Raw genomic sequence first — 84721 nt, 5'->3', positions numbered from 1 at the left:
GTGTTCTTTGCGACCGAGGAGGCTCAGCGCGAGCCCACGGAAAGCGAAGTGAGTTTCCGTAGCGGCACCTCATAAGTTACTTCGTATTTTATACATATTACGTAATAACATTTGAAATGTTTTGGGGATGTAGTTTTGTTTGGGGGACTAAGTAGTGTTAGATGCTATCTACTGAATACTATAAGGTTTGTCAGAGGGTAAGAAAAAAGCATCTAAATAATTTCAAATGGCCTTTGATCAGGGCATTGGGAATTATTAGATGCTTTTTAATTAAAATTAGTATTTACTATTAAATCTACGCACGAGAAACATACTTGCCGTCACTAGTGTTAATAACAAGTACGTCTCCTTCATTGACAAAAAACGGAACTTGAACAATAAGACCGGTTTCAACAGTAGCTGGTTTAGTTCCACCACTAGCTGTATCTCCTTTAATACCTGGCTCCGTTTCTGTAACCTTTAACTCCACATTATTCGGAAGATCAACTCCAAGCGTTTCTCCTTGGAAAGTCATAATACTAACTTCCATATTTTCTTTTAAGAATTTTAATTCATACTCAATTTGTGCAGATTGTAACTCAAGTTGTTCGAATGAAGTATTATCCATAAACGTATGTACATCTCCTGATGCATAAAGGTATTGCATTTTTCTGTTTTCAATGTGTGCTTTACTAACTTTTTCACCTGCACGAAACGTTTTCTCTTGAATACTTCCATTTCGTAAATTACGCAATTTAGAACGAACAAATGCCGCTCCTTTTCCTGGTTTTACATGTTGGAAATCAACCACTTGCCAAATACCATTGTCTACCTCGATTGTTAAACCCGTTTTAAAATCATTTACTGAAATCATTTCTATTCCTCCTAAGATGTAAGGTAAAATCACCCTATAAGATAAAGCTTGAATTTAGCGTGGTAGTGTAATTAATTCTTTTGGTGCAAACGTCAAAGTCATATTACCACTATCCGTGACAACTGTATCATCTTCAATACGGCATCCACCAACACCTGGCACGTAAATTCCTGGCTCTACAGTAACTACCATTCCTGTTTCTAATACCTCACTAGATCGAGAAGACAAACCGGGTCCCTCATGAACTTCTAACCCAAGACCATGACCTGTAGAATGACCAAAATATTGACCGTACCCTTTTTCCCTAATATAGTCTCTTGTTAAGTCATCAGCTTGTTTCGCAGTTATTCCTGCTTTAATTCCTGCCATTCCTCTTCTTTGTGCTTCCAAAACAGTGTGATAAATTGTGTTTAATTCCTCACTAATGTCACCAACTGCAACAGTTCGTGTAATGTCTGAACAATATCCATTATACAACGCACCAAAATCCAAGGTTACTAGTTCTCCATTTTGGATCACCTTATCTGAAGCAACGCCGTGTGGCATAGCAGAACGGAGACCAGAAGCTACTATTATATCAAAGCTGGAAGAAGTTGCACCTTGTTTCCTCATAAAGAATTCTAGCTCATTAGAAACATCAATTTCTTTAACGCCTGGTTTAATGACGTTTAAGATATGTTCAAAGGCAGCATCTGCAATCTTTGCAGCTTCTTTTAATATATTAAGCTCATCTTCGGTCTTAATCAAGCGCAATTTTTCTACAAGCCCACGTGTAGGTATTAAATCCGCATCTATTTCTTGACTATACTGTTCATAGGTTGCATAAGAAACATCATCTTTTTCAAAGCCTAATTTAATAATACCGAGTTGCTTAACTTGATCAGCAATCTCTAACCCTAAAGCCTGTTTATGTTCTACTACGCTAAAGTCAGACGTTTGTTCATTTGCTTGCTCTATGTATCTAAAGTCTGTAATTAGTAACGATTTTTCCTTTGATACTAAAACAACTCCAGCCGTACCTGTAAAGCCTGTTAAATATCTTCTATTATAAGAGCTAGTAATTAACAACCCATCTATGCCTTGCTCCTCCATAGAAGTACGGAGTTTAGTTAGTTTCCCCATTATCTTCATCCTTTCTATACTTTTTCAGGAAGTAATGCAAGTGCTGCTAATTTATATCCTTGATCACCCAGACCTACTATTTGCCCTTTGCACACAGGAGCTAACATGGACGTATGCCTGAATTCCTCTCGACTATGAACGTTAGATAAATGCACTTCTATTACTGGTACTTCAATAGAACTTATCGCATCTCTAAGCGCAACGCTCGTATGTGTATAGGCACCGGGATTAAAAATAATCCCTTCATATACTCCATCAGCTTCATGGATACGATCGATGAGCTCTCCCTCATGATTCGATTGGAAAGCATCCATTTTATACCCATATGTTTGAACTAGATCAGAAACAGTTTGCTCAATGTCTTGTAAAGTTCGACTACCGTAAATTCCCGGCTCTCTCTTCCCTAAACGGTTAAGGTTTGGACCATTTAATAGCAACAGTTGCTTCATAATTACTCTCCTTATTTCAAACTCACTTATTTCACTGTTTCAGTTTATCATAATTAGGAGAGGTTTGTGTTTTTTACGACTAATTGACGCCTATTTTTTGTTTATTTATACATTTTCACTAATGAGATTAGATTGATATTCATATGATATCGAATAGCCGATAAAAATGCCGTACAATAAATACAAGCAAAATGTAGTGACAATTGTGTCACTAGTTAGCTTAGTCATGTGCTCTACATTTGGAAAAATTGGTTGCAATAAATAAAAAACTACAAACCAAAGCGCAACACCAAAAAGGGCACTAGGCCAGATTCCTTGTGTATTCTTTAACAACACATAATAAACTAGAGCAAGAATAGTCGAGAGCACACCAATGATTACTATTGATACTAATTGCCCTAACCACCCATCGGACCATCCAGTGTGTAACCAAAATCGAAGGATAAAGGAAGCAGGAGATACTGAAGTAAAATTAAAATAAGATGCAATAGCACCTATGAAACTCCAAAATACGCCTCCTATAAACCCAGTTATCAATGCTTTACTTAATAAAGAAACAGGTTTCTGTTGTTTGTTTTGTTCCAACTTTCCATTAACCATGAAATAACACCTCCAACTATATAGTGACCAAAATTACTTTGTTCCATGCACAACACTTCTCTTATATCGAAATCAACTAAAAATTGCATAACGATAAATTAAATTGCTTGACAAATCAACAAATACAAAAGAAACAAGTTAATCTGCTAGTGCTAAACTGAATTTTCTAGTAAAATAAAAGGTAACAAAAAACTATATGTAGGTAGTGGATAAACTCATTTTATTGTTAACCGAGTTAATAGGTATAGGCATATATATCTTTCGTAACAAAGTCAAATATTATTGAATATTTTTCCTATTGTAAGGAAAGAATTTAAATAGGTTACCTTTTAATTAACTTCCTATTTACAAGCTTACACCGTCCTTATATATTTAGTGTTTATAAAAGTAACGATCTTTATATATCTTATAATTGATCGTTTACATTATAAATATTTTTCACTGCAAGGGGAGATATGTAGGTCTTGGGGATTTTGATTTGTTAAAAAGATATATTAGTTAATTCGCTTACACCACTAATGCATAAATGAAATCACAGTCATTAACGTTACATTTATAGTGGGATACAAGTAATAAGATGTAGGCGATTTAGTAATGAAAGGAGGATTTTAAATGTTCCGGCATAAACTATCCCTATTTATCTATTTGCTTATTGGCCTGGCTATTTTTGGATTTGCCACCCAGCTAATAACAAATACGGCTTCCCTGATCATCAACTTGCTAGTAATGGTAGCAATTGGTGCAGTTATCTACGGAGCACTCTATTATTTCGTTCTTCGTAAACGAAATACGAATGAATTGAAGAAATATAGAAAAGCAGTCAAACAGTCTAAAATGAAATATAAAAAAGATTCGGTTGGTCAAAAATCCTTCAGTAAAATGACTAAGCAACCCTCACCATTAAAAAACAACAGAAAACCGACAAGGGAACGTGCTACACACTTAAGGGTAATTGAAGGAAATAAACACAAACGTAAAAATCGAGCCTCTTTTTAAAAGGCTCGATTTTTACGTTTTTATTTTTCGACTCAACGCTTAAGGCCATTTCTTCAAAAAATCGATAGCTTGTTTTTTTCCTAAGTCGATAAGTTTATTTTTTGATTCTTTATCTAAAGAAAAGTTTGTTGCATCTACATTTTTCACTGGAAGAAACATAATGTCTGCTGCATCCTTCTTGGAGATGTATCTAGCATCATGCGCTTTTCTCATTGTTGTAACTATCGCATGAACCATATCTATCGCATTTTTAATATTTGATGCAGGAAGACGACCTATTTTCTCACTCAGTTGCATTCCAAGTAAAGGTCTTGTTTTAACGTTTTTTTCATTATCAAATACCCAAACCGGAAAATTACTTAATAACCCTCCATCCACAAGAATACTTTTTCCGTGTAGGTAGTTTTTTATTTTTCCAGGTTTAAAAAAATATGGAATAGATACACTCATCCGTATAGCACGAGAAACCGGAAAGTTAGCAGGGTTAATCCCATAAAAACGCTCTAAGTCATCTGGGAAAACGACTATTCTACCCATAGTCAAATCAGAAGCAACCACTTTTAATCTATCTTCAGGGAGATCACTAAAGGTATATACATTTTTTTGCGCAAATTTTTCATAAAGCCATTGTTCTATAAATTCTCCTTTATATAATCCTAAAGAGAAATATAACTTTAACCATTTTAAAAAAGGGAGGTATTTCCCAATCCATGGCTCATCTAAAAACTTCTCTAAATCTATTTCTTCAAAAACATCAATAATTTCATCAACACGGTAACCCGCAGCAATAAACCCTGCCATTACAGCACCTGCAGATGTACCTGCTACTCGATTAAAGGAATACCCTTTTTCCTCTAATACCTTGATAGCACCAAGAAAGGCATAAGCTTTTACCCCACCACCAGAAAACACTGCATCTATTTTCATAGCACCATCTCCATTCTTTCTATATATAGAAGGAAATGGAGATGGCTAGAACACTAATTATCAAAATAGCTTGTCAAATTTCCTTTCATACATGACAGGACTAAGTTAATGTACCAAATTTCACAGTCACGTGAAGATGTAACTCATCCCACATCGCTATTTATCCAATAAAAGGTTCATGAATTCTTCTCCTGTAATCGTCTCCTTTTCGAGAAGATATTTTGTTAGCTCATGTAATTTCTCTTTATTCTCGTTCAGTATTTGCATGGCTTTTTGATAACTTGTTTTAATAATAGTCAGAACCTCGTCGTCTATTTTTGACGCTGTACCCTCTGATACTAACAGGGAAGAATCCCCACCTAGATACTGATTATTGACTGTTTCAAGTGCCATCATACCAAACTCATCACTCATCCCATATCTCGTAACCATCGCTCTAGCAAGCTTAGTTGCTTGTTCTATATCGTTTGCTGCACCAGATGTTATCCGATTAAATATTAATTCCTCTGCTGCTCGCCCTCCCATATAAGTAGTAATTTTGTCTAACGCTTGTTCCTTACTTAACAAAACTTGTTCTCCTTGTTCCACTTGCATCGTGTACCCCAAAGCACCTGATGTCCTTGGTATTATGGTGATTTTATGAACTGGCGCCGAGTCTGATTGCTTAGCAGCAACTAATGCATGCCCTATCTCATGGTAAGAAATAGTTAGCTTATCTTTCATTGAAATAACTGAATTCTTTCTTTGATAGCCTGCAATTACCACCTCTACTGATTCTTCCAGATCAGTTTGATTGATCTGTTTTCTCCCTAATTTGACAGCTCTTAGTGCTGCTTCATTTATAATATTCGCTAAATCGGCTCCTGAAGCACCCGATGTAGCTCTTGCTATTAAATTAAAATCAATATCATCAGATAATTTCACGTTTTTTGCATGCACATCTAAAATAGCTTCGCGACCAACTAGGTCAGGTAACTCCACAGGAATCCTACGGTCAAATCTACCAGGACGAAGTAGGGCTTTATCAAGACTTTCTGGTCTGTTTGAAGCAGCCAATATAACCACTCCTTTATCAGCATCAAATCCATCCATTTCCGTAAGCAACTGATTTAGCGTTTGTTCTCTTTCGTCATTACCGCTTAACCCCCCTGATTGACGACTTTTACCAATTGTATCAATTTCATCAATAAAGACGATACAAGGTGCCTTTTCTTGCGCCTGTTTAAATAAATCTCGTACTCTAGCAGCCCCCATCCCGACAAACATCTCTACAAACTCTGATCCAGATATCGAGAAGAAAGGTACCTTCGATTCGCCAGCAACCGCTTTGGCTAGCAATGTCTTACCAGTACCAGGAGGGCCAACCAATAGAGCCCCTTTAGGGATCTTAGCCCCTATTTCTGTATATTTTTTTGGATTATCTAGAAAATCAACAATTTCTTCTAGTGCTTCTTTGGCCTCCTCTTGGCCAGCAACATCCTCAAATGTCTTACCTGTTTGTGCTTCCACATATACTTTTGCTTTACTTTTTCCAAATTGCATTGCGTTTGCCCCATTACCAAGTTTCCCTTGCATTTTGCGCATGAAATACTGGCCAATTGCAACAAACAATATTAACGGTAATACCCATGACAGTAAAAATGATATTAGCGGAGATGCCTCTTTTGGGATAACTCTCGTAAACTCGATGTTCTGTTTATACAAGCGATCTACAAGATCAGGATCCTCCATTCGTCCTGTTAGATAGATACTATTAGAATCAGGATCATTGGTCAGAGTGTATCCAACCTGGTTTTCTTTGATTTCGACAGTTTCTACATTGCCAGATTCAACTTCTTTCATAAAAGTCCCATAATCCACTTCATGGATATTCTGCTGTGAAAGAAGTGGAAATACAAACGCATTCAAGATAACAACAATTACAGTAACGATAGCTAAATAATAAAGCAAAGGTTTCTTAGGATTTTTTTTTACATCCATTTGTTATTCTCCTTGTTGTGAAATTTTAGGTTTATCGTTCAGTCTTATACATGTAACTATATTTTTAATAACAAAAAGACCCCTACCTACTAAAAATAGGTAAAGGTCTTGCTAACAATAAAAGTTGCCAATAAAGCCGAGAGAAATTAATTCTCTGTAATGACGACTTTACTGTAAAAGCTACTCCCCTTTACAGGTTAAAACGAATATTCAATTTTACTCATTGCTACTATAATAACCTTACATCCAACTTTTGTGAAATCCACTTTCGGTGCTTATCAAACTCTGGTATCCCTTTGAGGTTAGCCAACATACCTTGAATAACAAACTTTTTCGGCTCTTCCTTTTTTACTTCTGCTAGTAAGAAATCAATGACACCTTGTAGTTCATTCATTTTGCTTGTACTATAGCTAAGTTCCCGCAAAATTTTCTCCATTTCAACTAAATCTTCAGTCACTTCATTTCTGATTTGTGCTTGTGGCGAAGTAATGTTGGAATAAGTGTCCTTCATCATTTTTTTCGTAACCACTGGAATTTCTTGTTCGGATAAGAGTTGTGTGACAAGAGTGTCCAATCGGTTAACCGTATACTCTGATAGCTTTTTAAAATCGACTGTGATTTGTTCGCGAATTAATACCTGTAAATAACTACTTTTTATCCCTTCATACATAATCATTATATCCATTACGTATGGCATAACCTCAGGACCATAAATAGCTATTAGTTCATCTTCATACCACTTTTGCATTTCTATTTCCTTTAAACGAATAAAATCGAACAAATCTTTATTAAGTGTAATCGCTTGTTCTCTAAGCTGCGTAATAATAAAGCTCGAATGTTTCATTATCTCTTCAATTTGAACTTGAACTTGTCTTACAAAATTATCTTTTGGCTTAAGATTTGGATCAACCGCTTCACGAATCTTCGTGTTCATTAACTCATAATAATACTTAAAAATCTCTAGTAATAATTCATCTTTAGAGTGAAAATGTAAATAGAATGCTCCTTTTGACACATTACTTTTCTCTGAAATTTCTTGGATCGAAGTCGTATGAAAACCCTTTTCTGCAAACAAATCTATTGCTGTTGTAATTATCTTCTCTTTCTTTTCATTCATTACTCCACGACCTTTACCTATTATGACCAACCAGTCACTTTAAATACTACTTATTACTATATCAAGAATAGCAAACTTCAGGAATAATTAAAAACGTTAATTCTTTTAAACATGCGAAAGAGCTTTAACTTTACTTAATTTTAACCAAAAGATAATGCTTAAATGATTGCATCGAATTGACTTATCAGTTATATTATACGAAGCAATGACTAGTCAGTCAACAATATTAGGAGGAGTGTCATTAGTGAAGAAGATAATTAATTTTTCTCTCAACAATAAGTTTGCCATATGGATACTTACCATTATGGTAACAGCTGCAGGGTTATACGCAGGACTTAATATGAAACAAGAAACAATGCCTGATATAACCTTACCGAACGTATCGGTCATCACTACTTATCCAGGTGCAGCACCCGGTGAAGTTGCAAGTGAGTTAACGGAGCCAATTGAACAAAAGCTTCAAAACTTAAGTGGAGTTAAAATGGTCACTTCTTCTTCCCTAGCCAATGCATCTTCTGTTCAAATCGAATTCGATTTTGACAAAGATATGGACCAAGCAGCGGAAGAAGTAGAAGATGCACTATCAAATATAGCTTTACCGGATGGTGCTAATGACCCTCAAGTGTCTCGCCTTAGCTTAAACGCTTTTCCAGTGATGGCGTTAAGTATTAGTAATCCTGACCTTACACTTGAAGAATTAACAACTACTGTAGAAGATGACGTTTTGCCTGTTCTTGAGGGGATTGAAGGCGTTGCAGATGTTCAAGTTTCTGGACAACAGGTTCAAGAAGTTAGTATGAAATTTGATCAAGATGCGCTGAAACAATATGGTTTAACGGAAGACACTGTAAAACAAGTCATACAGGGGTCTAACTTATCCTTTCCATTAGGATTAACTAATTTTAACGGTGAAGTGAAAAACTTAGTAATAGATGGTAATGTTGCAACAGTGGACGACTTTAAAAATATACAAATACCATTTACACCACAATCTGCTCAACAAGGACAGACTAATCCAACTAATGCTGAGCAACCTGAAGCGAATCAAACAGCACCCCAGTCTAATCAGCAAGCTGTAGCTTCTATTCAACTACCTACTATAGCTTTACAAGAGCTTGCTAGTATTGAGGTTGTTAGTGAGTCAGAATCGATTTCTAGAACGAATGGTGAACAATCTATTGGTATTCAGATTGTAAAGGCACAAGAAGCGAATACCGTAAATGTTGTAAATGCTGTGAAAGATGAAATTACTCAATTTGAAGATAATTTAGGAGTAACCGTAACTTCAACTTTTGACCAAGGAAAGCCTATTGAAGAATCAGTAAGTACCATGCTAAATAAAGCACTCTTTGGAGCGTTGTTTGCCGTTATCATCATTTTGCTCTTCTTAAGAAGTGTTAAAACGACAGTAATATCTATTATTTCCATTCCTTTATCTTTATTAATGGCAATATTAGTATTACAACAATTGGATATCACATTAAATATTATGACGTTGGGTGCCTTAACAGTTGCCATCGGGCGGGTTATTGATGACTCCATTGTTGTCATTGAAAATATCTACCGAAGAATGGCATTAGCAGGTGAAACGCTAAAAGGAAAAGACCTAATACGGGAAGCTACCAGAGAGATGTTTATTCCTATCTGTTCATCTACTATTGTTACAATAGCTGTATTCCTACCCTTAGGATTAGTAAGCGGGCAAGTCGGGGAAATGTTCTTGCCGTTTGCATTAGCAGTAGTATTTGCTCTACTAGCTTCTTTATTAGTAGCTGTTACGATTGTTCCAATGCTTGCCCACTCTTTATTTAAGAAGTCATTAGACGGGAAAGGCAATGTAGCAAAAGTTACACATGAAGAAAAACCTAGTAAGCTCGCAAACTTCTATAAAGGTATATTAGAATGGGCACTAAATCATAAGTGGATTACTTTTGGTAGTGCTACAGTCGTTTTAGTTGCTAGTCTATTTTTAGTACCTATTATTGGAGTAAGTTTCTTGCCTCAAGATGAACAAAAAATGGTGATGGCAACTTATAGTCCAGAGCCAGGACAAACACAAGAAGAAGTAGAAAAGATTGCTAGTAGTGCAGAGGATATACTAAGCAGCCGTGATGGTGTTACAACGTATCAGTATTCTATCGGGAGTAGCGGTGGCTCTATGTCTATGATGGGCATGGGTGGCGATAACTCAGCATTGTTCTTCGTTGAATATGATAGTGATTTTGAAAACTTCAGTGAGGAAAGCTCTAATCTTATTGATCAATTAAATCAAGATACTGAAAAAGGTGATTGGGGTACCATTGAAATTGCTAGTACTGGCGGTAGTAGTCTAGAATTATTTGTCTATGGTGACTCAATTGAAGAAATTCAAACTGCTGTTGATAAAATTATTCCTGTTATGAAGGAAAAAGAGGATCTTGATAAAATTGAATCAAGCCTGTCTGAAGCATATGATCAATATACCCTTGTTGCTAATCAAGAAAAATTGAGTCAATACGGCTTAACATCAGCTCAGATTGGAATGAGTCTTAGCAGCACAGGCGATACACCTATCTTAACTACTGTAAAGCATGACGGTGAAGATATTAACGTTTATGTGGAAGTAGAAGAAAAGTCTTACGACAGTATTGACGATGTGAAAAACACCATTATTCAAACTCCACTTGGAACTTCTGTTAAGGTATCCGATGTGATGGATGTTGAAGAAGGTAAATCACCTGACACTATTACACGTCGTGACGGGAAAATGTATGCGTCCATTTCTGCAGATGTACTAAGCAACGATGTCGCTGCCATATCGACAGAAGTGGAAAATGAAATAAATGATTTAGACCTTAATGGTGTAACAACAGAATTTGGTGGTGTAACGGAACAAATTAAAGAATCGTTTACACAACTAGGATTAGCTATGCTGGCAGCGATTGCGATTGTTTACTTTGTGTTAGTAGTAACTTTCGGTGGGGGATTAGCACCTTTTGCTATCCTATTCTCGCTACCATTTACCATTATTGGTGGATTAGTCGCTCTATGGATAGCAAATGAGCCATTAAGCGTTTCTGCAATGATCGGGGCTTTAATGCTTATCGGTATTGTAGTAACAAATGCCATTGTATTAATTGACCGTGTACTGCACATGGAAAAAGAAGGCTTATCTACTCGTGATGCCTTACTTGAAGCTGGCGCAACACGTTTACGCCCGATTCTAATGACAGCAATCGCAACAGTTGGAGCATTAATCCCACTTGCCATAGGAGCAGAAGGCGGCGGATTAATCTCTAAAGGGCTTGGTGTTACGGTAATAGGTGGTTTAACAAGTTCTACCATTCTAACACTAGTCATCGTTCCAATTGTTTATGAAGTAATTTCTAAATTTAGAAAAAAACAACAAGCTTAATGATTAAAAAAAGGTGTATCGTTCCAACTTTTTGGAACGATACACCTTTTTCATCTTAATAAACTTATTAACTATATTAAATACTACTCCGAGACTTATATTTGCTATGTATAGCTTAACTGTTATTTTGCTGCACCTGTTTTAACTCCGCCACTCTACTAGGATTATCTTCAAAATACTGTAGTAAGTCCCCAATCCGATCGATTGAATTCCAACTTAAATGATGTTCAATACCCTCTACATCATCATATATATTTTCTTTTTCAACACCGATAATCTCCAAGAATTGTTCTAACAGTTCATGACGATAAACTAAACGTTTCCCAATTTTTTTCCCTTTTGATGTTAGAATAAGACCTCTATATTTTTCATAATTCAAGTATTCATCTTTGTCTAGTTTCTGAACCATTTTCGTAACGGAGGAAGGATGTACTTGAAGTGCTTCTGCTATATCAGATACTCTTGCGTATCCTTTTGATTCGATTAACATGTATATTTGCTCGATATAGTCTTCCATACTTGGTGTTGGCATGTTGATCCTCCATTCGCCTATTCGCTTTATTCCATCAATTAAAGGATACACCAGTTTTCACAACGAGACAAGCATATCTACGATCTTACAACTAGAAATTCAAGCTATATCATTTTCAAAAATTATATTAAATATCAGTCTATTGGAATTCTTACAATAATTTTAATAGACATGGGAAAAGGCGACCATTAATTAGTCGCCCCCCTACCTACATTACAACCCACATTTCAGTTGTGCATTACAGTTTGTACATGGTTACATCCACTAATATCCTCTACCTACCTTTACGGCAAACGGGACAAGTATCTCCATCCTCGGAACCAATTATAACATTAGTCTTTTCTAATTCATGAATCGTATCCATTAACACTACATGTGGCTTATTCTGATAGCTTTCCTATAAAAGTCCAACTCGTCTTTCACCAAGAGCTTGTGTTTTATTTGCTTCTAATTCATTATCTAAGACAGAAACGAACTCTTTATCTACTTTTATATCTGCTTGTTTAGTTTCCAAATTAATTGCTTTTAAATTCCTAATCCTTTGTCCGGAAATTTAGTTCTTTTATAACTTCCACAATCAAACACCGTATAACGACCAAAACACCCCCCCTCAACAACAGTCGTATTGCGCTATTGTTCTATTAATATACTTTAAATACTTGATTATCTAGGTTTTGAAGAAGAAAAAGGGTTTAAAAAATGGTATAATCATATATAATAAATAAAGGACTTCTACAGAAAATAATTGGGGGAAATAAGGATGGAACTATACATTTTAATCGGAATCTTAGTAGCTTTTATTTTATTTAGCGTCTATAGATACTTTAAACAAAGGAAAATACTAAATACGTTAACAGAGGATCAATTTCGTGAAGGGTATCGTAAAGCACAATTGATAGATGTTCGCGAACCAAAAGAGTTTGAAGCAGGGCATATATTAGGTGCACGAAATATCCCGTTATCTCAAATGCGTCAACGATTAATAGAATTACGAAAAGACCAACCGGTATATCTTTATTGTCAGAGTGGCACACGTTCTATGAGGGCCGCATTGTTACTCAATAAAAAGGGATACCAAGACTTGAATCACCTTAAGGGTGGATTTAAACAATGGAATGGTAAAATTAAAAAATCAAAAAAAGCATCATTCTAATAAAAAGGTATCTCCTACGAGATACCTTTTTATTTGCATCTTTATTAATTTTGATACCGGTATCGCTATTATTTGTTACTACTACATTTTAAAATAACAATAATTTAACGCCGCTCGCTGTATTTTTTCTACCATTTAAATATTCCTACTTTGCTCTGTTCATGTGAAATAATGGCGGAAGTAATCATTTGTACAGAGAAAATAAACAGTAAATAAGCAAGCAAGGTTGGTAGGATCAGCCAATATCTATTTGTCATTAATCCCTCTTTCAATAAAGACAAGACTCCTGCCCATTCATTTGTGAACGATTGAGGTGGTGCTCCTACATTTCGGATAGTCCCACCAAAAAACACACTTAGTGCGCCAAGATGGATAAAGACAAACAATACTTGAATGACTTGTTGTCTAAAGAGATTGACAAGACTAGGAAATACATTAGGTGTTATGTAGTTAATAAACAGTCTTACATTACTCGTCCCCATCAACTGTGCTGCGAGAATAAATTCCTTATCCATTAATTGGTCCATTTCATTCCCAATAATATTAAGTAACATTGGTAGGACAAATATAACCAAAATGATAACCTCAAATATCACTCTTTCTGTAAATGTGTTATGCCATGGAAACTCTGCGTCTTTAGTTACAACAGGTTGAATCAATATATAAGCGACTAAACTAAAGCTAAGAAATTGCATTCCATTTGCAAGCTTCGCCATCCACTTTTTCATTGTAATTGGCACAAAAAAGAGATAAGGAAAAGCTAACAGATAGCTAATTACGACACGTAATAATGCAATTAGTAACGAGAATATGATGGTGTACTTAGCCCCCACCATAATTTGATCGAAAATAGAATAGCCATAGCGATCTGATCCAAGTAGAAAGTAGGAAGATGGTGGGTGTGGTGCTACACTCAACAGTTTCCCATTATCGTCATACAGCAGTTCCATTTCTTTAATGGGGGGTTCTTTTAGATGTGGGTACAACACACTAACGACTACCATACCTATAACAAACAAAAGAGCAACACAGGATATTGGTCTTCTTAATAACGCTATAAAACTGCGATAAGCAGACACAATGTCTTTCCCAATTTTCTCAATTAGCATACGAATATCCGATTTGGAAAAAAGAGGCGTTAACTTGCTAAATGAACGATTTACCATGTCGTGACCGTTTTGTATAACCAGAATCTCAACCATTTCATAAAAAAGAAAAAAAGGTGAAAATACTAGTATCATCGCAAAAGCAATTACAAATGGAGTAGAATCAAACAGGATAAAGTTTAAAATACCATTCAAACTAAAGAAGTATTCAATGATAAATAAGCTGGATAAGCACGCCCACACAACTGACTTCGACTGATGAAACAAACTATTTTTGATATTCCGTAAACAGTGTATAGCCAATAGATACCCCTGTTTTAATCCTTTACTCTTTGCAAGTTGTACATAATCCTCCGCCAACTCACGCTCTAATAAGAGCATGATAATTTTATAGAACATAATAGTCGGCAGTATCGATAAAGATATGATAGGAGCAAAATAGATCTTCTCATTACCCAAATATATGAAATCAAAAAGTTTTAATCCTGTTGTCTGATAGCTCCATACAGCAAACATTTGAACTAGCAAAATAAATAAAACGTCAGGAAATCCTTCCAATATGTTGAGAATTTTTATCATGATCCATTGAATTTTTTTCGGTAGTAAAAATGTCAAAAACGAAAAAACAAATCCTAAGAGTAAAGCAAGAAGCAATGAACAACATAAAATAGTCATCACGTAAGGATAGTCATCTTTTATAAAAGCTATTATTGGCTCCCTCGTCACCCTTCCTACCCCGTCTATCCTATTGAAATACCATTGATCTGGGTTAAGTAACTTGATTATGACACTTTTTATACTGGTAACGTATAATCTCCAATCAAAACTAAGCCCTTCCTTTATGGAATTAGGAATGCAAGAGATTAGAATAATTCCTAAAATTCCTATCAAATAGTAAAAAATCGTTTTAGTCATATTTATTAAGTACGACATTGTTTCTCCCCCTACAGATCACAATAAACAAAACCACTTCCATATTTTAACACATTTTACCCACTAGGTTATTCTATAATTAAAAAATGAGAGCGAAACAATACTCTGTTTCACTCTCATTTCCCTCCTCACTCAAATGCAATATAATCTATTAATCTTTCTTCGTATAGCGTAACACAGGCTTTCTTGCAGCTGTTGCCTCATCCATTCGTTTCACAATAGTTGTATGTGGCGCATCTTGGACAATCTCCGGATTTTTTTCAGCATCGTTAGCAATTTCTATCATTGTCTCAATAAATCCATCTAATGTTTCCTTCGCTTCCGTTTCAGTTGGTTCGACCATCATTGCTTCCTCAACATTGAGAGGGAAATAAATAGTCGGTGGGTGATAGCCGTAATCTAAGAGACGTTTAGCAATATCTAACGTTCTAACACCAAGTTTTTTCTGCTTTTTACCAGAAAGAACAAACTCATGCTTACAATGTTGCGTATACGGTAACTCATATGTTGCTTGTAGGCTTCTCATCATATAATTCGCGTTTAACACAGCATATTCACTCACTTTTTTCAACCCTTCAGCACCCATTGTCCGAATATAGGTATAAGCACGTAAATTGATACCAAAGTTACCGTAAAATGGTTTTACTCTACCAATAGAATTTGGACGGTCATATTCAAATACATATTGACCCTCCTTTTTCAATAAAACTGGTTTTGGTAGATACGGTGCTAATTCTTTCGATACCCCAACAGGACCTGATCCCGGTCCACCACCGCCATGCGGTCCGGTAAACGTTTTGTGTAAATTTAAATGGACAACATCAAAGCCCATGTCTCCTGGCCTTGTGTATCCCATAATCGCATTCAGATTGGCTCCATCATAATACAAGCGACCGCCAGCCTGATGTACAATTTTTGCCATTTCCATTATTTCTTCTTCAAATAAACCTAAGGTGTTTGGATTCGTAAGCATTAATGCTGCCGTATCAGCTCCAACCACACGTCGTAAATCCTCTAAGTCAACCAAACCACGTTCGTTTGTTTTTACAGTGACAGACTCGAATCCCGCAACTGTTGCAGAAGCTGGATTTGTACCATGGGCAGAGTCTGGGACGATTACTTTAGTACGATTAAAATCACCATTAGCTTCATGGAAAGCACGGATCATCATTAATCCAGTCCATTCTCCATGTGCTCCAGCTGCAGGCTGTAAAGATACTTCAAACATGCCAGTAATTTCTGCTAGCGATTGTTGTAGGTCATACATGACTTCCAATGCTCCTTGGACAGTACTTTCAGGTTGATAAGGATGAATATGACTGAATCCTTCTAATCTAGCAACATCTTCATTAATTTTCGGATTATACTTCATGGTACAAGAGCCTAATGGATAGAATCCTGAATCCACACCATAATTACGTCGAGATAATCCTGTATAGTGTCTAATAATCTGAAGTTCACTAAGTTCAGGAAGCTCAGGTTCTGATTTTCTAACATAGTCAGAACCAACTGTTTCTGTTAAATCAAATTCTGGTGTATCTAATTCAGGAAGGCTATAACTCGTTCTTCCAGCTTTACTATGTTCAAATATTAATGGGAAATCTTGATTAGTCAATTAGCGCACCTACTTCCTCTACAAACGTATCAATCTCTGCTTTCGTACGGATTTCTGTAACAGCTACCAACATGTAGCCGGTTAATTCCGAATAACTCTTTTCCAAATCATAACCACCAATAAACCCTTTGGTTAAAAGAACTTGATTCAATTTTGTAACAGATTTACCAATATCGATGACTAATTCATTAAACATCGGACCACTAAATACAACTCTAATCCCCTTATCGGTTAGCATTTTCTTCATGTAGTGTGTTTTTTGCATATTCAGCCAAGCCATCTTCTTCATACCCTGTTTTCCTATAGAGCTCATCGCAACAGACGATGCTAGTGCATTTAATGCTTGGTTTGAACAAATATTGGAGGTAGCTTTATCCCTTCTAATATGCTGTTCTCTTGCTTGAAGGGTCAACACAAACCCCCTTTTACCATTCTCATCAACAGTCTGACCAACTAAACGGCCCGGAACCTTCCGCATTAGTTTTTTTGTTGTAGCAAAATAACCACAATGTGGTCCTCCGAACTGTGCTGGAATACCAAAAACCTGTGTATCTCCTACTACAATATCAGCCCCAAACTCTCCTGGTGGTGTCAAGTACCCAAGTGCCAGCGGATTACTAGATACAACAAACATTGTTTTGGAGTCTGCAACTATTTTTTGGATATCTGCTAATGGTTCAATTTGGCCAAAGAAATTTGGATATTGAATGACAACACTAGCAATTTCGTCACTTAATTGTTCGCGTAGAAGTTCTAAATTGGTTATTCCATTCGCATGGTCAATTTCTATCACTTCAATTCCTTGCCCCTTTGCATAGGAATGAATAACAGCACGAGATTCAGGATGAACTGTTTTTGAAACCAGTATTTTCTTACGTTTCGTTTGTGCAGCACTTAAGTTTGCTGCTTCCGCAAGTGCCGTTCCACCATCATACATGGAAGAGTTAGCTACCTCCATCCCTGTCAACTCACAGATCATCGTTTGAAACTCAAATATCGCTTGTAGCTCCCCTTGAGAGATCTCTGGCTGATAAGGTGTATATGCCGTGTAAAATTCCGACCTAGAAATAATGTGGTCTACAATAGAAGGTATATGATGATCATAAACACCCGCCCCTAAGAAAGATGTGTGAGATTTAACAGTGATGTTCTGTTTAGCTAATAAGGATAGCTCCTTCATTAATTCTGCTTCACTTTTTGGAATCTTTAGATCTAATTCTTTTGTTAAACGGACGCTACTTGGAATATCAGAAAATAACTCTTCTGTTGAAGTAACACCTATTTTACTTAGCATTTCTGACTTGTCATCTGCTGTCATCGGTAAATAACGAAATTCCATGATTATCCCCCTTAAATTTTTAAGAACGTTTATAGAAAGGTTTAGAGACTACTTTTGCCTTTAAGTTACGCTTTCTTACCTGGACATAACACTCTGTATCCAAATTTGAAAATTCAGCATGAACTAGTGCTAAGCCTATGTTTTTATTTAATGTTGGAGACTGCGTTCCGGTTGTCACCTCACCAATCTCTTCATTGTTATCGTTAAGGACCTTATATCCAGTTCTAGGTATACCTTTATCAATCATCTCAATTCCAACTAACTTACGCTTTGTTCCTGCCATCTTCTGCTCTTTTAAGACAGCCTTCCCAATAAAATCTACTTCTTTGTCTGTTTTTACAGCAAAGCCTAAACCAGCTTCTAAAGGAGTTATCGTTTTACTTAATTCCTGCCCATATAAAGGAAGGGTTGCTTCAAATCGAAGCGTGTCTCTAGCACCTAATCCAATTACAGCAAGTCCGTGACTTTCACCCACTTCGATGATTTTATTCCAAAGGTCCCTTCCTGAACGAGCGTTTATGTATATTTCGAAACCATCTTCACCAGTGTATCCAGTACGGGAGACTAGTGCGGTGTCTGTAACATCCTCAAATCGGACATTCTCTATAAAGTAGAAAAATTTAATCGTTTCAAGATTTTCTTCCGTTAATTGTTGAAGGATCATCTCTGCCTTAGGTCCTTGGATAGCTAATTGTACATAATCCTCGGAAAAGTCATGGATGGAAACTCCGTCTGTTTTATGGTCTAGTAACCATTGAAAATCTTTTTCAGTGTTAGAAGCATTTACTACTAATAGAAACTTTTCTTGTTCAAGCTTATATACAATTAAATCATCAACTGTTCCACCATCTTCATAACACATGATCGTATATTGAGCCTGATTTTCATTAAGCTTAGATAAATCATTCGTTAACATCTGTTGCAAGAAAGCTTCACTGTCAGGTCCTTCTACGATAATCTCACCCATATGTGATACATCAAATAATCCTGCTGCGCTTCTAGTTGCAAAGTGTTCATTTTTTATACCTGAAAATTGAACAGGCATGTCCCATCCACCAAAATCAATTGTTTTTGCACCATGTTTTTCATATTCCGGATACAACGGGGTGCGCTTTATCTGAGTCATTTTAGTAGTCCTCCTTTTACGTGTTTACCTTGTACAGAAAGTAATCTCTAACGATCCTTTGTTTCTTTCCACATAAAAAAACAGAGACTCCACCAAAGATGAAGTCTCTGTCCTTGAACCAGAAAGTTTCGCCATTTAACATAGCTTTCTTCTTGGGTAGTTTACCATAAGTAAACATTCTCCAGAGTTGCGTCAAACAAGAGTCTTTTTGCCTGAGAGATTCGCATATTTATGCTTGCTCCTTCGGCGCCACTTTAGTGGTCTCTCCTCTTGTTCTCATTCGCTTATTTTTAAATTGTAGAAAACTGGGCATACTAGTAGTTATGTATAGGCAAAGTAGATCAACAGATTACTTTTCATACCAATAATTAAAGTTATTATATCACAGCACCATTCTATTGTGTTGTTAATTTTTGAAAAAACCTAAATAGTCAAATAAAGGGGCTTTTTTATGAATATCCAATTAAAACGTGACCAAGAATTTATTGACGAATTAAATACCAAGCTAGAAAATGATGGGCCATTTACCAATTGGAATCTATTTAAAATGTCCTATGATTCTTCTTTAGCTACAATGACAAAAGAATTCAAAGGGTTAACCGCACCAAATCATTTACCACACATGACTTTCCTAGAGCACCAATTAGAATGCGCACAACAAATTGTGGAAGAAATGAATGGTAGAGGAATTCTAGCAGATGAAGTTGGTCTAGGTAAAACAATCGAAGCAGGTTTAATATTAAAAGAGTATATGATTAGAGGATTAGTAAAAAAAGCATTAATTCTTGTACCTGCATCACTTGTAAACCAATGGGTTAATGAATTAAATCAGAAATTCTATATACCTGCCCTTTCCCAAAGGAAAAGACCTGTATGGGATCAGGAAAATATAGTAGTAACCTCTATTGATACAGCTAAACGACAACAACATAAAGATATCATTCTAGAACAAGACTATGATTTTGTTTTAATCGATGAAGCCCATAAATTAAAAAATCACAAAACAAAAAACTATGAATTTGTCCGTTCCTTAAAGAAAAAGTATTGTCTTCTATTAACAGCCACGCCGGTCCAAAATAAATTGAGTGACATTTTTAATCTTGTATCTATTTTAAAACCTGGTTATCTTGGAAATTATGAGGATTTCACTAATCAGTTTGGTAAGGATCGTAAAAACCTATTTAATGATGCACATTTAAAACAATTAATACAAAAAGTAATGGTGAGAAACCGGAGGCAGGATACAGGTATAGATTGGACAAAACGAAAAGTGGAGACAGTATGGATTGACTTTACGAAAGAAGAACAAGAGGCCTACGATGAATTAACAAGGATCTCCAAAGACTCAGCTAGTTTCTCTTCCATTACTTATACTAGAGAACTCTGTTCTTCTAGAGAAGCCTGTTATATGTCGCTAAAGAAAATGCTAAATCAGGATAAAGAAATAGTAAATCGAACAGATTATGAAAGTTTTCTAGGACGTATTGAACAACTGCCACATCATGCAAAAGCTGATAAAGTAGTCGAGTTAATCAAAGATACTGATGAGAAATTTATTATTTTCACAGAGTACAGAGCTTCTCAACTATATTTACAGTGGTATCTGCAGCAGCATGGAATCTCTTCCGTTCCTTTTCGCGGGGGATTTAAGCGTGGGAAAAAAGATTGGATGAGACAACTGTTTCAAAACCATGCACAAGTTCTTATCGCTACCGAAGCGGGCGGCGAAGGGATTAACCTGCAGTTCTGTAACAATATGATTAATTATGACTTGCCTTGGAATCCAATGCGTTTAGAGCAAAGAATCGGTCGTATCCACCGCTTTGGACAAGAATCTGATGTGAATATTTATAATTTCGCAATTAGAAACACGATGGAAGAGCATGTACTTAACTTACTATATGAAAAAATCCAGTTATTTGAACGAGTGGTTGGTAATTTAGATTCCATTTTAGCCGATCTGAACATTGGAAATATGGAAGAAGAAATACAAACTATATTCAAAGAGTCAGCAACAGATGGGGAAGCTAGGATCAAGCTAGAAAACCTATCCTCTGTTATCTCATTTGCACAACAAAATAATTCTGAGGAGGATTGGAATGGCACTAGAGAATCTTCATGACTTTATGACCGATTATTTTATCGCCAATCAATGTGAAATATTGGAAAATGAGAATGGGAAATTACACGTACAATTAACAGATAAAATGGACGAAATTCTCATGAACCGCCCATTCTATTGGCAATATGTTAAAAAACTTGGGTATCCAGGTGAACCAATGACTGTTTCCTTTATTACCAATCCTGAACGAAGAGAAGAAGAAGGAGAATGGGTTCATTTTGGGAGTCCGCGGATTCATCAAATTTTTAGAACACTTACTAATCAAGGGAAATATACCCGATTATTCGAGGAAAATAACACTAGCCAAAGAACTGCTTTAGTACCGTGGTTAGTCATTAATATGAAAATCAGCTATACTGGCAAACATAAAAGAGATGAAATCATTTCAATTGGGTTACAACTTATTAACGGCGCAATGAAAATAGATATGATGGATGAACTTAATAAGATCTCTTTACAGTCATCCATAGCAGATTTTAGTTATACGATGACACCCATTATACGTCTAAAAAGTGGCTACCAGCGAATAATTCAATACTTAGAAAGATATTTACAACAGCAAAACCATGAATGGGCACAGGAATCTTGGAACCATCTACAAGAAGAAAAGCAACTTTTAAGTCACTTTTACCAAAATAGTGGTGATGATGAAGAATATGAGAATCGGTTTGATCAAGAAATGAATGACATCGAAAATAGGTTTCAGCCTTTCATAGAATTATCCGTAATCAATGGCGGATTATTCTATCTATCCCAACTAACATCCAACAAACTATTCATTTAATTCACACATCCACTACATAAAGAAAGTAGCAAGTATCCTAATAGGAACTTGCTACTTTCTTTTTTTTACTAGTAATCGGAATGCAAATGGGATAATACCAAACCATCGATTTGAAACAGAAAAGTCCTTTTGACTTTTTTCCTGCTTCCTTTTTTTTCGCTCTTCTGGCTTCATATCCATATATTTAACAATTTCTTGAGTCATGAACTTGACATAATCATTTCCAGACATATAGTTCACCTCTTGTGAATTTGTATATGTTTAGTATCTCCTATTTGGGTGCATTTATAAGTGCTATCATTTCATCCGCAATAGCTTCTGGATCTTTTCCATCTGTCTTTATAACATAGTTGGCTGTTGCTTCGTATTTTGGAATCCGACTTTCTAATAGTTTTCTTTTATCTCGCTGATTGTTGTTCCAAATCGGTCTAGATTTATCATCCTTTAGTCTATCTAGTATCACATCCCAAGATGTATCTAGATAGAACACTAATCCATTCCTTCTCAACCAATCACAGTTACTTTCTCGTTCGACTATTCCTCCACCCGTAGAAGTAATCTTACCTTCTCCTTCAGTTCTTTTTAGCATCTCACTTTCATAATTCCTAAATGTTTCCTCACCGCACCTGTCAAAGATAGAAGCAATACTTGATTTCGTATAATCAACTATCATTTGATCCGTATCTTGAACGGGTAATTGAAGTTTGTCGGACAGACTTATAGCCACACTTGTTTTCCCACTTCCCATAAAACCAATTAAATAAATACCTTTCATTAATATCCCCTATCCCTTAAAAAATATTTTTATGTATTTAGAAGGAATTAAAACATCCCTGTCGAATTATTGTATCATTAAGAAAAAGTGAGGTGAATCATTATTGAATTTAACTGCCGTATCTTCCAAAAAACTTCTTCTTTCTGCCATTCAGGCTACTGCTTCTGATATCCACTTTTGTCCTTCCACTGAGCTAACTGACATTTTCTTTCGAGTCCATGGTAAAAGAATCTTTCATGCTTCGATTTCGATGAGACAGTATGAAACTTTACTCGCATATTATAAATTCTCATCAGGAATGGATATTGGTGAAAATCGAAAGCCGCAACACGGAATGATTGATTTCCAAACAACATCTCAAAAGTTTTCTCTCCGTCTCTCCACCCTACCTGTAAACACTTCCGAAAGCCTAGCAATTCGAATATTACCTCAACAAGATGCCCTTCCACTTGAACAGTTATTTCTTTTCCCTCAGCAGCTAAAGAAAATCAAACAATGGATTTCTCATCGCTCAGGTATTATTCTGTTCACAGGTCCGACAGGTAGTGGGAAAACAACTACTCTTTATGCTCTACTTCAGTCCCTTCTAATCAATCACGCTTATCAAACCATTACACTAGAGGACCCGATAGAGAAAGAAATGAGGAACATCTTGCAAGTTCAAGTAAATGAAAAAGCAGGTATTACTTACAATGCAGGACTTAAAGCTGCGTTACGTCATGATCCTGACATCATAATGGTTGGAGAAATCCGTGATCGGGAAACAGCACAATTTGCCTTTCATGCCTCATTCACTGGCCACCTGGTACTTTCTACTCTACATGCCAAGAATGCACAAGGAACCATCCATCGCTTAATTGAAATGGGAATTAAGCAAACAGACCTTGAACAAAGTTTAATAGCTGTTGCTTCACTTCAGCTATTACCACTACAAACTCCCGCCCATCTTCCTTCCCGTGCCGCAATCTTAGAACTACTTGATTCAAATTTATTGCAACAAGCTATTTTGGGAGAACCAATAAGGAAGAACAGCAATTTCTCCTCATTCCAACTATTAAGAAAGAAGGCATATGCCTATGGATTTTGTGATGAATCGGTACTTAAACAAACGGATTCGTAAGCTATCCTTAGAGGATCAGCATCAACTTCTTCATAAATTAAACAGGCTTTTGGAAAACGGATATTCACTAACTGACGCTTTGGATGTTTTACAATGGAATGATACGTACAAAATTAGAGTAGAAGGCATTTCAACTAAACTAAAACAAGGTAATCCACTAAATATAGCAATGGAGGATGCACATTTTAACAAACAAATAGTTTCTTTTCTCTATTTTGCTCTTGCACACGGTAATATCCCACACGCTTTGCACCATTGCTGTTTAATGTTGAAACAGCAAATAAGTTTTATTAAAAAAGTGAAGCAAGTGTCCAGATACCCTACTGTTCTATTCCTACTATTCATTATTTTACTATTCTTCTTAAAGAAATCTGTATATCCTTCTTTTATACAATTATTCTCATCAACAAGTCAATCCTCAACAATCCACCTGATCTCCATTCATGTCATTGATTGGCTTCTAAACATTGTTTTTGTTATTGGTTTTGTAATTATTCTGATTACTCTCTGTTGGCCCAAGATAAGAAACAAACTAAATGTTGGACAACTCCTGAGCCTATACGAAAAAATTCCTTTTATTAATACTTACCAAAAATTAAACCATTCCTTGCTATTTTCATTACATCTAAGCTCCCTATTGCATGCTGGTATTTCCTTAAAAGATGGTCTATCCATTATCAAAGACCATAACCAATACCCGATCCTAGCTTATTATTCCGATTACATAATTCACGAACTAGCAAGAGGGCGTACATTTGCTCAAATTCTCCCTTATTGTAAATTGTTAGAAAAGGAATTAGAATCCATTTTTCAAAAAAACGCGAATTCAGACCAATTGGTTAAAGACCTAAAGATGTATGTAGAATTTCTAACCGAATTAATGGAAGATAAGACGAAAAAATTAATCACTTCTATTCAACCAATATTTTTTTGTATCTTCGCTGGATTAATCATTATGGTTTATCTGTCCCTTATGCTTCCCATGTTTCAATTAATTTCCGATATCTAAAACAGAAAGGAAAGATAATCATGTTAAAAATTCGTGAAAAAGGCTTTACACTTATAGAAATGCTAATTGTGCTAGCAATAATTAGTACGCTATTAATTTTATTAGTTCCTAACTTAGCTGAAAAAAATAATGATGTCCAAAGTAAAGGTTGTAACGCCTTAAAACAAATGGCTGAGAACCAATTACAAGCATACAAGATTGACCATAACAACACTTCCCCTACTGACTTGCATGAACTTGTTACTGAAAAGTATTTACAGACAGATACCTGCGCTAACAACAGTAAAAAAGTACAACTCTCCTCTTCTAATACGAACACGATTGAGATCGTTAACAACCAATGAAAGAAAAGGGATTTACCTTTTTAGAATTAGTTATCGTATTGAGCATTATCTCTATTTTATTGGTAGTTGGTAGTTCCATACAATTAAAAACTTTACATACCTATCAATTAAATAGCTTTTATAAACTCTTTGAGAGTGATATTCTCTACCTGCAACAGTTTAATATGGTTCAGGCTGAGAAAGCTAGCTTAACTATAGATGTGACTAACAACCAATACCAAATTAAGACAAATGTAAATGGAAAAGTTCTTATAAAAAGAACTTTTCCTAAAGATTGGGTTGTTAAATTAAATACGTTAAGTATGCCTTTATCCTTTACGAGTGATGGCAATCTAATCCACCCAGGAACCTTCAGCATTAAAACAGCTTATAAAACTTATTACATTTATTTCCCTTTTGGAAAAGGGAGGTGCTATATTATTGATAAATAAAAATAAAGGATATTTATTCGTAGAGGTAATCGCTTGTATTTGTATCCTGTTTTCACTTTTACTAACAATCACACCTATCCTCCATCAAATATCTATAGAAGAAATGATGCTAAAACAAAGAAGGACAATACTTTCCGCATTAGATGATGCACTAACGAAAACAATTCTAGATACTGATAAAGAAAGTAAATATCCTATAAAAAAACAACGAGATATTTTAAACATAGAAGTATTCTTTTCATTTGAGAAAAAAACTAACTTAATTAAAGGATGTGCCAAATGGACGAATGATAAAAATAATACAGAAAGATATTGTTTATATGGAATACAATCAAGCGAATAAATCAGGCTTCACGCTCGCATCCACGCTAGTCGCCCTCTCCTTGACCATGCTTCTAATCAGTACCATTACCATATTGTTATCAACTATCAACCAACATTCTTTTAATCAAGAACTTTCTGTCAGACAATTATTCCACTTTCTATCTAGTGAAGTAAATCAAGCATCTAAAGTATCATCCTCTCATTCGTCCGTTACGTATTCTAAGCACAACGGTGAGACTGTTACGATAGAATTATACGGACAGCTTATTAGGAGACAAGTAGACGGTACGGGCCATGAGGTACTCGCGAGAAGTATAAAAAGTTTGAACATTAAACCGTTATCATATGGAATGAGGGTTACTGTAATGACTTTAAACGGAGAAGAATATGAAAAAATCATACGTACTGTATACTAATTCATCCGGTTTTTTGTTCCCATATACAATGTTTATCATCTCAATTTTATTGATCATGACCATCACAAGTATTGCCACCTACCAGAACCATATAGAAATGTCCCAGATGGAATATGAGCTCATAAAAATTGAGAACTTGACGCAACTTGCAAAAACAGAGTTAAAGGACGATACGAAAGAAAATGAGATAACACAGAAAAAATATATCTATCCCAACGGTACAGTAATTGTTACTTTTAAATCAGGGCAAACGGATACGTCAACTTATGACTTTCTAATTCAAACAGACAAAAATGCTAAGAGTTTGATTGTCGTAACAATCTAATTAAAAAAATCACGTATAGAAAATAGTAAAACGGTCACACTAGTTAGTGTAAATAAGTTATTGGGCTATAGCCAAGCGGTAAGGCAGCGGTTTTTGGTACCGTTATGCGTTGGTTCGAATCCAGCTAGCCCAGTTCAGAATTGCCCTTGTTTTTTCAAGGGCAACTTTTTTTTAACATAATGTTGGTAAAGTTTAATTTACAATAAGTAATGACTCGTTTATAATATTTGTGATACATACCTTTTTAAAGGGGGGAAAGTATGGATAGAGTATTCCGAATGCTTGCTTTTTGGACAGGAATTTTTGCTGTTATGTTCTTTGTAGGGGATATGCCTAACATGGCATTTTTGTTCTTAGTACAAACAGTTTTCTTCTTAGGAGTAGGTTTCTTAAATTTATCCGAAAGAATGTATATGTACTTATTTGGTGCCTATTGTACGGTATTTTTCATTGGATTTACGTTCTATTCCAACTTCATACTAGTTCCCGGTTTTGGACACTAATAAGTAAAAAAACTCTGATCATATTTGATCAGAGTTTTTGCATTTTTAAGAGCTAGATCTTCTCTTATATTGTTTGACATAGAAAAATAAACTTTATATACTAAATACAGTAGCTTAACTTTATCCCTAACCAACAAAGTAGAGCACATCCCCCTAAGACGCTTCCTAAAAAGGAAGCGTCTTTTTTCTAGCTTTATTCGGCTGCTCTACAATTATAAAAGTCCACAGTCAAGAAGAAATACGTAGTAACTACACTCTTACAATTCTAATTTAGTAAATGCAGACCAACAGTTCCGGAAATATACTACGCTTTCTACGTGCTCGCGCTGAGCGTAGTATATTTCCGGAAGAGCGTACTTTGCTCTGACGAAGCTGATGTCGTACCCGAGGAAGAGGGAGTATTCTGCCGAAGCGAGTTATAGCACTCATCCAAAAAAGTATATATTACTGAGAGTAAATCTAAATATACGAGTAAGAACATTAACACTCTAAATAAAAGGATTAACTTAAAAATGGATTATTTTTTGACTCATTTCCGATTGTTGTTTCAGGACCATGCCCAGGATAAACTACATAGTCATCATCCAATGTTAATAACTTTTCTTTAATACTTTGTAGTAACTGTTCCATGTTCCCACCTGGCAGATCAGATCTACCAATGCCTGAATGGAACAAACTGTCTCCGCCAATCACAAACTTATTTTCATGGAAAATGAACACAACTCCTCCTGGTGAATGACCTGGAACATGACGTACCTCAAATGAGAACCTTCCTATCTTTGTAACTCCTTCTTCTAGAAAATACTCAGCTGGCTTACAGCTTATTTTCCCCATTTGAAAAATAAGGGAGCCATTTAGTTCTGCATTTTCTAACCAGTTAGCTTCACTCTGCTGAACATATACAGGTATATTATAATAATCTCTTATCTCGTCCACAGCTCCAATATGGTCAAAATGAGCGTGTGTTAAACAGATAGATAAAGGTATAACACCTAATTCGGTTATTAGTGATATTAATTTTTCACTATCCCCACCTGGATCAAAAATCACTGCGTCATCCTGTTGATATACTAGGTAACAGTTTGTTCCTAATGGACCTAAGGGAATCGTTTTAATTTGCATGAAAATCACACCTTCCAGAAAAAAATTATATTGATATTAGCCTCGACAAATCAAACTATTTCATTTAGAATGTATGAGAGATAATATTCTATTACATATTAATATAATAAAAACGCCTATTCAATAACGGTTTGGTATTCGTGAGGAGGTTAAGAAAATGGTTTTAGCAATTCTTTTATTAATCGTCACAATTCTTTGCGCAGTTGCTGTGATTAGAGAATTGAAAAACAAGAACCTGTTTGCTGTAGCTTTTGCTGGTTTATCAGCAGCAGTGTTTGGATTCTTCTCAATCGCTACAATTTATGTGGAACTATTCCACGATAAAGTACACTAAAGACCTAAAGCATCTATTTCTTGCATTATAGAAATAGATGCTTTTAATATGTTTACTTTGAACTCTCAGTATGTATCTGATTGGTTAACTTTCCACCATTATTATAGCATTAAAACAAGAAAAGCGCAGGCCACCTTGCTCACCCGGAGGTAGACATCTCTGTTTTTTTATACTTTCTTATCTACCTAAAATAAAACACAGAAAAGGGAACCCATACAATGGGCTCCCTTCTTTATTCCTCCGTACCAAAATCATAAAAACGGAATAAGTCTCCATAAATAATCTGATCTGAGTAAGAAAGTTCTTTTTGAACTTTATCTTTTATTGGCTTACAAACTGTTGATTGATCTTCTTCATCATCTAAAGAATCATCAGTAACACCTAGTAATTCTCCAGTTTCTCGATTAAAACATTGGTCCTTTGTATAGATGTACTTATCACTTATAAAGCTTCCATCTCTTAGCGCAATATAACCCTTTCGGTCATCTGTGAATAAATCGGTTCCAAATGAAAGGTCCTTACTAGTGTCAACACCTAACAAATGTAGCAAGGTTGGTTTTACATCAATTTGACCTGCAATCTTTGAAATAACCTTTCCATCTTCACCAGGTATATGGATAAAGAATGGTGTTCGTTGTAATTGAATATGATCGTAATCTGTAATTTCTTCCTTATCAAGATACATGCTCATTGCTTTATCATGAAAATCACTGATACCGTAATGATCCCCCATCAAGACGATGATTGAATCCTCATAGATACCTGATTCTTTCAATTGATTGAAGAATTGTTCCACTGCCTCATCTGTATAACGAGCAGTTTGGAAGAATTGATTTAATGTTCTTGAATTTGAATTATACTTTTCAATTGTTGCATCTTCTTCACTTAATTCAAATGGATAATGATTGGTCAACGTAATAAATTTAGAATAGAATGGTTTCGGTAAATTTTGTAAGTACTTAATGGATTGTTCAAAGAAAGGTTTATCTTTCAAGCCCCACCCTATTGAATTCTCCTCGGTTACCTCATAAGACTCTACATCAAAAAATTTATCATATCCAATATTATTGTACATTACATCCCTATTCCAAAAGCTTTTGTTATTAGCATGAAAAACAGAGGTGTAATAACCCTGTTCACCTAAAATTTCAGGCATAGCATTATACTCATTCTGACCATGTGTAAAAAATACTGCTCCTCTTGGTAAAGGGTATAGAGAGTTTTCCACTAGAAATTCAGAATCAGAAGTTTTGCCTTGTTCTGTTTGATGATAAAAGTTTTCAAAATAATAACTTTCATTAATCAAGTCATTTAAGAAAGGTGTAACTTCTTCCCCGTTCATGGTGTTATTAATCAAAAATGTTTGAAACGACTCAAGTGAAACAAAAATAACATTTTTACCTTTTGCAATACCATATAGTTCAGATTTTTGATCACTCGTTGTATTTTCTTTTACATATTGCTTAATTTCTGGCATTTCATTACCATCTGCGAAGACTCTTTGCGCTTTTGTCTTTGAATGTAAGGCAATATCGTATAAGTGGTAATTAAACAACCCAATATTTTTCACTAGGTATTCCCTATCAAAAGTTCGTTGTAATAATTGTGGGCGTTCAATCTCTGCTAACACATAATTTCCAATAAGAAATGCGATAGATAAGCTCAAAGCCATCACTTTATTTCTTCTTGTATAATCAACTTTAACAACTGATTTAAATTTAATACCTACATACCATATAACTGCAACATCTATAAATAACAAGATGTCCGTGATATGAAGTAAACCAAATATACTTGATCCTAAATCCGCCGCGTTGCTTCCCTGGAAAAGAACTGGGATCGTTATAAAATCCGTGAAATTCCGGTAGAATAATAGATTAAAGTAAATAATTAGTGTTCCTATTAATGCCGTATATCTTATGAATTTCAATTGTCTTCTTTCCTTAAACCAAACACTAAGGGCAAACACAAGGAAAGCAGAAACAAATGGATTTATGAACAGAATAAATTCTTGCATAATATTATCTAACGATATATTAAATAAAAATCGATACACAATATATGTCTTTAATCCAAATAAAAGGCTTGCTAATGTGAACAATGGTATTTTTAGTTGCTTAACCGACATACGCTATCCTTCCTCCTAACCTATCGTATTGTCTGTTTTAATTATTAATAGTTAAAAAGCTAGTTTTGAATCAAACAAAATGGCTACTATAGTTAAGACGTAATAGTACCTTGATAAGTTTCATTTTTATTTAAAGAAAATTACAATTTGTTAACATTAATCTATTCTAATAGACGTTTATAAAAAAATAAACCCTACAAAAGGGAATATTTTTTTAAGATAGATTGTTTTTTTGTCGAATTATAGAACTTCCATCTTAGTTCTTGTTCATATCCCATTTACACAATTAACAATATATTCAAAAACTTAAAATTGGTTACGAAGCATTATGATGTTGGGCAACTAAAAATGCACCACCATATACACCGGCATCATTTCCAAGTTGCGCAAAGGCAAATCTACAAGCTTCACTAATTCTAGGTAATGAGTACTTGTCAAAAGCTAATTTTAATGGCTTCAGTAATGATTCTCCTGCTTTTGAAACACCCCCACCAATAACTACCATTGAAGGATTAATAGCTGTAGCTGTATTGGCAATAGCAAGTCCCAATACATCCGTAACCCTATTAATGATATCCTGTGCTAGTTGATCTCCTTCCTCAACAGCATCAAAAACATCTTTTGATGTCAGACTATCATTTTGCTTATATTTCTTTGTCAGTAAACTATCTGGATTTTGGTTTATTGCTTCAAGTGCTTGTCTAACAATTCCTGTTGCCGAGGCCACAGTTTCGAGGCAACCGTTTCTTCCACAGTTACATGGGGCACCACCAGGATCAACCATAATATGGCCAATCTCTCCAGCAGTTCCATTTACACCGTTTACAATGTTTCCATTAACGATAATTCCACCACCAACACCGGTTCCTAGTGTTACAGCAATGATATTTTCTGCTTGTTTCCCGGATCCCTTCCAGTTCTCTCCAATAGCAGCTATATTAGCATCATTGTCTACATATACAGGTAATCCGGATAATTCCGCTAATTTACCACGTAAATCAAAATTCTTCCAGCCTATGTTAACTGCAACTGTAACAATACCAGTAGCTGGTTCAATGAAACCAGGTGCACCGGCACCGATACCTAGTAAACTATCTTTATCAATTTTATTTACTTTAAGCTTTTCTTCTATGGAATTCCAAATGTCATCAGGAACATGTCTACCTTGTTCTTCTAACCTGGTAGGAACCTCCCATTTATCAATCATTAGCCCTTCCAAATCCATTAATGCTATTTTTACAGTGGTTCCACCAATGTCTACTCCAATAAGTATTTTCTTTTCCATTGACAATTCCCCTATTCTATCTAAGTTTAGATGCCTCTTGTCTTAATAACAAGATTGCCATTTGGTAGTCGCTACTTGTGATGCACTGAGCTTTGTACAGTTCTTTTATCTCTTCCTCCATCAATTCGAGGTCAGCAAGACGGTCACCAATATAAATTATCGTTCCGAATTTTTTTAATAACTGTTGTACGTCATATAACGTTTTCATTTTATCACCTACATTATTATAACAGAATCCAATAGAAAATAAAGTGAGATTTCCACCTTGTTAGTCATTAAATAACAAAAGGGTTAGGACAGATTTGTGGTCCATTGCCAAGACTCCTAAATGCAAATCTATGAAAGGTAGGTCTATGTGAAAAGTTTGCCTTTACTTTTGTCTTTTCTGTAGATAGATTTAATACAAGTCTTGTGGAGATTGAGCTAGTGCCTTTACTTATCTGAACATTTTTAACCACAAAAAAAGCCTGCATCATCAGGCTTATTGCGCGCTATTTATATAAGCTTTCTCTTCTTCTTCAGTTAATACCCCAGTAGCTTCGCCAATGTTACCTCCTTGGAGTTGCCATACAGCATTATGGTCTTGATCTGCAATAGTGAAATCTCCTTCGCTCCATCTAGTTAAGATTCGATTATAAAGGTCTTCATGATCTAATTCTGTTTTGCTTAGACCGTCTAAAAGCCAATTAATACGTTCATTAGTTATTAAGTAAAAGCCCCACTTATCAGATGCCACCACTTTTTGATGGGACATTTTATGAAGATAATCCTGATAAAATGCATCATTTAATTCTGATAAGCCGATTTTATCACCGAATGGATTTAATTCATCGTTATCCCCGTTTTTTAGCTTATCTTTCGAAAGTTCAGTAACCATTTTTTGTTCAGATTCATTGCTAATTTGTTCCGTTTCTTCATTTTTTTCACTTATGTTAGATGCTTGGGAGCTTTTCGTGATAGCTGCTCCACTCCCTATAAAGTCATTGTAGATAATGACTCCAAATGCGACAAAAAGGCCAACACAAAATAGCAGCAAAATAGCTAGTATTTTTTTATACATTTTTTTGCCTCCCTCTCCTAACCTATTTATAATTTATCAAACAGCTAGACAGAATGCAAAAAATTTCCATTTATAAGAACAAAAGCGGAGGGTACAGGTAGCGCCGTACGGCCAGGACTGCGCCAAAGACAACAAAGTAAGCGATGTGAACCGATCTTAACTTTTCTAAAAAGAAAAAACCAGACCGGATTAACGGTCTGGATCCTGTGGATTTAAAAAGGATGGCCTTCTACTTTTAAGTGGGATTGGTACGCGAACAAGGATATCCGCGAAAGCTCTTGGGGAAAATGGTATGAATGGCCATAAATACCCCGTTCTAAATGATTCCATACGTAGAAGGTAAATGAGCCAAAGCGTAATACCTGCCACGTATCCAACTACGCCAAAGCTTGCGGTTATAATTAACAACAACATCCTTACTAGCCGATTTGCTAAACTCATCTCATAACTAGGGGTCGCAAATGTACCAACAGCTGCAACAGAAAGATACAAGACAACCTCATTAGAAAATAATCCAACCTCTACTGCTACTTGCCCTATTAATACAGCAGCCACTAACCCTAATGCTGTTGCAAGCGCAGTAGGTGTGTGTATGGCTGCCATCCTGAGCATATCAATCCCTACCTCTGCGATTAAAAACTGTAGCAGTAGTGGTAAAACCCCGAAGTCGTTCGGACCAACAAACTCTATAGCATTCGGTAATAGCTCAGGATTGACAGAAAACAAATAATACAGCGGTAAAATAAATAAAGAAGCAATTACCGCAAAGAAACGAACCAGACGTAAATAAGCACCTACTAAAGGCTTTTGACGGTATTCCTCAGCATGCTGTAAATGGTGCCAATAAGTTGCTGGTGTAATCATTACACTTGGGGAGCCGTCAATTATTATAATAATATGTCCTTCATAAATATGTGCTGCTGCCGTATCTGGTCTTTCTGTATATCGAATCGTGGGATATGGATTCCAGTGCCTTCCACCCAAAAACTCTTCAACAGTTTTTTCAGCCATTGGTAAACCATCTGTATCAATTTTATCCAAATTGGCTTTTAATTCCTTTACCTTATCAGGGTCTGCAACATCTTCTAAGTAACATAGACAAATATCAGTCTTTGATCGACGACCAACACTTGTATATTCCATTCGTAAAGAACGATCGCGAATTCTTCTTCTCGTTAACGCTGTATTAAATACAATTGTTTCTACGTACCCATCCCTAGAACCTCTTACTACCCGCTCAAGATCTGGCTCCTGAGGTCCTCTTACTGGATAGGTCCTCGCATCGATCATGATTATCTGATCAATACCTTCTACAACTAATGCAGTTGGACCAGCAAGTACTGTATCAGTAGCAACATCCAAGTCATCTACTTTTTCAAGCTCTATATACGGTATATATTTCTTTAACATCTTCTCCATTGGATCTGGAGTAAGATCGGATGGTTCTAGTTGGGCTAGAAATTTCATTAATAAATGAAGGATGTCATCTTTTACAAATCCATCAATCATGAATAATGCCATTTTTCTTTCAGCATATTCCAAATCTAATTGGATTACATCAAAGCTCTTATCAACACCCAATCGTTCTCGCATGTATCTAATATTTTCGTCGAATGAACTATAAAGAGGCTTTTTTTCTTGTTCCATGAACTCACCCTAACCTAGATTAATTCTAGGTATTAGCTTGCACCTTTTTTAAAATCACATACCCAAACTAAGAAAATTCTTTTTCTTTTTTCATATATGTCCATTAAACAACATATAAAGATAATAAGAGGTTGTACATATTTAGGTGACGGAAAGAAGGTAAATAATGAAATCTAAAAAGTTATTAATAACTGCAACTGTCATCATGGCCATAATATTGGCATCTAGTATTTATTTCAAAAGAGATATAAGTGTCATTAAATATTTTCCAATAGATGAAACGACGGTATTTTCTACTTTTGGAACAGAACTAGGAATGTTATCCGAGACTGACCAAGATGAGTATGATTTAGAGTGGAAAGTATTTTCTAGTCTAGAAAAAAAAATATATCTAAGGCAAGATGTTTCTTTACTATTTTCTGATGGACGGCTAAAAGGAATCCAAAGTAAATGGAAAGAAAATGAAAATGCTCTTGAATTAAAATCCTCTATTCATGGAGAGGATAGCAGTCATTTTGAGACAATTTCCTTTCACCATGGCGAAATACATTATCCTGATGACCAGATTAAGAGCATACATGAGATGTCACATGATGAATTATATGTAATTGATTCACCACACAGCCCGTTAGAATCCTTTGAACAACCTGATGATTCTAACCAAACAGATTGGAAAGAAACATTGGATCACGCAACACAGCAGCAATTAGGTTATCACTGGAAACAACTTATTGATCACTTCCAAATCCCAGAAGATAAATATATATTTACACCTTTAACTGACATATATAAATATGAGAAAGAGGTAATACCAGGAATATCCCAAGAAAAAACTGACCAAGTGATTGGACAGCTTTGGGAAGGACTTTATAAAAATTATATTTTAGGCATTTCCAATACCGATAAACCAGCAAAAAGTTTTGTCCCGTTAATTTTATTTGATAAAAAAGGGAAGCATTTAATTGTATTATACCAAGATCAGAACGGACAGAAGCAGCAGTTAATACAATATTATCCTACTGCTTCCAGCAACCGTTGATGTAATTCCTGCCAATCCCTCTTATTTGGTTGAAGCTCTAGAGCCTTTTCCACATGCTCTAGGGCTTTTTCAAATTTACGTTGGTTATTATAAATTAACGAAAGGTTGTAGTGCGCTTCAGCAAATTCTGGCTTCATTTCCACCACACTTTCTAGGTCTTTCTGGGCTGCTTCCACTCTATTCTCTTTAATGTAAGCATAAGCTCGATTAAATAATAGTTCTGCTTCATAAGTGTCTGCATATTCCATTGCATCTGTTGTTAAATCGATAACTTGATTGTATTCTTGCTTTTGAATTAGCTCTTGGGATTGTTGTATAAATAGTGTTTCATCTACAGTACTATTACTAGTACCGTAGATCACAAAACCAGTTGTTATACAAAGATAGGATAGTAAGGCTATGCCTTGAATCAAAAATTTGTTTTTCTTTGGTAAATTAACAATGCTAGCTCCTAGAAAACCTCCTAGCAATCCACCTAGGTGGGCTCCATTATCTATTTCTGGTATGGAGAAGCCAAATATAATATTAAATACAATAACAAAAATAATATTTTTCCCCATTGTCTGAAAGAATACCCGACGGTGAATCAATCCAAAAAATAAGAGTGCCCCAAACAAACCAAATATAGCTCCCGACGCACCCGCTGCCAATTGGGGATTTAAAGCAAAACTCGTCAAGCTACCTAAGATTCCAGCTAAAAAGTAAATGACAAAAAAACGAATATTGCCATATATCTGTTCCACAGCTGAACCTACATAGTATAGAGCAAACATATTCATTACTAAATGTAATAGACCTATATGTATAAACATCGAAGTTATAATCCGCCACCATTCCCCATCTAATATGGCCGGATTATATTTTGCTCCATATTGTATTAAAGTAGTTGCTGAGTTTGTTCCGCCATTTAATTCCATCCAAACAAATAGAATGATATTTGCGATTAGTATGAAATAAGTTAACCTAGGTTTTCCATTTCGAAAAAGGCTTTCGGTTTCGTTTTGTTTCTTTTGAAACTCACCAGCAACCATCGTCTTGAGGTAATGGGTTAGACGTTCCATTTCTAGTTCGTTGTCAGGATAATCGATTGGTTTGAAGTCTAATCCAATATAATCAAAAAAACGATTTATTTCTGCTTTCCTATCTAACTCGTCTGCATAATATGTACTTAGTTTAGTAAACTTTCTATTCTTTAATTCGATTGTTTTTTTTATCGATTCCCATTCATCTACAGGGGGCTTTTCTGCAATATAGATATTATGCACATGTACACCGTTACCTAAAATAAACTGTTTTAATTTCGATAACTTCATAACCGTTTGATCCACATCAAGCTGTAAATGGTTTCTCCAATCGAACTGGCGGTGCATCAAGCGAACCACGTGAGAGGAACCTTTTATTTTTTTCTCAAGCACCATTTCAGTTTGCATAGAGTTAATATAGATTATTTCAAAATGATGATCATGAATTAATTGATAAGCTAAACGATTGTAAAAATAATTTTCATTTAAATACATGATATCCCCCCTATCCTTTATAATAACACGATCTTTTTAAAAGCCGTTAATAATCAGGGAAGGTACATATACTCCTTTTAAAAAACTTATTCAAGACTTTAACAGCACCAAAATGAATTACTACAAAGTAGCTCCAATTATGACACGACAAAAATAAAACGTTCAGCTAATTACGATGCTGAACGTCCGAAAATACTTGGTAATACTCTTTTGCGAATATAGGGCATATTCATCGATATCGACACAAATGCTTTTCTAATAACAGAAACCGCCATTAATGTATTCATAATTTTATACCTAGATTTAAAAATCATTCCAACTCCAACTAATAAAGAACTAAGCACCACAAATAGACGCATTTTTAACATCCTTCCTTCTCATTAGAATGTACAATTAGTTTGGCCTTTGAGAAAGAAGAATATGCTTCTGCGACGTTAAAAATAGATGTTAATATATTCCTTCTTCGGTAATCAAGCTGCGGACTGGAATATCAAAAGCTTCCATAGGAATTCGCTCAACAAGTTGAAAGTTAGATAAAAGTGCTATAGTTTCGCCCTTATAGTCATTAAGGAACCGATCAAAATAACCGCCACCATATCCAATTCGGTATCCTTGTCTATCAAAAACTATCCCGGGTACAATTAACAAATCGATACTATTATTCTCTACAGGAGCTGTCAAATTCGGATTTGGCTCTAGAAGATTATAATAGACTACTTCCAATTGGTCTAGGGAATCAATTTTATAAAAGTCAAGCTCATGTGTACTAGGGATACATTTCGGCACACATACTGTTTTGTTATTTTTCCAGGCCCCTTTAATAATCTGTTTCGTGTCCCATTCATGTGATTGAGATACTGTAATACCAATTGTCTTCGATCGTTTCCAAAGCTGACTATTGTATAGGTGTTGTGACAGAGTTTCCTCTATTTTACACTTTCTTAAAGGATCAATAGATTGCCACTTAGACAGCACCTGTTTTCTAAGATCATCCTTACCAACCATATGTATCCACCCCAATCGGGACATGGGGACAGGTCCCTTGTCCCACTTCTTCCCTGATACGGAAAAACTCTTACCAGTACTGGTAAGAGTTACGTTTTTATACAACCAAATTATATTATTTAGTTTCGCGATGAAGAGTATATCTTTTCAGACGCGGACTATATTTTTTAAGCTCTAAACGTTCAGGGTGCTTACGTTTATTTTTAGTTGTAATATAATTACGATCGCCTGTTTCAGTACAAGCTAAAGTGATGTTTACACGCATTGTTATCCCTCCAAACCTTTATCAATAACTAATTATCAAATTTCTATCATCATTTTCAGACTTATTAATATTACCAAATATCTTTCTTTATTTCAAGCAAACATGACAAAGTTCTTCACTTTTTATGGCTTAATTTTTTTGACATTTTCCAACGTCTATAAGATATGTTATAACTATACTTGTACAAACTGGAGGGAAGCATGTGATTAACAGTATTATAGCATTAGGAATAGTAGCAGTATTCTTGTTTGTAATATCCTTTTTTCTATCGGATAAATTCAAACAATTAGAAGATCAATTAGAGCAAGTGTCCATAACATCTTTACAGGAAACTTACCAAATTAAAAAGAAAATTAAAGTATTGGAAGAGGAGTTACTTGCAGACGATTCTTTAGACATGGGAAATATTAATACACAACAGACCCAAACCCCTTTGATTAGAAGAATCAACCATATGCATAAACAAGGCCATTCGATTAATGAAATAGCAAAACGAACCAATCTCAGTGAGTATGATGTCAACTCAATTGTTCATCAATTCTCACAAGAAAGCTAGAGGCGTTCCTATGAAACAGATACTTAGAGCATTTTCACTAGGCATATTGTCTGCATGTATTGTCATGTTGATTACGTACTACCTAGGTCATGATGAGAAACAGATTGAACTAACTACTAATGAAATGATTCAAAAACTGGAATCTGAAGGATATTTTATTACCAAAAAATCAGTTGAAGAAACGGAAACTGATCAGAATCAATCCAATCAGGAATCTGCAGAGAAAAAAGAAGAGAATCAACCAGAAGTGGAAGAAGAACCCAATAGGGAGGAACAACCAGAGATTGAAGAGGATCCAAAAGTAGAGGAAGACCCTAAAGCTATAGAAAAAGATGAACCAGCAACTTATACACTACGTATTGAACCTGGAATGTCGCTCGCTACTATCGTTCAAATGCTTCATGCCGCAAAAATAATTGAAGATCCAAATGAATTTAGTGCTTTTCTCGAGGAGAATAATTACAGTACCAAAGTTCAAATTGGTGAGTTCAATTTAACTAGTGATATGACGCACGAAGAAGTAGCAGAGACAATAGCTAACCAATAACAAAAGTCATATAAAGAAGCATCAAGGAATCCCATGATGCTTCTTTATATGAATTAATTTAGATCACATGACTCACCTTTTACAAGATACATTATGTTTTCACCAATATTTGTAGCATGATCACCGAAACGCTCTACATACCTTCCACTAAAAGCCATCTGCATTATATGCTGGATTTTTTGTGGATTAGTAGCTGTTTCCTCTAATAACTCTCGAAGCATATTAGAATACATACCATCGATTAAGTCATCCAACTCCCCTAGTTTTCTCGCTAATGTTATATCTTCGTTTTCATAGGCTTTTACAGAGATATCAATCATTTTCACAGCAACATCTTTCATATCCTTTATTGATTTGTGAATATCAATACCGTGATCTTCACCTAGGTGGATCGTAGATTTAGCAATATTCTTGGCATTATCTCCCATCCGCTCCAAATCTGAAGATATACGAATAGCAACAATTAGCCTACGGAGGTCTGAAGCAACTGGCTGCTGCTTTGCAATTAATAGAATAGCAGCCTCGTTGATTTCCATGTCCTTCTTATCTAGTTCTTTATCATATGCAATAACTTGTTTAGCCAGTTCTATATCACTATTGTATATGGCATCAACTGCTTGATTTAGTAGTTTTTCTGCACCGTAAGCTAGCTCAATGATTTTACCCTTTACCTTTTCCAGCTCATCCTGAAATTGCTCTCTACCTACCATGTTGCATTACTTCCCTTCTAGCCAAAACGACCAGTAATGTAATCTTCTGTTCTTTTATCCTTAGGATTAGAGAACAGTGTATCTGTATCTGTAAATTCAACTAGCTCTCCATTAAGCATAAATGCTGTCTTATCGGAAATTCGTGCTGCTTGCTGCATGTTATGAGTGACAATTACAATCGTATATTTATCTTTTAACTCCTTAATAAGTTCCTCAACCTTTAAAGTAGATATCGGATCTAGTGCAGAAGTTGGTTCATCCATCAATATAACATCTGGTTCTATTGCTAAACATCTTGCAATACATAAACGTTGTTGCTGTCCACCAGATAAACCATATGCATTTTGATTTAATCTATCCTTTACTTCATCCCAAATAGCCGCATCCCGTAAGCTTTTCTCAACTACTTCATCTAGTATTTTCTTTTTCCTAATTCCATGAATTCTAGGTCCATATGCTACATTATCGTAGATCGATTTTGGAAATGGATTAGGCTTCTGAAATACCATCCCAACATGTGTACGCAATTCTTCAACCATTTGTCCTTTACTAAATATGTCATTATCATTATATTTTATAGAACCCGAAGTATTCACATTTGGGACCATTTCTATCATTCTATTTAAAGTTTTTAACATTGTCGATTTACCGCAACCTGACGGCCCAATTACTGCAGTAATCTTGTTACGAGGAATTTCCATATTTATGTGAAAAAGTGCTTGACTTGATCCATACCATAGATTGAAATCCGAAATATCAAATGCATGTTGATTAGAAGTAATTACTGTCATATTAACCCCTCTTTAATATCTATTTTGAAATTTATTTCTTATCCATACAGCGATAGCATTCATGACCAATAAAATGACTAGTAGAACGATAATTCCTGCTGCTGCAACATTTTGCCATTCCGCCTGTGGTCTTGATGTCCAACTATATATTTGAATAGGCATGACTGTATATTTCGATAAGAAGGAATCTGGTATTGTGTAAATAGCTGTAGCCGCTCCAACAATAATTAATGGAGCAGTTTCACCAATTGCACGAGATAACGCTAAGATCGAGCCTGTTAATATACCAGGCACAGAAGCTGGTAGTACAATTCTCCAAATCGTTTGCCACTTTGTCGCTCCCATTCCGATTGATGCTTCTCTTAATTCTTTCGGAACGGATCGAATAGCCTCCTGAGCTGCAACGACAATAACTGGAAGGACTAATAGGCTCATCGTTAAAGCACCAGCAATTAAAGTGTATCCAAAGTTAAATAAATACACGAAAAATGTTAAGCCAAGCAGTCCAAAAACAATAGATGGAACACCTGCTAGATTTTGAACATTAACCTGAATAAATCTAGTGAATTTATTTTGGGCTGCATATTCTTCTAGATATAAAGCTGTCGAAACCCCTACAACTACCGCGACCGGTGCTGTTATGGCCATCATCGATAAAGAACCCATTATTCCGGCAAATATTCCGGCTTTATCGATGTATGGCGCTGGGAAGTTTTTCAAAAAATCTATTGTGACATAACCAATACCTTGGTTTAATATTCGATAAATTAATAACGCTAAGAAAACTAGCGCTATGGTAATAGCAACAAAGAATAAAGACCGAAAAATAACATTTTGGATTACTCTTGTTTTTATTTGGTTTTTACTAGGTTGAACATTTTGATGATTCATATTAATAATCCTCCCTAAATTTACGGGAAATATATTGAGCAAGTATATTCATAATTAATGTAAATGCAAATAATGTAATCCCTACTGCATAGATACTATAATATATTGTTGAATGATAAGATGTATCACCCGTTGCACCTTGAACAATAAAAGCAGTTAGAGTTTGAACAGATTGAGTCGGATCTAACGTTAGATTTGGGGTTGCTCCCGCTGCAATAGTAACAATCATCGTCTCACCAATCGCACGAGATAACGCTAATACAACAGAAGCAATAATTCCTGATAATGCCGCTGGAATAATAACTTTTATAGCAACCTCAAGGCGAGTAGCACCTAATCCTAACGCACCTTCTCTTAAACTATTTGGTACAGCATTCATTGCATCTTCAGATAACGAAGCAATCATTGGAATAATCATTATTCCAACTACAATCCCAGCACTGAGTGCATTAAATATTTTCATTTCTGTAATAAATGACCCTAATAATGGGGACACAAATGTAAGAGCAAAGAATCCATAGACTACAGTTGGTATCCCAGCCAATATTTCTAGTATTGGTTTAATTATTTTCCTTGTTCTTTGACTTGCATATTCACTTAAAAAGATTGCAGATGCAATCCCTATTGGTAATGCTACACAGATCGCAATAAATGTAATTAAAAGTGTCCCAGCAATTAATGGGGCAACGCCAAACTTCTCAGTCCACGGAGACCAGTCAGTCCCAAAATAAAAATCTGATAGTGATACTTTTGAAAAAAAGGTAATGGATTCCCTTAACAAAGTAAATAGAATTCCAATAGTTGTTAGAACGGAAATAATCGCGCACAGTAATAAGAACACTGGCACAGCCTTTTCTGTAAAATTAGTTATACTTTTTTTATTTTTATTTTTATTTATCATGTCTTGAACGGAATACTGCCGTTTGTCCTGAACGGTATATGCTTGTTTTTCTTGTGCGTTCACCATGAATAACCCCTTTTCTATAAACGTAGGTGTAGGGCCAGACCTAGTATTGATTAGGGCTGACCCGTTTTCATCACCACTTAAACCAGATAATTATTTACCCGCTTTTTCTTTAATTTCATCTAATTGCTCTTGATATTTCTCTTCTGGTAATGCAACATATCCAACTTCTTCTGCAGCAGCACCAGCATTTTCTAATGTATATTTAGCAAAATCATAAACTTGTGGTTTATCTTTCATATAAGATACGTTCACATAAGTGAATAGTGGTCTTGAAAGTGGTGAATAAGAACCATCTTGAATTGTATCGCCATTAGGTTTTACTGGGTTACCATCACCATTATCTATACCAAGCACTTTTAATGAATCTTGGTTAGCAGCATAGTAAGCATAACCAAAGTACCCAATTGCATATGGATCACTCTTAATACCAGTAACTAATGTGTTATCATCTTCAGAAAGTGTTACACCTTCCCCTTCACGCATTGGCTTTTCTTCAAGGATTACTTCATTGAAATAATCAAATGTTCCTGAATCATGCCCTGGGCTATAGATTGTAATTGGTTCTTCTGGCCAGTCAGGATTTACATCTGACCACTTTGTTGCGCCACTATCAGCTAAGAATACTTTTCTTAATTCTTCTAGCGTAATATTTTCAAGGAAATCATTCTCTTGACTCACAACTACTGATAATCCATCATAAGCAAGCTCTAGTTCAACAAACTCAATACCATTTTCTTCAGCAGTTGCTTTCTCTTCATCTTTTATAGGACGAGAAGCGTTACTGAAATCAATTTCACCAACCGTAGATTTTTCAAATCCGCCACCAGAACCTGAAGAATTAAGTGTTGTTTTTACATCAGGTTGTACTTGGTTGTACTCATAAGTTAAGTATTCCATTATTGGTAAAACTGTTGATGATCCATCAATTGCAACAGGACCAGATAATGCTTCACTTTCTTCTGATTTTTCGGATCCTTCATTTGCACTTGCTTCATTTTTAGATTCTTCACTTTTTTCTGTGCCTTCCTCTTTTTCTGATCCACATGCTGCAAGAACTCCCATTACAAACATTAACAGTGCAGCTAGTGCAAATAATTTCATTTTCTTCATTTCTTTGTTCCCCCTACTAAATTGGTTTTTGATTTGATAAAGGCTTGTTCCTCTTTGCCTCACCTTTATAGTAACGCACAATTTTTAACTCAGAGTTAATTGAATGTAAAGGTTATGTAAATTTGCATAGAATTTTGTCGGAATGGGAACAATTATAAGTTATAAGAAATATTACTTGGTAAAAACAAACTTATATATTTAAAAACGGGTAATAAAGGAGAGGTGCTTGTAGCTGTAGTCATTATAGATTAAATTACAAAACTTACTTATTATGAGGGATTTTTAAGCTAGGGATCTTGTCTTCTTTTTAAGAAACTGTACTGACTAAATATGTAATTCTTAGTCGAAACAAGAACTTAAACCCTTTTCGTTTCCCTAGGGGCTAAGTTGTGTACAGTAGAAAATGCCATACCGTTTATATCTTGTACTAATCTTGGTTACTCTTATTTGGCTTGATTTATGGTAATTCCGTTTTGACTAATAAAGTGGAATTATTAAAAAAAGAAGAGTTTTAGGATTTCACCTAAAACTCTTCTTTAATTTGTTATTCTTCTTTAGTTTGCCCGTCTTCCTCTTGTTTGGAATCAGAGAGCAAGTCAGTGTCCACACCATTCTTAGCTCTTTCATCTTTTAACTCAAAATACTTAGCAATAATTTTCTTCCCTATTTCATGGTGAACTGCATATTGTGTATTTCCACCACCATTTTTCGGTACAACGATGGCAAAGGCAACTTCTGGATTATCATATGGAGCATAACCAACCAACGAGAGGTTTTCCGTATATGCCTTCATTTTCCCATCTTCATATTGAGGATTTTCTGCAGTTCCTGTTTTCCCAGCTACTTTATATTTCCGATATTCACCTGACCATCTTCCAGCAGCAGTACCCTGCGAACCATGGAAAACATTAATAAACCCTTGTTTAACACGTTCGATATATTTATCGTCAATTCCAATTTTATTCAGAACTTCTGTATTAAAACTTTTAACAACTGGTCCAAGTTGGCCTTTTTGTGGCTCGGCCTGTCTGATTTCATTAACCAAATGAGGACGGATCCGGTAACCATCGTTAGCTATAGTTGATACATACTGTACTAGTTGTAAAGTAGTATAAGTATCATACTGCCCAATCGCTAGGTCAAGTATTTTACCGGCAACCGTATCTTGCCCAACAACACCTGTTGCTTCATAAGGTAAATCTACACCCGTTTCAACCCCAAGTCCAAATTGATTAAAATAATTTCGCATTCTTTGAAAGGAATCCCAATCAAATCCTCGTAGTGGTTGATTGTATTGATAACTAGCACCACTCATTCGTAGAGCTATATTGAACATATAAACGTTAGACGACCTTTCAATAGCTTTAAGGTCGGAAGGATTGCCAAGGTTAGTCCATGATTCTTTTTTTGGTGTCCCAGCTATTTTAATCGCTGTATCTCTAATCGTTTCTCCTATATGAACAACACCCGAGTCGAAACCTGCTAATAGCGTGGCACCTTTTACGGCGGAACCAGGTTGATGTGCATCATAAATGACACGATAAGATTGATCCTTATATTCATTATCCTCACGATCATATCTTACACCAGACATAGCAAGAATTTCTCCAGTTTGTGGATTCATCATTGCAACAAGTGCATCTTCTAAATACCCATTATTATTCACTTTCCCCATAGCAGTCTTAAGCTCTTCTTGCACAATCTTATCTACAGCTTGTTGTAGTTCCATATCTAAAGTTAAAACAAGATCATTACCACTTTTACCCTGTACAACAATTTCTGATCCAACAACATTGCCTGAATTATCAGTAGTATATTGAACCTTTTCTTTTCTTCCTCTTAAGACACTTTCATATTGTTGTTCTAAACCGCTTGTACCGACTCGATCATTAAGACTGTACCCATGTGTTAAATAATAATCTCGATTCTCAAGTGGGATCCCCTTATCAGAGGTAGTAATTCCTCCGATAAAACTGTTAAAAGTTCCACCATATAATGGTTTCCTCTTCCAATCTATCGCTGCATTTATTCCTTGTAGTTCAGGTAAATGCTCTGCAACTTGCGCAAATTCCTCTTCTGTAATGCCTTCATTCAACACAACATGAGGGGATAACTCAAATGCTTGATCAAATTCTTTTTTTATCGCGATAACATTGAGTAGCTCATCTGTCCATTCTATTTCTTGTAAATCTTTATCCGTTATTTTATCAAGCATCACCTTATATTGTTCAGAGTTATCCAATTCTTTTTCCTTCTTAGTTAATCGTTCCTGAACCACTTTGGCATTCTGTAAGTACCAATATTCTTTCTTGTCTCTTTCCTTAATGTTATCCAATAATTCTTCTCTATCTTTAAACATAGTAACGTATTGCGCTAAATTTTCTGCAAGCTCTAAGCGTTTCGCTGCAGACTCTCCGTTCTTTGGCGGTGTATAAGTTATTGCTTTAACTGGTTCATTATCAAGAACTATCCGTCCAAACCGATCATACATTTTCCCTCTAGGTACTGGCTTTGTAGAAGGCGTATTCTCTGTTTTGTTAATTTCATTTTGTGCTTCTTCTCCATTCAATATTTGAACAACACCTAACTGTAATATTAATAAGGAAAAGAGCCCAAACACAAAAATAAACAATATATTTAAACGAAAGGGAAGTTGTGACTTTTTTTTCTTTTTTTTATCTCCCATTTACCCCACCCTTTGATATAAAAAATTCACATGTATACTAATTATATCATTTTGCAGTAGTTACTACTAGCCACTTTTAACGGTTTTCATGATCCGCTATTTCATTTCCAAGAGGTACTTTATTTTCTTTTTCCCTTGGCGTCCCATGGAGCTTTATTCCTTTAACAAAAAAGTAAATAATAAAATGTCCTGCTCCTAGTGTCATCAGCAAATATGGTATAGATGCTTCGGGGGAGAAAAAGGTAATCGCAAGTAAAAAAATGGCAATAGAGGATACCCGTCCTAAATTGACAAATATTTCTCTTACTACAATATATTCAATTCTCATTTCGGCTGCTTTCCAACCCTTACCAATCACATCAAATGTCATGGAAGCATATGGGACGGTAAATATTGGATATGATAATCCAATAATTGCACCATAAATGAGGAGTGTTGTATAACTCATGTTCGTCAAGATTAGAAAAACAGCTAAATATAAAGAGAGACCCCCGACAAAGATTGCTCCTTTTCGCATATGTGGCTTTATCATCTTAGTAGCTAGTAGATAGAACACAAATGAAAACCCTGAAAAAATAAGATTAAAGGTTCCAAGTGCTAATTCACTTTGGGTCGTAATAAAAACCCAAATAGAGATGACGAAGACAAAAATCCCTTCTCGTAAGCCCTGAAAGGTATGCGCATAAAGTATCCTTTTCCAGTCTTCATTATGCTTTCTTTCTTGAAGTATTCTTCTAAACGTAAAATTTCCCTCAGCAGACCTTCTGTTAAGAAAGAACGTACTTGCAACAGCGAGCGCAAAAAGAATAAAGGAAATAGTGAAAATAATCGTGTATCCTGTGAAATTAGCTAGCCTGGAAATAATATACCCGGCTAATACTGGACCTATCATTCCTCCAAAGGATTGCATCAATCCCATAAACCCATTAAAAAAATCCCTTGTCTCTGGCTCTGTCACTTCAAATGTCAACACATTGAAGGCAAGCCAGTAAAATCCATAACCTATACCTAATAAAGCACCTAATAGCATATTGTACTTACTAGCACTTTCTCCCACTATTAAGACAGTCATGTAAAATAGGGATAAAAAAGCAACCCCTAATCGTAATACAATTACTCGGTCGACTTTTTTAGCCCATCTCCCGGCCAATATAAACGTAAGAGGCTGCATGATATACACAGAGATATTATATAAAGCAATGTCTACATATTCTCCTGACTGTTTCCACAGATAAATATTAACAAATGTATTTGATAAAAATGTTGCTAAGGCATATAATCCACCGATAGTAAGAAGTAGCTTCAAATCTCGATCTATTTCTATATCACCCAGTACTTTTAGTTTATTTTTCATAATCTCCAGTCTCCTTTTCCATTCTACACATTAGTGTTTTCAAATTGACTGGAGATATTCAATTAGAAAAGCATAAAAAGGGATCCTACCAAAAAGTAGGATCCCTTAAAACATTATTTTGCAGCTTCGTAAAGCTTTGAAACCTCATCCCAGTTAACTACATTCCAAAATGCTGAAATATAATCTGGACGTTTGTTTTGATATTTTAAATAGTATGCATGCTCCCATACATCAAGGCCTAAGATAGGTGTCTTTCCTTCCATAACAGGGTTGTCTTGATTTGGAGTACTTGTTACTTCAAGCTCACCGTTATTAACTACTAACCAAGCCCATCCAGATCCAAAACGACCTGCACCAGCTGCTGCAAATTCCTCTTTAAATTTATCAAAGCTACCGAATTTAGCAGAGATTTTATCAGCTAAATCTCCAGTAGGTTCCCCACCACCATTTGGAGATAGGAGCGTCCAAAATAAACTATGGTTAAGATGGCCACCACCATTGTTACGAACAGCAGTACGAATAGATTCTGGTACACTGTCTAAATTAGCAAGAAGATCTTCTAATGATTTACTAGCTAAATCATCTTTCCCTTCTAATGCACCGTTCAATTTTGTAACATACGTATTATGGTGTTTCGTATGGTGGATGTTCATTGTTTCTTTGTCAATATGCGGCTCCAACGCGTCATATGCATAAGGTAATTCTGGTAATTCAAATTTTGCCATTATTTATTCCTCCTTAGAAATTATATGTAAGAAACATTTCAAACCACTATGTTTCCCTTTAAGGAAAAGAGTACCAAAAAAGCCAACATACTTGCAACTGTTACGCATTAAGAAATTCTTTTTTCATTAACATCTACAGAAAACAAAGACATTTAATATCTGTGGTGCCAATAAGATTAAAATACATGTATTCAAACCCTTAATAAGCTATCATTTAATAAATAAAATAAAAAAACAAGATCTAATAGATACTTGTTTGAAATGGTGGCTCGGGACGGAATCGAACCGCCGACACACGGATTTTCAGTCCGTTGCTCTACCGACTGAGCTACCGAGCCATTTTTAATTTTCACAGTCATTTTTATTACTACATTAAATATGTAATGGCGGAGGAAGAGGGATTCGAACCCCCGCGAGCCGTGAAGCCCCTGTCGGTTTTCAAGACCGATCCCTTCAGCCGGACTTGGGTATTCCTCCGCAAAAATAAGATATGGTGGACCCTGCAGGACTCGAACCTGCGACCGATCGGTTATGAGCCGATAGCTCTAACCAACTGAGCTAAGGGTCCTAAATTTTAAATGGGGCGGACGATGGGGATCGAACCCACGCATGTCGGAACCACAATCCGATGTGTTAACCACTTCACCACGACCGCCATTTTATGATTGAATTATATGGTAGCGGCGGAGGGGATCGAACCCCCGACCTCACGGGTATGAACCGTACGCTCTCGCCAGCTGAGCTACACCGCCATGGCTCCACAGGTAGGACTCGAACCTACGACCGATCGGTTAACAGCCGATTGCTCTACCACTGAGCTACTGTGGAATAATAATCATTTTCTCATTTAATAACTTTAGCGACAAATAATAATATAGCATGTTCGAATTAACAAGTCAACACATTTTTTTAAATAAATAATGTGAAAAACACACAACAAAAATAATATAGCACGTACGGACTCGGTATTCAAGCCTATTTAGGCTTTTTTATAAACAAATCACCAGAATAGATAAAGGAGCTTCGATTATTTAATCGAAGCTCCTTAGTTTATTACTTTTTCTCGCCCAAAACTTCCTCAGCAATATTTACTGCGTGATCACCAATTCGCTCTAAGTTACTGATGATATCGACATAAACAATACCTGCTGTTCCAGAACAAGCACCTTCATTCAATCGAATGATATGCTTTTTACGATATTTTCTTTCCATTTTATCAATTTGATCCTCTTTTTGAACAACAGCTAACGCGGCCTCGCGGTCCATATTGTCTAATGAAGAAATTGCTTGTTTCACTGTTACAATGGTTAAGTCAAACATTTCGTTTAAATCAATCATTGCCTGTTCTGTAATTTCGACTTTGTTTGATATTCTATAATTAACTAGCTCTATAATATTTTCAAAATGGTCACCAATTCGCTCTATGTCACGAACAGAATCCATTAATGTAGAATGTTTTGTACTTTCTGCTTCTGTAAAAGATGTACCCGAAAGCTGCACTAGATACTCTGTAATTTCTCTATCTAAATTATTCAGAGCACCTTCTATTTGCAGTGCGTGGTCAGCATGTTTCTGGTTCATGTTATTTAAGTATTGACTGGTTGATTCCAGACCTTGATATGCGTATTCACCCATGCGTATTACTTCAGCTTTCGCTTGGTCTAACGCTACTGATGGGGACTGTTCAATAAATATAGGGTCTAAATGTTTTGGTTTATATTCAACCACCACATCTTGACCAGGAATCAACTTCGTCACAATATACGCTAAAGCTCCAATAAAAGGAAACTGGATAATTGTATTAGCTACATTAAAGCTACCATGTGCAAAAGCTATTGTCATTTCATTATCTAAATTCAAAGTTTGCTGTAAATATTCGACATATAAGGTGAATGGATATAGTAATAATAGGAAAACGATAGCACCGATCACATTAAAAATAACATGGACAAAAGCTGCACGTCTTGCACTTATACTAGTACCAATAGCCGCTAAAACAGCAGTTATAGTTGTTCCGATATTATCTCCAAATAATACTGGTAAAGCTGCATCTAATTTCATTAAACCTTGTCCAAATAATTCTTGAAGTATTCCGATAGTTGCACTAGAACTTTGAACAATTACGGTAAACAACGTACCAATAACTACACCTAGTAAAGGATTTTCACTCATACTTAGTGTAAGGTCTGAGAAAGCCTCTAAACTTCTAAGAGGTTTCATCCCACCACTCATCGTCTCTAAACCGACAAATAGTGCCCCAAGACCAAATATTGTTTGTCCTATACTAGCAACACGTTTATTTTTAAAGAAGAACAGAAGGAACGAACCGAGCGCTATAATTGGCAATCCATATTCTTTAATATCAATACCAATTATAAATGCAGTCATAGTGGTACCAATATTCGCACCCATAATAACACCAATAGCTTGTCTAAATGACATGAATCCAGCATTTACAAGACCGACTGTCAGTACCGTAGTGGTAGAGCTACTTTGCACTAACGCTGTAACTACCGCCCCCGATATAACACCCATAAAAGGATTTCTTGTAAAACGATCCAGAAGATCTCTTAGTTGATCCCCAGCAGTTTTTTGTAGGCCATCTCCCATATATTTTAAACCGAAAAGGAAAATACCTAGACCACCGATGAATTCAAATATCATCTGTTGAACATCAACATCAGCCACGTTTTCAACCCCTCATTACATTTTGTTTTTTATATATATTAATAACACCTTTTCCATTATTAAGATTTTGGACCCATTTGTAAAGAATTTTCGCATTTTCTTTACATTAAATTTACAAACTTTTTATTTTTTTCATCATTTTTCGCTACACTTCGACTTCGATTCATTAAAAAAAGTATTGCTTTTTAAGCAATACTTTTGTTTTCATTGTTATTGTTTATCAGATTCAACTTTTGATACAAGAATTTTAGTTCCATCTACATAATCCACTTTTATATTAGTGCTTTGAGCTATCCACTGCCCATTTGTAATGGCACTATAGTTAGCATCCTCAATGTTAACAGTTCCAATAGGCCGCATATCTGTAAGAGTTATTCCTTGTTTACCAATGAGCTCTTTATAAGTTGCATTCATCGTATTATATCCTTTTTCTCCTGACAACTGATCCATTAGTGTTAGTCTCGTCCACATGTTCCTTCTTTTAAATACCTTAAGGAAAAAGAGAGAACAACTCCCTCCAATAATAATGCCAATTACCGCATAGAGCCCCGCAGTCCAATTCGGGGAACTAAAACTAACGGAAACAACCATACAGACAGCTCCAATTGTTGCCAAGGTCCCGTCATTTAAAAGTTTTCCATCAATAACGATCAGTATGAGACCTATAAAATAAATAAGTATCATAACGAAAAACATACTCGGATCCAGGTAAGATAAAAAATATATAGTTATAAAACCAAGTCCTAGAACACCAAAGATTCCTTTCGTGTTGACCAATAATTCACCAATAAGAAATAACGTTCCAAGTCCTACCATGACAAAACTTAACCAATCCGCAGATAAGCTAAACATTTCCATCACTCCTAAAATAAGTCCTCTTTATTATACGTCTTTTCTGTTAGAGAGGTTTCAAAAAAAGGATTTTCAAAAAAATGTAGAATTAATATATAGATAGGGGGTTTATGAATAGTGATTATACTGAAAAAAATAGGGCTTACTTTATTTGTTGTTCTCCTATTAGTTAGTATTTTTAAAGACCTAACAGTAGGGACTATTGTCAGAGAGACTGAAACCGTACAGGGTGCTTCGGAAAAGGATAATGAAGAGCAGCCTGTTGAGAAAAAAAACAAAAAAGCAGATGAGAATACAGAAAAAGAACAACAAAAAGAAACAAATAGATATAAAGTTGTCAGCAAAAAAGTTGCAGCCGGAGAAACAGTTTTATCAATCGTCGAAACCATAAATCCTGATGAAAACTCGTTGTTAATGAAGCAAATTATTTTAGATTTCGAAACACTAAATCCGGGTATAGATCCGCATCTAATAGAACCGAACAAGGAATATTATTTTCCTGCCTATAAGAATTAACAGTAAAAATTAAGTATTGTTACTTCTCATTTTAGCTTGTTACGATTATAATGAACAGTGGCACATAATAAGATTATTGCTTTGGGTTGTTTTTGTAGTACAGTGACTTCCTAAATGTAGAGAACTATAACTAGTTATTGATATAAAGGAGCGATTTACCTATGGCTTTAACGCATAGAAAAAATACTCGTCCAGTAAAAGTAGGAAATGTGATGGTTGGCGGAAAAGACGAGGTTGTAATCCAATCCATGACCACGACTAAAACGCACGATGTCGAGGCAACTGTAAAAGAAATACTTAGATTAGAAGAAGCTGGTTGTCAAATCGTTCGTGTAGCATGCCCAGATGAGCGTGCTGCTAATGCAATTCCTGAAATTAAAAAAAGAATTAATATTCCATTAGTTGTTGATATTCATTTTAATTATAAATTAGCTCTAAAGGCAATTGAAGGTGGAGCTGATAAAATTAGAATTAACCCCGGTAATATCGGAAAACGCGACAAAGTTGAAGCTGTTGTAAATGCAGCTAAAGCTAAAGGAATCCCGATTCGAATTGGTGTTAATGCAGGTTCTTTAGAAAGGCACATTCTTGAAAAATACGGCTATCCTACTGCAGATGGAATGGTTGAGAGTGCTCTACACCATATTAAAATTTTAGAGGATTTAGATTTTCATGATATTATCGTTTCTTTGAAAGCATCTGACGTACGTCTTGCAATTGAAGCATATGAAAAAGCTGCTGAAGTTATAGACTATCCGTTACACTTAGGAATTACTGAGTCTGGTACTTTATTTGCTGGAAGTATTAAGAGTGCTGCTGGGATGGGCGCTATCCTAAGTAAAGGAATAGGAAGTACAATGCGTATTTCCTTGAGCGCTGATCCAGTTGAAGAGATAAAAGTGGCAAGAGAACTACTAAAAACCTTTGGATTAGCGTCTAATGCTGCCACTCTAATTTCATGCCCAACATGTGGTAGAATTGAAATTGACCTAATTAAAATTGCGAACGAAGTGGAAGAATACATTTCAACTATAAAAGCTCCAATTAAGGTAGCAGTTCTTGGATGCGCAGTGAACGGCCCAGGAGAGGCTAGGGAAGCGGATATTGGCATTGCTGGCGCAAGAGGAGAAGGGTTATTATTTCGCCATGGGGAAATAATACGTAAAGTTCCTGAAGAAATAATGGTAGATGAACTCAAAAAAGAAGTGGACAAAATTGCAAAAGAATATTTAGAAAAGCAAGAACAAGAACAAAATATCTAAAAAAAGCTGGCTAAAGAGCCAGCTTTTTCTATCTAGACAAATGGTGCTATGAACATAGTGATAATGATTGAAATGGCACCAGCAATAATCGCTGTGTTACCAAGTGTATCCGCACCTCGACGTTTTGCAACAAAACCAAATATTATCCCTGCAGCCCCCATTATTACGGGCCAAACAAAAAACGATAATAAAGATAAAATCACGGCTAACCACCCAAAACCGGTTTTTACTTCCGATTTCATTTCTGTTCTTGGTTCGCCTGTGGTCATTGGTCTGTTGAATTCGTCAGCAGTAAGTTCTTGGGCAAACTCTGCTTCCCTCTTATATGCTTCATCAAGGGAATAAAGCTCTTCGTCTTCTACAACAGGGGGAATATTTCTTCCTTGCTGTGTATAGTTTACGATATCAGGCTCTTCTCCCCCAATTTTTGGGGCCTTTTCGACTTCTTCGTCTCTTGTATTACGATACGATTTGTCCATCGTTGAAACCCTCCTTTGTCGAGGTGCTTTTATAGTATATGGACTATCAAGAAATACTTACACGGCACATTTTTCTACTCTTGGAAATATTAATTAATAGTGGCCACGGATTGATATTTTTCTGCATTTCTCTGTATCCGAGTAGCGTATTTACTTTTTGCATGACCATTTTTTTCTTTATATTGCTTCATACCACCCATTCCACGATGATACGCAGTTAGAGCTTCATTCCAATTTCCATATCTCTCCTTTAGAAAATCTAGATAAACTAAGGATAATTTCATCGAATAATACGGATCAAATAACAATTCATCTTTGTATGGCATGTTTGCCATATCGGCAATCCATGGAGCGGTATTTCTCATAAACTGAGCCATACCGTACGCCTGTCCATATTTAGTTTTAGGACCAATTAAATCAGGATCAAAAGTCGCCCCTGTTTCTACTTTTAATAATTCATAGGCAATAAAAGGATCAATTTGATATTTTGCTGCTTCCTTAACAAGGAAGATGCCCCAACTTTGTTTAAAGTTTCCATCACTGTCTTTTTCCATCTCAGCAGATATGTTTACGTATTTGGACCAATTTTTATACCCCTTCGTTTCTTTCGGCGTCGGTAATTCAGAATAACTTTCTGCAGCTTCTAGCCGCTGATTTTCATTCAATAACTCTTGATTTTCAGCCTCCAAAGACTCAACCTTGCTTTGATATTTATCTATCCAAACATATCCTATATAATTTACTATGACTACTAGCGTTACCACGGCTATATTTAATTTTTTCAAACATAACACTCCTTCTAGTCCGTGCTTTAACTGTTCTCTTATTTTACTTTTACCTCAGCACAACATATTAAACATTTTATATCTAACATGCAAATAATCGACTTCAACAATCACAGAATCTTTTCATCATACATACGATACAATGTCTAATACGTTCTAAGGGAGACTAACACTATGAATAGTTTTATAAAGGGAATGATCAACAAGAAGTTAAAAAATGTAAATCCAAAAGAATTGCTTGAGTATAGTAAGCAATATCAGATCCCTATCTCGGAAAAGCAAGCAAATCAAATCTCTTCATACTTAAGTAATACAAATTTAGATCCTCTAAGTGAACAAGACAGGATGAAGCTGTTTAAAAAACTAGCACAATTAACCGACTTAAAAACTGCTCAACAAGCTCAAAAGTTATTTAATAAGCTAATCAAAGAGCACGGTGTTGAATCCTGGTTTAAGTAGTCTGAGTAAGTACAAAAACACTTATAGTCGACAAAATAACTAAACTATAACTAGACAAAGGAAGCTTTCTTAATCCAAATTCCAGGCATAAAAAAACTCACAAGCAGAAAGCTTGTGAGTTTTTTTATTGATTCATTATTTTATCCTTCAAGTCAGTCACAAAAGATTTATCTTTTAACATTTCTATCTCAAACTTGTACGGAGGTTTTTTGTTCTTTTTATCCTCTCCGACAAACGGTGTTTCTAAAATTTTTGGTAAATCAACTAGCTGAGGATGGTGGACAACGTATCTTAGTGCATCATATCCAATATGACCAAACCCTATATTTTCATGTCTATCTTTTTGGGCACCAGTTACATTTTTACTGTCATTTACATGAATAACTTTTATCCGGTCAATTCCAATGATACGATCAAACTCGTCCAAGACACCGTCAAAATCATTGACTACGTCATAACCTGCGTCATGGATATGGCACGTATCCATACAAATGGACAGTTTATCATTATATTTTACACCATCTATAATCCTTGCTAATTCATCAAAAGAACGACCAACTTCAGATCCTTTACCAGCCATAGTCTCTAACGCTATTTGTACTTCTTGTTCAGCATAAAGCACTTCATTCAATCCTTCGATAATCTTTGCTATGCCTTTTTCAGCACCTTCCCCGACATGAGCACCTGGGTGTAAAACGATTTGTTTTGCACCTATTGCAGCCGTTCTTTCTATTTCACTTCTTAGAAAGTTAACCCCTAGTTCAAATGTAGCAGGTTTAGTAGAATTACCAATATTTATAATATAAGGGGCATGTACTACAATTTCCTCTATATTATTTTCTTTCATATGTTGTAAACCAGCTTCTATATTTAATTCTTCAATTGGTTTTCTTCTCGTATTTTGTGGCGCTCCTGTATATATCATAAATACATTGGATCCATAAGATGCTGCCTCCTCACTAGATCCTAATAACATTTTCTTTCCACTCATTGACACATGTGAACCTATTTTCACGTCGGTTTACCCCTCTCACACTTTTTCCTATCTATTTTATCATATTATCAGCGATTATTCGGATTGTTATTTCGTTTTAACTTACGTTTTGCTTGATCTTTCTGGTACTTCATTTTTCGTTTATAACCAGGCTTTACTTTTTTAGGCTTACGAACTCGTTTCCATGCTTCTTTTTCAATATTCGATTCCGTTTTCTTTCTTTTATTTCTTTCATTCCAAGCCTTTGTTTCTTTCCACTCTCCATTAACTACATCGTAACTTTGGAACACCAATCCCTTTTGCTCTAATTTCTCAACAAGAGGTAGGTCATCATCACTATAAATATTAATTGCAATACCTTCCATACCCGCCCGAGCTGTACGACCTACTCTGTGAACATAAAAATCTTCTTCTTTCGGCATTTGAGCATTAATAACATGACTTACACCTTTTATATCAATTCCACGAGCAGCAAGATCAGTAGCTACGATATATTGATAACGCAAATTCTGGATATCCTTTAACACTCTTTTTCTTTCTCTTGGATTCAGCCCACCGTGAATTAGACCTACTTCCAAACCTTTTTCATTTAAGTCTCTAGCTAGCTGATTAGCTAATTCCTTTCCATTCGTAAAAATAATCGCCAAATAAGGCTGAATAGTCTTTGAGATGCGATGAATCATTTCAGCGGTATCACGGTGACGTAAAGGCACTAAACGGTGTTCCATTTTTTCAGGTGCTAATTTGTCATGTATTTTGAAATAGGATGGATTTTCCAAATACTTCTTTAAAAAGGGTTGGAGTCTTTCCGGTATAGTAGCAGAGAATACCATTAAATGGATCGAGGGATTTGCACGAACTAATATTTGGTCTACTTCTTTAATCAAACCAAGATCCAACATTAAGTCTGCTTCATCAACAACAAATGAGTTTGCAGAATATATGTCAAGCGCTCCTTCTTCTACAAGGTCATAAATTCTACCTGGTGTTCCCACCACAATATGTGGTTGCTCCCTCAACTTTTCAATACTACGTTTTTTATCTGTTCCACCAATTAGTAATTTAGATGTCCATTCCTCTTCTTTATTGGCAAATTTAATTATCTTCTTTATCTCATCATAAATTTGAGAAGCCAATTCTCTTGTTGGAGATGTTACAACAAATTGTACCTTTGCTTCATCCGTATTCATTTTGCTCATCAAGGGCAATAGAAAAGAGTGGGTTTTCCCAGAACCTGTTTCAGATTGTCCAATAATGCTTTCACCTCTTAGCACTGCAGGGATTACCTGATGCTGAATAGGTGTTGGCTCATAAAACTCTAATTTATCAATTACCTCATTTATGATAGGTTTAAGAGCGAATTGTTTAAATAAATGGTTTTCCATGTGTATTACTCCTTCTACGTGCATAATTCTTTCTTACCTATTATAGGGTAGACTGCCATAAATTGCACACTGATTCATATAATTAATTAGTAATAGCTCGTATAATTCCTTTGTCAACTTATAGTTTTACCTATATAATGAAAGTAATGCGCAAAAAATCTTAATCTATGCGACCTAACATTTGCGTAAGGAATAGGATTTAATTTTATTATTATAAAGACATAGAATTTTTAGAGGGGGATTCGAAATGGAAGTAATTAAAATTGCTCCAAGAGGTTATTGTTATGGAGTAGTAGATGCGATGGTTATTGCACAGAATGCAGTAAAAGATCCAAATCTACCCCGTCCAATATATATACTCGGGATGATTGTACACAACTCCCATGTAACAGAAGCATTTGAAAATGAAGGTGTCGTTACACTTGATGGTAAGGATAGAGCTGAATTACTAGAGGAAATTCAAGAAGGTACAGTTATTTTCACAGCTCACGGTGTATCACCAGAAGTGAAAGATAGAGCAAGGGAAAAGGGATTGACTGTACTCGATGCAACATGTCCGGACGTAACACGGACCCATGACTTAATTCGTGCTAAAGTAAAGGAAAACTATGAAATTGTGTATATAGGGAAAAAAGGTCATCCTGAACCTGAAGGCGCTGTTGGTGTAGCACCTGGTCATGTTCACCTCGTTCAAACGGAGGAAGATGTTAAAAAGTTGAATATCGAAAGCGACAAAATACTAGTAACAAACCAGACTACAATGAGTCAATGGGATGTTTATGACGTCATGCAAAAAGTCAAGGAAATGTATCCACAAACAGAAATGATACAAGAGATTTGTATGGCTACCCAAGTTAGGCAGGAAGCTGTTGCAGAACAAGCTAAAGAGGCTGACCTTACCTTAGTAGTAGGAGATCCTAGAAGTAACAATTCTAACAGATTAGCACAAGTGTCAATGGAAGTTGCAGGAACTGTTGCATACAGGATTGCTGATGTGTCTGAAATTGATTTAGAATGGTTGCAAGGGGTTAATAAAGTGGCAATTACAGCTGGGGCATCTACCCCAACTCCCATTACTAAAGAAGTAATCAAATTCATAGAGAACTATGATTTGAATAATGAAGAAACGTGGAACAAGGAATCTAAAGTGGCACAAAATAAAATTTTACCAAAAGTTAAAGTCAAAAAATAACAAGGATGAGGAGAAACTCCTCATCCTTGTTTATTTCCATTCTAAATACGTAATAGAGATAAACTCTCCAGTAACTATATTCTTTAATTAACTGAGTGCAAATGCGACGCTGTGGATTGTGAATCGAAAGGAATTCTAACTTCGATAATTAGATAAATATCAAGAATTCTCTATGCGAAATTAGAAAAACAATAAGAATTCGCTTTGTTAAAGGGCAGCTAACGTCGTGAAATTAGAAAAAACATAAAAATTTGCTTCGTAATATTGCCTATCCAATTTCTTACTGGTGAGTCTATGGAAAATTTGCATTAAGCCTGATACTCTCTTATAAAAATTGAAATGGTTCTGTGTTAGAAGAAGAGATGAGTACTTCTACATTTGTATCCTTGACGAATGGATCCAGGTAGTCTTTTACTCCCTGTTTCATAACCTTTTCAACATGATGACCTGGATCTATAAGATTTAAACCCATTTGCCAAGCATCCTGAGCGTCATGGAATGTCAAATCACCAGTTAGATACACATCAGCACGTGCTTTAATAGCTGCTTGGATATAATCTTCACCGCTTCCACCCAATATAGCAACCCTCTGAATTTCTTGATTCAGATCCCCAGTAACACGTAAGGTTGGAACATCTAATTTTTCCTTAACATGATCACAGAACGCTTTTAGTTTCACTTTATTCTTAAGCACCCCTACTCTCCCTACGCCGATGTTATTCCCTTTATTTTCCAAACGGAGCAGATCATAAGCAACTTCTTCGTAGGGATGGACCTCACGGATGATCGATAATATCGAATTAACTTGTTTTTTCGTAATTAAAGTTTCTACTTTCGCTTCCTTTACTATCTCTAATTTTCCTTTATTTCCTATAAAAGGATCAGCACCCTCTAACGGCTTAAAACTGCCAATTCCTTGAGTCTGAAAACTACAATGACTGTAATTACCAATATGTCCAGTACCAGCGTTTCCAATTGCTTGTTTTAATTGTTCAGCATGTGTTTCTGGAACATAAACCACTAACTTAAACAATTGCTCTGTTTCTGATGACACTAGCACTTCAGTATTGTGAACGCCTAACCGTTTGGCAAGCATGTCACTAACACCACCATCAACTATATCTAAATTGGTATGAGCGGCATAAACCGTTATATCGTGTTTCAATAGTTTTAATAATATTTTACCTTTAGGATCGTCAATATTAATCTGTTTAAGAGACTTAAATAAAACTGGATGGTGAGCAATAATTAAATCTACATCCTTTTCAATTGCTTCATCTACAACTGACTCCATGACATCGAGTGTTACCATCACTTTATTTACAGGTTTATTTAAGGTCCCCACTTGAAGACCAACGTTATCCCAGTCATAAGCTAAATTCTTCGGTGCCCATTGCTCGAAGTAATTTATTAGTTCACTGGCTAGAATATCCTTGCTCATTACTTAGTACCTCCTGAATCACTTTAATTTCATGCTCAAAATGACTAATTTTTCTCCAGTCTGGAAACTTAGCCTTTTTCATTTGTTCTAAAGCATACTCTTTCTTTTCCTTTTCACTTTCCCATTTCCTTTTAAAAGGTTGCGGCTTTTCTAGGAGTAAGAATGGCCCAAACAGAAATTGGCTTTCTAAGTAAAACTCTGAATATATAGAATGATTTTGTCCTTTGTCTCCGACTAATATTTCATAAATATGTCCATCTTCTTCAATTATTCGTTCACTTGTAAGTTCATAGTTGTTTTCATAGAACCATTTCCTTACGACATTAGCATCAACATTAGGCTGAGCTATAATGCGGTTCACACTTGTTAATTTATCTTTCCCTTGTTCTAATATGTGTGAAATTAAGCCTCCACCCATACCAGCTATGGTCACCTCTGTCACTTCATCTTCTCTGAGGACAGATAAACCATCTCCTTTTCTAACTTCTATTTTATCAGCTAGTCCTAATTCCTCTACAGTACGTTTAGCACTTTGAAAGGGACCCTCATTCACCTCACCAGCAACCGCAATAGCTTGAGAGTCATTTAAACATACAAAACATGGTAAATAAGCATGGTCAGAACCAATATCTGCAAAACATGCAGCCTCTGGTAAAAATGAGGCAACTAGCTGTAAGCGTTGTGAAAGAGTCTTCTCATTCATTAAATTCGTCTGCCTCCTTTATGATAATTAGTAGTAGTTATATTTACAGCTATTATACCAAAAAAAATAAAAGCTTTCTGAAACACCAGAAAGCTTTTATTTACCCCTTTATTTCTTCTCTGCTAACCATTTTGCCAGAACTTCTGCTTCCTCTGGGGGAACAATTCCACCCATCATCGCAGTTCCTTCAATCCCGTTGTTAATAATATCAAGGATTTCTTCTTCTGAATATTTGCTTCCAACTTTTTGCAAGCTTGGTTGTCCACCAGAACCGCCACCTAAGTCAGTTCCATGACATCCAATACAGCTTTGTACAATTTCTTCAGGGTCACTAGATACAGTATCTTCCTGATGTTCATCCCCATTTGCAATTTTATCCTGTTGGTCAAGACCGACTATGGAAAGAACGATCATTGCAAGAATTCCCAAAACAGCAATAATAGCAAAAGGGATAACCGGATTTCTTTTCATGGTATAACGTCCTCCTTATGTAAACCCCTTGTCTCGAGGTAGTCCTACTTGATACTAATATACTATTAGTATCTGAACCATACTTTTATTAATATAAACAAAACCATCTTTATTTTACTTGAAAAAACTACTTTAGAAAAGGAAAAGTATCGAAAAAGTTACAAGATACTAAAAATGATCAACGTTATGACCCCTAAAACGGCTGCAATAGAGAGAAATACTAGCCTCTTCTTCCATCCAAGGTAAAACCAAATAGCACAATGAATGGTTGTTAAGATCATTAAATATATAGTACTAGAAAATATAAGGTTTGTAGTTTGAATAGTAGCTAGAAAAATAATTAATAAAAAAATTATCAGTGAATAGGATTCTTTTAAAGCCTTGGTATTACTGAAGAAACGGTAAAATAAAAAGGAAGCGGCTACAAAAATAATTAATAAGAGCATTTGCATTATCATGTTTGATTCAGTAAAATAAATGACAAGTAATGATAACGGTAGTAGTAAACTATTCGTTAAATAAAAGAAAACATGGATAGGGTTAAATCCTTTATTTGTTACAACATCGGTTGAATCATTTTCTTCTCCTTGAGTATATAGGGCAAGAAGAAAATCGCAGTAGTGACTAGGTAGAAGATGATGTTCTTTCCAATAATGAATTTCTTTGATGATAATATTTGTTCTATCATCAGACACAAGCTTCACCCCAAATCAAGTTAGAAAATAAGGCTTTATGTGTCACTAACCTTATTACTGACAAAAAAATGCACAGCCATTGCTATGTTAACAATGACTGAGCTAATTCGCTATTTAAATAATTTATTCCAGGAAATCTTTTAATCGCTTGCTTCTGCTTGGATGACGTAATTTTCTTAGAGCCTTAGCTTCAATCTGTCTAATACGTTCTCTTGTTACGCCAAACACTTTACCTACCTCTTCAAGGGTTCTTGTGCGGCCATCATCTAGTCCAAAACGTAAACGAAGTACATTCTCTTCACGATCAGTTAAAGTATCAAGAACGTCTTCTAGTTGTTCCTTTAAGAGTTCGTACGCTGCGTGATCAGATGGGGAAGTAGCTTCCTGATCCTCGATAAAATCACCTAGATGTGAATCATCCTCTTCACCAATCGGCGTTTCTAAAGAAACTGGCTCTTGCGCAATTTTTAGAATTTCACGTACTTTATCAGGAGTTAATTCCATTTCTTTACCTATTTCTTCTGGTGTAGGTTCACGGCCTAAGTCTTGCAATAACTGTCTCTGAACTCGAATTAACTTATTAATGGTTTCAACCATGTGAACCGGAATACGAATTGTTCTAGCCTGATCAGCAATGGCACGAGTAATTGCTTGTCTAATCCACCAAGTAGCGTACGTACTAAACTTGTACCCTTTACGATAATCAAACTTCTCAACAGCTTTGATGAGTCCCATGTTACCTTCTTGAATTAAGTCTAAAAATAGCATTCCTCTACCAACGTAACGCTTGGCAATACTTACCACTAGACGAAGGTTTGCCTCTGCTAAACGACGCTTAGCTTCTTCTTCACCTTCTTCAATACGCTTAGCCAAGTCAATTTCTTGAGTAGCAGAAAGTAAATCAACACGACCTATTTCTTTCAAGTACATCCTAACTGGGTCGTTAATTTTAATTCCTAACGGTACACTTAGGTCATTTAAATCAAATTCTTCTTCTTTCGACAGTTGTTGCATACTCGGATCCTCTTCTGAGTCACCAATAACTTCAATTCCCTGTTCACCTAGGTACTCATAATATTCGTCCATTTGGTCTGATTCCAATTCAAAATTGGACAAACGTTCTGCGACTTCCTCATAGGCCAGAACACCTCGCTTTTTACCTAGCTCTAGCAATTGTTCTTTGGCTTGTTCTAGCGTAAGCTCAGTCTCATTTTCTTTTGAACGTGATGGCTTGTTATTTGCCATGAGTGACCCTCCTTCCAAAACTTGCTTCTATCTCAATGATTTGAATTTTTTATCCTTTTCTGTATCTCAAGAATTTCCATACCTATTTGTGCAGCCTTTACAGGATCGTTTTGTTGTTCCGCCAGCTTTTGCTCTGCTCTCAAGCTTCTTATTTTGGCATGATCACTCTGTTCCGAAAGAATGATTCGAATATAATCATTAATTTCTTTGTCACTTATATCTTGTTGAACGGGTATCATGGCCAGTTGAACTACAGTCCCTTGAACAGTAGTCTGATGCAAAGTTTCAATAAAATGGCTTACATTTGGATCATTTCCTTCTTCATAAAAAGCATAAAGATGTGTAACTATTACTTTGTGCTCATCAATATTAAACGAGGCACCTAATTCATCTTTAACTTTATCAGCAATCGATCCGTCATGTATCATGTATGCAAGTAATTGCCTTTCAGCATTATGATATGCTGGCATTAATTTCTTTGTTGATTGACGAAAGTCTTTTATTACTTTAGTATGGCTATTTTGTTTTGGGTTATCCTGTTTTCCAACTATCTTTTGTCTACGTGATTGGATTTCTTGAGTTAGAGTTTCTATTGACAATTCAAACTCATTTGCTAACTCCCTTAGATAATGCTCTCTTTCAATTGGTCTTTCCATTAATGCTATTTCATCAATAACATGTTCCACATATTGTATGCGATCTCCTTCTAAATTTAGGTTATAATCTTTTCTTAAATACTTCATCATGAATTTCATGTAAGTATCACTTGCCTGTATAACCTCATTTTTAAAACGATCTGCACCATATGAAGAAATATATTCATCAGGGTCATACCCAATTGGTAGTTGCGCAACTTTCACATTACAGCCTACTTTTTTCAATAACTTTGCTGCCTTATAGGTTGCATTAATACCTGCATTATCTGCGTCATAGCAAATAATGACAGTATCAACATATCTTCTAAGCAATTTTGCTTGAGAGTCGGTAATCGAGGTTCCCAACGTGGCTACTCCATTTAATACTCCGGCCTTGTAGGCTGAAATAACATCAACATAACCTTCAAAGAGAACTGCAATTTCTTCTTTTCTAATTGTACTTCTAGCCAAGTCGAAGTTATACAAAAGCTTTCCCTTTTGAAATAACTCTGATTCTGGACTGTTTAAATACTTTGGTTTTTGATCGCTAATCGTCCTTCCACCAAAACCTACACTCTTTCCTATATGATTTCGGATCGGAAAAATTACTCTACCACGAAAGCGATCTAAAAACTCATTTTGATCATTTATGGTTAGTACTCCGGCTTTCACCATATTTTGTTTGTGAAACCCTTTTTTCTCTAAAAACTGTGCTATAAAGTCCTTTGTATTAGGTGCAAATCCCAATTGAAAAGTATCGATGATCTCATCGGTAAAGCCTCGTTCTTTTAGATAGCTTAGGCCTTCCTTGCCTTCTTTTGTATGGCGTAACAAATGATGATATAATTTAGTAAGCCATTCATATGCCTTCAGACTATCATGGCTATCTTTAGTTAAATTATCTTCTTCGTTTGAAACAGAATCTGGTAACTCTTGCCCGCTTTTTTCAGCCAAAAACTGAATAGCTTGATAGAAGGAAAAACCCTCGACTTCCATGACAAAAGTAACAACATTCCCCCCTTTTCCACACCCAAAACAATGGAATATTTGCTTGTCTTGAGTTACTGAAAAAGATGGTGATTTCTCAGAATGAAAAGGGCAAAGACCAAAATAGTTTCTACCTTGCTTTTTTAATTGAACATATTCTCCAACAATGTCTACAATATCGTTTGATCGCCGGATCTGTTCAATTGTTTCTTCTGGAATTTGATAAGGCATTTATATCACCGTATTTAATCATTATTCTATACAAAATAAGAAAACCCTTCACGATTCGACAATTTTTTTTACAAATTTTAAATTTTTTTTACAAAAAGCTAATACTAGTTATTCCTCTATAGCTGTCTTTGTAAACTTCCTTGTTTATATTTGTGGGTATAATCTTATAAGTAAGCTCAGATGTCGTAACTTTATGTAGATGTAGTAAGAAACTCCTGAAGAACACGATTCACCTTGTCTGTAACTTTTGGCTTAGTCACATATTCTACAAGAAGTAGCAAAATCCTTCTCTTTTTTAAATATTTTTCTATTCTGAATTTTTCCACCTATATAAAACGTTGAAAAAATAGTACTATAGAAACATTTTTTCACAAAAATTAATTATAATACAAAAAAAATGAAATTGCTATGTCTTTTTTGTGATTTTATACATTTCCTCTTAAATTTCTAGTTTTCAGTTAGAAAAACCCAAGCCAAAACTAGCAAGGGTTCTCATAACTGCTTGTATTCCTAGTACGTTTTATTTGTCATGTTCAAAATTACGTTTGCTGTTTCCTCTACTGCTTTATTAGAGACATCTATTACCGGGCATCCTATCCGATCTACAATCGATTCAAAGTGGGCAAGTTCTTCCTCAATTCTTTCTATATTTGCATAGCTTGCCTGGTCCCCTAAACCTAGTGCTTTTAAACGCTCCCGTCTAATATCATTCAATTTTTTTGAACTTATTTTTAATCCCACACATTTGTATGGTGGAACACGAAATAATTCAGGGGGAGGTTCTACTTCTGGAACAATTGGTACATTAGCAACCTTGAGTCTTTTATGTGCTAAGTATTGTGAGAGAGGTGTTTTGGAAGTTCTCGAAACACCTATTAATATTATATCTGCTTTAGAAATACCTCTAGGATCACGACCGTCATCATAACGTACGGCAAATTCAATCGCTTCTATACGTTGGAAATAGTCTTCATCTAATCTGTGGATTAAACCAGGCTTCATTCTAGGTTTACGTTTAAACACTCTTTCCATTGCTTCAATCATTGGTCCCATTATATCTATGCATTCAATATTTTTTTCATGCGCCTCTTTTTTTAAAAACTCTCTAAATTCTGGATTTACTAACGTAAAACCAATTATTGCTCCTTGTTGTTTTGCATGATAAACAACCCCTCTAAGAACCTCCTTATTGGCTACATAAGGGATCCTATGCATTGTATATTCACTATCTGAAATAAACTGACTTAAGGCTGCTTTCACTACAAATTCTGCTGTTTCTCCTACGGAATCTGATAGAACATAGATGATAGGTTTTTCCATAACAAGAACATCCTCCCCAGTTATGTTACGTTACATTTGCTGTTTCCATTGTACTTTGGTCAAATCTGCAAACATAATGATACTACTAGCAATTTTATTCAATAGGGATAGACGATTGTTCTTTAGTCTTTCATCCTCAGCCATTACCATCGTATGGTCGAAGAAGTCATGAATAGGTTGGGCTAATTCACTAAGACTTTGTAGCGCCTCTATTGCGTTATAGTTAGCTAGCGACTCATCATACCGATCAACAAGTTGGTTGTATGTGTTAAATAACCGCTCCTCCTGGTGATTTTCAAATAACTGTTCCGATATGCCAGTGTCTTCACCTTTAGCAGCCAGATTTAACACCCTTACCAAAGCCTCTTGGACATCCTTAAATGACTCCTCCTGGCGTTTATTTGTTAACAGAACAGCCTTTTGGATAGAAAAGGAAAAATTACCAATACCTTTCGTTAAGACAGCATCAATTACATCTTGCTCCACTTGATTATCCTTAATAATATATGCTGCTCTTGCTTTAAAGAATTCTTCTAGTTGTTCTCTAACTTCACTAGGATCTGTGGTATGAATTTGATAATCTTTAAATAACTCTAAGACAGAGTCTAATAGTGATTCCACCTGAATATTCCATTTTTGCTCATTTAAAATCTGAAGTATTCCAAGCGCTTGTCGCCTTAACGCATATGGATCCTGTGAACCACTCGGAATAATTCCAACAGAGAAACAGCCAATAATTGTGTCAAGCTTATCAGCTATACTAACAATTGATCCAATAATACTTGCTGGTAATTCACCATTTGCATTTCTCGGCATGTAATGTTCATTAATCGCTTGAGCTACCTCTTCATCTTCCCCAAATAAAGTGGCGTACTTTTGCCCCATCACACCTTGAAGCTCGGTAAACTCATTAACCATATTAGTTACTAGGTCAAATTTACTTATTTCTGCAGCTCTAATTACTTTGTTCTTCGTCACTTCATCAACATTTAAAAGAACACAAATTTCTTTTGTTATAGCGACAACTCGATTCACTTTTTCTGCAATAGTTCCGAGTTTTTCCTGAAAAACCATTTTTTCTAATTTTTTTATATTTTCTTCAATTGTTTGTTTTTGATCCTCTTCATAGAAAAAACGAGCATCAGATAATCGAGCTTTAAGAACCTTTTCATTCCCTTTAGCAACTGTATCAATAAACTGATCGTTACCATTTCTAACGGCAATAAAATTAGCTAATAATTTGCCTTCTAATGAACGAACTGGAAAGTAACGTTGATGTTCTTTCATCGATGTAATTAAAACTTCTTCCGGTATTGATAAAAACTCATCACTAAATTTACCGGAGAAAACAGTTGGATACTCAACTAAGTGCTTTACTTCCGTTAATAATTCTTCATCAACAACAATATTCCATTTGTTTTCTTTTTCTAATTGTTGAATTCCTTTTAAAATCAATTCTTCTCGCTCTTGTGAATCTACAATTACAAATTGTTCTTTTAAATTATTTCTATATTGCAAAGGTTCACTTAATGTCATGGTGTCACCTAAAAATCTATGACCATACGTGACGTTTGATGCTTTAACACCTGTGATTTCAAAGGGGATAACCTCATCATTATTTAGTGCAACAATCCACCTGATTGGTCTAACAAATCTTACATTAAGATTACTCCATCTCATATTCTTAGGAAAATTTAGACTTAACACTATTTCTTTAAAAGATGGCAACAATTTAGTTGTTAATTGACCTTCGATATATTTATTAACAAAAGCATATTCTATACCTTTTATTTCCTTAAAATAAATATCATCTACACTTTTCCCTTGGCCTTTCGAAAATCCAATGGCTGCCTTTGACCATACACCTTCGTCATTTAAGGCTATTTTTTTAGCAGGTCCTTTTGCTTCTTCTTCCATATCAGGCTGCTTTTCAGCCAAATCTTCAATTAACACAGCTAATCTTCTTGGTGTTACATACGTTACTACCTGTTTATAAGGGAGACGAAGATCTTTTAACCATTCAATTGTTTTCGATTCTAGCTGTGACTTTGCATCATTTAAAAATCGTGCCGGCATCTCTTCTAAACCAATTTCAAATAACACGTTAGTTGTTGTCATGAGCTTCTACCCCCTCTTTTAACATTGGAAAACCTAATCTTTCTCGTTCTTCTACATAGAGCTTTGCAATTTCACGTGCTAGGTTTCGAACTCTAGAAATATACCCTGTTCTCTCCGTTACAGAAATTACACCTTTTGCATCTAGTAAATTAAATGTATGTGAACACTTTAACACGTAATCATAAGCAGGAAATACTAGCCCTTTTTCCATTGTTTGTTTCGCCTCTGCTTCGTACGTTGAAAATAGATCAAAGAGCATGTCCGTATTCGACTCTTCAAATGTGTATTTGGAATGCTCAAATTCTGGCTGATAAAAAATGTCTCCTATAGTGACACCATCCGTCCACTCTAATTCGAATACATTCTCCTTATCTTGAATGTAGGAAGCCAACCGTTCAATCCCATATGTAATTTCGACTGCAACTGGTTTGGCTTCTAAGCCACCAATCTGTTGAAAATATGTAAACTGAGTTATTTCCATACCGTCTAACCAAACTTCCCAACCTAACCCAGCTGCACCAAGTGTAGGATTTTCCCAGTTATCCTCAACAAAACGTATGTCGTGTTTCAAAGGATCGATCCCTAACGCCTTTAAAGAATCCAAATATAGTTCTTGAATATTGTCTGGTGATGGTTTCATAATTACCTGGAATTGATGGTGTTGATAGAGACGATTTGGGTTTTGTCCGTACCTTCCGTCAGCAGGACGTCTAGATGGTTCTACATATGCAACATTCCATGGTTCAGGTCCAAGACTTCGTAATAAAGTCATTGGTGACATGGTTCCAGCACCTTTCTCGACGTCATAAGCTTGCATTAGAATACAATTCTGATCTGACCAATGCTTTTGCAACGTTAAAATCATTGTTTGAACATTCATTTTTGTTAACCTCCATTTAGGGTTTAGTCAAAATAGGCAAAACAGGGTTCGCATAATTAGCAGTAAGTAGGCAAATTTGGAAGAAACGAAATAATCCCGTCCCTATGTCTAATAATTAGACATAGGGACGGGATTACCGCGGTTCCACCCTATTTGCTATTCACCGACCGTAAATAGCCACTTTTATTACGTTGCTCCAGAGCGCCTTCCTTATCCACTCTTTATCCAGCTCACACCAACCTGGATTCGCTAAAAAAGAGAAAAAATAAGTACTACTCTCTATCATCGCTTACCTGTCGAATTTGTTTTAAATCATACTCAATATAGTCCTATTTGTCAAGCTAGATAAATTTATCAATTTGTTTTAAAAACTTTTTTGATTTCAAGAAGTATCCACCATATTGATCATAGTAATTTTCCATTAATGCTTGTAAAAGTTGTTTATTTTCCTTTTTAATAGAGATATCACCAATTCTCTCTATATTAATTTCTGAAAACACATAAAGTAGCTTCACAATAGGGATCGGTAAAACAACAGCTGTTTCATCTTTCCATTTACATTTTCTACAAAGTAAGCCTCCCTCATTGACTGAGAAAGAATAGTCACTATCCTTATTTCCACAAGAGACACAGTGCTTTACTACTGGAGAAAAGCCAGCTTTTTTGTACATTTTCAATTCATATATGATCGTCAATACATCTGGATCTTTCCCATCACACATCCATTGGAGTGTTTGAAATAATTGCTGAAATAAATAAGGATCTGGTTGATTTGGATCTAATAACTTGTCAGTTAGTTCCGCAATATATGTAGCATAAGCAGTCTTGATAATATCTTCTCTAATTTTTCTTAAGGAATACTGTACCTCGCCTTGCTGAATCGTTCCTAAACCAGAGCCTGTTTGCAATAAAAAGGACCCATATATAAATGGCTGCGTAATAGCAGCCATTCTACTTTTCGGCTTCTTTGCTCCACGAGCAATTGCACCAACTTTTCCTAATTCTTTTGTAAATAATGTTACGATTTTATGTGTTTCCCCATAATCTTGCGTTTTTAATATAATACCCTCTACTTTTTCAAACAAAGAATTCACCAATCCCTTTGTTGTTTCCTTTGCCATCTAATTAAATGATGTACATGAACTTACGTAATAGATGTTATTGCATATGTGTATCTTCTAATTTAATAAAATCTTGATTCATTTGTTCGGGAGCATCTTCGTAGACAGATTCTAATTCTTTCATCAATAAATAGGTTTCAATGTTTCCTGTCTGACTAAAGAATTTCCAAGATAAGTCGGTCACAAGAAACCCCACCTTTCAAAAAATAATATTTTGTTACCTACTTATAGAATTGCCAAGTTAGCCGATAGCATGTGTATTAATATTTTCCAAGTATATCAATACTCATCGGTTGTAAATCCGTACTCATTCAATTGATGCTGTTTATTCCGCCAATCTTTTTGTACTTTCACCCAAAGTTCCAAGTATACTTTTGTTCCTAATAGGTTCTCGATATCCTGTCGAGCTTTCACTCCAATTTCCTTTAACATGGATCCTTGTTTTCCAATAATGATCCCTTTCTGCGACTTTCTTTCTGTAATGATAGTAGCCTGAATTAACAGTTTTTCCCTTTCATCAGGGTTAATATTTTCAATAACCACAGCTATAGAGTGCGGTACTTCTTCTCTTGTTAGTTGAAGGGCCTTTTCTCTTATTAGTTCACTAATAATAAAGCGCTCAGGGTGGTCCGTAATCTGATCTTCAGGATAATATTGTGGGCCTTCTGGTAATTCCTCTTTTAAAACTTCTAATAGATGGTTTACATTATTCCCCTCTAAAGCAGATATAGGGACAATTTCTTTAAAATTGTACTTGTCCTTATATTGTTCAATTAATGGCAGAAGTTGATCTGGGTGTACTTGGTCAATCTTATTAATAATTAGAAATACTGGATTTTTAACATTTTGGAGACGATCAATAATAAATTGGTCTCCCCTTCCATATCCCTCTGCTGCGTTAATCATAAACATAACAGCATCTACTTCGTTTAGTGTATTCTCTGCAACTTTCACCATAAAATCGCCCAATTTATGTTTCGGCTTATGAATTCCTGGTGTGTCAATAAAGATCATTTGGGCATCTTTTTCAGTTAAAACACCTTGGATTTTATTTCTAGTCGTTTGTGGTTTATCACTCATTATTGCTATTTTTTGTCCAATTACTCGGTTCATAAATGTTGATTTCCCTACATTTGGGCGGCCAATTATTGTGATAAATCCTGATTTATATGTCTGTTCCATGTTGTCTCCTCCGTCTACTGATCGATTCATTATGTCAATTAATTTTTATTTTACTACAAAATTACTTCCCTTTCACACTTTCGACAAAACCTCTTTAAAAAAGTTAGCATATTATTTATTTAAGTCTAAGACTTTAGCATTGAAAACCTAATCATGATTAATTTATGCAAATCTTTTTTCTCCGTGTCCTTATATTTTCCTAGTCCACAAAAAAAATCCCTCGCTTGCTTGTTTAACAAGAAGGGATTTTTCAAAAAACTGTTTTCTTTTGACTAAAAAATTTTAGGCAAAAATATGAGACAACCAATAATAAAGGACACTATTGCGGCTACTAGCACTGCTGCAGCAGACAAATCTTTTACTAGTCCAACCATTGGATGGATCTCTGGCGCCAAATAATCCATTGCGCGTTCCATCGCAGTATTAATTAGTTCAAATGAAAGAACAGAGCCTATCGTTAACAGAATAATCGCCCACTCCATCATCGTTAATCGAAATATAAATCCTGCAATGCACACAACCGATGTAGTAAAAACATGAATTTTAAAATTCAATTCTTTTTGAAATGCATGAAAGACCCCATTAACGGCATAACGGAAACCTATTCGCACAGGTTTATTGTCTTTTAAGCCCGAATTCATCTAATATTTCCTCTTGTCTTCCAAACATTCTTTTTTCTTCATCCTCTTGCATGTGATCATAACCCAATAAATGTAGAAATCCATGTAGAGCAAGAAAACCTAACTCCCGTTCAAAAGAATGATTATATTCAAGAGCCTGTTCCTGTGCCTTGTCTACTGAAATGATTATGTCTCCAAGGACAATCGGGATCTCCTCTCCAATGACTTTAATTTCCCCTTCTCCCTCTTCTTCTAGAGCAAAAGAAATAACGTCAGTTGGCTTGTCTATTTGGCGATAATTTCGGTTTATAATTTGGATCTCCTTATTATCAACAAAATTAACAGAGACTTCCGCTTCACTCGTAATATTTTCTTGCTCTGCAGCAAATGATAGTAGGCGGTGGAGCATATCCACATATTCCTCTTTAATTGTATTTGTTTCATCATGAAAATCGATATGAATCATTAATTTGCCCCCTTAACTTCTTTTTCAGTTGGATATTGAATTCTAGAATGATAAATACCATTTAGTGTTTCGCAGATAGCCTTTTGAACGGTTTCTAATTCCCTAAAGGTTAAAGAACTATCATTTAATTGCCCATCTTTTAGACGATCACTAATAATGGATTCTACTGTTTCATCAATTTTTTGTTTATCTGGTTGGTTCATGGATCGAACTGCAGCTTCTACTGAATCACAAATAGAAAGAATTGCTGCTTCTTTTGATCTTGGCTTTGGACCTGGGTAACGATAATCTGATTCTAAAACATTTGGACTGTGATCTTTAGCTTTGTAATAAAAATATTTCAACAATGTTGTACCATGATGTTGTTCTGCAATATCGATTATTTCCTTTGGAAGCTTATGTTTTTTCAACAGCTTAGCTCCGTCATATGGGTGGCTAATGATAATTTCTGCACTTTGTTTCGGTTCTAAATAATCATGAGGGTTTTTAATCCCCATTTGGTTTTCGATGAAATAGTGTGGTCTTATCGTCTTCCCAAGATCATGGTAGTACGCAGCAACCCGAGCAAGCAAACCATTTGCTCCTATAGCTTCACAAGATGCCTCACTTAAATTAGCAACCATTACACTGTGATGATATGTGCCTGGAGCTTCGGTTAAAATTTTACGAAGCAATGGATGATTTGGGCTTGATAGTGTTAGTAATTTAGTGTCAGAAAGAATTCCAAGACCCGCCTCAAAAAAAGGAAGCATTCCTAATGTAAAGACAGCTGATAATAATGCTGATACAACAGCAAAGCTACCTAACAAAAGGGAGTCAGCTATTGAATATTTTTCAAAAGATAATAATAAAAATACTAATACAGTTAATAAATTAATTACTACTATTCCTGCACCTGCCTTTAATATTGCAGTTCTATCTTTCACATTGGCAAGAAAGATAATTCCTGCAAACTGAGAGAGCAGTAAATAAACACCTGCTTCCATATTTAAAGAACCTGGTATTTGAGAATTAAAAATAATACACCCTAGTATGGCATACACAAAAGCAAATACTATAGCCAGACGTTCTCTAAGTAGGATTTTTAATAGCATGGCCCCAGTTGCTGAAGGAACTAATAAAAACATCTGATTTGCTGGTGTTGTGTACAGACTAACTATCTTCATTAAAACAACGGTGAAAGTGCTTATTATCAGAATAGAAGCCAATTTACCTTTATCAAGATCCTTATATTTACTAAATACACCTATCTCGTAGACCATTACACCAGATAGCAACACTAAAAGAATGATAAGTCCGATAACAGGAAAAATATTGCGATCATTATTTAATACCCCAACTAACGCCAGTTTTTCATATATCTCATTTGTGATAGTTTGTCCTTCACGAACAATAACCTCACCTGCTCTAATATAAACAGGCTCAACATTATTTATAGCTTGCTTTTGCGCTTCTTCTGTACGGTCTACGGAAAAGAAAGAATTCTCTACAATAGCAAAGTTAACAATAGTATATAGTGCTTGTTTGAAGTCATCATCTAAACTTGAATACCTTAATTTTTGGTTTACGTTACTAATTGCTGTTTCTAATGTTGTGGTCCGAACGCCTTCGTTTAAAGTATCGTACAGTGAAGTTGTTAATAACTCCTTAGCGATGGATCTTTCGTTATCACTCGCGGTAACAAGCTTTGTTAAAACTTCTCCATCAACATTATTCGTTATTTCATTACTAAGAATTTGTTGGAGATATTGAACTTTTTGTTCTGTAGTTAAAGAAGTCGTTTCCGATTTACCCTCAGTTATATTTTCTTCCTCTAGCTTTTTTACCGCATCAAATAACTCTATTATGTATTCTACCCGCTCTTGGGTAATCTCAGACGAAATATCATAACGGTCTTCAACAGCCTGAACAGCTTCTCTACTTCTACGTTCTGTTTCTTTTGTATTCTCTATCGTAATAGGAGAGCGGATTGTATTTTTTGCATTGCTAAATCGTTCCATATCATATGTTTCTGTAAATACATTTGACAGGGTAAGCAAAAAGAAAATGCAGGCTAATAATAAGCCGAGAAAGCCAATCTTAACCCGTATATTATTATGTTTGAGTAAATCGGCGAATTTTCTCCATTTAAAATTCATTATATTACCCCTTTATAACAGCCTTGAATACAGAAATAAGACCCAGATAAATTGGGTCTTAAGCCATGCTGTACACTTATTCCTTTTCTTGTTCATATGCGTCAATAATTCTTTGTACAAGTGGGTGACGTACCACGTCAGATTGTCTTAAGTAAGAAAAGGAAATTCCTTTAATATTTGCCAATCTTGTTTCAACTTGCTTCAATCCTGAGTGTACACCTTTAGGCAAGTCTACTTGTGTAATATCACCTGTAATAACCATCTTAGAGCCAAAGCCTAGTCGAGTTAAAAACATTTTCATTTGGGCTCCAGTTGTATTCTGTGCTTCATCAAGTATAACAAATGCATCATCCAAAGTTCTCCCACGCATATACGCTAATGGAGCTATTTCTATGGTTCCTCTTTCAATAAGACGCAATGTATGTTCATTACCTAGAACATCATGTAAAGCATCATATAAAGGGCGTAGATATGGGTCAACCTTTTCTTTTAAGTCACCAGGAAGGAAACCTAAGCTTTCACCAGCTTCAACCGCTGGACGTGTTAATATAATGCGCTTCACTGAGCCTTGTTTCAATGCATTCACAGCCATAACAACTGCAAGGTAGGTCTTACCTGTCCCAGCCGGGCCAATCCCAAAGACTAAGTCATTTGCCTTAATTTCATTAACATAATTACGTTGACCTAATGTTTTAACACGAATCGATTTTCCTTTTGCATTTTTGGTTATTTCATCCTCAAAAAGCGTTTCAAATTGGTTTATTTTCCCCTTCTTACCTAGTTCAACCGCATATACAACGTCTCTTTCTGAGATCGTCAAGCCTTTTCTAATTATCGTTAGTAAAGCATGTAATATTTCCTCTATTACTTTTATATCTTCTTCAACACCAGAAACACTTACTTGCTCTCCTCTAGTTATGATTGATGTATTAAAATGTTCTTCAATTTGTTTTAAATGCTTGTCTTCTGTTCCAAATAAACTTAGTGCTTCATTTGGATCATCTAATTGTAAGTCTATTGTTTTTAAATCCTCAGGCATAATCAATCTCCTTGAACTATAGGTTGTGATTTTGCGATATCTTCTAAAACATCAAAAGAAAGCGTTAATTTTACTTTACCACTCTCCATACTTTCTTGCAAAACTTTTCCAAAAGTTATTTCGGCATCTTTGCCTAACTTTTGCTGCAGCTCTTTCTTAGCTTGTTTTATTGCTGCAGCTTTCGCTTCATCTTTTGTTCGCTTTTCTTTCACTTTTTCTTTTTCATGAATCGTTTGTTTTACAAATGATATTGGTAATTCCCATTTAAAGAAATTTACAGAACGATCTGAGGCTTCCAATTGAATTTCTTTATATTCAGGACTTTTAAATCCCCAAACAGGTACCATAAAGTCACCAAATCGAAGGTAATATTTCTTTTTATTATCTCCAGTCAACACTTCATAATTCGTTTCTAAAGGGATAGTTACATTACTTTTATACCAAGTCTTAGCAATTATTTCCCCTTCTGCAGCAACTAACTGTTTTTTTGTTCCTTTCTTATCCTCCTCTTTATCCTCTTCCTCTTGACTCTTCCCTAATTCCCCGGATACTAATAAGTCACCTTTTTTAACAACATCATTTATTTTAATCATAGGTTGTCCCTTTGAAATATAATATTCAACGATAACTCCCTCTTTTTTTGCTACTAGGTTACGCGGTGAAAGCTTTTCTCCTTCTTCCACTATCGTTTTCTCTACGCCTTCGAGGTGATAGGTTGTCCCTTTTTCGGTTACCCCTACCCATAATAGTTCAGGTATGTCATTCAGGAGCTTCTGTTGAATTTCCCCAGGGGACCCGATGTTAAATTTTAAGGCACCTGGTTGAATTCCATATTCATCTAACTGGTTCTCAATCTTTTTTTGTATTTCGGAGTTGACTCCTTTTACATTGACACTCCAAACCATGTTTGACAGATATGTAACAAATAGTAGGCTTAAGACTAATCCAATAATTAATGGTTTTCGATAAAGCAATTTATTCGTAAAAAATGGTAAGCCTTTCTTGTTTCGAAAGGCTATTTTATAAATGGTTTTCCTTCTTAAAGCTTTAACATCCGATATGTCCTTTAATTTAATATTACCTGTACATTCAGTTTTACTAACTTTCTTAATACTCCATACCATTATCCCTTTTCTTGCACAAAGGTCAAAAAACAGTTCAGGATGGTGTCCAGAAACTTTTATCGTTACATACCCTGCAAAGAATACTCCTTGTGTTTGCTTCATTCCCTTGTTCTCCTCCCATCCAAAAATCCAACAAATTTAGTCGTCACTCTCAATAAAGACAATTTCGCTAATGGTTCCTTCCAACAAGATTTCTTCTGGCAGCATCATTCTAAGTACGAAATTTTTGCCAGTTATCTTCAGGTAACCATACTCCATATTTAATCGAAGCTCATTGTCTGTAAAAAGTAATAAGCCTCGATGATTTTCAATATATGCATGCAATTGACCGATTGTTGTAATTCTAGGTAGTTCGAGGACTACATCGGAAGGTAATTCAAGGTTTTGGGACAACCAGTTCCCGATGCGCTGATGCCATTTTTTCATCTATGATGCCTCCCCTCACATACATGTTATGATACAAACCCTTGTATCAGAACAGTAAAATAACACGTTTATTTCAAGAAATATACTGTTCTCATCTTATTAGCATGACAATAGAATTGCTAAAGACACTTATCTATATATTCAAACCCATTAAGATATGTGTATGAATGAAACAGAGGAAAATACCCAACACTTTTCCTTTGTTACTGAACCACCTATTAGAAGACAACAAAAAAATGCACCTGATTAATCAAGTGCATTCTCTTCGTTATTTATTCATTCGATTTTGAGCAACATTTTGATACGGTTTCACTGCTCTTGGTGGGCCTAAAACTTCAGCCATAACCACACTTTCAGCTACACGCCTTTTCGTAATATTTCTAGCGACTGATAATCTCGGTTCTTTACGCTTTAACTTGCCAAAACTTTTTTTAGGCTTATCTCCAATAGTACCATAGATATTTCCCTTGGAATGGCTTATGTCTTTTACTTCGCCCTTTTTCTCCATATTGACTCTATCAAGCTGCTCCTGCTTTTCTTCAAAATAAGTTTGCATTTCGGTTTTAGGCGCTGTTTCTTCTCTTAACACCTGTTCTTCTTCCGTCCTAATAGGTTTCGAAGAAGGACTCCTACCCGAAACTGGTTGTTGTTTAGGTAGGGGGCTAGTATTCTTCTCGTCCTTGCCAGCCTTAGCTAAAAACCACCCAATAGCGGCAATGATAAAAGGTAGTAATCCCAACAAATCATCCATGGAAACCCTCCTTCCCGAGGATTCTCTTATTTATTCTTCTTCATTCTCATCTTTAGACATATTTCCAATAGTATTACGCATATCAGTATCTGCATTTATATTCTTATAGTTCATATAATCCATTACACCCATATGTCCTGAACGTAATGCCTCAGCTAATGCTAGAGGTACATCTGCCTCTGCTTCTACTACCTTCGCACGCATTTCTTGTACTTTAGCAACCATTTCTTGTTCTTGTGCAACAGCCATTGCACGGCGTTCTTCCGCTTTTGCTTGTGCAATATTTTTATCCGCTTCTGCTTGATCTGTTTGAAGCATTGCACCGATGTTTTTACCGATATCAATGTCTGCTATATCGATTGATAGAATTTCAAAAGCAGTTCCTGCATCCAAACCTTTTGATAATACATTGTGTGAAATAAGGTCAGGGTTCTCTAACACCTTACTATGACTTTCAGAACTACCAATAGTACTAACAATCCCTTCACCAACACGGGCTATTACAGTGTCCTCTCCTGCACCACCGACCAATCGATCGATATTTGCACGAACTGTAATTCTTGCTTTCGCTTTCACTTCAATACCATCCATTGAAATACCTGCGATAAATGGTGTTTCGATAACTTTAGGGTTTACACTCATTTGTACTGCTTCTAGTACATCACGACCAGCAAGATCAATTGCTGCCGCCCTTTCAAAACCAAGTTCAATATTGGCACGCTGCGCTGCTATTAGAGCGTTAACAACACGGTCAACATTACCACCTGCAAGGTAGTGACTTTCCAGTTGGTTAGTCGTAACATCTAACCCAGCCTTATGTGCTTTGATTAAAGGGTTAATTACGCGAGCTGGTACAACTCTTCGTAGACGCATACCTACCAGAGTAAAAATGTTAACATGTACACCCGCTGCCAGCGCACTTATCCAAAGCATTACTGGAATAAATGTAAATAAAATAGCGACAACAATTACAATAAGACCCACAATTATAATAGGCAAAAGTTGCTCAATCGTCATTTGATTTCCTCCTAAATATATATTCTATGTTATATTTCTCTAACAACTATACGAGATCCTTCTGTTTTTATTACTTTTATGTCTGAATTTGTAGGAATAAAGCCTCCTTCAGAAATAACATCTAAACGCTCTCCATCAAATACACCTGTACCGGATGGACGTAAAGGTGTTACGGACTTTCCTTCGAGCCCGATTAACTCCAAGCGATTTACGGAGGATACATAGCCTTCTTCCGTTGTAGTAGCATCTTTCAATACAATGTGTCTAAAAAATCCTTTCTCAAATCCCATTGTTTTAAAAAGAACAACAGAAACGATAATCGATAATAAAACAGCGATTCCGATGCTCATCGTCATATGCCCTATGTTGTTTGTAGACATAAACAGGGCGCCAACAATAGCACCAATGCCCAGGAATCCAATTATTCCCCCTGGGAGGAATAGCTCTAAAACAATGAAAACAATTCCTAATACTAATAAAATAATTGCTTCATACCCTGCCAGCCCTGCAACAACATGGCCATAGAAGAATAAAACGAGTGACAGTAGTCCAACTGAACCAGGAATACCAAATCCTGGCGAATAAAGCTCCACAATTAAACCAATACTTGCCAATGACAACAAAATAGGTACTACAACAGGATTCGTTAAGAAACGAGCTACCTCTTCTGCAAGGGTAGGTTTCATTTCAATTATGGATGCATGATTAAGATTTAATTTATTTAATAATGCGGTTCGGTGTTCCACTGTTGATTCAGAATAACCCACTTCCACTGCAGAACTAGCATCCAACGTTAAATATTCACCTTTAGGTGCACCATATTTCGGAAGGTCATAATCAGCATTGGCCATTGCTTCAGCATATATTGGATCTCTACCTTTTGATGTAGCAGCACCTCGCATAGCTGCCACCCAAGCAGATTGTGCCTTTTTATCAGCAGCTGTGCCGTCCGAATTAATAACACCACTCGCACCCATCGTCGCTTGTGGTTTCATATATATATGATCCGTATTTAAAGCGAGATAGGATCCGGCTGACAGTGCCTCCACAGTTATAAAGGAAGTTGTGGGAATATCCAAATCCTGCAAAATCTCTGCGATATTTGCCGCAGCGTCTACTCTACCACCTGGAGTATTTATTTCAAATATAATATGATCTGCATTTGCTTCTGTAGCTTCCTGGGTCGTTCGCTTTAAAAAAGCCTCTAAACCTCTTTCAACTGTTTTTTCAATTGGAATAACATACACCAGCTTTCCTTCCCCTGTAGATTCTGCTTCTACTAGAGTAGGCTGTATTGAAATAAACATAATCACACTTAGAATACAGATAAAAAAGCTTATCCCTTGTCTTCTCACGCCAGTCCTCCTTTCTTATGTATATCCTTTATTACGTTTAGTTTAATTCAAAGGTTTCATTTTATTAATCAAATGTTCTTTATATATGTAAAATAATAATAAAAACCTCCAGCCACATCAGTGACTGGAGGTTTTATTGTTACTAACCAAAAATCAAAATATATGTTAGTAAATTTGTTAGTCAGCTCGTATGGGTTTCAATTAGGACAAATGTTTCTGAACTAATTGATTAACTTGAGAGCCATCTGCTTTACCTTTTACTTTAGGCATAAGAGCGCTCATCACTTTACCCATCTCTTTTTTTGAAGTAGCATCTACTTCTTTAATTGTTTCTAAAACAATTTCTTCTAACTGCTCTTGTGAAAGCTGTTCAGGCATATATACTTGTAAAACTTTAATCTCTTCTTCAAGTTTCTCTACAAGATCATCGCGTCCAGCTTCTTGAAATTCATGGAGGGAATCTTTACGCTGTTTTAACTCTCTAGATAAAACAGTTAATTCTTCTTCTTCAGATAATCCATCTTTCCCAAGTTTAATTGCATCATTTTGCAACGAAGCTTTAACCATGCGGATGACACTTAAGGTTTGTTTATCCTTATTTCTCATCGCTTGCTTCATATCCTGGTTCAGACGTTCTAATAATGACATCTTTACTCTACACCCTCTTTAGAATTTACGCTTTCTAGCTGCCTCAGACTTTTTCTTACGGCGAACACTAGGTTTTTCATAAAATTCTTTTTTACGATATTCTGCCAATGTACCAGATTTAGATACACTGCGTTTAAAGCGACGAAGAGCATCTTCAAGAGACTCGTTTTTACGAACGCGAGTTGTGTTTGACATGCTATTTTCCCTCCCTCCGAAGCATACAACAAGTTTGTTACGACATATGTACAATACATATGCCTCCCGACAATTATAATATAATGCTTTTTTTTGGTCAACTTATTTCCGAAATAACTTATTTTTTTCTATTTTAAAAATAAAAAAGTAACATTCTTTGGAGAACTCGTCCATACAATGGCTAGTGAGGTGAATACGTTGGGAGATCTAATTTCTTTGTTAGCTGTTTATATCATGTTATTTTTTTTAGGACTAAGTATTCTACGTAACGGATTGTATCAACTTTCCTATCAAAAAATGGAATACTTTTTGGCAACTTTCACAAAAAATACTTTCTTTGGTATTTTAACAGGACTAGCTGCTACCGCAATCCTACAAAGTAGTTCCGTTATAATGGTATTAACTATTAGCTTTGTAAGTATTGGATTTATTTCATTTAAACAATCAATTGGAATAATGTTAGGTGCAAATATAGGTACTACTATTACTGCGGAGCTAATGGCATTTTCAAACTATATACCAGAAATTACATTTGTAATAGTTGGTGTCATTTTAATCTTTTTTAAAAGTCGCATATTATTCTCTATTGGTTCTATTTTATTTGGATTAGGTAGCATATTTGTTGCATTGAACGGGTTTGAATCATTGGCACAAAATATTGCTAGTATTCCAATTCTTACAGAGAGCCTAGATTATGCTAGTAACCATCCAACTATTGGCGTATGGATAGGAACGATCGTAAGTGGCGTCATACAGTCTTCTAGTGCTACTGTGGGATTAACAATGAGTTTTTTACACGAAAACCTTATTGCTCTACCAACATCGATAGCAATTGTTCTAGGAGCAAATATTGGGACATGTGTTACATCATTGCTAGCCTCATTTGGTACGAAAAAAGAAGCTAAGTTAGTTGCTATGTCACACATATGGTTTAACGTTCTCGGCGTCATAATGTTTATCCCGTTTTTAGGATGGTTAACAGACTTGGCACAAGTACTGTCACAAGATGTCAAAGAACAACTTGCACATATTTCTGTCCTATTTAATGTAATTTCAGTATTATGTTTGTTACCGTTTATATCCTATTTCGCAAAATTCATTACCAAATTACACGGCAAGAAGGCCTTTAATTAACTAATTCTCTAAAACAAAAACAAAACCCATCGCAATAATGTGGGTTTTGTTTTTGTAATCATTTTAATAATCAGTTGTTCCTTTTTGCCCAGCAATGATTTGAACGCCGGAACTAGCTCCAATTCGTGTTGCTCCTGCTTCAATCATTGCTTCCGTAGTTTCACGATCTCTAACTCCTCCGGATGCTTTAACTCCCATTTCAGGACCAACTGTTTTTCTCATTAATTCAATATCCTCAACAGTAGCACCGCCACCAGAAAATCCAGTTGATGTCTTAACAAAATCTGCACCAACTTTTTTTGCTAGTTCACAAGCTATAACTTTTTCTTCGTTAGTTAATAAAGAAGTTTCAATAATAACTTTAGTAAGAGCCTTTTTATTAGCAGCATCAACTACTGCTTTAATATCATTTTCAACCACGTCAAACCTCTTTGATTTTAATGCACCAATATTAATAACCATATCCACTTCGGTTGCACCGTTTTTAATAGCTTGTTCCGTTTCAAATGCTTTTGTTTCTGATGTCGTTGCTCCTAATGGAAATCCAATTACTGTACAGACTTTCACATCTGTATCTTTTAATTTATCGTAACAATAGGAAACCCAATATGGGTTGACACAAACAGAGGCAAAATCACTTTCCCTTGCCTCATTAATAATTTTGTCTATTTGTTGTTGGTCAGTGTCAGGTTTTAATTGCGTATGATCAATCATTTTTGCTAAATTTATATCCATTATATTCTTTCCCTTCTTTCTAATTACATATCTTTACATAGAATAGCATTTATAGCTAAAAAAACCAAATTTACGTATTAGATAGAGCAACTACTAAACCCATTCTAAATATTTATTAGGTTTTCATATTCTTTTTGTAGATTATTTAAGTGCATATTTGAGAGAAAATCTCCAGTAACTTTATTAAACCCCTTTGAATGTGAGCTTGAACTCGTTCCGGCAGAATACTCCGCTTTCCGTGGGCACGGCCTCAGCTTCCTCAGAGCAAAGACCGCTCTTCCGGGATCTTCACCTCGTG

85 protein-coding genes, 7 tRNA genes, 1 riboswitch and 1 other annotated feature are annotated in these 84721 nt (G+C 35.5%); of the genes, 23 read left to right on the top strand and 69 right to left on the bottom strand.

Going from position 1 to position 84721, the window contains the following annotated elements:
• Nucleotides 1-295: 295 nt before the first annotated feature.
• From efp to H7K77_RS00845, 4 genes are all read right to left on the bottom strand, one after another.
• On the bottom strand, nucleotides 296-853 hold the full coding sequence (efp, locus tag H7K77_RS00860; RefSeq protein WP_186575819.1) for an elongation factor P: 558 nt from the start codon (nucleotides 851-853) through the stop codon (nucleotides 296-298).
• A 54-nt stretch (nucleotides 854-907) separates the two neighbouring features.
• The gene (locus H7K77_RS00855) at nucleotides 908-1975 is read right to left on the bottom strand and encodes a M24 family metallopeptidase (protein ID WP_186575818.1); all 1068 of its coding nucleotides are present in this window, start codon (nucleotides 1973-1975) and stop codon (nucleotides 908-910) included.
• A 14-nt stretch (nucleotides 1976-1989) separates the two neighbouring features.
• Nucleotides 1990-2424, bottom strand: coding sequence for a type II 3-dehydroquinate dehydratase (gene aroQ / locus H7K77_RS00850; RefSeq protein WP_186575817.1), 435 nt, complete (start codon nucleotides 2422-2424; stop codon nucleotides 1990-1992).
• Nucleotides 2425-2529: 105 nt separating this feature from the next.
• The gene (locus H7K77_RS00845) at nucleotides 2530-3024 is read right to left on the bottom strand and encodes a YqhR family membrane protein (protein WP_186575816.1); all 495 of its coding nucleotides are present in this window, start codon (nucleotides 3022-3024) and stop codon (nucleotides 2530-2532) included.
• Nucleotides 3025-3636: 612 nt separating this feature from the next.
• Here H7K77_RS00845 and H7K77_RS00840 point away from each other — a divergent pair.
• Nucleotides 3637-4020 carry an SA1362 family protein gene (locus H7K77_RS00840; protein WP_186575815.1) on the top strand — a complete coding sequence of 128 codons (384 nt, stop codon included), beginning with the start codon at nucleotides 3637-3639 and terminating at the stop codon, nucleotides 4018-4020.
• A gap of 39 nt (nucleotides 4021-4059) precedes the next feature.
• Here the strand turns inward: H7K77_RS00840 and H7K77_RS00835 are convergent, their stop codons facing one another.
• The 3 genes from H7K77_RS00835 to H7K77_RS00825 all read right to left on the bottom strand — a co-directional run bounded on the left by H7K77_RS00835 (nucleotide 4060) and on the right by H7K77_RS00825 (nucleotide 8044).
• Nucleotides 4060-4947 carry a patatin-like phospholipase family protein gene (locus tag H7K77_RS00835; protein ID WP_186575814.1) on the bottom strand — a complete coding sequence of 296 codons (888 nt, stop codon included), beginning with the start codon at nucleotides 4945-4947 and terminating at the stop codon, nucleotides 4060-4062.
• Between the two features lie 156 nt (nucleotides 4948-5103).
• Entirely contained in the window at nucleotides 5104-6927 is a 1824-nt protein-coding gene (gene ftsH / locus H7K77_RS00830) for an ATP-dependent zinc metalloprotease FtsH (RefSeq protein ID WP_186575813.1), read from the bottom strand.
• A 229-nt stretch (nucleotides 6928-7156) separates the two neighbouring features.
• Nucleotides 7157-8044 carry a TetR/AcrR family transcriptional regulator gene (locus H7K77_RS00825; RefSeq protein WP_186575812.1) on the bottom strand — a complete coding sequence of 296 codons (888 nt, stop codon included), beginning with the start codon at nucleotides 8042-8044 and terminating at the stop codon, nucleotides 7157-7159.
• A 244-nt stretch (nucleotides 8045-8288) separates the two neighbouring features.
• Here H7K77_RS00825 and H7K77_RS00820 point away from each other — a divergent pair, with 244 nt between their 5' ends.
• A complete protein-coding gene (locus H7K77_RS00820; RefSeq protein WP_186575811.1) occupies nucleotides 8289-11438 on the top strand; it encodes an efflux RND transporter permease subunit in 3150 nt (1049 codons plus the stop codon).
• A gap of 115 nt (nucleotides 11439-11553) precedes the next feature.
• On the opposite strand, the gene mntR is transcribed toward H7K77_RS00820, so the two are convergent.
• Nucleotides 11554-11970, bottom strand: coding sequence for a transcriptional regulator MntR (gene mntR, locus H7K77_RS00815; protein ID WP_186575810.1), 417 nt, complete (start codon nucleotides 11968-11970; stop codon nucleotides 11554-11556).
• A gap of 760 nt (nucleotides 11971-12730) precedes the next feature.
• Here mntR and H7K77_RS00810 point away from each other — a divergent pair.
• Nucleotides 12731-13123, top strand: a complete 393-nt coding sequence (locus H7K77_RS00810; protein WP_186575809.1) for a rhodanese-like domain-containing protein — start codon at nucleotides 12731-12733, stop codon at nucleotides 13121-13123.
• Between the two features lie 128 nt (nucleotides 13124-13251).
• Here the strand turns inward: H7K77_RS00810 and H7K77_RS00805 are convergent, their stop codons facing one another.
• The 4 genes from H7K77_RS00805 to gcvT all read right to left on the bottom strand — a co-directional run bounded on the left by H7K77_RS00805 (nucleotide 13252) and on the right by gcvT (nucleotide 19242).
• Entirely contained in the window at nucleotides 13252-15162 is a 1911-nt protein-coding gene (locus tag H7K77_RS00805; RefSeq protein ID WP_186575808.1) for a hypothetical protein, read from the bottom strand.
• Between the two features lie 151 nt (nucleotides 15163-15313).
• Nucleotides 15314-16777: an aminomethyl-transferring glycine dehydrogenase subunit GcvPB gene (gene gcvPB, locus H7K77_RS00800; RefSeq protein ID WP_186575807.1), complete on the bottom strand. Its 1464-nt coding sequence runs from the start codon at nucleotides 16775-16777 to the stop codon at nucleotides 15314-15316.
• A complete protein-coding gene (gcvPA, locus tag H7K77_RS00795) occupies nucleotides 16770-18116 on the bottom strand; it encodes an aminomethyl-transferring glycine dehydrogenase subunit GcvPA (protein ID WP_186575806.1) in 1347 nt (448 codons plus the stop codon). The genes gcvPB and gcvPA overlap by 8 nt, the downstream gene beginning before the upstream one ends.
• Nucleotides 18117-18135: 19 nt before the next feature.
• Nucleotides 18136-19242 (bottom strand): glycine cleavage system aminomethyltransferase GcvT, encoded by a 1107-nt coding sequence (gene gcvT, locus H7K77_RS00790; RefSeq protein ID WP_186575805.1) that lies wholly within the window; start codon nucleotides 19240-19242, stop codon nucleotides 18136-18138.
• A 190-nt stretch (nucleotides 19243-19432) separates the two neighbouring features.
• A riboswitch (glycine riboswitch) is annotated at nucleotides 19433-19522 on the bottom strand.
• A gap of 171 nt (nucleotides 19523-19693) precedes the next feature.
• Here gcvT and H7K77_RS00785 point away from each other — a divergent pair.
• Together H7K77_RS00785 and H7K77_RS00780 are read left to right on the top strand one after the other, a co-directional pair.
• On the top strand, nucleotides 19694-21364 hold the full coding sequence (locus H7K77_RS00785) for a DEAD/DEAH box helicase (protein ID WP_186575804.1): 1671 nt from the start codon (nucleotides 19694-19696) through the stop codon (nucleotides 21362-21364).
• Entirely contained in the window at nucleotides 21342-22148 is an 807-nt protein-coding gene (locus H7K77_RS00780; RefSeq protein WP_186575803.1) for a YqhG family protein, read from the top strand. The genes H7K77_RS00785 and H7K77_RS00780 overlap by 23 nt, the downstream gene beginning before the upstream one ends.
• A 51-nt stretch (nucleotides 22149-22199) precedes the next feature.
• On the opposite strand, the gene H7K77_RS00775 is transcribed toward H7K77_RS00780, so the two are convergent.
• Together H7K77_RS00775 and H7K77_RS00770 are read right to left on the bottom strand one after the other, a co-directional pair.
• Complete coding sequence (locus H7K77_RS00775) at nucleotides 22200-22379, bottom strand: YqzE family protein (RefSeq protein WP_186575802.1); 180 nt, start codon at nucleotides 22377-22379, stop codon at nucleotides 22200-22202.
• Between the two features lie 40 nt (nucleotides 22380-22419).
• Nucleotides 22420-22923: a shikimate kinase gene (locus H7K77_RS00770; RefSeq protein ID WP_186575801.1), complete on the bottom strand. Its 504-nt coding sequence runs from the start codon at nucleotides 22921-22923 to the stop codon at nucleotides 22420-22422.
• Nucleotides 22924-23026: 103 nt separating this feature from the next.
• On the opposite strand from H7K77_RS00770, the gene comGA reads away from it, so the two are divergent.
• From comGA to H7K77_RS00725, 9 genes are all read left to right on the top strand, one after another.
• Entirely contained in the window at nucleotides 23027-24043 is a 1017-nt protein-coding gene (gene comGA / locus H7K77_RS00765) for a competence type IV pilus ATPase ComGA (RefSeq protein ID WP_186575800.1), read from the top strand.
• Nucleotides 24000-25052 (top strand): competence type IV pilus assembly protein ComGB, encoded by a 1053-nt coding sequence (comGB, locus tag H7K77_RS00760; protein ID WP_186575799.1) that lies wholly within the window; start codon nucleotides 24000-24002, stop codon nucleotides 25050-25052. The genes comGA and comGB overlap by 44 nt, the downstream gene beginning before the upstream one ends.
• A 20-nt stretch (nucleotides 25053-25072) precedes the next feature.
• On the top strand, nucleotides 25073-25396 hold the full coding sequence (comGC, locus tag H7K77_RS00755) for a competence type IV pilus major pilin ComGC (RefSeq protein WP_186575798.1): 324 nt from the start codon (nucleotides 25073-25075) through the stop codon (nucleotides 25394-25396).
• Complete coding sequence (gene comGD, locus H7K77_RS00750; protein WP_186575797.1) at nucleotides 25393-25827, top strand: competence type IV pilus minor pilin ComGD; 435 nt, start codon at nucleotides 25393-25395, stop codon at nucleotides 25825-25827. Before comGC ends, comGD begins: the two co-directional genes overlap by 4 nt.
• Nucleotides 25817-26170: a hypothetical protein gene (locus H7K77_RS00745; protein ID WP_186575796.1), complete on the top strand. Its 354-nt coding sequence runs from the start codon at nucleotides 25817-25819 to the stop codon at nucleotides 26168-26170. The genes comGD and H7K77_RS00745 overlap by 11 nt, the downstream gene beginning before the upstream one ends.
• Entirely contained in the window at nucleotides 26115-26567 is a 453-nt protein-coding gene (locus H7K77_RS00740; RefSeq protein ID WP_186575795.1) for a ComGF family competence protein, read from the top strand. The genes H7K77_RS00745 and H7K77_RS00740 overlap by 56 nt, the downstream gene beginning before the upstream one ends.
• Nucleotides 26539-26892, top strand: a complete 354-nt coding sequence (locus tag H7K77_RS00735; protein WP_186575794.1) for a hypothetical protein — start codon at nucleotides 26539-26541, stop codon at nucleotides 26890-26892. The genes H7K77_RS00740 and H7K77_RS00735 overlap by 29 nt, the downstream gene beginning before the upstream one ends.
• A 61-nt stretch (nucleotides 26893-26953) precedes the next feature.
• Nucleotides 26954-27025, top strand: a tRNA-Gln gene (locus H7K77_RS00730).
• Between the two features lie 127 nt (nucleotides 27026-27152).
• Entirely contained in the window at nucleotides 27153-27395 is a 243-nt protein-coding gene (locus H7K77_RS00725) for a DUF2626 domain-containing protein (RefSeq protein ID WP_186575793.1), read from the top strand.
• Nucleotides 27396-27896: 501 nt separating this feature from the next.
• On the opposite strand, the gene H7K77_RS00720 is transcribed toward H7K77_RS00725, so the two are convergent.
• Nucleotides 27897-28517 (bottom strand): MBL fold metallo-hydrolase, encoded by a 621-nt coding sequence (locus H7K77_RS00720; protein WP_186575792.1) that lies wholly within the window; start codon nucleotides 28515-28517, stop codon nucleotides 27897-27899.
• Nucleotides 28518-28674: 157 nt separating this feature from the next.
• On the opposite strand from H7K77_RS00720, the gene H7K77_RS00715 reads away from it, so the two are divergent.
• Nucleotides 28675-28851: a DUF2759 domain-containing protein gene (locus H7K77_RS00715; RefSeq protein ID WP_186575791.1), complete on the top strand. Its 177-nt coding sequence runs from the start codon at nucleotides 28675-28677 to the stop codon at nucleotides 28849-28851.
• Between the two features lie 232 nt (nucleotides 28852-29083).
• Here H7K77_RS00715 and H7K77_RS00710 read toward each other — a convergent pair whose 3' ends face one another.
• The 5 genes from H7K77_RS00710 to H7K77_RS00690 all read right to left on the bottom strand — a co-directional run bounded on the left by H7K77_RS00710 (nucleotide 29084) and on the right by H7K77_RS00690 (nucleotide 34971).
• Entirely contained in the window at nucleotides 29084-30979 is a 1896-nt protein-coding gene (locus H7K77_RS00710; RefSeq protein ID WP_186575790.1) for an LTA synthase family protein, read from the bottom strand.
• A gap of 316 nt (nucleotides 30980-31295) precedes the next feature.
• Nucleotides 31296-32264, bottom strand: a complete 969-nt coding sequence (locus H7K77_RS00705) for an ROK family glucokinase (protein ID WP_186575789.1) — start codon at nucleotides 32262-32264, stop codon at nucleotides 31296-31298.
• A 16-nt stretch (nucleotides 32265-32280) separates the two neighbouring features.
• A complete protein-coding gene (locus H7K77_RS00700) occupies nucleotides 32281-32472 on the bottom strand; it encodes a YqgQ family protein (protein WP_186575788.1) in 192 nt (63 codons plus the stop codon).
• A 273-nt stretch (nucleotides 32473-32745) separates the two neighbouring features.
• Entirely contained in the window at nucleotides 32746-33324 is a 579-nt protein-coding gene (locus tag H7K77_RS00695) for a DUF6241 domain-containing protein (RefSeq protein ID WP_186575787.1), read from the bottom strand.
• Nucleotides 33325-33513: 189 nt separating this feature from the next.
• Nucleotides 33514-34971, bottom strand: a complete 1458-nt coding sequence (locus H7K77_RS00690; protein ID WP_186575786.1) for a spore germination protein — start codon at nucleotides 34969-34971, stop codon at nucleotides 33514-33516.
• Between the two features lie 166 nt (nucleotides 34972-35137).
• Between H7K77_RS00690 and H7K77_RS00685 the strand changes: the two genes are divergently transcribed.
• Nucleotides 35138-36010, top strand: a complete 873-nt coding sequence (locus tag H7K77_RS00685) for a hypothetical protein (RefSeq protein WP_222599149.1) — start codon at nucleotides 35138-35140, stop codon at nucleotides 36008-36010.
• On the opposite strand, the gene H7K77_RS00680 is transcribed toward H7K77_RS00685, so the two are convergent.
• The 4 genes from H7K77_RS00680 to rpmG all read right to left on the bottom strand — a co-directional run bounded on the left by H7K77_RS00680 (nucleotide 35983) and on the right by rpmG (nucleotide 38797).
• Nucleotides 35983-37527, bottom strand: coding sequence for a rhomboid family intramembrane serine protease (locus tag H7K77_RS00680; RefSeq protein ID WP_186575785.1), 1545 nt, complete (start codon nucleotides 37525-37527; stop codon nucleotides 35983-35985). The two genes, H7K77_RS00685 and H7K77_RS00680, sit on opposite strands and share 28 nt — an antisense overlap.
• A gap of 170 nt (nucleotides 37528-37697) precedes the next feature.
• Entirely contained in the window at nucleotides 37698-37886 is a 189-nt protein-coding gene (locus H7K77_RS00675) for a hypothetical protein (RefSeq protein ID WP_186575784.1), read from the bottom strand.
• Between the two features lie 88 nt (nucleotides 37887-37974).
• Nucleotides 37975-38532, bottom strand: coding sequence for a 5-formyltetrahydrofolate cyclo-ligase (locus tag H7K77_RS00670; protein WP_186575783.1), 558 nt, complete (start codon nucleotides 38530-38532; stop codon nucleotides 37975-37977).
• 115 nt (nucleotides 38533-38647) lie between these two features.
• Nucleotides 38648-38797 (bottom strand): 50S ribosomal protein L33, encoded by a 150-nt coding sequence (gene rpmG, locus H7K77_RS00665; protein ID WP_186575782.1) that lies wholly within the window; start codon nucleotides 38795-38797, stop codon nucleotides 38648-38650.
• Nucleotides 38798-38999: 202 nt separating this feature from the next.
• Here rpmG and H7K77_RS00660 point away from each other — a divergent pair, with 202 nt between their 5' ends.
• Both H7K77_RS00660 and H7K77_RS00655 read left to right on the top strand, forming a co-directional pair.
• A complete protein-coding gene (locus tag H7K77_RS00660; protein WP_186575781.1) occupies nucleotides 39000-39353 on the top strand; it encodes a hypothetical protein in 354 nt (117 codons plus the stop codon).
• 10 nt (nucleotides 39354-39363) lie between these two features.
• Nucleotides 39364-39900 (top strand): hypothetical protein, encoded by a 537-nt coding sequence (locus H7K77_RS00655; RefSeq protein ID WP_186575780.1) that lies wholly within the window; start codon nucleotides 39364-39366, stop codon nucleotides 39898-39900.
• 53 nt (nucleotides 39901-39953) lie between these two features.
• Here H7K77_RS00655 and phoU read toward each other — a convergent pair whose 3' ends face one another.
• The 16 genes from phoU to H7K77_RS00575 all read right to left on the bottom strand — a co-directional run bounded on the left by phoU (nucleotide 39954) and on the right by H7K77_RS00575 (nucleotide 52674).
• Nucleotides 39954-40610, bottom strand: a complete 657-nt coding sequence (gene phoU, locus H7K77_RS00650; RefSeq protein ID WP_186575779.1) for a phosphate signaling complex protein PhoU — start codon at nucleotides 40608-40610, stop codon at nucleotides 39954-39956.
• A 17-nt stretch (nucleotides 40611-40627) separates the two neighbouring features.
• Entirely contained in the window at nucleotides 40628-41401 is a 774-nt protein-coding gene (gene pstB, locus H7K77_RS00645) for a phosphate ABC transporter ATP-binding protein PstB (RefSeq protein ID WP_186575778.1), read from the bottom strand.
• A 12-nt stretch (nucleotides 41402-41413) separates the two neighbouring features.
• Nucleotides 41414-42292 carry a phosphate ABC transporter permease PstA gene (pstA, locus tag H7K77_RS00640; RefSeq protein ID WP_186575777.1) on the bottom strand — a complete coding sequence of 293 codons (879 nt, stop codon included), beginning with the start codon at nucleotides 42290-42292 and terminating at the stop codon, nucleotides 41414-41416.
• 1 nt (nucleotide 42293) lies between these two features.
• Nucleotides 42294-43193, bottom strand: a complete 900-nt coding sequence (gene pstC / locus H7K77_RS00635; protein ID WP_235988789.1) for a phosphate ABC transporter permease subunit PstC — start codon at nucleotides 43191-43193, stop codon at nucleotides 42294-42296.
• Nucleotides 43194-43349: 156 nt separating this feature from the next.
• Nucleotides 43350-44369: a PstS family phosphate ABC transporter substrate-binding protein gene (locus H7K77_RS00630; RefSeq protein ID WP_186575775.1), complete on the bottom strand. Its 1020-nt coding sequence runs from the start codon at nucleotides 44367-44369 to the stop codon at nucleotides 43350-43352.
• A 544-nt stretch (nucleotides 44370-44913) separates the two neighbouring features.
• Nucleotides 44914-47055, bottom strand: coding sequence for a peptidoglycan D,D-transpeptidase FtsI family protein (locus tag H7K77_RS00625; protein ID WP_186575774.1), 2142 nt, complete (start codon nucleotides 47053-47055; stop codon nucleotides 44914-44916).
• A gap of 76 nt (nucleotides 47056-47131) precedes the next feature.
• Nucleotides 47132-48409 (bottom strand): MFS transporter, encoded by a 1278-nt coding sequence (locus tag H7K77_RS00620; protein WP_186575773.1) that lies wholly within the window; start codon nucleotides 48407-48409, stop codon nucleotides 47132-47134.
• A gap of 113 nt (nucleotides 48410-48522) precedes the next feature.
• Nucleotides 48523-49134, bottom strand: a complete 612-nt coding sequence (sodA, locus tag H7K77_RS00615; RefSeq protein ID WP_186575772.1) for a superoxide dismutase SodA — start codon at nucleotides 49132-49134, stop codon at nucleotides 48523-48525.
• Between the two features lie 262 nt (nucleotides 49135-49396).
• Nucleotides 49397-49472, bottom strand: a tRNA-Phe gene (locus tag H7K77_RS00610).
• 46 nt (nucleotides 49473-49518) lie between these two features.
• Nucleotides 49519-49611: transfer RNA gene (locus tag H7K77_RS00605), tRNA-Ser, on the bottom strand.
• Between the two features lie 14 nt (nucleotides 49612-49625).
• Nucleotides 49626-49702 (bottom strand) — tRNA-Ile (locus H7K77_RS00600).
• 11 nt (nucleotides 49703-49713) lie between these two features.
• Nucleotides 49714-49789 (bottom strand) — tRNA-His (locus H7K77_RS00595).
• A gap of 20 nt (nucleotides 49790-49809) precedes the next feature.
• Nucleotides 49810-49886: transfer RNA gene (locus tag H7K77_RS00590), tRNA-Met, on the bottom strand.
• Nucleotide 49887: 1 nt separating this feature from the next.
• A tRNA-Asn gene (locus H7K77_RS00585) sits at nucleotides 49888-49962 on the bottom strand.
• A 225-nt stretch (nucleotides 49963-50187) separates the two neighbouring features.
• On the bottom strand, nucleotides 50188-51798 hold the full coding sequence (locus H7K77_RS00580; protein ID WP_186575824.1) for a Na/Pi cotransporter family protein: 1611 nt from the start codon (nucleotides 51796-51798) through the stop codon (nucleotides 50188-50190).
• 234 nt (nucleotides 51799-52032) lie between these two features.
• Nucleotides 52033-52674, bottom strand: coding sequence for an NfeD family protein (locus H7K77_RS00575; protein ID WP_328700981.1), 642 nt, complete (start codon nucleotides 52672-52674; stop codon nucleotides 52033-52035).
• Between the two features lie 117 nt (nucleotides 52675-52791).
• On the opposite strand from H7K77_RS00575, the gene H7K77_RS00570 reads away from it, so the two are divergent.
• Nucleotides 52792-53190, top strand: coding sequence for a hypothetical protein (locus H7K77_RS00570; protein ID WP_186575770.1), 399 nt, complete (start codon nucleotides 52792-52794; stop codon nucleotides 53188-53190).
• Nucleotides 53191-53351: 161 nt separating this feature from the next.
• Nucleotides 53352-54452 carry a flavodoxin-dependent (E)-4-hydroxy-3-methylbut-2-enyl-diphosphate synthase gene (ispG, locus tag H7K77_RS00565; RefSeq protein WP_186575769.1) on the top strand — a complete coding sequence of 367 codons (1101 nt, stop codon included), beginning with the start codon at nucleotides 53352-53354 and terminating at the stop codon, nucleotides 54450-54452.
• Nucleotides 54453-54484: 32 nt separating this feature from the next.
• Here the strand turns inward: ispG and H7K77_RS00560 are convergent, their stop codons facing one another.
• Both H7K77_RS00560 and H7K77_RS00555 read right to left on the bottom strand, forming a co-directional pair.
• Nucleotides 54485-54931 carry a DUF4190 domain-containing protein gene (locus H7K77_RS00560; protein ID WP_222599148.1) on the bottom strand — a complete coding sequence of 149 codons (447 nt, stop codon included), beginning with the start codon at nucleotides 54929-54931 and terminating at the stop codon, nucleotides 54485-54487.
• Nucleotides 54932-55020: 89 nt separating this feature from the next.
• Nucleotides 55021-55725 (bottom strand): transglycosylase SLT domain-containing protein, encoded by a 705-nt coding sequence (locus H7K77_RS00555; protein ID WP_186575768.1) that lies wholly within the window; start codon nucleotides 55723-55725, stop codon nucleotides 55021-55023.
• 165 nt (nucleotides 55726-55890) lie between these two features.
• Between H7K77_RS00555 and H7K77_RS00550 the strand changes: the two genes are divergently transcribed.
• On the top strand, nucleotides 55891-56175 hold the full coding sequence (locus tag H7K77_RS00550; RefSeq protein ID WP_186575767.1) for a DUF2624 domain-containing protein: 285 nt from the start codon (nucleotides 55891-55893) through the stop codon (nucleotides 56173-56175).
• A 124-nt stretch (nucleotides 56176-56299) separates the two neighbouring features.
• Here H7K77_RS00550 and H7K77_RS00545 read toward each other — a convergent pair whose 3' ends face one another.
• Nucleotides 56300-57190, bottom strand: a complete 891-nt coding sequence (locus H7K77_RS00545) for a deoxyribonuclease IV (protein ID WP_328700979.1) — start codon at nucleotides 57188-57190, stop codon at nucleotides 56300-56302.
• Between the two features lie 47 nt (nucleotides 57191-57237).
• Nucleotides 57238-58554 (bottom strand): DEAD/DEAH box helicase, encoded by a 1317-nt coding sequence (locus tag H7K77_RS00540; protein ID WP_186575766.1) that lies wholly within the window; start codon nucleotides 58552-58554, stop codon nucleotides 57238-57240.
• Between the two features lie 247 nt (nucleotides 58555-58801).
• Here H7K77_RS00540 and H7K77_RS00535 point away from each other — a divergent pair, with 247 nt between their 5' ends.
• Nucleotides 58802-59746: a 4-hydroxy-3-methylbut-2-enyl diphosphate reductase gene (locus H7K77_RS00535; protein ID WP_186575765.1), complete on the top strand. Its 945-nt coding sequence runs from the start codon at nucleotides 58802-58804 to the stop codon at nucleotides 59744-59746.
• Between the two features lie 325 nt (nucleotides 59747-60071).
• Here the strand turns inward: H7K77_RS00535 and H7K77_RS00530 are convergent, their stop codons facing one another.
• The 23 genes from H7K77_RS00530 to rpsU all read right to left on the bottom strand — a co-directional run bounded on the left by H7K77_RS00530 (nucleotide 60072) and on the right by rpsU (nucleotide 82554).
• Nucleotides 60072-61187 (bottom strand): Nif3-like dinuclear metal center hexameric protein, encoded by a 1116-nt coding sequence (locus H7K77_RS00530; protein ID WP_186575764.1) that lies wholly within the window; start codon nucleotides 61185-61187, stop codon nucleotides 60072-60074.
• Nucleotides 61162-61890 (bottom strand): tRNA (adenine(22)-N(1))-methyltransferase, encoded by a 729-nt coding sequence (locus H7K77_RS00525; RefSeq protein ID WP_186575763.1) that lies wholly within the window; start codon nucleotides 61888-61890, stop codon nucleotides 61162-61164. Before H7K77_RS00525 ends, H7K77_RS00530 begins: the two co-directional genes overlap by 26 nt.
• A gap of 108 nt (nucleotides 61891-61998) precedes the next feature.
• The gene (gene cccA / locus H7K77_RS00520; protein ID WP_186575762.1) at nucleotides 61999-62361 is read right to left on the bottom strand and encodes a cytochrome c550; all 363 of its coding nucleotides are present in this window, start codon (nucleotides 62359-62361) and stop codon (nucleotides 61999-62001) included.
• A 158-nt stretch (nucleotides 62362-62519) separates the two neighbouring features.
• Nucleotides 62520-63056: a hypothetical protein gene (locus H7K77_RS00515; RefSeq protein ID WP_186575761.1), complete on the bottom strand. Its 537-nt coding sequence runs from the start codon at nucleotides 63054-63056 to the stop codon at nucleotides 62520-62522.
• 123 nt (nucleotides 63057-63179) lie between these two features.
• Entirely contained in the window at nucleotides 63180-64301 is a 1122-nt protein-coding gene (gene rpoD, locus H7K77_RS00510) for an RNA polymerase sigma factor RpoD (protein WP_186575760.1), read from the bottom strand.
• Between the two features lie 32 nt (nucleotides 64302-64333).
• The gene (gene dnaG / locus H7K77_RS00505) at nucleotides 64334-66154 is read right to left on the bottom strand and encodes a DNA primase (protein WP_186575759.1); all 1821 of its coding nucleotides are present in this window, start codon (nucleotides 66152-66154) and stop codon (nucleotides 64334-64336) included.
• A gap of 510 nt (nucleotides 66155-66664) precedes the next feature.
• On the bottom strand, nucleotides 66665-67474 hold the full coding sequence (locus H7K77_RS00500) for a pyruvate, water dikinase regulatory protein (protein WP_186575758.1): 810 nt from the start codon (nucleotides 67472-67474) through the stop codon (nucleotides 66665-66667).
• 30 nt (nucleotides 67475-67504) lie between these two features.
• On the bottom strand, nucleotides 67505-69592 hold the full coding sequence (glyS, locus tag H7K77_RS00495; RefSeq protein WP_186575757.1) for a glycine--tRNA ligase subunit beta: 2088 nt from the start codon (nucleotides 69590-69592) through the stop codon (nucleotides 67505-67507).
• Complete coding sequence (gene glyQ, locus H7K77_RS00490; RefSeq protein WP_186575756.1) at nucleotides 69579-70472, bottom strand: glycine--tRNA ligase subunit alpha; 894 nt, start codon at nucleotides 70470-70472, stop codon at nucleotides 69579-69581. The genes glyS and glyQ overlap by 14 nt, the downstream gene beginning before the upstream one ends.
• A gap of 120 nt (nucleotides 70473-70592) precedes the next feature.
• Nucleotides 70593-70767, bottom strand: a binding site (T-box leader).
• Nucleotides 70768-70813: 46 nt separating this feature from the next.
• On the bottom strand, nucleotides 70814-71593 hold the full coding sequence (gene recO, locus H7K77_RS00485; protein WP_328700978.1) for a DNA repair protein RecO: 780 nt from the start codon (nucleotides 71591-71593) through the stop codon (nucleotides 70814-70816).
• 37 nt (nucleotides 71594-71630) lie between these two features.
• Complete coding sequence (locus H7K77_RS00480; protein WP_186575754.1) at nucleotides 71631-71777, bottom strand: YqzL family protein; 147 nt, start codon at nucleotides 71775-71777, stop codon at nucleotides 71631-71633.
• Between the two features lie 95 nt (nucleotides 71778-71872).
• Entirely contained in the window at nucleotides 71873-72775 is a 903-nt protein-coding gene (gene era / locus H7K77_RS00475) for a GTPase Era (RefSeq protein WP_186575753.1), read from the bottom strand.
• A gap of 272 nt (nucleotides 72776-73047) precedes the next feature.
• On the bottom strand, nucleotides 73048-73416 hold the full coding sequence (locus H7K77_RS00470; RefSeq protein ID WP_186575752.1) for a diacylglycerol kinase family protein: 369 nt from the start codon (nucleotides 73414-73416) through the stop codon (nucleotides 73048-73050).
• Entirely contained in the window at nucleotides 73391-73858 is a 468-nt protein-coding gene (gene ybeY, locus H7K77_RS00465) for an rRNA maturation RNase YbeY (protein WP_186575821.1), read from the bottom strand. The genes H7K77_RS00470 and ybeY overlap by 26 nt, the downstream gene beginning before the upstream one ends.
• 2 nt (nucleotides 73859-73860) lie before the next feature.
• Nucleotides 73861-75999 carry an HD family phosphohydrolase gene (locus H7K77_RS00460; protein ID WP_186575751.1) on the bottom strand — a complete coding sequence of 713 codons (2139 nt, stop codon included), beginning with the start codon at nucleotides 75997-75999 and terminating at the stop codon, nucleotides 73861-73863.
• A 76-nt stretch (nucleotides 76000-76075) separates the two neighbouring features.
• Entirely contained in the window at nucleotides 76076-77038 is a 963-nt protein-coding gene (locus tag H7K77_RS00455) for a PhoH family protein (protein WP_186575750.1), read from the bottom strand.
• 2 nt (nucleotides 77039-77040) lie between these two features.
• Complete coding sequence (gene yqfD, locus H7K77_RS00450) at nucleotides 77041-78264, bottom strand: sporulation protein YqfD (RefSeq protein WP_186575749.1); 1224 nt, start codon at nucleotides 78262-78264, stop codon at nucleotides 77041-77043.
• Between the two features lie 36 nt (nucleotides 78265-78300).
• The gene (yqfC, locus tag H7K77_RS00445; protein WP_186575748.1) at nucleotides 78301-78588 is read right to left on the bottom strand and encodes a sporulation protein YqfC; all 288 of its coding nucleotides are present in this window, start codon (nucleotides 78586-78588) and stop codon (nucleotides 78301-78303) included.
• A gap of 268 nt (nucleotides 78589-78856) precedes the next feature.
• A complete protein-coding gene (locus tag H7K77_RS00440; protein WP_186575747.1) occupies nucleotides 78857-79339 on the bottom strand; it encodes a hypothetical protein in 483 nt (160 codons plus the stop codon).
• 30 nt (nucleotides 79340-79369) lie between these two features.
• Complete coding sequence (gene floA, locus H7K77_RS00435; RefSeq protein WP_186575746.1) at nucleotides 79370-80356, bottom strand: flotillin-like protein FloA; 987 nt, start codon at nucleotides 80354-80356, stop codon at nucleotides 79370-79372.
• 29 nt (nucleotides 80357-80385) lie between these two features.
• Nucleotides 80386-81663 carry an NfeD family protein gene (locus H7K77_RS00430; protein WP_186575820.1) on the bottom strand — a complete coding sequence of 426 codons (1278 nt, stop codon included), beginning with the start codon at nucleotides 81661-81663 and terminating at the stop codon, nucleotides 80386-80388.
• Nucleotides 81664-81912: 249 nt separating this feature from the next.
• On the bottom strand, nucleotides 81913-82359 hold the full coding sequence (locus H7K77_RS00425; protein ID WP_186575745.1) for a GatB/YqeY domain-containing protein: 447 nt from the start codon (nucleotides 82357-82359) through the stop codon (nucleotides 81913-81915).
• A gap of 18 nt (nucleotides 82360-82377) precedes the next feature.
• Entirely contained in the window at nucleotides 82378-82554 is a 177-nt protein-coding gene (rpsU, locus tag H7K77_RS00420; protein WP_186575744.1) for a 30S ribosomal protein S21, read from the bottom strand.
• Between the two features lie 177 nt (nucleotides 82555-82731).
• On the opposite strand from rpsU, the gene H7K77_RS00415 reads away from it, so the two are divergent.
• Nucleotides 82732-83688: a Na/Pi symporter gene (locus H7K77_RS00415; protein ID WP_268911877.1), complete on the top strand. Its 957-nt coding sequence runs from the start codon at nucleotides 82732-82734 to the stop codon at nucleotides 83686-83688.
• 63 nt (nucleotides 83689-83751) lie between these two features.
• Here H7K77_RS00415 and deoC read toward each other — a convergent pair whose 3' ends face one another.
• The gene (gene deoC, locus H7K77_RS00410) at nucleotides 83752-84423 is read right to left on the bottom strand and encodes a deoxyribose-phosphate aldolase (protein ID WP_186575742.1); all 672 of its coding nucleotides are present in this window, start codon (nucleotides 84421-84423) and stop codon (nucleotides 83752-83754) included.
• A gap of 104 nt (nucleotides 84424-84527) precedes the next feature.
• Nucleotides 84528-84721 (bottom strand): hypothetical protein (locus H7K77_RS20970; protein ID WP_222599144.1); only part of this gene is annotated, 194 nt, incomplete at its 5' end.

The sequence above is a fragment of the Aquibacillus kalidii genome, assembly GCF_014280935.1.
Classification (GTDB): domain Bacteria; phylum Bacillota; class Bacilli; order Bacillales; family Amphibacillaceae; genus Aquibacillus_D; species Aquibacillus_D kalidii.
This window is presented reverse-complemented; position numbering and strand designations above follow the sequence as displayed.

Coding starts and splice junctions, on each gene's coding strand:
- gcvPA (WP_186575806.1), bottom strand. CDS start 18,116: ATGGAATTTCGTTATTTACCGATGACAGCAGATGACAAGTCAGAAATG.
- H7K77_RS00700 (WP_186575788.1), bottom strand. CDS start 32,472: ATGAAAACGTTATATGACGTACAACAGTTATTAAAAAAATTCGGAACG.
- glyS (WP_186575757.1), bottom strand. CDS start 69,592: ATGACAACAACTAACGTGTTATTTGAAATTGGTTTAGAAGAGATGCCG.
- H7K77_RS00810 (WP_186575809.1), top strand. CDS start 12,731: ATGGAACTATACATTTTAATCGGAATCTTAGTAGCTTTTATTTTATTT.
- H7K77_RS00780 (WP_186575803.1), top strand. CDS start 21,342: ATGGCACTAGAGAATCTTCATGACTTTATGACCGATTATTTTATCGCC.
- H7K77_RS00720 (WP_186575792.1), bottom strand. CDS start 28,517: ATGCAAATTAAAACGATTCCCTTAGGTCCATTAGGAACAAACTGTTAC.
- mntR (WP_186575810.1), bottom strand. CDS start 11,970: ATGCCAACACCAAGTATGGAAGACTATATCGAGCAAATATACATGTTA.
- H7K77_RS00690 (WP_186575786.1), bottom strand. CDS start 34,971: ATGGAACAAGAAAAAAAGCCTCTTTATAGTTCATTCGACGAAAATATT.
- H7K77_RS00840 (WP_186575815.1), top strand. CDS start 3,637: ATGTTCCGGCATAAACTATCCCTATTTATCTATTTGCTTATTGGCCTG.
- glyQ (WP_186575756.1), bottom strand. CDS start 70,472: ATGAATGTTCAAACAATGATTTTAACGTTGCAAAAGCATTGGTCAGAT.
- H7K77_RS00575 (WP_328700981.1), bottom strand. CDS start 52,674: ATGTTTAGCTTATCTGCGGATTGGTTAAGTTTTGTCATGGTAGGACTT.
- H7K77_RS00710 (WP_186575790.1), bottom strand. CDS start 30,979: ATGTCGGTTAAGCAACTAAAAATACCATTGTTCACATTAGCAAGCCTT.
- H7K77_RS00655 (WP_186575780.1), top strand. CDS start 39,364: ATGAAACAGATACTTAGAGCATTTTCACTAGGCATATTGTCTGCATGT.
- H7K77_RS00735 (WP_186575794.1), top strand. CDS start 26,539: ATGAAAAAATCATACGTACTGTATACTAATTCATCCGGTTTTTTGTTC.
- H7K77_RS00620 (WP_186575773.1), bottom strand. CDS start 48,409: ATGAAAAATAAACTAAAAGTACTGGGTGATATAGAAATAGATCGAGAT.
- H7K77_RS00500 (WP_186575758.1), bottom strand. CDS start 67,474: ATGGAAAAACCTATCATCTATGTTCTATCAGATTCCGTAGGAGAAACA.
- phoU (WP_186575779.1), bottom strand. CDS start 40,610: ATGGTAGGTAGAGAGCAATTTCAGGATGAGCTGGAAAAGGTAAAGGGT.
- H7K77_RS00625 (WP_186575774.1), bottom strand. CDS start 47,055: ATGGGAGATAAAAAAAAGAAAAAAAAGTCACAACTTCCCTTTCGTTTA.
- dnaG (WP_186575759.1), bottom strand. CDS start 66,154: ATGCCTTATCAAATTCCAGAAGAAACAATTGAACAGATCCGGCGATCA.
- ispG (WP_186575769.1), top strand. CDS start 53,352: ATGGCTTTAACGCATAGAAAAAATACTCGTCCAGTAAAAGTAGGAAAT.
- comGB (WP_186575799.1), top strand. CDS start 24,000: ATGGATTTTGTGATGAATCGGTACTTAAACAAACGGATTCGTAAGCTA.
- H7K77_RS00415 (WP_268911877.1), top strand. CDS start 82,732: ATGGCTAGTGAGGTGAATACGTTGGGAGATCTAATTTCTTTGTTAGCT.
- comGC (WP_186575798.1), top strand. CDS start 25,073: ATGTTAAAAATTCGTGAAAAAGGCTTTACACTTATAGAAATGCTAATT.
- pstC (WP_235988789.1), bottom strand. CDS start 43,193: ATGATAAATAAAAATAAAAATAAAAAAAGTATAACTAATTTTACAGAA.
- H7K77_RS00560 (WP_222599148.1), bottom strand. CDS start 54,931: ATGGACAAATCGTATCGTAATACAAGAGACGAAGAAGTCGAAAAGGCC.
- H7K77_RS00715 (WP_186575791.1), top strand. CDS start 28,675: ATGGTTTTAGCAATTCTTTTATTAATCGTCACAATTCTTTGCGCAGTT.
- H7K77_RS00550 (WP_186575767.1), top strand. CDS start 55,891: ATGAATAGTTTTATAAAGGGAATGATCAACAAGAAGTTAAAAAATGTA.
- pstA (WP_186575777.1), bottom strand. CDS start 42,292: ATGAATCATCAAAATGTTCAACCTAGTAAAAACCAAATAAAAACAAGA.
- H7K77_RS00740 (WP_186575795.1), top strand. CDS start 26,115: ATGATAAAAATAATACAGAAAGATATTGTTTATATGGAATACAATCAA.
- aroQ (WP_186575817.1), bottom strand. CDS start 2,424: ATGAAGCAACTGTTGCTATTAAATGGTCCAAACCTTAACCGTTTAGGG.
- H7K77_RS00540 (WP_186575766.1), bottom strand. CDS start 58,554: ATGGAAAACCATTTATTTAAACAATTCGCTCTTAAACCTATCATAAAT.
- rpmG (WP_186575782.1), bottom strand. CDS start 38,797: ATGCGTGTAAACATCACTTTAGCTTGTACTGAAACAGGCGATCGTAAT.
- H7K77_RS00680 (WP_186575785.1), bottom strand. CDS start 37,527: ATGTATTTAAATGAAAATTATTTTTACAATCGTTTAGCTTATCAATTA.
- H7K77_RS00430 (WP_186575820.1), bottom strand. CDS start 81,663: ATGTTTATTTCAATACAGCCTACTCTAGTAGAAGCAGAATCTACAGGG.
- H7K77_RS00525 (WP_186575763.1), bottom strand. CDS start 61,890: ATGAATGAGAAGACTCTTTCACAACGCTTACAGCTAGTTGCCTCATTT.
- H7K77_RS00670 (WP_186575783.1), bottom strand. CDS start 38,532: ATGGTTGGTAAGGATGATCTTAGAAAACAGGTGCTGTCTAAGTGGCAA.
- comGD (WP_186575797.1), top strand. CDS start 25,393: ATGAAAGAAAAGGGATTTACCTTTTTAGAATTAGTTATCGTATTGAGC.
- yqfD (WP_186575749.1), bottom strand. CDS start 78,264: ATGAAGCAAACACAAGGAGTATTCTTTGCAGGGTATGTAACGATAAAA.
- H7K77_RS00630 (WP_186575775.1), bottom strand. CDS start 44,369: ATGAAGAAAATGAAATTATTTGCACTAGCTGCACTGTTAATGTTTGTA.
- deoC (WP_186575742.1), bottom strand. CDS start 84,423: ATGGATATAAATTTAGCAAAAATGATTGATCATACGCAATTAAAACCT.
- H7K77_RS00725 (WP_186575793.1), top strand. CDS start 27,153: ATGGATAGAGTATTCCGAATGCTTGCTTTTTGGACAGGAATTTTTGCT.
- era (WP_186575753.1), bottom strand. CDS start 72,775: ATGGAACAGACATATAAATCAGGATTTATCACAATAATTGGCCGCCCA.
- rpsU (WP_186575744.1), bottom strand. CDS start 82,554: ATGTCAAACACAACTCGCGTTCGTAAAAACGAGTCTCTTGAAGATGCT.
- yqfC (WP_186575748.1), bottom strand. CDS start 78,588: ATGAAAAAATGGCATCAGCGCATCGGGAACTGGTTGTCCCAAAACCTT.
- H7K77_RS00695 (WP_186575787.1), bottom strand. CDS start 33,324: ATGTATAAAAAAATACTAGCTATTTTGCTGCTATTTTGTGTTGGCCTT.
- H7K77_RS00440 (WP_186575747.1), bottom strand. CDS start 79,339: ATGGATGATTTGTTGGGATTACTACCTTTTATCATTGCCGCTATTGGG.
- H7K77_RS00425 (WP_186575745.1), bottom strand. CDS start 82,359: ATGTCATTATTAGAACGTCTGAACCAGGATATGAAGCAAGCGATGAGA.
- floA (WP_186575746.1), bottom strand. CDS start 80,356: ATGACGATTGAGCAACTTTTGCCTATTATAATTGTGGGTCTTATTGTA.
- H7K77_RS00530 (WP_186575764.1), bottom strand. CDS start 61,187: ATGAGCAAGGATATTCTAGCCAGTGAACTAATAAATTACTTCGAGCAA.
- H7K77_RS00805 (WP_186575808.1), bottom strand. CDS start 15,162: ATGTCGTACTTAATAAATATGACTAAAACGATTTTTTACTATTTGATA.
- efp (WP_186575819.1), bottom strand. CDS start 853: ATGATTTCAGTAAATGATTTTAAAACGGGTTTAACAATCGAGGTAGAC.
- H7K77_RS00775 (WP_186575802.1), bottom strand. CDS start 22,379: ATGTCTGGAAATGATTATGTCAAGTTCATGACTCAAGAAATTGTTAAA.
- H7K77_RS00770 (WP_186575801.1), bottom strand. CDS start 22,923: ATGAAAGGTATTTATTTAATTGGTTTTATGGGAAGTGGGAAAACAAGT.
- H7K77_RS00535 (WP_186575765.1), top strand. CDS start 58,802: ATGGAAGTAATTAAAATTGCTCCAAGAGGTTATTGTTATGGAGTAGTA.
- H7K77_RS00675 (WP_186575784.1), bottom strand. CDS start 37,886: ATGCGTCTATTTGTGGTGCTTAGTTCTTTATTAGTTGGAGTTGGAATG.
- rpoD (WP_186575760.1), bottom strand. CDS start 64,301: ATGGCAAATAACAAGCCATCACGTTCAAAAGAAAATGAGACTGAGCTT.
- H7K77_RS00470 (WP_186575752.1), bottom strand. CDS start 73,416: ATGAATTCGGGCTTAAAAGACAATAAACCTGTGCGAATAGGTTTCCGT.
- H7K77_RS00455 (WP_186575750.1), bottom strand. CDS start 77,038: ATGCCTGAGGATTTAAAAACAATAGACTTACAATTAGATGATCCAAAT.
- H7K77_RS00580 (WP_186575824.1), bottom strand. CDS start 51,798: ATGATATTTGAATTCATCGGTGGTCTAGGTATTTTCCTTTTCGGTTTA.
- H7K77_RS00460 (WP_186575751.1), bottom strand. CDS start 75,999: ATGAATTTTAAATGGAGAAAATTCGCCGATTTACTCAAACATAATAAT.
- H7K77_RS00825 (WP_186575812.1), bottom strand. CDS start 8,044: ATGAATGAAAAGAAAGAGAAGATAATTACAACAGCAATAGATTTGTTT.
- H7K77_RS00785 (WP_186575804.1), top strand. CDS start 19,694: ATGAATATCCAATTAAAACGTGACCAAGAATTTATTGACGAATTAAAT.
- ftsH (WP_186575813.1), bottom strand. CDS start 6,927: ATGGATGTAAAAAAAAATCCTAAGAAACCTTTGCTTTATTATTTAGCT.
- recO (WP_328700978.1), bottom strand. CDS start 71,593: ATGGCAAAGGAAACAACAAAGGGATTGGTGAATTCTTTGTTTGAAAAA.
- H7K77_RS00845 (WP_186575816.1), bottom strand. CDS start 3,024: ATGGTTAATGGAAAGTTGGAACAAAACAAACAACAGAAACCTGTTTCT.
- H7K77_RS00685 (WP_222599149.1), top strand. CDS start 35,138: ATGAAATCTAAAAAGTTATTAATAACTGCAACTGTCATCATGGCCATA.
- pstB (WP_186575778.1), bottom strand. CDS start 41,401: ATGACAGTAATTACTTCTAATCAACATGCATTTGATATTTCGGATTTC.
- sodA (WP_186575772.1), bottom strand. CDS start 49,134: ATGGCAAAATTTGAATTACCAGAATTACCTTATGCATATGACGCGTTG.
- H7K77_RS00705 (WP_186575789.1), bottom strand. CDS start 32,264: ATGGAAAAGAAAATACTTATTGGAGTAGACATTGGTGGAACCACTGTA.
- H7K77_RS00855 (WP_186575818.1), bottom strand. CDS start 1,975: ATGGGGAAACTAACTAAACTCCGTACTTCTATGGAGGAGCAAGGCATA.
- H7K77_RS00835 (WP_186575814.1), bottom strand. CDS start 4,947: ATGAAAATAGATGCAGTGTTTTCTGGTGGTGGGGTAAAAGCTTATGCC.
- cccA (WP_186575762.1), bottom strand. CDS start 62,361: ATGAAAAGAAATCCGGTTATCCCTTTTGCTATTATTGCTGTTTTGGGA.
- gcvT (WP_186575805.1), bottom strand. CDS start 19,242: ATGACTCAGATAAAGCGCACCCCGTTGTATCCGGAATATGAAAAACAT.